Source organism: Micromonospora citrea, from assembly GCF_900090315.1.
Classification (GTDB): Bacteria; Actinomycetota; Actinomycetes; order Mycobacteriales; family Micromonosporaceae; genus Micromonospora; species Micromonospora citrea.
The window spans coordinates 1,545,544-1,660,886 of sequence record NZ_FMHZ01000002.1; the positions used below are offsets into that span (position 1 = coordinate 1,545,544).

Consider the following 115,343-nt stretch of genomic DNA (forward strand, 5'->3'; position numbering starts at 1 on the left):
CGGGCGCGTCGTCGCGCGTTCCGTCGGCCAGACAGTCGAGGGTGCCGGCCAGCAGCGGCTCGCCGGCCAGCATCTCACGGTCGAGCACGAGGACCTCCGGCAGCGCACGATACAGCGGCGACACCGCGCTCTCGTCGTAGTGCAGCCCGCCGCACAGCAGCTCGGTCGCCGGGCCCGGGCCGTCCACGCGGACCTCGGTGGTCGTCCCGGCAGGGCGGCCGGGGAGCAGCAGGTCGATCGGGGTCGTGGCGCGGCCGGGCCGGTCCGCCAACTCGTGCGCGGTGCCGTACGGGAAGACCGCGAGCTCGCCCGCGCCCAGGGTGATCGGATCGGATCTGCCGGGCATGGTGATCGCGCACTCGCCGGAGTGCACGTAGTGCAGGATCGCGTTCCGTTCCTGGTCGCCGCGCAGGCCCCAGGGCGCGCGAACCTTCCAGCGGCTGGCGAACACGCCCTCCAGACGCAGCGGCGCCAGCAGTTCTCCGAGCAGATCGGCCCCGGGCGAGGACATCTGCCGCACCTCCACGGTCTCGGACGATCCTTAAAGGAGACAGGACTCATTCTTATAGAACGTACAGGGGGTTCCCGGCAGTCTGGAGCACATGAGCGATACCTACCTGGTGATCGGTGCGGGCGGCACGCAGGGCGGAGCGGTCGCACGGCGACTGCTGAGAGACGGGCACCGCGTGCGCGGCTTCGGCCGGAGCACGGCGGGGCCGTCCGGTGTGGACTGGGTGCGCGGGGATCTCGCGGACCCCGCCGCCGTACGGGCCGCGTTCGACGGGGTGACGCGGGCCTCGGTGACGTTGCCCATGGAGTTCGAGCCGGCAGCGGTGGCCCGGCACGTGGACAACATCGTCGCGGCGGCCGATGGCCTGGAACGACTGGTGTACAACACTGGTAACCGCATCCCGGTGGCACGGACGGGCGTTGCGGCCTTCGAGTCGAAACGGGACGCGGTCGAGGCCTTCCTGTCGTCCGGCGTCCCGACCATCGTGCTGCGCCCACCCGTCTACCTGGACAACCTGGCCGCTCCCTGGGCACGGGCAGCCCTGGCCAACGGCTTCCTTCCCTACCCGCTTCCGGAGGGCCACCGGGTCGCCTGGCTGGCCCACGACGATCTCGGCGCCCTCACGGCCGCCGCGTTCGACCGCGACGACTTGACCGGAACGGCCATCGACGTGGGCGGAAGGGACGCGGTGACCGGCCCCGAACTGGCGGCCGCCTTCGCCTCCGTGCTCGGCCGGGAGATCCGGTACGTGTCGGTGCACGCCGACACGTACGAGGAAGAGATGGCACCCGTGCTCGGCGCGGCTGTCGCGGCGGGCGTGGCCGACACATACCGGTGGCTCGCCGCGCCCGAGGGCATCGGTCTCTACGAAGGCGACGCGGACAAGGTCGAAGCGCTCTTCGGCGTCGAACTGACACCTCTGCGCACCTGGATCGAGAGGAACATCAGGACCGAGCGGAACGCCGGGGCCATGCTGTGAACGGCGCCGTCGACGAAATCGTCCAGCATCATCGTTTCATCGAGAGCTGGCTGCGCGGCGAGGCGGACCCGGCCGACGTCCGTTCCTTTCTCGACATGCACACGCCGGACTTCACGTGGTACGACCCGGACGGCTCACTCAATACCCTGCCCGACATGGCGCCGATGATGACAGAGGCCCACGGAGCCGCCCCGGGCCTCGTCCTGGAGATCCGCGACCCGCGCGTACTGCTGAACGAGGACGGGATGGTCGTGGCTGCCTACGAGGAGCATCAGCGGACGCCGACCTCGTCCAACGCCCGCCGAGCCGTGGTGATCTTCACCTCCGCGCCCGACGGCCGCAACGGCCTGCGCTGGCGTCACCTGCACGAAACCTGGATCACCTGAAGCAGGACCCGGGACGGTCCAGCGCGCACCACACCGATCAACGGCTCCTCTTGGTGACTGATGACCAGAATGCTATTTTGGTCATCAGTCATCGGAAGGAGCAGTCATGGCCGAGCGGCAGCCCGACCAGACCGGTCGCGCCGACCGGATCCTCGACGCGGCCAGGGATCTGCTGCTGCGCTGGGGCTACCGGCGGGTGACGATCGACGAGATCGCCCGGCACGCCGGCGTCGGCAAGGGCACCGTCTACCTGCACTGGCGCAGCCGTGAGCAGTTGTTCTTCGCCGTCGGCGCGCGGGAGGCCGTCGCGATGCTCTCGGCGGTGGTCGCCGCCATGCGGGACGATCCGAAGGAGATCGCGCTCCACCGGTACATGCGCCGGTTCTTCCTGGAGGCGATGTCGCGGCCGGTCCTGCGCGCGATCTTCACGCGGGACACCGACGTGCTGGACCGGTTCCTGTCCAGCCCCGCCCGCCGGCCGCTGCAGAGCGCCAAGCTGCTGGCCTCCCGCGACTACCTGGACGTCCTGGCCGACCACGGCCTGCTGCGCCCGGGCCTGCGGCCGGAGGACCTGGACTACACCCTGCCCGCGGTCATGTTCGGCTTCTTCGGCATCGACCCGTTCCTCTCCCCCGAGATCGAACCGGGGCTCCCGGGCAGAGCAGACCGGTTGGCCGACACGCTGCGCCACGCCTTCGAGCCGGCGAAGCCACCGCCGCCGCCCCGGCTCGCCGCCGCCGCCCCGGCGGTCATCGAGATCTTCGACCGGCACACCGACGACTACCGCCGCGCCGCCTACGGCGCGTCGACCGACGAGAGGTGACGACCATGGGCGACGACATCGGCGGCCTGCACCACGTGGGCCTGGTCGCGGCGGACATGTCCGCGGCCGTCGAGACGTACCGTCGGCTCGGTTTCACGGTGCCACCGCCGGCGTGCCCGGCGCTGCCGGCCGCGCCGGGAGCCCTCGCCCGTCCGGTCGGCGCGGCGAACACCCACGTCTACCTGCGCCGCAACTTCGTCGAGATCGTGACCCCCGTCGGGGACGGCCAGCCGCTCCCGGACGATTCCCGGACGATTCCCATCGAGGTCCCCGACGACAGGCTGCCCGGGCTCCTCGCCGCCGTCCGCGGCGCCGCCGCGAACCTCGCCGCCTGCCTGGACCGGTTCCCCGGCCTGCACATCCTCATCTTCGACTCGCCGGACATCGACCGCGCCGCCCGTCGGCTCGACGCCGTCGGCGTCGGCCACGGCGGCGTGCACGCGATCCAGCGCCCGATCGAGACCGGCGACGGCACAAGGATGGTCCCCGCCCGCTACCTGGAGTTCGACGGCGACGTGCCGGGCGCGCCATCCGGGCGGCTGCCCGAGGGCAGGCTCGGCATCGCCGAGAACGCCCCGGTCGACGGGGAACAGCGGCCGACGCACGCCAACGGCGCGGTCGACCTGGTCGGATGCACGCTGTGCGTGGCGGACGACGAGTTGCCCGAGGCGGCTCGCCGCTACGAGACCTACCTGGGCCGCGCCGCCCGCCGCGCGGGCCCCACGGCGACCTTCGACCTCGACGACGCCACCCTCACCCTGGTCGCCGCCTCCGCGGTGCCGGGCGGGCCGCCGGCCCTGCCCGGCTTCGCCGGCTACACGATCGCCGTGCGCGACCTGACCCAGACCGAGGACCACCTGCGGGCAGCCGGGGTGCCGCACGCCAGGCCCCGCGCGGGCGAGATCGCCGTACCGGCCAGCGCGGCCCTCGGCGCCACCATCGCCTTCCGTTCCCAGGCCCACTGACACCGGCCCCCCGACGGCGACCGCCCTCCCACCAGGACCTGGGCCTCTTTCGCACCCGTCCCCCAGGCGAGCACGACCCGGCGATGACACGCCACCGGAGCACGCGCAAATTATTCCTTGACAGGAATATTCTTTGCGGAGAATAGTGATCGTCATGGACGGACTCCTCACCGCGCTGGCCGACCCGGTCCGCTGGCGGCTCGTGGAACTGCTGGCCGAGCGCCCACGCCCGGTCGGCGTCCTCGCCCAGCTCGCCGGCGCACGCCAACCGCAGACGACCAAGCACCTGCAGACCCTCGAACGCGCCGGCGTGGTCACCTCACAACGCACCGGCCAGCGCCGCGTCTACGCGCTCCGCCCCGCCGCCCTGCGGGACCTGGCGACCGTGCTCGGCCGGCTCGCCGACACCGCGGAGCAGGTCGACGGCCCGCACGCGACCTACGAGCGCTACGGGATCAGCCTCGACGCGGAGCGGCTCGCCGCGCAGGAGTCGGGATGGGCCGACGGCCGCTCGTTCCGGTTCCGCAGGCCGCTGGCCGCCGGCACCGAGCCGGTGTGGCGTCACCTCACCGAGGCCGCCCTGCTCGCTCGCTGGTGGACGCCCAACGACCTGCGCATCTCCGAGCTCGTATTCGAGGCGCGGCCGGGCGGGCGGATCGTCCACGAATACCGCGACGCCGAGGACACCGACGGCTCCGACCCGGTCGCCGGGCGCGCGGAGGGATCCGTCGAGGACGTCCGCCCCGGCGAGCGCCTCGCCTACCGGCTGTCGCCCCAGCTTCCCGGCGGCGGTGTCGCCTTCACCGCCCACGTCGACCTCCACCTCCGGCCCACCGACACCGGCACGGACCTCGACGTGCACTGGCGGATCACCGACAGCACCGTCGACTCCGCCGACTTCATCGCCGGCATCGAGATCGGCTTCGGCCAGAGCCTCGACAAGCTCGCGGCGATCCTCGCCGCGGACCCGCACGCCACCGACGCCGCCGACCGCGTCGGCACCGACACAAGGAGCACGAAGTGACCGAGCAGACCACCGGCCGCCGGGTCGTCACCAACATCGCCCTCTCCCTCGACGGCCACTACGCCGGGCCGCGCGACCCGCAGGACATGAGCTGGGTGATGCCGTACGCCCACACCGACGTGGCCCGCGACCACCTGACCAGCCTCTGGGAGCCGGCTACGACGGCCCTGCTCGGGCGGGTCAACGCCGAGGGCTTCCTCAGCTTCTGGCCCACCGTCATCGGCATGGCCGGGGCAGATCCGCGCGACGTCGGCTTCGCGAAGTGGCTCGTCGACACCGACAAGGTGGTCCTCTCCGCCACCCTCGGCGAGGCGCCGTGGGAGCGCACGACGATCGTCGACAAGCCGACCGCCGAAGCGGTCGCGGAACTCCGGGCGACCGAGGGCGGCGACATCCTCGTACTCGCCAGCGCGAGCGTCATCAAGGCGCTGCTGGCGGCCGACATGGTCGATCGGCTGGCGATGACGGTCTTCCCGGTCTTCCTCGGCGGCGGGCCGCGCCTCTTCGACGACGGCCTGCCCTCGGGCCGGTGGGAGCTCGTCAGCCAGACCGCGGGCGAGCACGGCACGCTGGCACTCGTCTACGACCGGGTGCGCTGAGCCGACTGACCGAGGGGCCGGGCGCCACCACTCAGGCGTCCCGGCCGCTCGGTCGGCCCGTTCGTCTCGTACGGCAGTGGGACGCCGACGGAGTCGCCGCCACGGAACACGTTGCCCGGCGCACGTCGCTCCGCCGCACGGCGGCGGCCCGTGACATCTCCACGGGCCGCCGCCGGCGTTCCCATCGGTTCCGGTCGTCAGCGGAACGCGTCGACGTTCCGCTCAATCCAGTGCGCGAAGGTGCGCGCGGGCCGGCCGAGCAACTGCTGGACGTGCGGGCTGACGCGCTGCTCCGCCGGCGTCGGTTCGCCGAGGATGGACAGCGTGCCGTCGACGACCGGCTCGGGCATGAACCGCAGCATCTGTGCGCGCGCCTCGTCACGCGACTGCTCGACGAACTCGATCGGTTCGCCGAGCGCGGCGGCGAGGTCGGCGGCGCGCTGCCGGGGCGTGCTGAGGGCGGGTCCGGTCAGCTCGTAGCGGCGGCCGGCGTGCGCGGCGTCCCGCAGGACGGTGGCGGCCACACCGGCGATGTCGTCCGGGTCGACGACCGGCAGGCCCACGTCGCCGAACGGCGCGGCGACGGTCCTGCGGGCGCGGACCGACTCGGCCCACGCGTACGCGTTGGAGGCGAACCCTCCGGGCCGCAGGATCGTCCAGGCCAGACCTGAGTTCTCGACCGCCCGCTCGATGTCGCGCAGCGGTGCGTGCGACACCGACTCCGGGCGGGTTCCGGCCGCCTGCGACGACAACAGCACCACCCGTTCGACCCCGCCGGCGCGGCTCACCTGGAGGATCTGGTCGACGTCCAGGTGGGCGCCGGCGCCGGCGACGAGGAGGAACAGCGCGTGGGCCCCGGCCACCGCTGGCCGGAGGGTTTCCGGTTCCGCCAGGTCGGCCCGCCGGTGACGTACGCCCTCCGGCACGTCGACGGGCAGTTGCCCGCGCGACACCGCCGTCACGGCGGCGGTGCCCGCGAGGTTCTTCAGCAGCGAACGACCCACGTTGCCCGTGGCTCCTGTCACGACGATCATGTCGGTCCCCCATTCCTGCGCGTCGGTCGCCTCCGGACGGAAACGGCCTGGTCATGCCTCCGCAGCCCGTGGTGCGGCGGTGGACGCGGGGAACCGTAGCAGCGCCGATATAGTAGGTACCTAGAGGAAAGTGACTACCCGAAAGGGAGCCGGCATGCCCCAGACCCAGGCGACGTGGCAGCCCCCGATCTCCGGCGACCCGGAGCAGGCCTGCCCGATCGCCCCCGTCGTGGACATCGTGTTCAGCCGGTGGACGACCCCGATCCTGTGGGCGCTGCACACCTACGGCCGGCAGCGGTTCGTCGAGCTGGAACGCCGACTGACCACGATCACCCCGAAGGTGCTCACCCAGCGGCTGCGGCAGCTCGAACGCGACGGCCTCGTCGCGCGCACCTACCATCCCGAGGTCCCACCGAGGGTCGAATACGAGATCACCGAGCTCGGGTCCAGCCTCGCTCCCCTCTTCGCCCACCTCGCGGAGTGGGCCAGCACCCACCTGGAGCAGGTCGAGCGGTCCCGGCACGCCTATGACACCGACCGGGCGACGGGGGCTGCCGAGACCGCCACGGCGGTGCGCCGCGCCGGGCCGGCCTGAGTGCGTCAGCGGGCCCGACTCTCCCAGGACGGCTGCTCGGGCTCGTCGTTGTGCACGATCATGTCGGCGTGATCGGTCGGACGGACCGTGGCGACAGTGCCGCTCGCGGAAGTGGTCTAATCGCGCCGTATCGGCTCCGACAATCGATCATGACCGCCGATGACGACGGGATGTGGGCGTGAGATGGACTGGATCGACGACCAGATCGAGGCGGCACGGCGCAGTGGCGCCTCGTCGTTGGATCTGTCCGGGCGCTCGTTGGACACCCTGCCGGAGTCACTGGGCGGCCTGACGACCCTCACCCGGCTGATCCTGGTCGGCAATGAGCTGTCCTCGCTACCGGAATGGCTTGGTGACCTGACCGCCCTCACCGAGCTGGGCCTGGGCGGCAACCGGCTCACCGTGCTGCCGGAGTCGCTCGGTAACCTGAGCGCCCTGACCTGGCTGGGCCTTTCCGGTAACCGGCTGTCGGTGCTGCCGGAGTCGCTGGGTGGCCTGACGGCGCTCACCTGGCTGGACCTGGCCGACAACCAGCTCACCACGCTGCCGGAATGGCTGGGGAGCCTCGCCGCGCTGACCCGGCTGGACCTGACCGGCAACCAGCTCACCACGCTGCCCGAGTCGCTGGGTGGCCTGACCGCTCTCACCCGGCTGCACCTGACCGACAACCAGCTCATCGAGTTGCCGGAGTCACTGGGCTCCCTGGCCGCACTCACTCGGCTGGATCTGGCCGGTAACCGGCTCACCGTACTGCCCGACTGGTTGCGCGACCCCACGGCTCGCGAGCAGCCGGTGGACGCGTCCGTGCAGGCGTGGATCGATGGCACCCGCACCACCGTGGCCGGCGCCGCCGACCTCGACGCCGTGCTCGACCGCGTACCCTCCAGCGGCCTGTCGCTGGTCAGCGAGGACGGCGTCCGGTCCCTGCACATCACCCTTGCCGGGGACCAGTCCGGGCTGGTGTGGGAGGACGAGGACGAGGTGATGCTCGGCTGGGGGCCGGTACCGCCCGGCGCCCCACCCGGCCTGACAGCCGGCGACGCCGAATACGCGTTCGCCGACCCGTGGTTCACCGCCGACGGCGCCGACCCCTTCGAGATCACGGAGGGACAGGCCCGCCAGGCAGGCCACGAATTCCTGCGGACCGGCCGTCGGCCCACCAACGTCCAGTGGGTCGACAAGCCATAGTCTGCCCGAACGACCTATACGTGGACGCCGTGGCGCTCGCGACTGAAGAGAACGGGACAGCAACGAGGCTCCCGGTGAGGGCGACTGTCCTGGTCGACTGCCTGTCTCACCGGGAGCCTCACCTCACCCAGCCGTCGGTACCCTCACCGCGTCTTCATGAGCCCGGTTGGAGGACGGGGACCGTGGTCGTCGGGGGTGTGCCGAACCAGCGGGAGAGTGCTGCTCGCAGATTGGGTTCGGCGGCGGCGACGGGTTCGTCGAGCGTTGCGACCCAGGCGATGTGCGCGTCGGGACGGATCAGCAGGGCGTCGGCTGGTCGGTTGTCGGCCTTCGCGGTGCGGATGTCGACGCGCGGCTGCCAGTCCCGGGCGGTCCGGCGCAGGTCCGCGCGGTCGGCCAGGTCGAGGAGGACGGGCCGGGCCGCGTGCATGAGTTCCGCGACGCTGGTGACGCCCTGGTCGGTGTGCAGGGTCAGGTCGGGTGCGAAGGTGCCGACCAGGGCGTGCTGGCCGGCGCCCTGCGTCGGATAACGGATGTCGGCGTGGGCGAGGAGTGCTCCCATCCGGCGCAGTGCCGGCTCGTCGACGACCAGTTCCTGGAAGACCTGCCGGAGCGCCTCGGCGGCCGGGTCGTGTCCGCGCCTCAGGGCTGCCTGGGCTCGGGTTTGCAGCTGCGCACGTGCGCCGGCGAGGTGGCGCTCGTCGTGGTACGTGTCCAGCAGGCCGGCCGGGGCCCAGCCGTGGACGTCGGCGCCCAGCTTCCAGGCGAGGTTGACCGAGTCGAGCATGCCGACGTTGAGCGCCGTGCCGGTGGCGGGGAACAGGTGAGCCGCGTCGCCGGCCAGCAGGATCCGCCCGTGGCGGTACCGCTCGGCCTGCCGATCCTTGTAGGTGTAGCGCGACAGCCGGATGGGTTCCCCGAGGGGGAGATCCGCGCCGAGCACACGGCGAGCGCTGTCCGCCAGCTCGGTCAGGGTCAGCGGCTCGTCGTCGTCGTACTCGGTCGTTTCGTCTTCGGTGGTCTGCAGGGACAGGACCCCGGAGGCGACCGCGAACGCGAACACACCGCGGTCCGTCCGCGTGAAACCCGCGCGGATCCTGCCCAGCCCAGGGACGTCGATGTCGCCGTTGTCGAGCACTCTCACCGAGTCAGGCACGGTGACCTGGCCCAACCTGTTGACCTCCGGGTAGGTGGTGCCGGGGAACGCGATGCCCGCGAGATCGCGGATTCGGCTGCGCCCACCGTCGCAACCGACCAGGTATCGGGCGGTCGCTCGGGCCGGCCCGTCCGGTCCCCGCACATGCGCGGTCACCGTGGCGTCGTCCTGGGTCACCCCGACCACGTCGTGTCCGCGGCGGACGTCGGCGCCGAGTTCACGCGCGCGCTCCTCGAGCAGTCGCTCGACCTCGTGCTGCGGTATTGGCATCGCCCGCATCGGCGGATCCGCCAGGTGCGTGAAGTCCAGATGCATACTGCCGAACGGAAATCGGGGGGCCACATGGGGGTTGCTGCTGGCCTCCTCGAATCGCTCCAGGATGCCCCGGTAGCGCAGCAGGTCCAGGATCCGCCCGCCGAGGCCACTCGCCTTCGGGATGTCCCGCGGCCGCGGGTGCCGCTCGAGCACGAGCGTCCGGACTCCGGCCAGGCGCAGTTCTCCGGCCAGCATGAGGCCGGCCGGACCGGCACCCACGATGATCACGTCGGTTTCCATCACTCGCTACTCCCCTCCGGGGCTCTCGTCGCGTTCCCGCACGAGCCGGTCATCGAAAACAACACGAGCTCCAGCTACTCCCTTGTCTTCTGGTTCTGGTCGTGGCCAGACCATCGCCGGCTTCGATCACCGCGCACCTGCAACTGCCCACTCGCTGAGGTTGCGCCCGGCCGCCGCGACGCCGTCACGCCGGCTCGGTGATCGGCGCCGGGATCGCCTTCTCGGCGGCGCGGCTCACCTCTTCCCAGGCCGCCCAGGTCTCCATGCGCCGCTTCGAGATGTCGAAGGCGACGTCGTAGACCATGCTGCCCAGCAGGAGCCGCAGCGGCGGGTCGTCGCTGGCGACCAGCTTCATCACGGCCTCGGCGGCCAGCCGCGGCTCGCTGTCGACCGACCCCTCCGCCCACTGCCTGGCCAGTTCCTCGCGCAGGGCGTCGTAGGCCGGGTTCGGGGTGGTCGCCCTGCTGCTGGTGTAGAGGTCCGTCCAGTAGCCGCCCGGCTGGACGATGGTGACCTTGACGCCGAAGCGGGCGGCCTCCGCGGCCAGCGCCTCGCTCATGCCCTCCAGGGCGAACTTGCTCGCGCTGTAGAGCCCCGTGCTGGGGAACCCGCCGAGCGCGCCGATGCTGGAGATCTGCACCAGGTGCCCGCTGCCCTGGGCCCGCAGGTGCGGCAGGACGGCCTGGCTGACCCAGAGCGCGCCGAAGAAGTTGAGGTCCAACTGGGCGCGGGCCTCGGCCTCGGTGAACTCCTCCACCATCCCGGCATACAGCGCGCCCGCGTTGTTCACGACGATGTCGAGCCGGCCGAAGTGCTGGACCGCCCGGGCGACGACGTCGAAGACCGCCGCGCGGTCGGTGACGTCGAGGCGCAGCGCCAGCAGCCGGCCGGGATGCCGGGCGGCGAGGTCGTCGAGCGGCGAGACGTCGCGGGCCGCGCCGACCACACGGTCACCGGCGGCGAGCGCGGCCTCGGTGAACGCGCGGCCAAGGCCACGACTCGCTCCGGTGATCAACCAGACCCGGGAAGTTGCGCTGCCTGACGTTGTCATCGGATTCCTCTCAGCACGGGACCGTGTCCCTTTTTGGCACGTTCGCGGACCGCACCACCCACACCGGTCCTCCGAACCTCATCAGCGACGTTGTGGGCCCGCACAGCGTCCGTCACGGCATGCATGTGATCAACGGCGTCCTCCGCAACGCACTGTTCAGCCACGCTTGACAATCCGCCCCTGGAGTCGCGCCGCAGCAGGCTCTTGTCGGTGGCGAAGCTCGTGAGCTGGCACACCCCACGGCTGACGCAAGTCGAGACGCGGTCGCGTCGCGATCAGAGGAGGGTCGCTGGTGCCGACGACAGGTCGGATAAGGTCGGCTGGCAGGGACAGGTGCCTCGTGAACGGAACATGGGTGGAGCTGCGGGACATCGAGACCTTCCTGGTACTCGCCGAAGAGCTGCATTTCGGGCGAACTGCCCAGCGGCTGCATGTCAGCACGGCTCGGGTCAGCCAAGCCATCAAGCGACAGGAACGGCAGATCGGTGGTCTGCTGTTCGACCGCTCCACCCGTACCGTACGGCTGAGCCCGCTCGGCGAGCAGCTGCGCAACGATCTGCGACCCGTCTACGCCGACCTGCAGGAGAGCATCGAGAGGGCCCGGCGGGTCGCCCGAGGTGTCACCGGTGCGCTCCGCGTGGGAATGATCCCCTTCAACACGTACGACCTGCGCCCGTGTTGGGACACGTTTCGCCGTCAGCATCCGCAGTGGTCGTTGCACATCCGTCGAGCCTCGTTCGTTGACCCGTTCGCCGCTCTGCGCTCCGGCGAGCACGACATCCTCGTCGCGTGGCTGCCCATCGACGAACCTGACCTCACGGTGGGGCCGGTCCTGTTCAGCGACCGGCGGATCTTGGCGGTCTCAGCCGATCACGAGCTGGCCCGACGACCGTCCGTGTCGCTGGAGGCGCTCGCCGACTTCCCGAACGGGATGGGCCAACGCCTGCCGGACTACTGGGAGGACGCGTACCTGCCGTTCCGGAGCCCACGCGGCCAGGTGATCGAGCGCGGCGCATTGGTCACCAACAGCGACGACCTCATCCACCTCGTCTCCCTCGGCGACACGGTCCAGGTATTCCCCATCCATGTCACCGACCACTGGGCCATGCCGGACGTGCGGTGGCTGCCCATCACCGACCTGCCCCGCCTGAACTACGCCCTGGTCTGGCGCACCGAGACCGAGATCATCCGGGCGATGGCCCGGATCGTCGCCGATCTGGGCCCGCTGCTGCGCTAGCTGGTAGCCGCCGTGGCGGCCCGCAGCACGGGCACGCCGGCGTCCACCATGCGCGTCGGGAGCAGCCCGGTGAACGAGCCGAACCATCAGACCCAGCGCTACGTGCTGCGCCCGGACAACACTGGGGTCACGTCGGCGCGTTCGCTGACGCCCTCGGTTGGCCGCTGGTCCGCTCGATCCCGAGGGATCAGGTTCAAAGTGTCGACGGCCAGATGATCTGGCAGTCCTCGCCTGCGACAGATGGCTCAGGACGATTCGGAGCAGCTCATCAGGACGCGCGCCGCGAGCATCGTCCACGCCTTCGGGCAGGTGGCGGAGGCAGGCGGGTAAGTCGCCAGGGCAGGGCGCAGCGAGTTGCCGAGCCGGAGCGAGCGCGGCACCCCCGTCCAGTTCGGTGCCTGTGCCGGGTCCTAGGGTGACCGTCATGGCCGACATCGAACTCACGACGCCGCCGACGCTTCCGCAGACCAACGGATACAGCCACGTGGCCACCATCGGTCCCGGCCATCGGCTCGTCTGGACGTCGGGTCAGGTGCCCATCGCCGCCGACGGCACCGCGGCGCCCGCCGGCGACTGGGAGGCCCAGACACGCCAGGCCATGCAGAACATCGGGGCCGCCCTGACCGCCGCGGGCGCGACGTGGGACGACGTCTTCAAGCTGACCTTCTACGTCGTCGACACCACCGCGCTGGCGACCGTACGCACGGTGCGGGACGAGTTCATCAACGTCGAACGGCCGCCGACCAGCTCACTCGTCCAGGTGGCAGGTCTGATCCGACCGGATCTGCTGATCGAGGTCGAGGCGGTCGCGGCGATCGCCGACCGCTGAGCCGCACGCGCGGGTCAGCGTCCCGGTGCCGGCTGGCGATCGAGTCAAGCCGCCGACCCGGCAGGCGCGGGGCGCCACCAGTGGCGTGACGCCAGCGCGGCCCGCCAGGGGCCCCGGCAGCGTTGAGCAGCAAGCCGTCCACGGACGACACCCGGTCCAGCCGCGGAACGTACTGCGCGGCCTCGACCACGACCGCGCACGGCCGGCGACATCGCCGGCACCGTCGAAGCCGCCCAGCGTACCCCCGACGGGCTCCTGGTCCCGGCGCGCAGCCAGGCCGGCCCGCCCCGCCGAACGCCCGTGGACCTGGCCGGGACCGCCGACGCCGCCGAGCGGGCGGCGAAGAGGGCCGTCGCCCTACGGGCCGACCTGCCGCCGGCACCGGCCGGCGGCGGACCGAGGTCCATTGCCGCAGGCCGGTACCGCTACCAGCATCGGTTCATCGGCACGCACAGACGTACGCACCCGGGCGTTCACCGTCGCCGGTATCGGGCCGCCCCCGACGTTCGATCGCGCCCGGTCATGAGCGACCGCGCACGGACCGCCGCGCGATGCAGTCCGGGGTGAGGCCACCGTGCCCCTCGCCCCGGCTGAGGCCCACGGCGGCTCACCGGATTCAGGTATCGGACCGGGCGACGATCGTGGACCGTCGTTCTGCTGGTGCGGACGCTGGAAACGCGGGCGGCCGGGCGCCAGATGTCGAGAAGTTCGCCGTCGGCATCGACGCGGAACTTGCCGTCGCCGATGTCGGCGAGGTCGGAATGGCAGTGGACGCAGCGGAACGGGAGCAGGACAAGGCTCGTGCGCCGAGGGGTCCAGGACGGCACGATATGAGGACGCGTAGACATGATCTCCCTGAGGACCTGACAGAAGGCATGGAAAGGAGCCGACGGGGACGTCGGTGACCGATGCACGGGAAAGTTGTCAGGTCTAGAGAGCAGGCGGCGTCACGCGGGGTGAAGTCCTCTCGGGAGTCGGGGAGAGAAGTCGATGCAGTTGCACGGTAGGACGGGACGGGCCGGCCGGGCCACTCATTTGCCCCGGTGCCGAGCGCTGAGGGCGCGGCGCTGCCACCCTCCCGGCCTCCCCCTCAGCCCCACCGACCACGAACAGACCCGCACGTCGACCACGTGGCACGGCCCGGCGCCGACATCCCGGAGAGGGGAACCGCTATTCGCGCGGCCCGACGTGAGCACGCCTCCCGCGGGTCATCCTCCTCTCGGGTGCGAGCGTCACTCCACAAGAGGACGATCGCTAGCCGGTGGTCGCGTCGCGTCCGCGCCTCTCGGCGAGGCGCTGGGCCTGTCCTGCGTGTATGTCGCCGACCCACTCCCAGCCAGGCTTGGCCGACGGGCCGATCCGCGGGTCGTCGGGAGCGTGCCCGTCCCGCAGAGCATGCAGGTAGGCGCGGTCCTGTTCGATCCGTGCGGATACCTGGTCAGCCCTGCCCACGGAACCGTGACCCGGAACGAGGACGTCGACTTCGTCCGCCACTCCCTCCAGCAGGCTCAGCCCCGTGAGGTAGTCCTTGACGGGGTCGTTGGTGCCGTTGAAGTCGTCGAGCATCGGAATGAAGACGTCGGACAGCATGTCGCCAGCCACGAGAACCCCCCGCTCCTCGATCAGGAGTGCCGCATGGCCCGGGGAGTGAGCAGGATGCTCAATGATCCGGGCCCGAGGGCCGTCCCAGGGGATCTGCACGGTTCCGGTGGGCAGACCGGTGATCAGGCCGAACAGGTCCAGCGGTACCTCCTCGGCGATCTCCGGCGGTAGCCCCTCGGCGGCACGGGCCTTCCAGTCCGCGCGGGACCGCAGATCCCGCATGACATCCGCGCAGCGCGCTGTGCCGTACCGGGGCACTTCGCCCAGTTCGGCGTGCCAGAGCACGTGATCCCAGTCCGGGTGGGTCGCGAAACCTGCGACGACGCGCCGTCCCGAATCCGCCAGGTCATTCGCGAGGCAGCGCATTTCGCCGACCGTGAGCCCCGGATCGATGATCAACACACCGGCCCGGCCCTGCACGACAACGGCATTGTTCTGGAGCAACTCGCTCCGGTGGATCAGTACACCCTCCGCGACCTGTGTCAGCACGGGTGGCTCCTTCCGCTCGTGGTTCGCCGCCGCCGGTCGGGGCCGTACTCCGTGAAGCCGGCGTTCTTCCTTTAATGGGTGGTGAGTTTCTCGAGGGTGGGTCAGCCGGCGGCGATCAGCCCGACGGCCGCCGAGCAGAACACCAGGCCGAGGCGTTGCCCGATGCCGAGGCGCTCGCCGAGCAGCGTCCGTGCCAGCAGCACGGTGACGGCAGGGTAGAACGAGGCGAGCACGGCGACCACGCCGAGGTCGGTGAGGTGGCGGGCTTCGACGAACGCGAAACTGCCGGACACGCCGAGCAGCCCCGTCGCGATCCCCCAACCCGCGGCGCTCCTGCCGGGTCGCCAGGTCTGGCGAACTGCCGTAGCGAAGGCGACCGTGACGAGGGCGCCGGTGAGCTGATTGAGCGCCAAGGGCAGAGTGCCAGCTGACTCGGGGATCTGGCCGAGAGCCACGAAGAGCACGCCGAACCCGAGGCCACCCAGCAGTCCGTCGACGAAGGCACCGCGGCCCGCGGCCGAGGCTTCGGAGCCGACGGCCTCAGTGTGGTTCGGGACCTGTCGCGAGAGGAGCCAGATCCCCGGCATCGCGAGGGCGAGGCCGATCCAGGCCAGGGTGACCGGTCGCTCGCCGCCGGCGAGCCCGGCCAGGACCGGCAGGACGGCGGCACCGACCGCCGAGGTGGGAGCGACCACCGACATGTGTCCCCGGGACAGTCCGCGAAGCAGGAAGATGCTTCCCGCCGCGCTGCCGACTCCCGCGAGCGGCCCCCACGCGAGGTGGGCCAGGGTCGGTGCGCCGGGTGAGACGAGCGCGACGGTCAGCATCGCTGCAGCGCCGGTCAGCTGGCCGGCGAAGACGATGGACATGGAGGGCACCCGGCGAGCACCTGCGCCGCCGACGAAGTCCGCCGCGCCGTAACCGAGCGCCGCGAGGAGCGCCAGCGTGATCCCCATGCTCATGTCTGTGGCCTGCTCGATCGGTCGTAGTGCATGGCGTCAAGCGTCTGCCGGAATCGGTCCGACGTGAAGGTCCATTCAAACGGCATGGGAGGAGACCACTTCGGTTGATCAGCGGGCTACGTTGAACCCATGACCGTCGACTTCTCCGGGCTGGTGCCGGGGCTCGCGCTCGAAGTGGACCGGTCCGCCGGCGTGCCGCTGGGGCATCAGGTCCAGGACGCGCTGCGGGGCGCCATCCGGTCGGGGAGGCTGCGCTCCGGCGAGCGGCTGCCCTCGACCCGTCAGCTGGCGGACGAGCTGGGTGTGTCCCGGGGCCTGGTGGTTTCGGCGTACGAGCAGCTGCTGGCCGAGGGGTACGTCGTCGCCACCGTCGGCTCGGGCACCCGGGTCGCCGACGGGGTGACCGAGTCGGCCGGCTTCACCCTGTCCGACGCTGCCGAGGTGGACCCCGCGCCCCGGGTCCCCGCGCCAACCATCGACTTCGGCTACGGCGTACCCGACCTGCGGGCGTTTTCCAGGCGCGACTGGCTGTGGGCGCTGGGCGATGCCATCAGGACGATGCGGAACGTCGACCTCGGCGACGGCGCCGTCGAGGGAGACGGGCAGCTTCGCGCCGTACTGGCCGCCTACCACCAACGGGTGCGGGCCGGCTGCGTCGACCCCGCGCACACGGTCGTCGTGGCGGGATTCCGACAAGGGCTTACGTTCGTCCTCAGTGCCCTCGTCGCGCATGGCATCGAGCGAATCGGGCTGGAGGACCCGGGGCCGCGGGACCACGACCACATCGCACGCCGTGCCGGCCTGCGGGTCTCGGCCGTCCCCGTCGACGGGGATGGGGTCCGGGTGGACCACCTGCGCGCCAGCGGCGCTCGCGCCGTGCTGCTGACGCCTGCCCACCAGTGCCCGACCGGGGCGGTGCTGAGCCCGACCCGCCGCCACGAGCTGGTGCAGTGGGCGCACGAGGTCGACGGGGTGATCCTCGAGGACGACTACGACGCCGAGTTCCGCTACGACCGGCAACCGGTCGGCTCGCTCCAGGGCCTCGCGCCCGAGCGGGTCGTGGCACTGGGATCGGTCAGCAAGACCCTGGCGCCCGCCCTGCGCATCGGCTGGGTCTTCACGCCGCCGCGATTCCGCGACGGCATCCTGACCGAGAAGCGCCTCTCCTGCCGTGGCGTTCCCCAGCTCGACCAGGCGGCACTGGCGCGACTCATTCAGACCGGCCGTTTCGACAGGCACCTCCGCAAGGTCCGGGACAGCTACCGCCAACGGCGCGACACACTCGTGTCGGCCGTGACCGAGAGCATGGCGGGAGCGACCATCACCGGTCTCGACGCCGGTCACCACGTCCTGCTCCGGCTGCCGTCCGGGGTGGACGAGGAGCAGCTCGTCGCCCACGCACGCGCCGCAGGTGTCGGCGTGCGAGGGCTCGGCGACTACCGGGTCACGCCCGATGACGAGGCTCCCCGCGACCCCCTTCACCCCGCGCTGGTCATCGGATTCGGCAACGTGACCATTCGGCAGATCCGGGAGGGGATCGGCGTCCTGGGCCGACTGGTCGCGGCGCGGAGTTGAGCGGGTGTCACAGCACCACGGCTGCCGGCGGCCGTGGCGGACGAGGTGCGAGAAGGCCAACGTCAGGCCGGTCACCGTCCACGACGCCAGGCGCACCTGCGCTGTGCTGCCTTGTCCGTGAACCGGCGTACGACGGACGGGCAGTGGGCGGTGGCCGAAGATCGGGCTGGGTCTCGACGGGTGTTTCGGTGCCGCCTGATGGCGCCGAGCGGCTCAGCTCACCAGTGCTCGTTGCAGGACGGCGCGGAGGTAGCCCGGGTCGGCGGGGCCGTTGTCGAGCAGGATGGCCGTGCAGAGCCCGTCGGAGGCGGCGACCACTCCGGCGATGGCCGTCGGATCGGCGGTCAGGGTGGCGGCCAGCTCGGCGACGTTCTCCCGCCACCGACGCGCCACCGGCCGCAGGGCGGGCCGGCGGGCGGCGAGGGTGGCTAGCTCACGTTCCGCCAACGCACGTTCACGTCCCGGGCCGGCGGTCTCCGCGATGAGTTCGGCCAGGCCGGTGAGCTTGTCCCCGGGCGCGTCCATGATCTGACGGATCTTGGCGGTGTAGGCATCGGCGACGCTGGTCAGGGCGGCGACGAGGAGGTCGTCGAGGGTGGCGAAATAGTAGGTGCTCAGGCTCGTGGTGATGCCGGCCTGCTTGGCGACGGTGCGATGGGTGACCCCCGCGGCACCGTCGCGGGTGACCACCGCCAGGGTGGCTTCGATGATCTCGGCTCGGCGTCTGGCCCCACGGGCGAAACGCCCGTCGACGTGCTCGCCACCGTCGTCGTCGGTCATGCCACCTCCTCCCACCACCCTCAGGTTAGTCGGACCATCGTTCAACCAATCGCCTCCTTCTCCTGCTCGTGCTGCTCGTGCTGCTCGTGTCCGAGTCGCGGCAGGTGACGCAGCATGCGCAGGCACAGCACGGTGGCGGCGGCGATCGCGAGCCCGGCGACCAGGGAGGCGATGTTCACACCTGTGGTGAAGGCCGACTGTGCGTCGACCAACGCGCCTGCGGGTAGGTCGTCGGCGATGGCGACGGCCGCGCTGAGGCTGTCGGCGAGCGCGGCCGCCTGACTCTCGGAGAGGGCGCCGGGCTCGGTGAGGTTGGCACGGTAGACGGCCGTGGCGAGGCTACCCAGGATCGCGACGCCGATGGCGATGCCGAGTTCCTGAACGGTCTCCGACAGTGAGGCCGCGGAGCCGGACTTCGACGCCGGAGCGGCACCCACCACGATGTCCGTGCCCAGGGCGGCGATCGCGCCGAGACCGAGGTAGACGAAGGCGAACGCGGTCGCGACCGGCAACTCGTCACCCAGACCGGCGGCGGCCAACAGCCCGTAGCCGGTCAACGAGACACCCAGGGTGCCGCCCATCACGTAGCCGGGTCGGATGCGGCGAGCCAACATCGGCGCACCGATACCGGCGGCGAACATCGCCAGTGCCGGTGGCCCCATCCACAGGCCCGCCACGAACGGACTCAGCCCCTCCACCAGTTGCAGGTACTGGGTCACCAGGTACATCGTGCCGCCCACCCCGACGAGCCCGATGAGCAGCACGGTCAAGGCGGCGCTGAACGCCCGGTTCCGGAACAGGGTGACATCGAGCAGTGGATCATCCAGGCGGCGTTGCCTGCGCCAGAACGCCACCCCGGCGATCAACCCCACCACCACGGCGAGAACGACGCTCGCATCGAGCCTCTCGGCGGCCGCATGCTTGACCGCGTAGACGATCGGCAGGATCACCGCGAGCGACAACGCCACGCTGGCGAGGTCGAGCCGCCCCGCCCGCGGGTCGGCGTACTCCGGCAGCAGCACCCGGCCAAGCACCAGCACGACGGCCGCGATCGGCACCGCCACGAGGAACGCGGCCCCCCACCAGAACCTGTCCACCAGCACCCCGCCCAGGATCGGACCGGCGGCCATACCCACGGCGAACATCGTCGCCCACACCCCGATCGCCACCGCCCGCTGCCGCGCGTCGGTGAACATGTTCGAGATCAGCGACAGCGTCGAGGGCATCAGGGTCGCACCCGCGATCCCCAACAGCGCCCGCGCCGCGATCAGCAGTTCCGCATTCGGCGCGAAGGCAGCGAACACCGACACCGCCGCGAACGCGGAGACGCCGATCATCAACAACCGGCGACGCCCCAACCGGTCCCCCAGCGTCCCCATGGTGACGAGGAACCCCGCCAGCAGGAAGCCGTAGGCATCCATGATCCACAACGTCTGCGTCGCAGTGGGCCCCAGGTCGGCCGCCATGGCCGGCAGCACCAGGTACAACACCGTGACGTCCAGCCCCAGCAGCACCGTCGGCAACGCCAACAGCGCCATGCCCGCCCATGCTCGCGCGCCCGCCGGCGCGGCTGCCCGTCCTGTCACCAGATCCTCCTCGGCCCCGGAACGATAGTTGAACGATCGCACTATTAGAACCATCGTACAAGTAGAGGTGGTGACCGCTTGACTCGGCACCTCGCCGCCAGCGAACGGACGCGGAGGCGGGCGACTCGCGCACCTGCCAGCCGGGACAGTGCGACGCGCTCGGAACGAGTACCTCGACAATGACGGCAGGCCGCGACTGTTGCTCTTCCACGCCCACGTCAATCTGTTGGGCCGGGTGTCATTGATCATGCTGGCCACCCTGCTCACCCTGCGGCCCACCGCGCTGCGCACCCGGATGGCCGACGGCGCCGTGACCGTGGCCCGTCGAGCGCTGCCGATCGCGGTCGCCGGGCTCACCGCTGTCGGCATCGACGTACTGGCCTGGTGGCCGCCGCCGGCCGCCGGTGGGCTGGCGTTGACCACCGCGGCCGCCCTGCTCACCGCCCTACCCGTCGGGCAGGCGGCCCGACGCACCATCAACGTCCATGCACTGATCGCGATCAGCGCCGCGCTGCCCGGCGCGTCATGGCAGCGCTGCCGCACCCACTACCTGCGCAACCTGACGAAGGCGCCCAAGCCCGCGCAGCCGTGGATCGCGACCCTGGTGCGGACGATCTTCGACCAGCCCGACGCCGACGCCGTCCGCGTCCAGCTGTATGCCGTAGCCGACGCGGCAAAGCCGGATGTGCCCACCGGCAGGGAGGCGGCCGCAGATGGTGATCGGCGTCCTGGCGCGACGCCGCGCCCGTTCGGCGGCTACTTCTGATCTTGGTCGAGGTTGGCCTCGTGGGTCAGATGACTGGCTGGGCCGGGGTCGGTGGCGGGTGCGGGCCGGGGCGGGCAGAGCGCGGCCACGGCGATGGCTGCTGTTATCGCCGCCCCGGCGGGGTAGGCCATGCCGCCAAATTCGTCGGTGGGCACCAGGCCACGCCAGAACGGCGAGTCAGGCACGGCCGTGCCTGACAGTGTGCCCAGGTATTGCAGACTACCGAGCAGCCAGGCGGGGATCAGCAAGACGAGACCGCCAATGACGGCGGTGGCCGCGAGAGCGGCTGCCAACGGACGGTGCTCGAGACGGCGGCTGGCCCAGCCGGCTAGCAGCCATCCGGCCAGCATGCCGAGCAGGCCGACGGCGAGCGTCGAACCGGTGAGCCAGCGCGGTTCCGCCCGGTAGATCGAGACTATGAGCCCGCCTTCGGCGGACGCTGCGTCGAAGTAGTCCTCGAACGACAGCACGAGTGCGTCGTTGCGTGCGGTCAACGCCTGCGAGTTGTTTTGCCGGGCGCCGGTTTCGATGTCGGTCGGGCTGGTCGAGTAGGTGTCGGTGACGGTCCAGCCGGCCGCCTCCAGGCGTTGCTGCAGGCCGGCTAGATAGGCGTCGACGTCCTCGGTCGCAGGCGTTCGATCGGTGCTGTAGCTGACCGACGCCGCATCGGTCTCACCACCGTTGTTGCGGAAGGGGCCGTCCGACCTTTCGTACCATCGTGCCGATAAGCCTGGGGTGAGCATCTCGGCCAGCTGAGTCCGCGCTGCGCCGCTTGGTAGCGCCGGCGCCGCCTCCCAACCAATACGGTTCGCCAGCGACGCGCTCAGAAAGCCGGAGAAGATTGAGGCGAAGATTGCCAGCACGACCACGCCTCTGCTGAGTGGACGACCGAGTCGGGCCCGCATGCCTTGCCGAAGCAGGTTGAGCGTCTCAACAAGGCCGGGCCGGACGTGTCCGGCCTCGGCAGCCATGAGCAGCGTGTCTGCCAGTTCTCCGCGACGTGAGCCCTTCGGGTAGACGTGCAGCAGCAGGCGATATGGGGTGGCGAGGCGGCGGCTCACGCGAACGCCGGGCCAGGCCGCGAGGCGTTCAGCAGCCGCGATGCGGTGCGAACATTGTGGGCCAGTCGCGCTGTCTCCTCAGCGAGTGCCGCCGCGCCGCCGTCGGTGAGGCGGTAGTAGCGCCGAGGACGCCCTTCAACGGTCTCCTCTCTGTCGATCGCGACCAGTCCTTGGGCGGCTAACCGGTCCAGCGCCGCGTAGAGGGTGCCGGCCTGCAACCTGACCTGGCCTTCGGAGAGCGCCTCAGCCGTCTGGATCACGCCGTACCCGTGCCGCGGTTGATCGACCAGCGCGGTCAGGATCCAGAACGTCGGTTCTCGCATGGCCTTCGACATGACCGCCAATATAAAGATTGTCTGACTATGGTGCAACGGCGCTGGTGCCGCGCCGGCCGGGGCGCTCACATCGCCCGCTTGCAGTCCCGAGCCACGCCCCGCGACCGGCAGACCCGAACAAGCCACACGAGCACTCTCCGGTGGTCGGAGGAAGCACGAACGGCCACCGCACCGCCGGGCAACGCCGCTATCGCAACGTCCCGAAGAGCGCGCACGTCGGCTACCGGCTCGCGGCGGCCGTTCATCCGGTGGTACCGGTTGCTGGCGTCGCTCTGGGTCAGGCTGGGGTCCGACGGTGATCGGCGACACAATTGTCTCGATGCGACCACCTCCGACGGATCAGGTGAGCGCACATCGACATGAGCGGACGTCTCGTCGACGGCCAACCTGCCGCCTCTAGATCGCTGACCCTGCCGCAGATCACCTGGCAGAGATGCGTCGCACATCAGCTGACGGACCACACGCCGGCAGCCGGCCGGCCTGGCTTTTACGCTGGGGCGGTCACGCTGCCCTGACCGCCTGGTCGATCAGCTCGGCCGGAGTACCGATCAACGACGTGGCGAAGGTGATGGCGCACGAGCGGACGTCGACAGGAGCTGGCCGCGCATAGGTGGGCGATCTTGCGTTCGGCTTTGGGGTGGGTGGGCGGTAGTCGGCCCGCCAGGCCGGGTCGGTTTGCCGGGTCCGGGCGGACGTGAGGTGGGTTTCCCAGTGGCTGATGGCGATCTGCCGGCCGGACTTCGACTCGGTGCATTACGTGCGGAGTGGGCAGTCGGTGCAAGCCCGGGCAAAGTCTGCTTTCCCGGCGTGACGGTTGTGACCGGTGATCGGCCGGATCGCGAGGGTGACCTGGTTCGGGCAGGTGACCGTGCCGGCGGCGAGGGCGATGGTGAACTGGCCCTTGGCGAACTTGCCACCCGGCGCGACCTGTGGCTGGACCTTGGTCTTGGCGTCGATCCCGGCAGTATGCAGGCATTCGAGTACTTCCCCGGCGCCGTAGGCCGAATCGCCTTAGACCACCGCGTCGCTCCGGGTGTGTTCTGATCGCCGGCCGGGGTGGTGAGGTCGGCGGCCGGGCCGGCGTCGTCGGTGTTACCGGCAGTGACCTCGGTGGCGGCGATGATCTCGCTGTCCGGATCGACGTGATATGCCCTTTGTAGCCGTCGAAGCCGCGGTGGCTGATCTTGTGCCCGTGCCGGGCCTGCGGGGCGACGGTGGAGATCACTCGGTCCGCGGCGACTTTGCGGACTCCGCAGCACCCCATCGCCGCCGGGTTCCAGGTCCTGGCCCAGCACCGTGGCCAGCAACCGCATCGCCTCGGTGACCACCTCGGGCAGCTTCTTGCGGCCGCGAGGGCGGCGAGCAGGGCCTACCCGTCCCGGGCCCGTGAGTCAATCAACGCTTCCCGGGCGGTCTTGTCGTCCCAGTCCACGACCGGTCACGCCGTGCTGGCGTAGTCGTCGCCGCTGGTCAACACGGCCCGCAGTTCGATGGCCAGGTCGCGGCCGGCCGCGGTGAGCAGCCCGCGCACCGCCGAGCGAATCAGCGTGATCGTGTCCATCGTGGCGCTGCTCCTACCGCTCGCCGAGGTCTACGCAGTGCCTCTCGACCAGCTCGTCGGCGCGCCACGCTCCGGTGACCCGCGTATCCACCTGCGCTCGGCGAACCTGATCCTCGCACCGGGCGAGGCCGCCGAGTTCGACACCTACGTGCCGCACTGGCTCGGACCCGACGGCGACCAACCTGTCGAACTACTCGTCCTCTTCGGGCGTGAGGGAGAGCGAGCCCATCTCAAGGCCCGCACCACCTGACGCCCGAGGTCCTTACTGCTCGCCCAAGAACGAATCCAGGCTGTGCGCACCGGCGCCCAGCACACGCCGTGACACCTCGGCCTCCAGCGGGCCATCGAACACACCTGCGCCCGCGACCCGGGACGCGGCGGCAGCCTTTGCGTCAGCCATCAACAGATCCATGTGGATCGCCGCGGCCGCGGTGACTCCAGCCGCGGCAGCGACCGGCACCAAAGCCAGCACATCGCTGACGTTGCCCGCCGCCCACACGCCGGGCACCCCGGTGAAACCGGAAGCATCTACCTGGAGTTGCTCCCCCAGGCCCATCGGGTGCTCCCGCAACCTCAGACCCAGTCCCTCGAGGAAACCGGCGCGGGCCACGAACCGGGGAGCGACCGCCAGCACGCGCACCGGCACCACCTTGCCCGACCCGAGCCGGACGCCGGAGAGCCGATCCTGGGCATCGACCTCGACGCCGGCGATCTCCCCGTCAACCACGGCGACGCCCAGGCCCGCGAGCTGTTCCCACTGCTCGCTGGTCAGCTCCATCCCGGTGTGACGGAACAGGGTGACATCCTCCGACATCTGCCGAAACAACAGCGCCTGATGGAAGCTGCCGAGCACACCGGTCGCCCGGTCGCGGACCTCCCAGCCGTGGCAGTACACGCAGTGCAGCACATCCCGGCCCCACCGGTCAGCCAGCCCCGGCACGTCCGGCAACTCGTCGACCAACCCCGTCGTCACCAGCACCCGCCGCGCTCGCACCCGCTGCCCATCCTCAGCGACGACCGAGAACGTCTCGCCGTCCCGACCGAGCCGAGCCACCCGGCCCGAAACGACACGGCCGCCGTACGACGCGACTTCCTCCCGCCCGCGCTGCAGCAACTCCAGCGGGGAGATCCCCTCACGACCAAGCAAGCCATGCGCACCGACATTGACTGCCGGCGCATTACGCGGCTCACCCGCATCGATCACCAACACCGACCGGCGCACCCTGGCCAGGTTCAACGCTCCGGAAAGACCAGCAGCACCGCCACCCACCACCACCACGTCCCAGATCCGTTCATCGGCCCGCAGCAACTCGACATCGCTCATGCCACCAGCGTGCGAGCAGCGTCCGCCCACAGCAAGGGTCCATGCCATCTTGGCAAATTTCGAGACGAACGGACCGTACCGCTCAACCGAAGCAGGTCCACCACAACCACCACGTCTCTGACGTCGGGCGTTGATCCGTCGCTGGCTGGCTTCGACGCTCACTGTTCAGCCCCGTTGCCGTCACCGTTGCTGTCGACACGGGGCTGTCTCGCCAACGGTGTTTCCGGCGATCTTGGTTAGTAGGTTTCAGCGGCTGGGAAGCGGTCGCTGAAGGTGATGGCGAAGGCGTTCAACGCGGGTTTCCAGCGCATCGTCCATCGGGCTCTGCCTGCTCCGGTGGGGTCCAGGGACCGGGTCACCAGGTACAGACACTTCAACGCGGCCTGCTCGTTCGGGAAGTGGCCGCGGGCCTTGATCGCTCGCCGGTAGCGGGCGTTGAGGGACTCGATCGCGTTGGTCGAGCAGATCACCGTGCGGATCTCGACGTCGTAGTCGAGGAACGGAATGAACTCCGTCCAGGCGTTGTCCCACAACCGGATCACCGCCGGATACCGGCCGCCCCACTTGTCGGCCAGGTCGTCGAACGCCGCCCTGGCGGCGGTGGCGTTGACCGCGGTGTAGATCGGCTTGATGTCACGCTTCAACTCGTCCCAGTACTTGCGGGAGGTCAACCGGAACGTGTTGCGGATCAGATGAATCACGCACGTCTGCACCACCGTCTGCGGCCACACGTTCGTGACCACCTCGGGCAGCCCTTTCAGCCCGTCGCAGACGAGGAAGAACACGTCCTTGACGCCGCGGTTGCGCAGGTCGGTCAGTACACTCATCCAGAACTTCGCGCCCTCACCACCTGTGCCGGCCCACAGCCCGAGGATGTCCTTCTCGCCGTCGAGAGAGACGCCGATCGCGGCGTAGAACGGCCGGTTCGCCACCTGCCCGTCCCTAACCTTGACCACGATGGCGTCGATGAACACCGCCGCGTAAATGGCGTCCAAGGGCCGGTGGGACCAGTCGGTCATCTCCTCGATGACCTTGTCGGTGATCCGGGAGATCGTCTCCTTCGACACCGACGCTCCATAGATCTCAGCGAAGTGCGCCGAGATCTCCCCGGTCGTCAATCCCTTGGCATACAACGACAACACCACCTCGTCGACCCCCGACAGGCGCCGCTGCCGCTTGCGGACGATCTGAGGATCGAACGTGCCGGCCCGGTCCCGTGGCACGTTGATCTGCACCGGCCCGCTGGTGTCGGTCAGCACCGTCTTCGGCCGGCTGCCGTTACGGATGTTGCCCGACCCCGCACCGGCCGCATCGTGCTTGGCGTAGCCGAGATGCTCGGTCATCTCCTCGTTCAACGCGGTCTCCAGGACCGTCTTGGTCAACTGCTTCAACAGACCGTCCGGCCCGGTCAACGACAGGCCCTGTTCCTTGGCCGCCCGAACGAGCTCGGCAGCGGCCTGCTCCTCCGCAGACGGCTCAGGCCGCTTCTTCCGTCCGGTCACGTCGTTCAGTGTCGCGGTCATCACGGCACCCTCCTCACCAGGCACAACGCCCGGTGGGTCAGGCCGGAAACACCGTTAGATCCACAGACCCGTCGACCACCAACAGGGGTGGTCTGCTTCGGTGTGAACTCTCGGCGAGCGGGTCGGATCGGGTCCGATACAAGGTCAAACGGCGCGCTGAGGCGCTTCTCGGCCTCGTTCGGATGGCACCGTTGCTGTACTTCGCTGCTGTACTGCTGGCATCAGACGAGGCGCTGGATGCGAACCTTGGGTTGCTCGTTCCTGAGGTGGCCCTGCTTGTGTTGGCGGACCTGCTCGTCCCAGACCTCCTGATCGTAGTCCGGGTCGGGCGGGATCCACCTGTGGGAGCCGTCGCTGTAGTGGAACTTCTCGTCGCCGCGACGAAGGATGCTCATCGGGTCCAGCCGAGGAATCGGTAGTGCAGGTGACCGGCGGGGACGTGGGCCAGGTCCTGCGCGGCAACGACGAGCTGGGCGGCCAGGTAGAGGGCGAGTGACACCGGAGCGCGGTCGTACTCGGCCCGTAACTCCCGCCGCCGGGTCTGGCAGGGCCACTCCCCCGCACAGCCGCCGCAGGTCCAAACGGGCTTGATCGGGTGGTGGGTGGTCATCGCGGGCCGTCCTGGCCGGGCCAGTGGCCGCGGTTGATAGGGATGCGGTGGAGGCTGCGGCACGGCAGGATCGCGCCGCAGCGGCAGATGTGGCGCCAGTGCCGCCAGGACCACACGGGCCGATGGCGACGGGCGAGGGTGAGCGCTGCCGCCAGGACGTACTCGTCGTAGGAAACGCGCTTCATCGGCTCGCCCCAACGGCCGGGGCCACGAAACCGCCGAGCTGGGGAGTTGGAAGGGAGCACTGCCGCCTCCTGGTGCCGCAGGTGTCGGGAGGCGTGGATGCCCGATCGCGGGGGTGCGCCGGACATCCACGCCGGCGAGGACGACCCACAGCGCCAACCGGGGGAATCGGCCTCCTCGGCAACCTCCCATAGCTACCGTTGGGTAGTCAAGGGCTGACGTAGGTGGTCTACTCGTGTTGCCAACCGAGGGGAACACCGTGCCACCGCGTTACCGTTACGAGCAGATCGCCGACGACCTCGCCGAACGCATCGCGTCCGGTGAGTTCCCGCCAGGCTCCAAGCTGCCCAGCCGACGAGAGCTGATCGAGCACTACGGCGTCACCGAGCCCGTGATCGACCGAGCGATGCAGGTGCTAAGGATCAAGGGGATGACCGAGACCCTGCCAGGCGTGGGCGTCTTCGTCGCCGAGTAGCCCTCGGTACAGTTAGCCGCGCGGCCCGGATGCCTCGCTTGTAGGTTCTGGGCGCTCCGTCCGGCGGAATCCGTCCGCGTCCGCGTCCGCGACCTCGGACGGCCGTCTGCGTCCGGCCGGCAGCGGCTGCCCTCCTCTCGGCAGGTTGCTGTCACGGCTGCTGTCGGCGGCCTCCGCGCGAAAGCGATCAAATCCGGCGTCGAGGTTCGACGCCTACGCCGACCCGGAAGGCGACCACCTCGCCCGCCTCATCGACGCCTGCTGGCGACTCGGCCGCCCCACCCACATCACGACAGCCACCGGCGCCGCACCAGCGGCGAGCGTCAAGGCCACGTTGACATCACACCGAGCCCCCTACGCGGGGCTGCGCCGCTGGGCGCACATGCTCGGCTTCGGCGGCCACTTCCTCGCCCAAGGCCCGCCGCTACTCGGTCACCTTCGGCCTGCTCCGCGACACCCGCGCCACCTACCGCCGCGCGGAGGACGACACCGCCGACACCATCACCGTCGGTGTCCTCTCCTACTCCGGGTCCGGCTGGCTGACCGACGGCGACGCGCTCCTGGCTAACACCGCCGCCGCCAAACTCCGTGAGCGCAGACGCGTGGGCCGCGAAGAACTCGCCCACCAGGAGTGGCTGATCGGGGCCGCCGCATGAGCCATGACCTCCGCCCCCGCTGGTACTCCCCCGCCGAGGTCGCCGTCCTGCTCGGCTTCGGCATCTCCAAGGTCAAGATGAAGATGGCCACCGGCGAACTGCGCTCCATCAAGGACGGCAAGTACCGCCGCATCCTCTCCGAATGGGTCGACGACTACATCCGCGAACAGGTCGAACGCCAGGAGGCCGCCTGATGCCCGCCCGTGCACGCGCCACTCGTATTCACCACCCGCTATGGCATACCGATCGAGCCACGCAACTTCCAACGGAGTTGGCAGACCGGTGCGGCAAGGCGGGCACACGGCCGATCACCGTCCACGACGCCCGGCGTACCTGTGCCTCGCTGCTCGCAGACCTCGACGTCCACCCGAGAGTTGCCATGCAGGTGCTGAGGCACGCCCGCTTCGCCGTGACGATGGAGATCTACTCCCAGGTATCGACCAAAGCGACCAGAGACGCACTCAAGTGCCTCGGTGACTCACTCGACCGCTGACGGAACTGCTGTACTTAACTGCTGTACGACAGCAGAAAGGCCACCTCCCGTTTCCGGGAAGTGGCCTTTGACCTGCGTGGGCGATACTGGGATCGAACCAGTGACCTCTTCGGTGTGAACGAAGCGCTCTCCCGCTGAGCTAATCGCCCTCAGCGCCGATGACTCTACCTGATCGAGGGACCGGACCGGAAATCCGGGGTCCGCGCGTCGGACCCCGGGCCGGGCGAGGGGTCAGTGCGTCGCCAGGTAGTGCAGCGCCTCGGCGACCACGTCGATGCCGAAGCTGTACTTGAGCGACAGCCAGACCACCGCGCCGACGAAGACCATGCCGACGGCGCCGAGCGCGAATCGTACGGCCAGTGATCGGCGCTTCACCCACTGCGTCCAGTTGTGCACGTGGCGGCGGGTGAAGCCGAGCAGCCGGCGGGCCCAGTGGAACTCGACGGCCCAGATGCCGAGGCCGGCGATCACCAGCAGCCAGCCCGGCCCGGGCAGCGGGATGAGGGCGATGCCGATGGTCACCACGAGGGCGCCCGCGATAGCGATGAAGATCTTGAGGGTGACCCGGCCGGTGGGGTTGGCCCGGATCAGGTCGAGGGTGGTGGCGAGCCGCTGCCGCCAGCGTGGCCGGGGGCGTCGCTCGGCCAGCGCCGTGCCGCCGACGCCCTTCCGGTCGGACGCCGGCCGACCGGGCCGCCCGTGCTGCTCCATCGGCACTCCGTACCCCCGCCTTTCGGCTGCCCCGACCACGACTTTCGGCGGGCCCGGCGCGGCCATCGGATCCACTGAGGATCGTTTCGCCACCATTTCCTCCCCCAGTGTGGCTCGCGCCCGTCACTGCAACGGTCGACTGGACGTTACCGGAGTAAGTCGACGACTGAACCACCCGATGCCGGGCGGGATCGCGCACTGGGCAGAACCGGAAAACCCTACATGAATCCTCACATTCACGCGGACTTTCCGACCCCCTTCCCACCACTGGGTGAAGTCAGCGTATGGCGGAGCGTAGCCAGGAGTAGCACCTGAGTATGGGAAAAGCGGGACACGCGCGTTCCGCAGCGGTGCCGGGGGGAGATCGTCCATGAGTGTAATCCGACCGACGACCGTCGAGGTCGAGACGTCGCTGAGGCTCGTCGCGCCTGACGCCACCGCCTTGCCGGTGCGTGCCAGCCTGCGTTACGACCCTGCTGATCCGTATGCGGTCCATGTCCTGTTCCACGCCGAATCTGCCGGCGGCGAGGCGGTCAGCTGGTCCTTCGCCCGCGAGCTGCTGGTCACCGGCCTCGACGAGCCGGCCGGCATCGGCGACGTGCGGGTCTGGCCCTGGGCCACCCCGCGCGGGGACTTCGTCGCGCTGGCGCTGTCGTCGCCCGACGGCAACGCCCTGTTCGAGGTGCCGCGCAGCGTCCTGGTGCGCTTCCTGCGGCGGACCTACGTCGTCGTCCCGCGCGGCCGCGAGGCCGAGCACCTGGATGTCGACACCGCGGTGAACCGGCTGCTCGCCGGCCGCTGAACCACCGGCCTCACCGGCCGTCCGGGGCCGCGCGGATCTGCCGAGTCCGCGCGGCTCCGTCCCACCCGGGGGTACGCGGGCAGCCTTCCGCCCTCCGCCGGGCTCAGCCGTGGGTGGTGATGCCGCCGTCGACCGGGATCACCGCGCCGGTGAGGTATGCCCCGGCGCGCGACGACAGGTAGATCGCGGTGCCGGCCATGTCCTCCGGGCGGCCGATCCGGCCCAGCGGCACCTGCCCCTCGATGGCGGCCCGGGACGCGGGGTCGTCCAGCGCGAACGCCATCATCTTGCTCTCGAACGGGCCGGGCGCGATCGCGTTGACGGTGATCCGCTCGCCGGCGAGCTGGTGGGCCAGGCTGCGGGTGAGCATGTGCACGGCGGCCTTGGTCGCCGAGTACGCGTACACCTCCATCATCGGCACGCGGATGCCGTCGATCGAGCCGATGTTGATCACGCGGGCGGGGTCGTCGGCGCTGGCGGCGGCGCGCAGCGCCGGCAGCAGCGCGGTGGTGAGCCGGAAGACGGCCTTGACGTTGACCGCCCAGAGCTTGTCGAACGCGCTCTCCGGGTACGACTCCAGCGGCGCGCCCCACGTGGCGCCCGCGTTGTTGACCAGCACGTCGAGCCGGTCGACGCGCTCCCGGACGGCGGCGGCGAGGCCCTCGGCGCCCGCGTCGTGGCCGAGGTCGGCGGGGACAGCCTCACAGCTTCCCTCGGTGGAGAGTTCCTTGGCGACGGCCTCGCACACGTCGGCCTTGCGGGACGAGATGATCACGCGCGCGCCGGCCCGGACGAAGCCCCGGGCGATCATCAGGCCGATCCCCCGCGAGCCGCCGGTGACCAGGACCGTCTTGCCTTCGACCGAGAACAGATCCGTCATGCCCATCCCATCGCGAGTCCGCCGGGGGCCGCCGGGCGACGCGACCGACCCGCCGGCGCGGACCGGCTCCGGGCGGGCCGCGACCGGACGGCGCTACCGCCCGGTAACGTAGCCCGCCCGGGACCGCCTCGACAACCCCCGGCCAGCCCGGACGCACCCGGCTCGGGGTGCAATGATCGTGGCCCCGGGCTACCGTCGCAGGCGATGGTCTCTTCCGGTCAGCTCTCCCCCGCGTCGTCCGCCGCCCGCGCGACCGTCCCCGCCGAGATCGACACGCTCACCCTCGGTGACCTCGCGTCCGACCCGGGCTGGCGGCGCCCGGTGCTCCTCGATCGGGACCTGCTCGTGCTGACCACCGGCGGACACGGCACGGCCGAGCTGGATTTCCGCTCGCTGCCCTGCCGCCCGGGCACGCTGCTGCGGGTGCGCGCCGGTCAGGTGCTGCGCTGCGCCGGCCCGCACCTCGACGCGACGGTGGTGCGCTGGGAGGCCGACGCGCTGCGCGGGCTCGACGTCGACCCGGATGCCGCCCCCGCCTGGATCCAGCTCGCCGGCGAGGACGAGGACGCGGTCATCAACGAGGTGAGCCAACTGGCCGTGGACTGCCAGCGGCACCACTGCGTCCCGGCCGCGCGGGGCCTGCTCCGCCACCAGCTCGCCGTGCTGCTGCTCAGGTTGTCCCTGACGCCCGGCCACTCCCGCCCGGTGCCCCGGGCGGAGGCCGCGACCTTCCATCGGCTCTGCCGCGAGGTCGAGCGCGGCTACCAGCACACCCGCCGGGTCGAGGACTACGCGGCCCGGCTGGGCTGCTCGGTGCGGACGCTCACCCGGGCCTGCCTGGCGGTGACCGGGCGCAGCGCCAAGCAGGTCGTCGACGAGCGGGTGGCCCTCCAGGCGAGCCGGCTGCTGGCCGCCACCGACGAGCCGATCGCCCAGATCGGGCGGCGCCTCGGCTTCTCCGAGCCGACGAACTTCGGCCGGTTCTTCACCCGGGAGGTCGGGATGAGCCCGGGGGCGTTCCGCGCCGCCCGGGAGCGCCCGGCGCCCGGCCCGGTCGTCCGGCCCCGGCCGCCCACCGAGGCGCTGGGCGGCAGCCGCCGGGCATGATGGCGGGGTGCAGATCTCCGCGCGCGGCGACTACGCGGTACGGGCGGCGCTGAGCCTCGCCACCGCGTACCCCCGGCTGCTCTCCACCCAGGCCATCGCGGCGGAGCAGGACATGCCGCGCAAGTTCCTGGAGGCGGTGCTGGCCGACCTGCGGCGGGCCGGCATCGTCCGGGCGCAGCGCGGCGCCGAGGGCGGCTACACCCTCGCCCGGCCGCCCCGGGAGGTCACCGTCGGCGCGGTGCTGCGCGCGGTGGAGGGGCCGCTGGCCGGGGTACGCGGCCTGCGCCCCGAGGAGACCAGCTACGAGGGCGCGGCGGAGCACCTGCCGGGGCTCTGGGTCGCGGTGCGGGCGGCCGTGCGACGGGTGGTCGACGAGGTGAGCCTGGCGGAGATGACCAGTGGTCGGCTCCCCGCCCACGTGCGTAGGTTGACCGCTCTGCCCGACGCCTGGGAGCCGCGCTGATGCCCACCCCCACCCTGCGCACCGACCGCCTGCTGCTGGAGCCTTACCGGCCCGACGACGCCGAGGACTCCATCGCCCTGCTCACCGACCCGGAGGTGGGCCGGTTCATGGGCGACGGCCCGCTGAGCGCCGAGGAGGCCGGCGCGCTCTTCGAGCGGCTCTTCGCCAACGTGTACGCCAACGACCTCTTCGACGTCTGGGCGGTCCGCCGCGACGGCCGGTACGTCGGGCACGCCGAGATCAAGCGGACCGACCAGGTCGACGGCCACGAGATCGTCTACGCGCTGATCAAGCCGGCCTGGGGCGCCGGCCTCGGCACCGAACTGGCCCGGGCCCTCGTCCGGTACAGCTTCGACACCCTCGAACTGCCCAGGGTCTACGCGACGGTCGCCGACGCCAACCACGCCTCGCTGACGCTGCTCGGCCGGATCGGCTTCGTCCACGAGCGGGACACCACCGAGGACGACGGCGGCGTCACCCGCGTCCTCGCCGTCGACCGCCCCTGACCCCGCGTTCGGGATGCGTGCTGGCCGGGTGCGCCGAACAGTGAGTGCGATCGATGGGTTGGCCGCGGTCGACAGGCGGGGACGGATCGAGCGCGGTGGTACCCGTCCGGCCTGACCGATGTCGAGTGGGAGAGCGTGGGTCGGTCAGCCCCTCCAGTCCCTCGTTCTGGCACCGGGCCAGCCAGCGGTGCACGGCTTACCGGGAGACCCCGGGTCGTTCGGACTGTCGACACCATCGAGCAGCGGGCTGTCAGCAATCCGTCATCCGGACGAATCACCGCCGGAGGATAGAATGCCTGAGCTCGACGAGTGGCCATAGTGGATCACTGGAGGCGCACTGGTGCTGTGGCGATCGGCGGCGATGTGCGACCCGCGCCAACCGCTCCGGCTGTCCGAGCAGGCCGGCGCTCCGGCGGGTCGGCGTCATCCCCCGCGCGCGGCACCGTCGGCTTGCCGGGCGCCGGCGAGAGCCTGGCCAACGCGGGCCATGATCGCCGGACTGGTGAGTCTGCTGCTTGCCGGTTGCACCTCCGAACCGGAGCCGACCCGACTGGACGGCACCGATCAGATCGTCGAGCCGACGGTCAGCAGCGCGGCGCCGCCCGGTCCTGAGTTCGACCTGGCCCGTCGGAGTCTCGCCGGCGCCCGGCTCACCCGGGACGGTAAGTATCAGGCCCGGCTGGCCGGCGACTGGGTGGTCGTCTCCACCGCCGACGGTGCCGAGTTCGACCGGTTCGGCACCGGCGCCGAAGGCGCCCGGATCAGCATGGACTTCTCTCCCGACGGGCGATACCTCGCGGTCGGACTACCGGACTCGGTGGTCCTCTACGACTTCTCCACGAAGGACCCCACGGCGCTGCCCCTGCCCGAGGTGGTGAAGCGGCCGAACGGCGGCCCCCTGCCGCGCACCGGCAAGTTACGCTTCTCGGCCGACAGCGGCCATCTGGTGGTCGAACTGTTCGATGAACGGGACAACAGTCGCTACTGGCTCCACGATCTGCACAGTCGCCGTCAGATCGTCTCGCCGCTTCCGTCGGGCATCGAGGTCCCGAGTGATCCGGGTGTCATCCTGTACGTGTCAGGGCTGGCCGTGGTCGACGGCGGGAAGCGGGTGGTGGTCGCCGGTCAGGAAGGCTTCCTGGTCTGGGTGCCGGACGAGCAGACATTCCAGTGGCGGCCCTGCGCCTGCGGTAGCACCCTGACCAGCACCGTGGACCGGCAGGCTCGGCACGTGGCATTCCTGACCCTGAACGGCGAAGTGGTGCTCTGGGATCCGGGCCCTCCCCAGGAGGTTGGAGACTGGAAGGTGCCGGCCGTGGCCCCTGGAGCCAAACCGGCCGTGAACCCCACCGAGCTGGAGTTCACCGAAGACGGCGGCTGGCTGCTGGCCGGCCCGGAGCACGGCCACGTGTGGTCGGTCCCGGACGGCAGGCTGGCGGGTTCGTGGCAGGGGTCCGGGTCGTGAGCGGCGGCAAACCGAAACGGCGGCGCGACACCGGCGGTCCGGACCGGAAGAAGGCGGTCCGGGGCGGGCGCCCGGCAGCGGAGCGGGACAAACCGGGCGACGATCAGCCTGCACCGCGGCTGCGCCGAGTGCTGGGATCGTTGCATCGGGCCTGGTGGTTCGTGCTGGGCACTGCGGTGGCCGCCCTCCTCGGCGCCGTCACGAGCATCTATGTGCCCAGGTGGATTGACCGACTGGACCCGCAGGTCGTCGCGGTACACGTCGTGGCGAATCCGGCCACCGTGGACACGTGGGGCACCGCTGAGTTCGCCATGGTGCTGCCGAAGGACGCCCGGCCCTCCGACGATCCGCCGGTGGGCTGCGCGACGCTGATCGACTGGGCGCGCACCCTCGGTGCGGTCGATCACAAGGTGAGCCGGGTGCGCGTCGTCGTGCAGGGCGCCGGCGACCAGGGGGTGCTGATCGACAACCTGCGTGCCCGCGTGATCCGGCGCAGCCAAACTCCGGAACCGGCCGGCGTGCAACTGCGTTGCGGCGGCCAGCAGGGAGCCGCCGAACCACGGGACATCGAAATGGACCTGGACGCTCCCCAGCCGGCCGCCCGCTACCGCACCCTGGTCGAGGGGCGCAGGCCACTGTTCGGGTTCACCCTCGCCAAGGGCGAGACCGAGGTGTTCGACCTGACCGCGTTCACCACCGGCACGGTGGAGTGGACTCTCGAACTCGACCTGGTGGTCGCTGGGAAACGCAAGCGGGTCGAGGTGACCAACCGGGGTCGGAGCTTCGTCACGACCGCAGCACCCGGACCCCGGACCTACCAGGTACCCCCAGGCGGCGACCACTGGATCGAGTGTGCGCAGACGCCCCGCCGGGCCTGCCCGGAGGGCGGTCCGCCGGCACACTTCCGGTACGACGCCTGACGGCTCCGCAGCCTTCAGGAGGACGGTTCCTCCCCCGGCACCGCCGACGCGACCGGCACCGGCCCACCGAACCTCCTCGGCGGCACACATCTCGGCACCACCCCGCGTTCGACCGATCGCACCCACTGTCTGCGGCACGCCGGACCGACACGCATCCCGGACGCGCGCTGAGCCCCGGCCGGCACAGGCGGGCGGCGCGGCCACACGGGGGCGTCGATCTCCGCGCGACACCTGTCCGGCCAACAGCCGGGCGGCCGCTTTGTCCTTCCACGGCGACCGCGCCCGGTTTCACGAATCGGCGATCCGGGCATGTTCGGTTCCGTCAGGGCAGGGAAGGGAATCGAAGGGAGCCCCGCGATGGGTCTGATGTTCCGCAAGCGCAAGAAGTACGGCCCGATCATCCTGAACTTCACCGAGAACGGCTTCTCGTCGTGGAGCATCAAGATCGGTCGCTGGTCCTGGAACTCGCGCGCCAAGGCGCACCGGGTCGACCTGCCGGGACCGCTGTCCTGGAAGCAGGACAAGTCCCGGGCGTGACGTCCCGAGGTCGAGCGGGGTGCCGGTGGGTCCACCGGCACCCCGCTCGGCGTCTCGGGACCACCGCCGGCCGCTCCGCCGGCGGTGCGGAACCGCGCGGACGGAGGGCCGGCGGTCAGGGGGCCGGGCAGCGGGCCGGGCCAAAGATGACGACGTCGCCGCCGAGCCGGCCGTGCTCCGGGTCGCGGGTCACCTCACCAGCGGCGAGGAGCCCGGTCAGGGCCCGGACGGCGTCGGCGGACCGGTGGACCGTCGCGGTGAGGGCGTACCGGCGCAGCTCGGTGACCGTACGCGGGCCGGAGCGCGCCAGCTCGGCCAGCAGCTCCCGGCGCAGCGGGCCGGGCTCGGGCGCCAGCGCGATGTCGAGCAGCCGGCCCGCCGGGTCGGCCGGGTCGCGGTAACGGACCCCGGCGAACTCGTCGACCGCCCACAGCGCCTCCTTGAACGCCTCCAGGCTCTTGTCGGACCCGGTGGCGTAGGCGAGCAGCCGCGCGGGCGTGCCGTCGGCGGGCACCAGCTCCACCTCGGTCGACAGCGCGTAGCCGGCGTCGGCGAGGGCGTCCCGGGCGGACGTGCCGGCGGCGGTGACGAGCAGCGCCTCGGCGGGCCTGCCGGCCGAGGTGGCGGTCAGCACCGCCGGATCGGCGGCGGCACCGTCCACGTACGACAGCAGGGGCGCGCCGGCCGCGCCGGCCGCCTTGACCGCCACCGGCAGCCGGGCCGGGCCGCCGGGCACCAGGTGCACGGTGACCTCCGCCGGCAGGTTCGCCTCCACGGCGCCCAGCCTGGCCGGCAGGTCCTCGGCGCCGTCGGCGAGCACCAGCACGGTGAGCTGGCGTCCCCGCAGCCGGTCGGCGTACTCGGCGACCGCCCGCAGCGCGGCCTCGGCGGAGTCGGCGTCGCCGTCGGCGTACGCGAGGGCGACGGTGGCCCGGCGGGCGCGGTGCAGCGCCCCCGGCAGCCAGATCTCCAGGTGTCGGACGAGCAGCTCGCGCAGGACGGCGTCGGTCGGCATGGTGCCGTTCTACCGCACGCCGCCCCTGCGCGAACGCCGCTCCCCGCACCGGCCGGTCCCCGGGGTGCGGACGGACCGCCCGGGGCCCGGCCGCGCCGGCGCAGGACGCAGCGCCCGCCCAGGCCCGGCAGCGTCGCAGGCGCCTGCGCGGGATCCACGCAGGCCCGGCAGCGTCGCAGGCGCCTGCGCTCGATCGGCGCAGGCTCGGCCGCGTCGCAGGCGCCTGCGCTCGATCGGCGCAGAACCGGCCGCGTCGCAGGCGCCTGCGCTCGATCGGCGCAGAACCGGCCGCGTCGCAGGGGCCTGCGCTGGGTCGGCGCAGAACCGGCACGGAAGCCCGCGGCCGGGCCGGGTCGGGCCGCAGGCGGGCGCGGACCGGCTCAGGCCGGGACGGAGATGCCCACGCCGCCGCGGGTCTGGCCGCCGTAGCGGCGCCGCTCGGCGTCCAGGTCGAGCCGGCCGATCCGCTTGCGGGCGGCCAGCGCCGCGTCGTCGAGCCGGTCGGCGGGCACCAGCCAGACGATCTCGAACTCCAGGCCGTCCGGGTCCTGCCCGTAGAGGCTCTTGGTGGTGCCGTGGTCGGAGGTGCCGACCAGGGCGCCGGCGGCGACGAGCCGCTGGGCGGTGACGGCCAGCTCGTCGAGGGTGTCGACCTCCCAGGCCAGGTGGTAGAGGCCCACGGTGGCGCGGCCGGCGGTGGAGCGGCCGGCGGTGGAGCGGCCGGCCCGGGCGCCGATCTCGAAGAGGCCGAGGTCGTGGTCGTTGGTGGACCCGGGGGCCTGCAGGAAGGTGGCGCCCCGGAAGCCGTCCGGGGTCATCGCCACCGGGCGGAAGCCCAGCACGTCGCGGTAGAAGGCGACGCTGCGGGCGAGGTCACTGACGTAGAGCACGGCGTGGTTGAGGCGGTGGATTCCCATGCCGCCGACGCTAGCGCGATTTGGTTGAGCCTTCAACCAAACGACGTATGATGGTGGTCATGACCCGCTGGCTGGACCCGGACGAGCAGCGCACCTGGCGTGCGTTCCTGACCGCCTCCCGGGCGCTGATGGAGACGCTCGACCGCGAGCTGCAACGCGACGCCGGAATGCCGCACGCCTACTACGAGATCCTGGTCCGGCTCTCCGAGGCGCCGCAGCGGCGGCTGCGGATGAGCGACCTGGCCGAGGCGAGCGGCTCCTCGCGCAGCCGGCTCTCGCACGCCGTGGCCCGACTGGAGGCGGCCGGCTGGGTCCGCCGCGAGGACTGCCCGACCGACCGGCGCGGCCAGATCGCCGTCCTCACCGACGAGGGCTTCGCCACCCTCGCCGCCGCCGCGCCCGGCCACGTCGAAGGGGTGCGCCGGCACCTGTTCGACGCGCTGAGCCCGGCCCAGGTCGACCAGTTGCGCCGGATCAGCGAGGCGCTCGTCGACCACCTGACCGGATCCTGACCAATCCACCCCGGCCCGGGTCTTGTACTTACCGTCGTCGGATGAGCACGATGGGGCGTGCCTTCCGGCTTCGGGGAACTGACTGACCAGGCCCACCACCTGGTGTCCACCGGCGACCTCGCCGGCGCCCAGCGGCTGCTCGCCGACGCGCTGACCGACGCCGACCCGCGACCGGCCAACGCGACACCCGAGCTGGCCGAGGCCGCCGGCCTCCAGGCCCGCGTGCTGGTCGCCCTCGGCGAGCCGCACTCCGCCCGGGGCTGGGCCGCCTTCGCGTACGCGGCCGCGAACCGGCTGCACGGCCGCTCCGACCAGCGCACCGTGGCCGCCGCGGCCACCCTGGCTGCGGTGCTGCACCGGGTCGGGAGCTGGTCCCGCGCCGCGCGGCTCTACCAGGAGGTCATCATCGAGCTGACCGCCCTGGACGGCCCGGAGTCGCTGCGGGTGCTCGCCGCCCACGCCGACCTGGCCACGGTGGAATACGCGCGCGGCCAGTGCCAGGTGGCCCGCGACCGGCTCCAGGACGCCTGGGAGCTGCACCGCGAGGTCTACGGTGACGGGCACCCCAGCGGCATCAAGATGCTGGCGCGGCTCGGGGGGATGCAGCGCGACTGCGGGCAGTTCGCCGAGGCGCACGACAACCTGGCGCTGGCCAGGGAGCTCTGCCGCCAGCACCTCCCGGCGGACGACCCGCTGGCGGCGCAGGTGGCGACGCTGGCGCGGGCGGCGGCCAACCCGGACCACGTCTGCGCCGACACCGCCCCCGTCGGGCGGGACGGGCCGATCGTGCCGTCCGCGCGCACGCCGCCCCCCGGTGACGCGCCGACGGCCTTCCACCCCTCGCAGCCGGGCTACCGTCCGGCCGGAGCGGATCCGTACGAGCCGGACCCGTACGAGGCCGCCGCCGACCAGCCGCACCCGGTGCCGACGCCCCGCCAGCCGGCGGAGGACCCGGCGCGGGGCTGGTGGCCCCCCGAGCCGGCCGCCGGGGAACGGCCCGCCGACAGCGCCGTGCCGCCGTCGGTCGTGCCCCTGGCCGGCGCCGACGAGGCCGACGGGGTGTACCGGGTCCACCGGCACGGGCCGCCGGAGGAGCCCCACGGCCCGGCCGAGGAGCCCCACAGGCCGCCGGAGGAACCCTACGGCCCGCCGGAGGAACCCCACGGGCCGGATCACCGGCACGGGGCGCCCGAGGAGTCGTACCGGCCCTCGCGACTGCTGCCGGTGCCGGTGCACCGCGCGCCGACCCGGCGCGACAACCGGCTGCTGCCCCTGGTCGTCGGCGGCGTCGCGGTGGTGCTGCTCGGCACGGCGGCGGTGATCGCCGGGGTGGCCGGGATGGACGGAGACGACGAGCCGCCGCCGACCGCGACCGGGGCGCCTGCGACCGGGGCCGGCACCGCTCCGCCGGCCACCACGGCCGCCCCGACGGCCGGCGTCGCCTCCCCCGGCACCCCGCCGGGCGGCGTGACGCTGCGCGACAACCGGGACAACGTGGCGCTGCGCTGGACCTACCCCGCCGGGGGCGAGGGCCCCGTCGTCATCTCCGGCGGCCGGGTCGGCCAGGCGCAGACCGCGTTCGCCAACCTGCCCGCCGGCACCACCGACTTCGTCGTCTACGGCCTGAACCGCAGCACCGACTACTGCTTCACCGTCGCCGTCGTGTGGTCCACCGACTCGATCGCCCGGGCGGAGCAGGTCTGCACCGACCGCCGCTGACCCGGCCCCCCGCACGCGACCGACGGGTGGCGGGCCGGCGGGCCGGGTCGGGAGGTGGCGGGTTCGCTGTGGCGGGCGCGCACCGTGGAGGCCGATGGTCCGCGGGGTGGTGGCCCGGAGGGCCTGGTGGGACGGACGGTTCCCGACGCCGGTCGCCCGGGGCGTGCCGTGGGCCGCCCGCCACGGTCACGTCACGGTGCGCCGCGCCTCACGCCGTGTTCGGGCTGACCAGCCCCGTCTGGTAGGCGATGACGACCAGTTGGGCGCGGTCGCGCGCCCCCAGTTTCGCCATCGCGTGGCTGACGTGGGTACGCGCGGTGGCCGGGCTGAGGAACAGCTCGGCGCCGATCTCGTTGTTGCTCATGCCCAGCCCCACCAGGGCCAGCACTTCCCGCTCGCGCTGGGTCAGCACCGCCAGCCGGTCCTCGGCGGCCCGGGTGGCCGTGCGTTGCGCGGTGAACTGGCCGATGAGGCGCCGGGTGATCCGCGGTGCGAGCAGCGCGTCTCCGGCGGCGACCACCCGGATGGCGTGCAGGAGTTCGGCCGGGCCGGCGTCCTTGAGCAGGAAGCCGCTGGCGCCGGCCTGCAGGGCCTCGAAGACGTAGGAGTCGGTGTCGTAGGTGGTGAGGATGAGGATCCGGACGCGCTCCAGCCCGCGCGTCCGGGTGATCCGGCTCGTGGCCTGGATCCCGTCGAGCTTCGGCATGCGGATGTCCATGAGGACGACGTCGGGCCGGGTTGCGCAGGCCCGCTCGACGGCCTCGGCGCCGTTGGCGGCCTCTCCCACGACCATGACGTCGTCCTCGACGTCGAGCAGGACCCTGAAACCGGACCGGACGAGGCCCTCGTCGTCGACGAGCAGCACCTTGATCGGAGCGTCGGTCGGCGACGACCCGGCCGGCGCGGTCACAGGCCCGCCCCCGCTGGCGCGGTCACAGGCCCGACCCGGTCGGGGCGAGGGGCAGCCGGGCCCTGACTTCGAACCCGCCGCCCGGGGTCGGCGCGGCGTCCAGTTCTCCCCCCAGCAGCTGGCAACGCTCGCGCATGCCGAGGATCCCCCGACCCGGCCCGGCCGGGTTGCCGGTCGGCTGCCCACCGCCGTTCGGATACCGGTCCGGTTGCCGCGGCCCACCGAGGTCGCCGCCCGGGACGGTACGCCGGCCCTCGTCGGTCACGCGGATCTCCAGGGCGTCGGTCCCCGGGTTCAACGCCACCGTCACCCGGGTCGGGCCCACGTGGCGGATCACGTTGGTGATCGACTCCTGGAGGATCCGGTAGGCGGCGCTCCCCACCGCGCTCGGCACCGGCGCCGGGGACGAGGCCTGTTCGAGGCTGATGTCGAGCCCGGCGTCGCGTGCCTTGGCGGCGAGTTCGTCGACCTGCCCGAGCCCGGGGTACGGCACGCGCCCGTCGTCGTCGCGGAGCACCCCGAGGATGGCCCGCATCTCCCGCAGCGCCCGCGAGCTGGTCTGCTCGATGGTCCGCAGCGCCTCGCGCGCCACCTCCGGCCTCTTGTCGAGCACGTGTGCGGTGACGCCGGACTGGATGTTGATGATGGCTATGGCGTGGGCGACGGTGTCGTGCACCTCGCGCGCGATCCGGAGCCGTTCGGCGTCGACCCGCGCCCGCGCCTCCTCCTCGCGAGTGCGTTCGGCCAGCTCGGCGCGCGCCTGGGCCTCGGCCGCGATGACCCGCCGGGACCGGACGGACTCGCCGAGGGCCGCGCTCATGACCGACGCGCCGATCCGGAAGAACACCCAGCCGATGGCGGCGCGCGGCTCGACGTCGGCCGCGGCGACCAGCCACACGACGGCGAGCACCGTGGTCCCCACGCCGGCGATCACCAGTGACCGGCGCCCGTCGCCGTACGCGGTCAGCGTGTAGAGGGCGACGAACAGCCCGAGCCAGCCGGGCCCGTCCGGAAAGTCGAGGCTGAAGTAGACCAGGCTGGCGAGTGCGGTGGTGACGAACACCGGAACCGGCCACCGGCGGCGGACGGCCACGACCAGGCCGGTCAACGCCAGCAGCGCGTAGCCCAGGTTTCCGAGGTCGGCGAGCGGACGCGGTGCCCCGTCGACGGCGACGCGGGCGATGGTGCCCTGCACCTGCATCACGGTGATGAAGAGCGCGAGCGCCACGTCCTGCGCCACCCCCCGCAGGGGAAACGACACGGCACGCTGTTCCATGCCGTGATCCTAGGGTTCCTCGCCCGGGTCACCGCTACGCCCGGACGCGTGACCCGCTACTGCGACGGTTGCGGCCGGGCAGGGGGCGGGCTACGCCCGATTGCGTAGACGCTGCCGTCCGCTGTCCGAGGCCCCGGCGGTCGCCCCGGCGTGAGGATCGCCGTCATGAGCGATCATCCTCACCCACGTCGCCGGGGAGCGCGCCATGCGTAGATTCTTCCTCGGCCTGGCGGCCCTGCAGATGCTGGCCGTCGTAGCACAGTTCTTCCTGGCCGCCAGCGGCGCGTTCGACACGGCGCCCAGGGACGAGGCGTTCCGGGCGCACCGCGTGCTGGGCCCGGCGGTCGTCCTGATCGCGGTGCTGGCCGTCGTCGTCGCCGCGACGGCCCGGATGCCCGGGCGGCTCATCGGGATGAGCGGCCTGGTCGCCGGGCTCGCGGTCGTCCAGTTCGTGATCAAGGCGATCGCCACCGCGCTCGACGGCGCCGGCGGCGGCACGACCGCCGGCGACCTCGTCTTCGGCCTGCACGCCGTCAACGGTCTCGCCATCGTGGCGGTGACCGGCAGGATCCTCCGTCAGGCCCGGCAACTGTCCCGGCCGGCCGCGCCCACGGAACAGGCGCCGTGAGCACGAGCCTGTTGATCGTCCTGGACCACGTCGTGGCGCTGCTGGGCGTCGCGGCGTGGCTCGCGGCCGGCGTCACGCTGACGCTCCGGCGCACCCGGCTGGCGCTCGCCGTCGTCGTCGCGGCGGTGCTCGTGACGCTGGCCCGGGTGGTCAGCGTGGCGGTCCTGGCGGGCCGGGGCTGGTGGTTCGTACAGGAGAAGGTGCTCCTGGGGTTGCCGATGCTGCTGGTCGTCGCGACCTGCGCCGTGCTGTTCGTCGGCCCGCGGCTGCTCGCGGCGAGGCCGGGGCGGGGCGACGGCGCGTCGGCGGGCGGCGTGGTCTCGGTGTTCACCGCGGCCTACGCGGCGCTGGCCGGTCTCGTGGTGACCCTGGTGGCCGGATACCCGCTCACCCCGGGCGCGGCACTGATCGCGGTCTCGCTCGTGGGTGCCGGCGCGTTGCTGACCGCGCGGGCGGTCGCACCCGCCGAGACGGCCGCCACCGAGACGCCTACCACCGAGACGGCCGCCGAGGAGACGCCTACCACCGAGACGACTGCCACCGAGACGCCCGCCGACGAGACGGCCGCCGACGCCGGCGTCGCGCACGCGCCGCGACGCTCGGTCTCGCGCCGACGGTTCATCGGCTGGACCGGCGGCGCGGCCGTGGTGACGGCGGCCGGCGCCGGCACCGGGCTGTCGTTCCTCCCCGCCGGGTCGGTGGCCCTGGGGGGCGGTCCCGGACGCGCGTCGGGGGTGCCGGTTTCGGTGGCCGACCTGCGTGGCTCCGGCCCACCGGCGCCGGGCGGCACCGTTCGGCGGCAGGTGCTCACCGCCAGGAAGGCGACCGTACGGCTGGCGTCCGGGCGGGTGATCGAGGCGTGGACCTTCGACGGGGAGGTCCCGGGGCCGGCGATCACCGCGACCGCAGGTGACCTGGTCGAGGTGCGGCTGCGCAACGCCGACGTCGACGACGGCGTGACCCTGCACTGGCACGGCTACGACGTGCCGTGCGGCGAGGACGGGGTGCCGGGGGTGACCCAGCCGGCCGTACGGCCCGGCGAGGAGTTCGTCTACCGCTTCCGCGCCGGCCAGGTCGGCACCTACTGGTACCACACCCACCACGCGTCGCACGTCGGCGTACGCAAGGGCCTGTACGGCACCCTCGTCGTGAGACCGCGCGACGGGCGGCGGGCCGACGGGAGCGTCGCGGCGGAGCAGGTGGACCTGACCCTGCCCGTGCACACCTTCGACGGCGCCGTCGTGATCGCGGGCAGGGACGGCCGGACCGCACACCCCGCCCCGCCCGGCGTACCCGTACGGCTGCGACTGGTCAACACCGACTCGGATCCGCACCGGATAGTCCTCGCCGGCACCCCCTTCCGGGTGGCGGCGGTCGACGGCCGCGACCTCAACCAGCCTGGCGAGGTCAGCGGCGTCGCCCTGCACCTGCCCGCGGGCGGGCGCCACGACCTGGTGTTCCCCATGCCGGACACGCCCGTGACGCTCGTCGTCGACGACGATCGCGACGGCGGACTGCGCCTGCACCCGCCCGGGGACGCCCGCGCCGGGGCGCGCGTCGGGGACACGTCCGGTCTGCCCGAGCTCGACCTGCTGGGCTACGGCACCCCGGCCGCCGTGCCCTTCGGGCTCCGCAGCGCCGTCGACCGGCACTTCACCATGGTCCTCGACCGCGCGGTGGCCATGGTCGACGGTCGCCCGGCGTACGCGCAGACCGTCAACGGCCGGGGCCACCCCGCCATCCCCGACCAGCTCGTCGCCCGGGGTGACGTCGTGCGGTTCACCGTCGTCAACCGGAGCCTGGAAACCCACCCCTGGCACCTGCACGGGCATCCCGTGCTGATCCTGTCCCGGGACGGGACGCCGTCGACGGGCAGCCCGTTGTGGATGGACACGTTCGACGTCCGGCCGGGCGAGACGTGGGAGGTCGCGTTCCGCGCCACCAATCCCGGGATCTGGATGAACCACTGCCACAACCTGCCCCACGCCCACCAGGGCATGATGCTGCGGCTTCGCTACGACGGCGTCACGACGCCGTTCGGCGACGCGCACGGCGCAAGCCCCGGCCATGGCCACTGATCCCGGCCGCGCCACCCGCCGGCTGGCGGAGCGCGCCGGACCGGCGACCTCCGCCCCGCCGCGAGTCGCACCGCCGCGGACAGCCCCGTCGCGAGCCAGATCACGGCGGACAGTCCCGCGCGCCAGCCACCTGCGGCGGGCAGCGCCCCTGCCGACACGCGTCTCCGGCGCCGGTGCGCACGCCGGTCGAGTCCCACGCCCACCACTTCAGGAAGAGACCGATGAGAACTGACACTGCCCCCACGGACGGGATCCTGGCGAGACTGGCCCGGTTCTGCTACCGGCGTCGTCGCCTGGTCCTCCTGACCTGGATCGCCGGCGTCGTCGCCGTGGCGTTCGTCGGCTTCGGCTACGGCGCCGCCGCCGACAACGACTACTCTGGTGGAGACTCCGACTCCGCCAGGGCGCAGGTGCTGATCGAGAAGCACTTCCCCGAGCAGCGGGGGGACACGCTGACGCTCGCCGTGAAGGCGGAGAAGGGGATCGACGATCCCGCCGCCCGGCGGAAGATCGAGAAGGTCATCGCCGACCTGGACGCCTCACCCGTCACCGGCCCGGTCACCTCGCCGTACCAGGACGCGAGCCTGGTGACGGCGGACCGTCGCATCGCCCGCACGACCATCCCGCTGACCGACGTGGACGTGGCGAAGACCGACGTCAAGCCGCTGGTGGACGCGGTCAGGGACGCCTCCGGCGACGGCGTGACGCTGGGGCTGGGCGGCGACAAGGCGGAGAAGGCCGAGACGCCCCCGCAGGGCTCGGCCGAGGGCGTGGGCCTCCTGGCGGCCGCGATCATCCTGTTCATCGCCTTCGGGTCGCTGGTGGCGATGGGCCTGCCGATCGTGACCGCGCTGCTGGGGATCCTCGGCGGCATCGCCCTGATGAAGCTGGTGGGGTACCTGGTCCCCGCGCCGGACTTCACCGTGATCCTCGCCGCGATGGTCGGGCTCGGTGTCGGCATCGACTACGCGCTGTTCATCGTCACCCGCTACAAGGACGTCCTGCGGGACGGCGGCGATCCCGAGAGCGCCACCGTCAAGGCGATCACCACCGCGGGCCACGCGGTGCTGTTCGCCGGCACGACGGTCGTGATCGCGCTGTTGGGCCTGATCACCATGGGACAGCGGCTGATGACCGGCGTGGCGGTCGCCACGTCGGTGATCGTGCTGGTGACGATGTTCGCCGCGGTGACCCTGCTGCCGGCGTTCCTGGGCTTCACCGGCCACCGGATCAATTCACTGCGCCTGCCCCGCCGCACGTCCCGCCGGGCGGACGGCGTCCCGTCCCGGCCGCGCCGCACCCCGGCCGAGCGCTGGGCCCGAATGGTGCAACGCAAGCCGCTGGTCGCCGCGGTCCTGGCCACCGCGGTGCTGCTGGTGCTGGCCGCCCCCGCGCTGTCGATGCGACTGAGCCTGCCCGACGCCAGTGTCCAGCCCCGCGACAGGAGCAGCTACACCTCGCACGAGATCATTTCCGAGGGCTTCGGTCCCGGCTACGGCGCACCCATGATCTTCGCCACCCAGGTCGACTCCACCGACGCCGACCTGCGGCCCGTCGTCGAGGCGGTCAGGAGGACCGAGGGCGTCGCCTATGCCACGGAACCCCGGGTCAGCAAGGACGGGCGGGCCGCCGTCTTCATGGCCTTCCCCGAGACCGGGTACCAGGACGAGGCGACCGCCGACCTGGTGCACCGGCTCCGCGACGACGTGCTGCCCGGGGCCGGCGACGAAGAGGTCCATCTCGGCGGCCCGAACGCCGCCGCGATCGACCTCGCCGAGGACACCAGCTCGCGCCTGCCCCTGATGATCACGGTCGTCGTCGTGCTGTCCCTGCTGCTGCTGGTCGCGCTGGTCCGGTCGGTCACGATCGCGCTGCAGGCCGCCGTGATGAACCTGCTGTCGATCGGCGCCGCCTACGGCGTCCTGGTCGCGATCGTCCAGTGGGGATGGTTCGGCACTGCTCTCGGCTTCCCCACCGAGATGCCGATCACGACCTGGGTACCGATGATGATCTTCCCGGTCCTGTTCGGGCTGTCGATGGACTACGAGGTCTTCCTGATCTCGCGGGTCCGCGAGGAGTACGAGCGCACCGGCGACACCCGCGCCGCCGTCACCGCCGGCCTGGCGGGGACCGCCAAGGTCATCACGGCCGCCGCCGCCATCATGATCGCCGTCTTCACGACCTCCCTGCTCGGCCCCGACGTCGCGGTCAAGCAGGGCGGGCTGGGGATGGCCGTCGCCGTGCTCATCGACGCCACCATCATCCGGATGGTCCTCGTTCCCGCCGTGATGGAGCTGTGCGGCAAGGCCAACTGGTGGATGCCGGGCCGGCGGAGGTCGCCCTCGGCCGCGCCGGCCCGGGTCGCGGCCGAGGTCGGCGGCTGACCCCGCCGCGAGTGGGAGGTGCGGGGGGACTCTCGGCGGTCTCCCCGCGCTCCCCCGGCCGGTCGCGGGACGCGTCGGCCCGGGCGCCGGTCAGGGCTGTTCCGGCTCCGCCAGGGCCGGCAGCGCGAGGCGCACGCGCAGCCCCGGCCCGCCGTCCCGGCCCGGGTGGGCGTCGGTCAGCTCGACACGCCCGCCGGCCCGCCGGACCAGCTCGCGCACGATGGCCAGGCCCAGGCCCGCGCCGCCGTCGTCGCGCGCCCGCGCGTCGTCCAGCCGGGTGAACCGGCCGAACACCCGCTCCCGGTCCGCGGCCGGGATCCCCGGCCCGTCGTCGGTCACGGTCACCAGGTGGTACGCCGCCGCGCCGTCCTCCCGGCCGGCGGCCAGCACCACCTCGGCGCGGGCGTGCCGGACCGCGTTGTCGACCAGGTTGGCCAGGATCCGGCGCAGCTCGTCGGGGTCGCCCTCGGTCCACAGCGGGCCGGCCGGCGCGTCGAGGCGCACCGGCGGCGACGGGTACCGGGCGGCCACCGACGCCAGCAGCGCGCCCAGCTCGACCGGGCCGGTGGCCCGCGCCGGCGGGCGCTCGTCGAGGCGGGCCAGCAGCAGCAGGTCGTCGACGAGCCGGCTGAGCCGCTCGGTGTCGGCGAGCAGGTTCGCCGTCACCGCCGTCCAGTCGGTGCGGTCGGCCAGCCGCCGGGCCACCTCCAGCTCCGTACGCATGTTGGTCAGCGGGCTGCGCAGCTCGTGGGCGGCGTCGGCGACGAACGCGCGCTGCCGGTCCCGGGCCGACTCCAGCCGGCCCAGCATCCCGTTGAGGGTGACCGCCAGCCGGTGGATCTCGTCCTGCGACGCCGGTACGGGCAACCGGCCGGCGCCGTCGCGCCCGGTGATCTCCTCCGCGCCCCGGCGCAGCGTCTCCACCGGGCGCAGGGTCGCCCCGACCACCCGCCAGGCCACGGCGGCGAGCACGGCCACCAGCGGCGGGAAGCTCACCAGCAGGATGGTCCGGACGACGTGCGTGCTGTGCCGCGCGTCCGCCAGCGAGCGGGCCACCAGGACGGTGAGCGGGTCGGCGGCGGTGCCGGCCGGTACGGCCACCACCCGGACCGGCCCGGCCAGGTCGATCCGCTCGCCGGAGACCGTCAGCCGCTGCCGCGCGCCGACGTCGATCCGGTCGGCCGGGATCATCGGCACGAGCCGGTCGGCGTCGATCGAGGCCGCCCGCACCCGCCCCCGCGCGTCGACCACCTGCACCCGGACCTGTCCTCCGGCCACCGGCAACGGGTCGGGCAGGGCGTCCTCGGCGGCCAGCAGCGCGACCGCGTCGGCCGTCCGGAACGCCTCGGTGTCGACGGCGCGTTGCAGCGCCCAGCCGAGCACCCCGAGCAGGACCAGCCCGCCCACGGCCAGCCCCACCGAGACGCCGAGCACCCCGACCACCATCAGCCGCCCGCGCAGCCCGAGCGCGGCCCGCAGCCGCCGCGCGCGGAGGGACCGGAGGCGATCCGAGGGGGCCCTGCCGCCGGCCGTCATGTGGCGAGCCGGTAGCCGGCGCCCCGGACCGTCTCCAGGCGTTCGCGGCCGATCTTGCGACGCAGGTATCCGACGTAGACCTCGACCGCGTTGGGCGCGGTCTCGTCGCTGGCGTCCCAGACGTGGTCCAGCAGCTCGATCTTGGAGACGACCTCGCCGGGCCGACGCATCAAGTAGTCCAGCAGCGCGAACTCGCGGGCGGTCAGCGCGATCTCGGCGTCGGCCCGGGTCACCCGCCGCCGGGCCGGGTCGAGCCGCAGGTCGCCGACCGCGAGCACCGTCGGCCGCTCGGGCGCGCCGCGACGCAGCAGGGCCCGCAGCCGGGCCAGCAGCACCACGTACGAGAAGGGCTTGGTGAGGTAGTCGTCGGCCCCGCAGTCCAGCCCGTCGGCCTGGTCGTACTCGCCGTCCTTGGCCGAGAGCATCAGCACCGGCAGCCAGTGCTCCTCGGCGCGCAGCAGGCGGACCAGCTCGTAGCCGGAGAGGCCGGGCAGCATCACGTCGAGGATCATCGCGTCGTACCCGCCGTGCCGGGCCGCGTCGAGCCCCGCCGGGCCGGTCTCCGCCACGTCCACCGCGAAGCCCTCGGCCTGCAGCCCGCGTTGCAGGGCGGACGCCAGCCGCGACTCGTCCTCCACCACCAGCAACCGCACGGCTCAAGGGTGCCACCCGCGCGCCGGTGGCCGTACCGTCGTCCTCAGCACCCTCACAGGGTCGACCGGGCAGGATGTCCACCAGGAGGTGCCACATGTCCGTCCTGAAGAGCCGTCCCGTCCTGCGGTGGCTGGTCCCGGTGACCGCCGTCGCGACCGTCATCGGCGGCGGCGCCGCGCTCGGCACGTTCGCCGCCCAGGCCGAGCCGAGCCTGCCGCCGCGTACCGCCGCCCAACTCCTGGTCGACCTGCAGACCTCCCGGCTGGAAGGGCTCTCCGGCACGGTCGTGCAGCGCGCCGACCTGGGCCTGCCGCCGCTGGCCGGGCTGGCCGGGCTGGCCGGCGGCGACAACCTGACCAGCCTGCTGACCGGCACGCACACGCTGCGGGTCTGGCACTCCGGCCCCGACCGGCAGCGGGTCGCCCTGCTGGACACGCTCGGCGAGCGGGACATCATCCGCAACGGCCGGGACGTCTGGACCTGGGACAGCCGGACCAACTCCGCCACGCACCGCACCCTGCCGACGGGCGACGACGAGACCGCGGCCCCCGAGTTGCCGGCCACGCCGCAGGACGCGGCCGACCGGGCCCTCGCCGCGATCGACCCCAGCACCGAGGTGAGCGTCGGCCGGTCCGCCACGGTCGCCGGGCGAGACGCGTACGAACTGGTGCTCGCGCCCCGCGACGCCGCCTCGCTGGTGCACCAGGTGCGCATCGCCATCGACGCGCGCGAGCACGTGCCGCTGCGCTTCGAGGTGCTCGCCGACGGCAGCGACAAGCCGGCCTTCGAGATGGCCTTCACCCAGGTGTCGTACGCCCGGCCGGACGCCGACCGGTTCACCTTCAACCCGCCGCCCGGGGTGAAGGTCACCGAGGAGACCGTCGGGGACCGCCCGGGCGGCGCGCGCAAGGCGGGCGACGGCGAGCGGCCGGACGTGCGTACCGTCGGCGAGAGCTGGGCCACCGTGGTGGTGGCGCGCCTCGACGGGGCGGGGGCGCGCGGCGGCCGGGAGCGGGCGCCGGCGGCGGGGGCCGGGTCGACCGGCGACGCCGCGGCGCTGCTCGGCGCGCTGCCCGCGGTCAGCGGCGACTGGGGCAAGGGGCGGCTGCTCACCGGAAAGCTGTTCAGCGTGCTGCTCACCGACGACGGCCGGGTGATCGCCGGAGCGGTGACGCCGGAGCGGCTCTACGAGGTCGCCAAGGGCTGAACGAGTCGCACCTGTCCGGGGGTCCGCCGCACGGCGGGCCCCCGATAGTTGTGCGGGGAGGCCACGACACGCCGGCACGAGGGCCACGGCGCGCGGGCGGCGGGTGGGCGGTGGGCGGTGGGCGGTGGGCGGTGGGCGGTGGGCGGTGGGTAGCCGGCCGCGCGACCCGGCCGTGACGTGACCCCGACGCGCTTGGTCCGGGCACGCGGCGCGCGGTATCTTTCTCAGTTCAGGCAACAAAAAGGAACGGCTCTCGAATAGCCGTTCCGAGAGCGATGATAACCAATTGGGAGACGGCTTGTCAAGGCATTCCGACGATTCCGGGGAATTGCGGCCCGACGACGAGATCGGCCGCGAACAGGAATACGTCTCGATGCTCTACCGGCGCCTCGACGGGCTGCGTGAGCAGGCGTCCCGTCGGCTGACCGAGGAGCTGCGCGCGACCGGCGGCACCCTTCAGGCCCGTTCCCAGCGCGACAGCGCGGTGCGGATGTACGCCGAACAGGTCGAGCAGTTCGCCGCCGTGGAGAACGGCCTCTGCTTCGGCCGCCTCGACACCGACGAGGGCGGTCCCCACTACATCGGCCGGATCGGCATCTTCGACACCAGCGGCGACTACGACCCGCTGCTGATGGACTGGCGCGCCCCGGCCGCCCGCGCCTTCTACCTCGCCACGGCCGCCAACCCGCAGGGCGTACGGCGGCGGCGGCACCTGCGCACCCGGGAGCGCAAGGTGGTCGCGCTCAACGACGAGGTGCTGGACCTGGCGACCGCCTCCCCCACCGCGCACGAGGAACTCACCGGCGAGGCCTCGCTGCTCGCCGCGCTCAACGCCGGCCGGACGGGCCGGATGCGCGACATCGTCGAGACCATCCAGGCCGAGCAGGACCGCATCATCCGCGCCGACCTGCCGGGCGTGCTCGTGGTGCAGGGCGGCCCGGGCACCGGCAAGACCGCCGTGGCGCTGCACCGCGCGGCGTACCTGCTCTACACCCACCGGCAGCAGCTCTCCACCCGGGGCGTGCTCCTGGTCGGCCCGAACGCCACGTTCCTGCGCTACATCTCCCAGGTGCTCCCGGCGCTGGCCGAGACGGGCGTGCTGCTGCGTACGCAGGGCGACCTGTTCCCCGGGGTCAGCGCCCGGCGCGCCGAGACCGCCGAGACCGCCGCGCTCAAGGGCCGCGCGGTGATGGCCGACATGCTGGCCGCCGCCGTGCGGGACCGGCAGTGGGTGCCCGACGAGCCGCTGGAGATCGAGCTGCCGCAGCAGGAGGTGCTCCGGCTCGACCCGGCGACCGTCCGCGACGTCCGGGACCGGGCCCGCCGGTCGGGCCGCCCGCACAACCTGGCCCGGGCGCTGTTCGACGTCGAGATCGTCCACGCGCTCGCGGCCCAGGTCGCCGAGCGCATCGGCGCGGACCCGCTCGGCGGGGAGAACCTGCTCGACGAGGCCGACGTCGCCGAGATCCGTCGCGAGCTGCGGGAGGAGCCCGAGGTGCGGGCCGCGCTGGACCAGCTCTGGCCCGTGCTCACCCCGCAGCGCCTGCTCGCCGACCTGTACGCCTCGCCCGACCGCATCGCCGCCGCCGCGCCCATGCTCACCGACGCCGAGCGCGCCCTGCTGCGCCGCGAGCCGGGCGGCTGGACGCCGGCCGACGTGCCGCTGCTCGACGAGGCGGCCGAGCTGCTCGGCGAGGACGAGCGGGCCGCCGCCGCCCGTCGGGAGCGCATCCGGGCCATGCAGCGGGAGTACGCCGAGGGCGTGCTGGAGATCGCCCGGGGCTCCCGCTCGATCGACGTGGAGGACGAGGCCGAGGGCGGCGAGATCCTCGGTGTCACCGACCTGATCGACGCCGACCGGCTGCTGGAACGGCAGGAGGAGGTCGACCGGCTGACCACCGCGCAGCGGGCCGCGGCCGACCGGAGCTGGGCGTTCGGGCACGTGATCGTCGACGAGGCGCAGGAGCTGTCGCCGATGGCGTGGCGGCTGCTGATGCGGCGCTGCCCGAGCCGCTCGATGACCATCGTCGGCGACGTGGCGCAGACGGGGGCGCTGGCCGGCACGCCGTCCTGGGCCGACGCGCTGGAGCCGTACGTGGCGCAGCGCTGGCGGCTGGAGGAGCTGACGGTCAGCTACCGCACCCCGGCCGAGGTCATGGCCGTCGCCGCCGAGGTGCTCGCCGAGATCGACCCGGCGCTGCGCCCGCCCCGCTCCGTACGCTCCAGCGGGGTGCCGCCGTGGGACCGCGCGGTGGCGGCGGAGCGGCTGGCGGCCGAGGTGGTCGAGGCGGCGGCCCGGGAGGCGGCGGGCCTCGCCGACGGCCGGCTCGGGGTGATCGTGCCGGCCGGCCGGGTCGACGCGCTCGGCGGCGCGCTCACCGCCGCCCTGCCCGAGGCGGCCGTCGGCGAGCACCCGGAGCTGGAGAGCCGGGTGGTGGTGCTCACCGTCGCCCAGGCCAAGGGGCTCGAGTTCGACTCGGTCCTGCTGGTCGACCCCGACCGCATCGTCGCCGAGTCCCCGCGGGGCCGCAGCGACCTCTACGTCGCCCTCACCCGCGCCACCCAACGCCTCGGCGTCATCCGCCCCGCCTGACCCCCTCGCCCCGGCGGAGGGTGAAGGGGCGGTCACTCGTCGGTGAAGTCGCCGACCTGGCTGGCGGTGCCGGACTGGTCGCTGGTGGAGCCGCCCGCCGGGGTGCTCATCCCGCCGGTGGTGGCGTCGCCCGTGGTGGTCGGGGCCACCTTGCCGGGGTGCCGCTCCGGCTGCCGGGCCACCCGGCGCACGCTGGCCGGGCCGGCGGTCCCGCCGGTCGTGGTGACCGCGCCCTGCCCGCGGGTGGGGCCGCCGTCGCGCAGCACCTCCGGGTCGACCGGGACGTGGGCGGGGTCGTCCGGGTCCTCGTCCTGGATGACCCGCTGCACGTCGTTGGGGGGCACCGTCACCTCGTCCAGGGCGCCCTCGCCGTACACGCCGCCGGCGATCCGGTCCTCGGCACGGCGGGCCGCGTCCTGTGGCTTGTCGTCCTCGCGCACGTCCATCACCTCGCAGAGAGTGTCGGTCTGCACCGCGTGCCCGACGACCGGCCCGGCAAACCACGCCGCCCCGGCCCGGCCGGTGGCCACGGACAGGCCGGTGGCCAGGCCGGTGGCCACCGACAGGCCGGTGGCCACGGACAGGCCGGGCGGCCACGGACAGGCCGGGCGGCCACGGACAGGCCGGGCGGCCACGGACAGGCCGGTGACGTACCCCGGCCGTGGCGCGCGCCGCACGGCCGGCGGGGGCGACGGGCGGGCGCGGATTTTCCCGGCCGCCTGCGGGTGTTACTGCCCCCGACGGGCCGGGTAGACGGCGGGTGCCCCCGCCATGAACGCGAACCGTGCCGTGGCCGAAACGCGGTAGCGGGGCGAGGGAGTGCAGGTACGACTCATCGCATCCTGAGGAGGACAAGATGAGCACGCAGGCTGCATCCACCAGGCCGATGAACCGCCCGGCGCAGGACGCGCCCAACCGCACCATGCAGGACCGGGCCATCCAGGAGACACCCACCCGGCCGATGCCGATGGTGCACGACGGGCGTCGCGAGGCCATGCAGGCGCCCGGCACGGAGACCAAGCCGTCGCTGCGGACCACCGAGTTCTGGGTCTACATCGCGGCCGTGATCGGCGTGCTGGCCGCCTCGCAGCTGGTCGGGCGGAACTCGGCCGGGGTGGACATCTTCCGGGCCGACAACGCCTGGTTCATGATCACGCTGCTGACCATCGGATACCTGGGTAGCCGTGGTCTGGCCAAGGCCGGCAGCAACTGGCGCAGCGGTGAGGAGCGCAAGGCCCGGCACTGACCCGGGCACCGCGCGCCACAGCGGTTCGGTGGCCTCTCGGGACGACAGTCCCGGGAGGCCACCGTCGCGTGTGGTCCTACTCCTCGAAGCCCCAGTCCTCGGCGAAGTCGCCCTCGACCGCATCCTCGATCATCTCGCCGGCGATCATGCCTCCGGCGAGGCCGAGCGCGGCCCCGGCGACCACGCCGCCCATGCCGGGCCCCCGGCCGTGGCCGTGGCCGTGCCCGCCGAAGCCCTGGGCGCGCAGGCTGCCGTAGCGGGAGGTGGTCTCGCGCAGCCAGCCGTCGACGACCTGCGTCCAGTCGCTGCGGTCGGCGTCGGCGTGCGAGACCCGGTAGAGGCCGAAGACGTCGTGCCCGGCGGTGAGGAACCCGCCGCGCTTGTCGCACTCCAGGATGACCTCGACCCCGTGCGGGCTGGTGACGAAGGTCAGCTCGACCTCGTTGATGGTGCCCGCGTACTGCGGCGAGGCGAAGAACTCGATCTCCTGGTAGAACGGCAGCGTCTGCTGGGTGCCCCGGATGTGGCCGCGTTCGAGGTCGGCGTGCTTGAAGCGGAAACCGAGCCGCTGGAACGCCTCCAGGATCCGCTCGTGCACCGGCAGCGGGTGCACGTTGACCTGGTCCAGGTCGCCCTTGTCGACCGCCCGGGCGATCGCCAGCTCGGTGCGCAGCCCCATCGTCATGCCGCGCAGCCGCTGGCCGTACACGTCGGTGATCGGGGTCTCCCACGGCACCGGGAGCTGGAACGGCAGGGAGAGCTGCTGCTTCGGGGCGAGCTGGAAGGCGCCGCTGACCGGCAGCCGGTGGAACTCCATGACGCCCGCGTACTCGGTGTCGCCGCCCTCGATCTCGACCCGGGTGACCAGGCTGACGACGACCTGCTCGACGTTGGCGGGGGCGTCCCCGCCCAGCAGGTTGACCTGGCCCTCCAGGTTCAGGCCGGGCCGGGTGTTCGGGTTGGTCAGGACGGTGTCGACGCTCGGCCCGCCCACGCCGAACGCGCTCAGCATCTTCTTGAAGACCATCGGAACTCCCGCAGCATGACGCCGTGCTCCGCCCTGGAGCCGGCCCTTGAACTCACCGGGAGGCTAACCGGCAGCGCTGTGAAGTGTCTGTGAAGCGCGCCGGCCCGGGTCGTCACCGCACCTCCACCACGACCAGTTCGCCCACCTGGTCGCCCACCTGGTGACGCGCCGCCACGGGCAGCCCCGCGTCGGTGACCAGCACGTCCGCCTCGGCCAGCGGGGCGATGGTGGCGATGCCGATCGTCTCCCACTTGGTGTGGTCGGCCAGCACCACCAGCCGGCGGGACGCGTCGACCAGACACCGGTTGATCCCGGCCTCCAGCAGGTTCGGCGTGGTGAACCCGGTGCGCGGGCTCATCCCGTGCACGCCGAGGAAGAGCACGTCGACGTTGAGGGACCTGACCGCCGCCTCGGCCACCGGCCCGGTCAGCGCGTCCGAGGGGGTACGGATGCCGCCGGTCAGCACGACGGTCTGGTCCGCGCGGGGGTTCTGGTAGAGGGCGTCGGCGACCGGGATCGAGTTGGTGACCACGGTCAGGCCGCGTACGTCGGCCAGCAGGGTGGCGAGCGCGGCGGTGGTGGTGCCGGCGGAGAGCGCGACGGCCATGCCCGGTTCGACCAGGGCGGCGGCCCGCTCCGCGATCGCCCGCTTCTCGGCCTGTTGCCGGACCGACTTGGCCGCGAAGCCGGGCTCCTCGGCGGAGCCCGGACCGGCCAGCGTCGCCCCACCGTGGACCTTGGCGACCAGGCCCCGCTCGGCCAGCGCCTCCAGGTCGCGCCGGATAGTCATGTCGGAGACGCCGAACCGGCTCACCAGGTGGCTGACCCGCACCCCGCCGTGCTGCCGGATCAGTTCGAGGATCGCGGTCTGCCGCTGTTGGGCCAGCATCCGGATGACCTCCTTCGGGCCGTCACGCTACGGACGTGGGAGCCGCGCCGGCGGCGGGGCCCTCGCGGACGACGGCCACCTCCCCGGCCGGCACGACCAGCTCGCCGTCGCAGGGCCGGCCCGTCAGCAGCTCCACGCCGGTGGCGTCGAGCCGGACGTCGACGTCGGTGTGGTTGATCACGAACAGCCAGCTGCGGTCGCCGGCCCGCCGCCGGACCACCTCCACGTCGACGGGCACCCGCGCGGCCGGACGCGCCCCGGACTCGGCCACCAGCCGGGCGACCAGCGCGTCCGTGGCCGCCGCGTCCAGTCGGGTGCCGACGTACCAGGCCGCGCCCGCGCCGACCGCGTGCCGGGTCAGGGCCGGCACGCCCGGCAGCGGCCCGTCGGCGTACGCGGCGAGAACCTGGGCGCCCTCGGCGTGCAGCCACTCCGTCCACACGTCGGCGGTGGAGCCGTCGTCCAGGGTGACCCGCTCCCCCGCCCGCAGCGGGAAGAACTCCTCGACGCGTACGCCCAGCAGCTCCCGGAACGCCCCCGGGTAGCCGCCGAGGCGGATGTGGTCGTGCTCGTCGACGATGCCGCTGAAGTACGTCACCAGGGCGGTGCCGCCGGCCTCGACGAATCCGCGCAGCGCCTCGGCGTGCGCGTCGCGGACCAGGTAGAGGGTGGGCGCCAGCACCAGCCGGTAGCGGGAGAGGTCGGCCGACGGGTGCACCACGTCGGCGGTGATCCCGGCCCGCCACAGCGCCTCGTGCAGCGCGCCGAGCCGGTCGGCGTACGTGACGTCGACGCTGGGGTGCGAGTCGAGCTCGACGCCCCACCACGCCTCGTAGTCGAACAGGATCGCCACCTCGGCGTCGACCCGGCTGCCGCGCACCTCGGCCAGGGCCGCGAGGTCGGCGCCGAGCCGGCATACCTCACGGAACACCTTGGTGTCGGGGCCGGCGTGCGGCACCAGGGCGGAGTGGAACTTCTCGGCGCCCGCGCGGGAGGCCCGCCACTGGAAGAAGAGCACCCCGTCGGCGCCACGCGCCACGTGCGCCAGGCTGTTGCGGCGCAACTGCCCGGGGGTCTTGGCGACGTTGCGCGGCTGCCAGTTGACGGCGCTCGTGGAGTGCTCCATCAGCAGCCACGGCGCGCCGCCGGCGATCCCGCGGGTGTGGTCGGCGGCGAGGGCGAGGCCGACGTGGGCACGCGGGTCGGCGGCGGTCAGGTAGTGGTCGTTGGCGACCACGTCCACGTCGGACGCCCAGGAGTGGTAGTCCAGGTACTTGATTCCGGTGCCGATCATGAAGTTCGTGGTGACCGGCTGGCGGACCAGGCGGTCCAGCGCCTCGCGTTCGGCGCGCAGCTGGGCCCGCTGCTCGTCGGAGGAGAAGCGCAGGAAGTCCAGCTGCTGGGTGGGGTTGGCGAAGGTCGGCGCGGCGCGCGGCGGGTTGATCTCGGCCCAGTCGCCGTAGCGCTGGCTCCAGAACGTGGTGCCCCAGGCGTCGTTGAGCGCGTCCAGGTCGCCGTGGCGCCCGCGCAGCCAGCGGCGGAACGCCGCCGCGCTGACGTCGCAGTAGCAGTGCACGTTGTGGCAGCCCAGCTCGTTGGAGACGTGCCACATCACCACGGCGGGATGCTCGGCGTACCGGGTGGCGACGGCCTCGACCAGGGCCAGCGACCGTTCGCGGAACACCGGCGAGCTGGGGCAGTACGCCTGCCGCCCGCCCGGCCACAGGATCGCGCCGTCGGCGCGCCGGGGCAGCGTCTCCGGGTGCCGGTGCGCCAGCCAGGGCGGCGGGCTGGCGGTGGCGGTGGCCAGGTCGACCGCGATGCCGCCCGCGTGCAGCACGTCGAGCGCCCGGTCGAGCCAGCCGAACTCGTACGCGTCGGGCTCGGGTTCGAGCAGCGCCCAGGAGAAGATGCCGACCGAGACCAGGTTGACCCCGGCCCGGCGCATCAGCTCGACGTCCTCGGCCCAGGTCGACTCGGGCCACTGCTCGGGGTTGTAGTCGGCACCGAACCAGATCCGCTCGCCCTGCCATCGCCGCATGGATGCAGAGCGTGCCCGGCGAGGGCGGCCAAGTCAACACGTTCCAACATCGATCATCTTTACAACGTTTACCGGCCAACTGCCTTGTCGCGGCTGGATTGCCGCGCCGATGCCGCCCCCTTGACAGCGCCCGGAGGACGAGTAGCTTGAGGCGCCACTGGCAATTCGTGTTCGCGAATGTGGGTTCGCGATGGATCCGGATGTGTGATCACGGTTGCTGGGACACCGCCCTCACCGGCCCTCGGGCACACCTCTTCATCCGCAGGAGGCACCATGTCCCGTCCCCGCACCCAGGCCGAATACCTGGCCCGGCTCGTACCCCCCTCCGTCGCCGGCCTCCACCGTCGGTCGCTGCTGGCCGGCGCCGCCGGCACCGGCGCGCTGCTCGGCACGGGCCTGCTCGCCGGCTGCGGCGGCTCCGACTCCGGCGGGTCGGACGCCAAGACGGTGTCGCTGGGCTCGAACCAGTCCGACCCGAAGCCCAAGGAGGTGGTCGCGAAGGTCATGGACGGGTTCCAGACCTCGTCCGGCCTTCGGGTCGCCGTCAACACCGTCGACCACAACACGTTCCAGGAGAACATCAACAACTACCTGCAGGGCAAGCCCGACGACGTGTTCATGTGGTTCGCCGGCTACCGGATGCGGTTCTTCGCCGCCCGCGGCCTCGCCGGCGACCTCAGCGACGTGTGGGGAAAGCTCTCCGGCTTCTCGGACGCCTTCAGGAAGGCCTCCACCGGCGACGACGGCAAGCAGTACTTCGTGCCGTCGTCGTACTACCCGTGGGCCGTCTTCTACCGCAAGTCGGTCTGGCAGCAGAACGGCTACCAGGTGCCGAAGACGCTCGACGAGATGACCGCCCTCGCCGGGGAGATGAAGAAGGACGGTCTCGTCCCCATCGCCTTCGCCGACAAGGACGGCTGGCCGGCGATGGGCACCTTCGACATCCTCAACCTGCGGATCAACGGCTACCAGTTCCACGTCGACCTGATGGCCGGCAAGGAGTCCTGGACCTCCGACCGGGTCAGGAAGGTCTTCGACACCTGGCGCGGGCTGCTGCCGCTGCACCAGCCGGACAGCCTCGGCCGGACCTGGCAGGAGGCCGCCCAGTCGTTGCAGCAGAAGAAGAGCGGCATGTACCTGCTCGGCCTCTTCCTCGGCCAGCAGTTCAACAACGACGAGCTCGACGACCTGGACTTCTTCACCTTCCCCGAGATCGACCCGGCGATCGGGGCGAAGGCCTTGGACGCGCCCATCGACGGCTACATGATGGCCCGCAAGCCGAAGCAGGAGGCCAACGCCAGGAAGCTGCTGGAGTACGTCGGCTCGAAGGCTGCCGCGGACATCACCGTGAAGAACGACCCGAGCACCCTGGTCGCCAACACCCAGGCCGACACCAGCGGCTACAACGCGTTGCAGCGCAAGGCCGCCGAGCTGGTCGGCTCGGCCACCGAGATCGCCCAGTTCCTCGACCGCGACACCCGCCCGGACTTCGCCTCGACGGTGATCATCCCGGCGCTGCAGCAGTTCATCAAGGACCCGAAGGACATCGACGGGTTGACGTCCAGCATCGAGAACCAGAAGAAGTCGATCTTCACCGACTGACGGCGAGAGGGGAAGGACACCGTGTCCGACCTGCCCCTGATCCAGGCGGATCGCGCCGTGCCGTCGCCGGCCGCGACCACCACCGCCACGGGTGGTCGCGGCCGCCGGCTACGGCTGTTGTCCCGCACCGACCGCGTGGTCGTCACGCTCATGGTGCTCGTACCGCTGCTGCTCGTCGTCGGTCTGGTCTGGCTGCCGGCGGTGGCCACGGTGGCGCTCTCCGGCACCGACTGGGACGGCATCGGCCCGCTGGGCGACATCGAGTGGGTCGGCGCACGCAACTACACCGACGTGGTCCAGAACTACCCGCCGTTCATGCCGGCCGTGCGGAACAACATGCTCTGGCTGGCGGCGCTGTTCGTGGTGGCCACCCCGTTCGGCATGTTCCTGGCCGTCCTGCTCGACAAGGAGCTGCGGGCGACCAGGTTCTACCAGACCGCGCTCTACCTGCCGGTGGTGCTCTCCCTGGCACTGATCGGCTTCGTCTGGCAGCTGCTCTACTCCCGCGACCAGGGCCTGGTCAACGCGGTCCTCGGCACCGACGTCGACTGGTACGGCGACCCGGACGTCAACATCTGGGCCGTGCTGCTGGCCGCCGGCTGGCGGCACGTCGGTTACGTCATGCTGCTCTACCTGGCCGGGCTGAAGGGCGTCGACCCGTCGCTGCGGGAGGCGTCCGCCGTGGACGGCGCGTCGGAGAGCCGCACCTTCTTCTCGGTGATCTTTCCGGTCATGCGGCCGATCAACATCATCGTGCTGGTCGTGACGGTGATCGAGTCGCTGCGCGCGTTCGACCTGGTCTGGGTGGTCAACAAGGGCCGCAACGGCCTGGAGCTGCTCTCCGCGCTGGTCACCCAGAACGTGGTGGGCGAGGCGAGCCGGATCGGGTTCGGCTCGGCGTTGGCGACGATCATGCTGGTCGTCTCGCTGGTCTTCATCACCGTCTACCTGGTGACCGTCATGCGGGAGGGACGCCGATGACCGCCATGACCGTGGGCCCGCGGGCCGGGGCGACGCCCGCCACCGCCCGCCGTCGACCGCCGCGCCCGCAGCGGGTCGTGCTGCACGTGTTCCTCGCGGCGGTGGCGGTCGGCTGGCTCTTCCCGATCCTCTGGGCCGTGCTGACCTCCCTGCGCTCCTACGAGTACACCGCGACCCACGGCTACGTCTCGCTCGGCGGGTGGACCCTCGACAACTACGTCACCGCCTGGCGGACGGCGGAGTTCGGCAAGCGCTTCCTCAACTCCGCGTACATCACCGTGCCGGCGGTGCTGCTGACGCTCTTCCTCGCCTCGTGCGTCGCGTTCGTCATCGCGCGGTTCAGCTGGAAGACCAACATCGTCCTGCTCGGCCTGTTCACCGCGGCGAACCTGCTGCCGCAGCAGGCCCTGCTGATCCCGCTGTTCCGGCTGTTCACGCAGGTGCCGCTGCCGGCGTTCATGAGCGACTCCGAAGTGCTCTACGACAGCTACTGGGGCCTGATCCTGGTCAACGTGGCCTTCCAGTGCGGCTTCTGCGTCTTCGTGCTCAGCAACTACATGAAGGCGCTGCCGCGCGACCTCTACGAGGCGGCGATGGTCGACGGGGCGAGCGTGTGGCGGCAGTACTGGCAGGTGACCATGCCGCTGTGCCGGCCGGCCCTGGCGGCGCTGGCCACGCTGGAGGTGACCTGGATCTACAACGAGTTCTTCTGGGCCACCGTGCTGATGCGCACCGGCGACAAGTTCCCCGTGACCAGCTCGCTGAACAACCTGCGCGGCGAGTTCTTCACCGACAACAACCTGGTCTCGGCCGGCTCGGTGCTGGTCGCGATCCCGACCCTGGTGATCTTCTTCCTGTTGCAGAAGCAGTTCGTCCGGGGCCTGACCCTGGGAGCGTCCAAGGGATGAGCGTCGTCCACCTGCGCCGCGCGCGGACCAGCCTGGTGCTCGACGCGCGCGGCCCGGCGCTGCCCCGGGTGACGCACTGGGGCGCCGACCTCGGCCCGGTACCGCCCGGCGACCTGCCCGCACTCGTCGACGCCACCGTCGCGCCGGTCGTGCCGAGCAGCTTCGACGCCCCGACCGTGCTCTCCCTGCTGCCCGAGGCGTCGGCCGGCTGGAGCGGCCGGCCGGCGCTGGCCGGGCACCGCGACCGCGCCGCCTGGTCCACCGCCTTCCGCCTCGACTCCCTCGACGTCGGCGACGACGATCCGGCCGCGCCGGCCCGGGTCACCGTCCGGGCGTCCGACGCCGACGCCGGGCTGTCGCTGACCGTCGAGGTCACCCTCGACCCGACCGGGCTGGTGCTGCTGCGGCACCGGCTGCGCAACGACGGCGCCACCGCGTACGAGCTGCGCGAGCTGACCCCGGTGCTGCCGGTGCCGGCGGTCGCCACCGAGCTGCTCGACCTGACCGGCCGGTGGTGCCGGGAACGGTCGCCGCAGCGGCACCCGTGGCCGATGGGCGCGTGGGTGCGGGAGGGCCGGCACGGCCGCACCGGGCACGACGCGACCCTGCTGCTGGTCGCCGGCACGGCCGGGTTCGGCTTCGGGCACGGCGAGGTGTGGGCGGTGCACACCGCGTGGAGCGGCGACCACGTGACCTTCGCCGAGCGCCGGCCGACGGGCGAGGCCACACTCGGCGGCGGCGAACTGCTCGCCCCCGGCGAGGTGCTGCTCGCCCCCGGCGCGGAGTACGCGACCCCGCTGCTGTACGCGGTCTTCTCCGACGTCGGGCTGGACGGGCTCAGCGACGTACTGCACACCCACCTGCGCGCCCGGCCGCAGCACCCGGCCACCCCGCGCCCCGTCACCCTCAACGTCTGGGAGGCGGTCTACTTCGACCACGACCTGGACCGGCTCCGCGCCCTCGCCGACCACGCGGCGGAGGTCGGCGTGGAACGCTTCGTGCTCGACGACGGGTGGTTCCGGGGCCGCCGCCACGACCTCGCCGGCCTCGGCGACTGGTACGTCGACGACGCGGTCTGGCCGGACGGCCTGCATCCGCTCATCGACCACGTACGCGGGCACGGCATGCAGTTCGGGCTCTGGGTCGAACCGGAGATGGTCAATCCCGACTCGGAGTTGTTCCGTGCCCACCCCGAGTGGGTGCTCGCGGCGCCCGGCCGACTGCCGCCGGAGTGGCGGCACCAGCAGGTGCTCGACGTGGCGCACCCGGCCGCGTACGCCTATCTGCTGGAGCGGCTCGACGACCTGCTCACCACGCATCCCGGCATCGGCTACCTCAAGTGGGACCACAACCGGGACCTCACCGAGGCGGGCCACCACGGCCGGCCCGGCGTGCACGAGCAGACCCTCGCCGTCTACCGGCTCCTCGACGAGTTGCGCCGCCGCCACCCGGGCGTGGAGGTCGAGAGCTGCGCGTCCGGCGGCGCCCGGGTGGACCTGGAGATCCTGCGGCGCACCGACCGGGTCTGGGCCAGCGACTGCAACGACGCCCTGGAGCGGCTGGCGATCCAGCGCTGGACCGGCCTGCTGCTGCCGCCGGAGCTGGTCGGCAGCCACATCGGCCCCGAGCGCTCGCACACCACCCACCGGGTGCACGACCTGGGCTTCCGGGCGACCACCGCGCTCTTCGGCCACCACGGCATCGAGTGGGACATCGGCGCTATCGGCTTCGCGCAGCGCCGCGAACTGGCCGCCTGGGTGGCGCTGCACAAGCGGCTCCGCCCGCTGCTGCACGCCGGCCGGGTGGTCCGGGTCGACCACCCTGACCCGGCCGTCTGGGCGCACGGCGTGGTCGCCCACGACGGTTCCCACGCGGTGTACGCCGTGACCCGGCTGGCCACGTCGGTGGCCCAGGTGCCCGGGCCGGTCCGGCTCCCCGGCCTCGACCCCCGCCGGCGGTACGCGGTGCGCCCCGTCCCGGGCGTGCCGGAGCCCGCGACCCTCCAGCTCACCGAGCCGGGCTGGCTGGCCGACGGCGGGGTGACGCTCGGCGGCGCGGTGCTGGCGACCGTCGGGCTCCAGGTGCCGGCGCTGCACCCCGAGCAGTCCGTGCTGCTCGAACTCACCGCCGCCGACGAGTGACGCGGACGGCGGACGGCGGCGGGAAATTCCTCGCGCCAAGCAGCGCATCCGCGATTCGCGGGTCTCGTTCCGGATGCCCGAGCCGGCCGACCGGGAGGCGCGGTTGGCCGCCGTGCGGCACGTGCTCTACCTGATCTTCACCGAGGGGCACACCGCCAGCCTGGGCGCCGACCTGCGCCGGGTGGACCTGTCGGAGGAGGTGATCCGGCTGACCCGGGCCCTGCGCGCCCGCCTGCCCCATGACGCCGAGGTCGCCGGGCTGCTCGCGCTGATGCTGCTCACCGACGCCCGCGCCGCCGCCCGGACCGGGCCCTCGGGCGAGCTGATCTCCCTGGCCGACCAGGACCGCAGCCGCTGGGACGCGGCGGCGATCGCCGAGGGCGTCGCCCTGGTCACCTGGGCGCTGCCGCGCGGGCCGGTCGGGCCGTACCAGCTCCAGGCGGCCATCGCCGCGCTGCACGACGAGGCGCCCAGCACCGCGCAAACCGACTGGTCGCAGATCCTCGCCCTGTACGAGGTGCTGGAACGATCCTCCGGCAACCCCGTCGTCTCCCTCAACCGGGCGGTGGCGACCGCGATGGTGCACGGCCCGGCCGCCGGCCTGGCGGCGCTCGACGCGCTGGACGCCGATCCCCGGCTCGCGGGGCACCACCGGCTGCCCGCTGCCCGGGCGCACCTGCACGAGATGGCCGGCGACCGGGAACGGGCGGTGGCCGCGTACCGGGCCGCCGCCGCCCTGACCACGAGCCTGCCGGAGCAGCGGTACCTGACGATGCGCGCCGCCCGCCTCGCCGCCGCCCCGACCGCACGCTGACGCGGCACGGCGGCGCGCGCCGCCGGTGGCCGGGCCGGCGCGGGCCCGGCCACCGACGGCGCCCCTCGCCCTCAGCGCGCGGCGCAGGTCACCGCGGGCGTGGCGTTGGTGCCGTTCCAGCTAGCGATGAAGCCGAAGCTGGTGCTGGCCCCGGCGCCCAGCCGACCGTTCCAGTCGACGTTGCGCGCGGTGTACGACGATCCGCTGCCGCTCACCGTGGCGTTCCACGCCTGGCTGACCGACTGGCCGTTCGCGAAGGTCCACGTCGTCGTCCAGCCGGTGATCGCGGCGGAGCCGGCGGTCACCTTCACCTCGCCCTGGAAGCCGCCCTGCCACTGGTTGACCACCGTGTACGTCGCGGTGCACCCGCCCGGCGGCGGCGTGGTCGGTGGCGGCGTGGTGGGCGGCGGCGTGGTGGGCGGCGGAGTCGTCGGCGGGGTGCTGCCGAAGACGGTCGCCTCCCTCGCGGTCGCCCTGATGCCGTTGGCGCCGTTGAAGATCCGCTGACCCCAGGTGGTCAGCCTGGCGGGGTCGAAGTTGGTGACCATGTCGAGGTATTCGACGCCACCGCCGTTGCCGCTCCACGACCAGCCCAGGTAGCCGATCCCGTTGGCCTGCGCGTACGACAGGATGGCGTCCTCGTCGGGGTTGCCGTCGGAGTGGTCGAAGCCGAACTCGCCGACCACGATCGGCAGTCTGGCGGCGCGGAACCGGCCCAGGTAGTCGCTGACCTCGGCGGCGGTGTCGAAGACGCCGTACATGTGGATGGAGAACACGGTGTTGCGGTCGGGGTCGGCGGCGAACACCGAGGCGGCGTTGTCGCGCATGGTGAACGACCAGTCCTGGCCCCAGTTGGGCGCGTCCACCATGATCGTGTGGTCCAGCCCGGCGGCGCGCAGCCGCTTCACGGCGTTCGAGGTGTCGGTGGCCCAGGTGCCGTAGCCCTGGTTGCCGTACGGCTCGTTGCCGATGTTGACGATGACGTACTTCTCCTGGCCGGCGAGGGCGGCGGAGACGCTCAGCCAGTAGTCGACGGCCTGGTCCAGGGTGGCCGCCCCGCTCTGCTCGCCGTAGCCGGTGGTGTCGTGCACCTCCAGCACGCAGATCAGCCGGTTGGCCTTGCACAGGGAGACGACGTTGGCGACGTCGGCGGTGTCGTTCTTCGCCCATCGCTGGCCGCTGGCCAGCACCACCCGCACGGCGTTCGCGCCGAGCGCCTTGATGTCGGCGAAGGAACCGGTCTGCTGCTGGTACCAGGTGTGCGCGTGGTTGACGCCGCGCATGACGAACTCGTTGCCGTTGGCGTCGTAGAGCCTGCCGTCGGCGACGGAGAAGCCGGTCGCGGCCCGCGCGGGCTGCCCGAACGCCAGCACGGCGACCAGCAGCGCGAGCAGGGCCGCACCGGCGGCGGAGAGTCGTTTCTTCATGGCCTTCCTCAAGGGAGGACCCCCGCTGCCCAGGAGGGGGTGGGACGTCACAGGGGGATGGCGGCTGCAGCCCGACAGCCGCCGCCCGGCTCTCGGCCGCGCACGGATCAGCGTAGGCCGATCCTTCCGGCCACGCAATGAACCGGTTAAGGAGCGTGGGCGGGGACCCCGGACGGGATGGTTGACCCGCCCCGGTCGGGGTATCCGGGGATGATCCGCCCAGGTCGGAAGGAGCGCCATGGTCAAGGTCGGTTACACCCTGATGTGTGAGCAGGCCGGCCCCAAGCAGCTGGTCGACTACGCGGTGCGGGCGGAGGCGGCCGGCTTCGACCAGCTCGTCGTCTCCGACCACTACTACCCCTGGCTCGACTCGCAGGGCCACTCCCCGTACGCCTGGTCGGTGCTCGGCGCCGTCGCGCACGCCACCGGCCGGGCGGAGCTGATGTCCTTCGTGACGTGCCCGATCCGCCGCTACCACCCGGCGGTGGTGGCGCAGAAGGCCAGCACCGTCGGGGTCCTCTCCGACGGCCGGTTCACCCTCGGCCTGGGCGCGGGCGAGAACCTCAACGAGCACGTGGTGGGCGGCTGGCCGCACGTGCAGCAGCGGCACGAGATGTTCGAGGAGGCGCTCCAGATCATCCGGCCCCTGCTCAACGGGGAGACCTTGACCTTCTCCGGCAACCACTACGACGTGCCCGACGCGTACGTCTGGGACCGCCCGGAACGCCCGGTGCCGGTGGCCGTGGCCGCCTCCGGCCGGCAGTCGGCCACCCTCGCGGCCGAGTACGGCGACGGCATCGTCGCCACCGAACCGGACCCGCACATCATCGAGATGTACGACGACGCGGGCGGCGCCGGAAAGCCCCGCTACGGGCAGGTGGCCATCTGCTACGGCCGGGACGAGGCGGAGTGCCGCAAGATCGTGCACGACCAGTTCCGCTGGTTCGGGATGGGCTGGAAGGTCAACGCGGACCTGCCCGGGCCGGAGTCGTTCGCCGCCGCCACCCAGTTCGTCCGCGAGGAGGACGTGGCCGAGGGGATCTCCTGCGGGCCCGACGTGGACCGCCACGTCGAGGCGTTCAAGAAGTTCGTCGACGCGGGCTTCACCCACGTGGCGATCGTGCAGGTCGGCGGCGAGACGCAGCCGATGTTCCTGGAGTGGGCGCAGGAGCAGCTGCTGCCACGGCTGCGCGAGCTGTGAGGACCTCGCCGACCCGGCGGCCCCGGCCGACCCCGCCCGGCAGGTTCGGCCCGGCCGAGCTGCGCCTCGCGCTGGCCGCGCCCCGCCCGGCCGCCGGCCTGACCAGCGAGTGGCGGCTCGTCGACGGGCTCCGTACGCACACCCGCCGCACGGCCGACCCGGGCACCGGCGGCACGCCGGTCGTCCTGGTGCACGGGCTGGCGGTGTCGCACCGCTACCTGACCCCGCTCGCCCTGGCGCTGGCCGACACCCACCCCGTGTACGCGCCGGACCTGCCCGGCTTCGGGCTCACCGAGCGCCCCGGCACGGCGTACGACGTGCTCCGGCACGCCGACCACCTGGCCGCCTGGCTCGCCGCGTACCGGATGCCGCCGGCCTGCCTGGTCGGGCACTCGTTCGGCGCGGAGGTCGTGGCGGCGCTGGCCGCGCGGCACCCCGACGCGGTCCGGGCCGTGGTGCTCGCGGGGCCGACCAGCGACCCGGCCGCCCGCTCCCGGCGCGGGCAGTTCGGGCGCTGGCTGGTGGACACGCTGCGCGAGGCGCCGTTGCAGGCGCCGATCCTGCTCCGCGACGTCGTCGACGCCCGCCCCTGGCGGGTGCATGCCACGCTGTCGCACTCGGTACGCAACGGCGTCGAGGCGGACCTGGTCCGGATCGCCGCGCCCACGCTCGTGGTCACCGGCTCCCGCGACCCGGTAGTACCGGCGTCCTGGCGCTCGCAGGTGACCCGACTGGTGCCGCGGGCCCGCGCGGTGACCGTGCCGGGCGCCGCGCACAACGTCGCCACCACCGCACCGGCGCAGGTCGCCGACGCGATCCGTGCCCTTCTCGCCCCGTCGCTGACGAACAGGTGATCACATGCGCATCGGCAACACGGAGATCCGACCCGCCGGCGGCGGCCTCGGCTGCCTCCTGATGATCCTCTTCTCGATCGTCGCCTCGGTCGTCCTGACCGTCCTGCTCAACCTGCTCCTGTAACCACCGCCCGCCGATCCCACCCCGCCCTCTGTGGCCCCACCGCGCGCTCGCGGTCACCGCACGAGACCTTGGTAGGACCGGGCCCCGGGCCGACGACCGGGCTCAGGCCGGGTCGAGGGCCAGGTCTGCGACGACCGGGTAGTGGTCGGAGGCGTACTCGGCGTCGCCGCCCCGCACCACCCGGCAGTCTCGCACCCGCGCCGCGAGCGGCGCGGTGCCGAGCAGGTAGTCCAGCCGCATTCCGGAGAACTCCGCCCCGCCGCCGTGCCGGGTCGGCGCGGTCAGGCCGGCGTCGGGGGTGCCGGCCGCCGCGTACAGGTCGACCAGGCCGGCGGCGAGCAGCCGGGCCACCGCGCGGGTGTCCACCGTCCGCCCGTCCCGGCGCAGGTGACGACGACGGTACGCGGCGGGGAGCCGGGCGATCCGGTCGGTGTGGTCGGCGACCGGGTCGAGGGTGTTCAGGTCCCCGGCCAGCAGCCCCAGCTCGCCCGGCGCGCGGCGCAGCGCGGCGGCGACCCAGCCCGCCTCGACGCGCCGCCGCAGGCCCGAGTACGGGTCCAGGTGGACGCTCAGCACGGTCAGCGGGCCGGCGTCGGTCGGCACGGTGACCCGTTGCGCGGCGTGGTGGAACGGCCGGCGCACCCGGGCGGCGGCGAGGGCGCGCAGCGGCGGTCGGAGCAGCACCGCCACCGGCTGCCCGAGGCAGGACCGGGCCAGGTGGGCGGTCATCCCCACCCGGCCCGCGAAGTCCGCGAGCGTGTCGCCCGAGTCGAAGTTCCGCAACTCCTGCAGGGCCAGCACGTCGGGCCGCTGCTCGGCGACGACCCGCACCAGCCGGTCGCGGCGGTCGGCGCCGCCGGAGTCCCGCCCGCCGGTCCGGATGTTCCAGGTCATCACCCGCAGCATCGCCGGCGTCAGTCCACCCGGGCGGCCTTGGCCAGCTCGTCGTCCAGGGTGTGCACGTCCTCGGACTCGATGCTGGGCCGGTTTCCCTCCCGCAGGTCCTCGTTGGGGCGGACCACCCAGTAGAGCAGCCCGACCCAGAGGGCGGTGAGGATGATCGCGCCCATGAAGTCGGTCGGGTGGTGCATCCCCCGGTACATGCGGGAGATCGCCACGCCGGTCGGCATCACCACCGCCAGCGCCACGAAGACCCACCGCCACCACCGGTCCGTACGCGGAAAGACGATCACCGCGATGGCCACCCAGACGCAGAGGGTGGCGGCGATGTGGCCGGACGGGAACGAGGAGGTCGGCATCGGGCCGTCGAGGTTGCCCACCGGCGGCCGCGGCCGGTCGACGGCCGCCGCGGCGGCGAGGAAGAGGCTCAGCTCGCCGAACATGGTCAACGCCACGAACAGCACCGGCCGCCAGCGCCGCCACACGGCCAGCACGAGCGGGCAGAAGACCAGCGAGATGAGCAGGATCGCGTGGGTGTCGCCGACCTTGCTCCACCAGTAGCTGAAGTCGTCCCTGCCCGGGGTGCGGTGCTCGGCGAACCACCGTGGCACGTCGGTGTCGAGGGTGGCGAAGAAGGTGCCGCCGGCGTGGTAGCTGACGAACATGCCGAAGCCGTACAGCGCGCCGAGGACGAGCACCCAGCCGACGACCAGCTCGAACACGGCGGCCCGGGGGTGCGGCAGCAGGTGCGCCTCGTCGGGGGCGGGCGCCACGTCGTGCGCGGCCTCCGGTTCCAGTCCCTCGGTCAGCGCCGGCACCGGCCGGCCCCGCTCCAGCCGCCACAGCCGGAAGGCGTACGCGGTGACGCCGAGCCAGGCGGCGCCGAGCAGCCAGGCCCCGACCACGTCGGAGAGGAAGTGCACGCCCAGCGCGATCCGGGTCAGGCCGATCAGGAACACGACGGTGGCGACCAGGGCGATCGCGGGCTTGCGCCAGCGACGCGACATGGCCGGCAGGAAGACCAGCAGCAGCGCCCCGTACGCGACCATCGAACCGAGGGCGTGCCCGCTGGGGAAGCTGTCCCCCGCGTAGCTGCCGATCGGCACGTCCACCTCGGGGCGCAGCCGGTCGACGAGCGTCTTGAGCGCCGGGTCGAGGATCAGCGCGCCGAGACCGGTGACGATGAGGAACACCGCGAGCCGGCCCTGCCGCCGGATCAGCAGGCCGACCACCGCGACCGACACCAGCCAGATGATGACCGCCCGGCCGCCCAGGTCGGTGAGCGCGTTGAGCACGGTCACCAGCGGCCCGTGCGGCGCGACCAGGTCGTTGAGCCAGGCGGCCACGCCGTGGTCGACGTCGTAGAGCGGGGTCCACCTGGTCCGGACCAGGACGAGGAGCACCCCGAAACCGACCCCGGCGCCCAGTACGACCGCCAGGCCGGCGAGCGTCCGTTCGGTGAAGTGACCCAGGGGTCGTCGCAACGCCTCTTTGACCGCGCCCACGGCAGCCTCCCTCTCGCCTCTGGCGTGCCGCAGTACCCGATCGACGCTCCGCGTACACCGGGGGGTGTCCGAAGCGGACTACAGCGACGTCATCTCGCCGGTGTCGTGGATGCCCTCGCGCTCGGTCTCGGGTTCCCAGAGGTCGGGTTGGGCGGGCTCGCGTACGCCGATGCGCAGCGCCTCCAGCTGGGCGGCGAAGGACAGGCCGCCGAAGAGCGCCATGCCGGTCAGGTTGGCCCAGAGCAGCAACGCCATCATCCCGGTCAGCGCGCCGTACGTCTGGCCGAACCCGTCGCTGAACCGCACGTACGCGGCGAGCAGCAGGCTGGCCAGCCACCACAGCGCGGTGGCGATCCCGGCGCCGAAGAACAGCCAGGACAGGCCGGGCTGGTTGCGGCGGGGCGCGTGCCGGAACAGCACCGCGACGGCGAGGACGGTCAGCCCCAGGCTGAGCGGCCAGCGCACTGCGTCCCAGACGCCGTTGGCGAGCTCGCCCCAGGCGTAGTGCCGCTGCACCGAGTCGCCCATCGGGCCGCCGCCGACGAGGATCAGGAACCCGGTCAGCGCCGGTACGCCGGCCGTGAGGGCGAGGACGGCGGCGCGGACGTACTTCCACAGCGCCGGGCGGTCCCGCTCCACGCCGTAGATCCGGTTGGCCCCGCGCTCGATCTGCGCCATGGTGCTGGTGAGCGCGACCAGGCCGGTGATCATGCCGAGGCCGAGCGCCAGCTCGCCGGCGCGTTCGGTGCGGTCGCCCTCGCCGAGCAGCTCGGCCACCACCGGCTCGCTCGCGCCGGGGGTGAGCGCGAGCACCGTGTCGGCGACGACCTGGCCGCCCTCCTCCACGCCGAGTTCGCTGATCAGGCCGGTCAGCGCGATCATGAACGGCACCACCGCGAGGCAGAGTTGCAGGGCGAGGGCGCGCGAGTGGCTGAACCCGTCGCCGTAGCGGAACCGGATGAACGCGTCCCGCAGCAGGTGCCAGCCGCCGTGGCGGCGCAGCGTGTGCCAGGCGTCGTCGGCGTTGAGCTCCTCGTCGGGCATCAGCCGGGTCTCCGGCACCATCCGGGTGCTACTCACGGCGCGCCTCTTCGATGAGCTGCTCGCCCCGCTCCCCCGCCGCCTGCGCGTCGTCGGCCAGGTCGGGGGCCTGCTCGGGCTGCGGCACGCAGAGCCACAGGGCCCGCCGCCGGATCTCGGCCTTCAGGGTGCGGCCGGGCTCGATGAGGTCGCCGTCCAGCTCGCGGGGCTGGGCCCGGTTGCTGGTGATCTCCACGCGCCTGCCCCGGAAGACCTCCATCCGGGGGACGCGGTCCTGCTTGCGTACGACCGCCCAGCCGAGCGCCAGCCAGTGCCGCAGCGTACGCGGAGTGAGCACCGCGACGTCGAGGTAGCCGTCGTCGGGCTCGGCCTCGGTGAGCAGGCGTACGCCGCCCTGGAGGCGCCCGACGTTGGCGACCAGTACCGAGCGGGCCCGCCGACGGATCGGCTGCTGGTCGTCGATGCGGATGGAGACCTTCATCGGCCGGTCGCGCAGGTGCCGGGCGGCCCCCACGACGTACGCCGGCCAGCCGATCCGCTTCTTCGTGGTCTCCGAGGTGTCGGCGAGCATCTGGGCGTCGAAGCCCATGCCGGCCATCACGGTGAAGTAGTGGTCCTCGACCGCGCCGACGTCGAGCAGCCGGCGGCCGCGCTCGACGGCTACCTCCAGCCCGGCGGCCAGGTCGTTCGAGAGGCCCAGGTTGGCCGCGAGCAGGTTGCCGGTGCCCTGGGGCAGCACGGCGAGCGCCACGTCGGTGCCGACGAGGCCGCTGACGCAGGACATCACGGTGCCGTCGCCGCCGCAGGCGAAGACCACGTCCACGCCGGCCTCGACCGCCTTCTCGGTCTGGCCGCGGCCCGGGTCCTCGACCGTGGTCTCGAACCACAGCGGCTCCGGCCATCCGGCGGCGGCGAGGGCGTCGTGGACCGTTCGTCGCAGCTCGTCGAGGTCGGCCACCTTCACCGGGTTGACCACCACGGCGGAGCGCAGGCCGCCCTCGTGCGCCGCGCTCCTGTCCTGTCCAGCATCCACGGCGCCAGTGTGCAGCAGAACCGCCCCGGCAGCGACCCGACGGAGCGGTGACGTTACGCGCACCGAAAACGGGTTTGCCGGCCCGGCGCCGTTCCCACCCCTGGCCCGTCGCCGGCCTCCCGTCGCCGGCCTGTGGTGCCGACTCCCCGTCGATCACGATGTTGACGCCCTCCCCGTCGATCATGAGGTCGACGGCGGTTGTCGGGATCGATCCGACCGGCCGACCTCATGACCAACGGAGTGCGGGTCAGGCTGCGGGATGGAGGGCGGTCTCCACGCGGCGGCGCAGGTCGTCCAGGTCGGCGCCGGCCTCGGTGAGCACCAGCGCGCCGAGGCCCTGCCCCTCGCGCAGCACGCCGAGCAGGATGTGCTCGGTGCCGATGTGGCGGTGGCGCAGCCGCAGCGCCTCCCGCAGGGCCAACTCCAGGCTCTTCTTGGCGCGCGGGGAGAAGGGCCCGCCCGCGTACCGTCGGCGACCCCAGCGGCGGCGCGGCGGCGGCGCGGCCTCGCGCAGCGCGTCGGGGCCGAAGGACTCCTCGATCCGCGCCACGATGGCGGCGAGGTCGATGCCGATCTCGCGCAGGGCGGCGGCATCGGCGTCGGCGAGGCCGGTGCCGCCCCGCTCGGTGTGCCGGCGGACGCGGGCCCGCAGGTCGTCGGCCCGGACGCCGGCATCGGCGAGCACCCGCGCGGCGAGGCTGTCGCCGTCGGCGAGCAGGGCGAGCAGCAGGTGCTCGGTGCCGACCGGCCGCTGGCCCTCGGCCCGGGCCTCGTCCCGGGCGGCGCGCACCACGGTGCGGGCCCGCTCGGTGAACCGTTCGAACATCACGCCTCCCAGGAGGATCCGACCGCCGGTCGCCCGGCGTGCTTCTTGTGGACCGCCTGCCGGCTGACCTCGAGCTCGTCGGCGATCTCCTGCCAGGACCAGCCCTGTCGACGGGCGTTGTCCACCTGGACCACCTCGAGGCGTTCGAGCAGCCGGCGCAGCGCGCGGACGGCGCGCAGCCCGACCCGGGGGTCGGTGCTGCCGGCCGCCGCGGCGAGTTCCGTTGCCTGACTCATGTCGTCAACTTACGTTGACACCGCCCGTCTGTCAACTCACGTTGACACCCAATCCCGGGTCCTCCGGTGCTACCGTCCGCCGGTGTCCAGCCGCCGCCCGCGCCCCGCAGAGGCGCCCGTGCCCACCGAGCCGCACCGTCACCCGCTCGGCGGGATCACGCTGGAGGTCGTCGGCGGCAGCGTCGTCGGCGACCGCTACCCGGCCAACTTCGACGTGCTGCACGTCGACCCGGCCCTGCCGTTCGTCGCGGTGGCCGACGGGATGGGTGCCGGCGAGGGCAGCCGGCGGGCCGGGGCGACGGCGACGGGCACGCTGGTCGCGCACGTCCGGGCCGCCTGGCCCGAGGTCGCTCCCCGGCAGTTGCGCGCCGCCGTGGCCCACCTCCAGTCGGCCGTACGCGCCGCCGGCGCGGGCCTGGCGGAGCTGACCGGCTGCACGCTGACCGCCCTGCTCGTGGAGCCGGACGGCGGCCAGGGCTGGATCGTCCAGCTCGGCGACTCCCGCGCGTACCGGCTGCGCGACGGGCTGCTGGAGCTGGTCACCGTCGACCACACCGCGGCCTGGCTCGGCGTGCTGCACGGCTGGTACCCGGCCGACTCCCCCGCCGCAGCCCACGCCCGCTACCAGCTCACCCGCTACGCCGGCCACCCCGGAGAGCCGGAGGCGGACCTGCTCGCCGTGTCGCTGCGCGCCGGGGACGTCTGGCTGCTCTGCACCGACGGGGTCAGCGACCAGGTCGACTACCACCGGATGTGCCGCCTCCTGGCGGCCCCGCGTCCCCAGGACGCGGTCCGGGACCTGCTCGACGCCACACTGGCCGCCGGCGGCGACGACAACGCCACCGCCGTGGTGGTCCGGGTCCACGCCCCGGGCTGACGGCGACCCGGCGGCCCCGTACCGAACCGACCGGACCGACGGCGAAGACGCCGCTGGCCGGCACCCCGTGCGGGGTACCGGCCAGCGGCGGTGGTTCACGTGTGTCAGCTGTTCCAGTGCTCGGCGACGAGGTCGGCGGCCTGCTGCTCCCACTGCGCGTAGTGGTCGGGGTAGGCCGACACCTGCACCGTCTGCGCCGCCTTCGTCAGCGGCATGTCCTGCCACCCGTCGACCTGCTTGAGACCCTTCAGGAACGCCATGGTCGAGTACTCCGGGTCGGTGATCTGCTCCACCGTGCCCCACCCACTCGACGGGCGCTGCTGGAACAGGCCCTGCGAGTCATGGTCGTTGCGCTCACCCAGATGACCCAGGTTCTCCAGCTTCGACTCCTGCAACGCCGTCGCGATCGCCACCACGGCGGCACGCTCGTCCATCCCGGCCTTCTTCGTCGCCGCGACGATCGCCTTCACGTTACCGACCTGCTCGTCCGACAGATCGATCCGCGACTGCGCACCCTGCACACCGTGCGGAACCAGCTTGCCCTTGTCCACGCCCGGCTTGTCGGCCTGCACCGCCACCGCGGTGACCGGAGCGGCCTCGACCGGCGAGGCGTGAGCGGCAGCCGGACCGGCGAACACACCACCGGCAAAGGCCAGACCAGCGACACCCAGAACGCTCTTACGCATGATCGTGTTCACGATGGGCTCCATTCGGGGGAAGGCACCCGCACGACTACCGAGGGGGATCGGAAACGCGGGGTGCAAGCACCGTCCGGCGCTCACAAGGGAACTCAAGGGGAAAAGATCAGACCGACCAGGATCTCGCCGGGGCGGGGGGACGCCCTCGCGTCGGCCGGACCATGTCCAACGACCGCCGGCCCGCCGTCATTCCGGGCCCGGCACCCCCACCCGCAGGCGGAACGTGCCCTCACTCGGCCGTACGCAGGGTGTAACGACCCCGACCCCGCCACGATTCCGCGCCCGCGATGCCCCCGATCACACCCCCGAAACCGGACACCCGACCCGACACCCGACACCGTCGACCACCAGACGGCCCAGGACGTCGGCACACACCGGGCACACGCCGCAGACCGAACGGTCGGGCGCACACCGGATCGTCAGCGCACACCGGAGCGGCGCCGACGAACAGGGCGGCACGGACGACGCGCAACCACCGACGGGGTGTGGCCCGCCGTGCCCGGCGCAGGGATCAAGCCTGACCGCCCGGAGCCGGGCACGGCGGGCCACACCCCCACCACGACGGCACCGCAACCTGACCACCCGAACCCGGCCACGGCGGGCCACACCCCCACCACGACGCACCGCAACCTGACCACCCGAACCCGGCCACGGCGGACCACACCCCCACCACGACGCACCGCAACCTGACCACCCGAACCCGGCCACGGCGGACCACACCCCCACCACGACGCACCGCAACCTGACCACCCGAACCCGGCCACGGCGGACCACACCCCCACCACGACGCACCGCAAGCCAGAGACCGCAAGCCAACCAGACACCCACGCAACCCGGCCCGGCACACCAACCCCGATCCCGCCCCACCAGCCCACTCACGGGACTAGCCTCGACACGAGGGCCGGGCGCGACGCCTGCGGAGGTGATGTCGGATGGCCGCAGCCACCGACGCGGCGGTGCTGGTCGGGCTCGGCTCGGAGCGCAACCTGCCGGTGGTGCGGCTGGCCGCGCAGGAGGCCGCCGCACACGGCCGGCCGCTGTGCCTGCTGCACGCCTTCAACTGGACGGCGGCGCTGGAGGCGCCGTCGATCGCCGGTCCACGCGCCGAGGCCGAGGAGTTGATCTCCCGGGCCACCGAGATCGCGAACGAGGTCGAGCCGTCCCTGCCCGTCAGCGCGGAGATCATCGAGGGCGCGCCCGTGCCCACCCTGGTCCGCCGTTCCGAGTCGGCCTTCCTGCTCGCCATCGGCGACGCCGGCATGGCGACCTGCGCGGACTGCGTACCGGCCGACGCGGCGGCGGTGCAGCTCGCCGCCCGGGCCGGGTGCCCGGTGCTGGTGGCCCGTCGGGAGCCGCCGCCCCAGGGCCCCGTGCTGGTCGGCGTCGACGGCTCCGACAGTTCCCGGGGCGCGCTGGAGTGGGCGTTCGATTGCGCGGCCCGGCGGGAGGCGCGGCTGCTCGCCGTGCGGGTCGTCGAGCCGGAGGAGGCCACCGAGGATCCCGACCTGCTCGTCGGGCTGGTCGCGCGGTGCGCGGACCGCTTCCCCTCGGTCGCGGCGGAGTGCCACACGATCCGCGGCGACCCCGGCACCGTACTGGTGGAGCAGTCCCGCTCGTCGCAGGTGGCGCTCGTCGCGGCCCGGGGCGACGAGCCGTGGCGGGGCATGCTCGGCGCGGTGAGCCAGGCGCTGCTCTACCACTCCCCCGCGCCGGTGATCGTGGTGCGCGGCCGGACGGGGATGCCGGCGGACGGGGCGTAACGCCCGGCCGGCGCAGGACCAACGGCCCTGATCGACATCGGCGTCGAGCGGGAAGCTGAGATCGGCCCGGACGAATCCCCGCTCCGAGGATGCAGGATTCCCCTACCCGCGAGAGGCTCATGCAGTATGGACACCGCTCTCGACCTGCACAGCCCCCTGACCGAAGACGAGCTGCGCCGGCTTGACGCCTACTGGCGGGCGGCCAACTACCTGACCGTCGGGCAGATCTACCTGCTCGACAATCCGCTGCTGCGCGAGCCGTTGGCACCCGAGCACGTCAAACCGCGACTGCTCGGCCACTGGGGCACCAGCCCAGGTCTGAACCTGCTCTACGCCCATCTCAACCGGGTGATCGTCGCCCGCGACCTGCACGCCATGTTCGTCACCGGTCCCGGCCACGGCGGCCCGGCGATCGTCGCGAACACCTGGCTGGAGGGCACCTGGAGCGAGCTCTACCACCACATCGGCCGCGACGAGGCCGGCATGGCCCGGCTGTTCCGCCAGTTCTCCTTCCCGGGCGGCATCCCGAGCCACGTGGCGGCGGAGGTGCCGGGCTCGATCCACGAGGGCGGCGAGCTGGGGTACGCGCTGAGCCACGCCTACGGCGCGGCGTTCGACAACCCCGACCTGCTGGTGGCCTGCGTCATCGGCGACGGGGAGGCGGAGACCGGCCCGCTCGCCGGGAGCTGGCTGTCGAACGTGTTCCTCAACCCGGCCCGCGACGGCGCGGTGCTGCCCGTCCTGCACCTCAACGGCTACAAGATCGCCAACCCCACGGTGCTGGACCGGATTCCCGACGACGACCTGCTCGCCATGATGCGCGGCTTCGGCTACCAGCCGTACGTGGTGGCCGGCGACGACCCGGCCACCGTGCACCAGACGCTCGCCGCCACGCTTGACCGGGCGTTGGACGAGATCGCCGCCATCCAGCGGCGGGCCCGCTCCGGCGGCACCGTCGAGCGCCCCCGCTGGCCGATGATCGTCCTGCGTACGCCGAAGGGCTGGACGGGGCCCCGCGACGTCGACGGCAAGCGGGTGGAGGGCACCTACCGCGCCCACCAGGTGCCCCTGTCCGAGGTGCGCAAGAACCCGGAGCACCTGGCCGAGCTGGAGCGCTGGCTGCGCAGCTACCGGCCGGAGGAGCTCTTCGACGCCACCGGCGCGCCGGTCGCCGAGCTGGCGGAGCTGCCGCCCAAGGGCGAGCGTCGGATGAGCGCCAACCCGGTCACCAACGGCGGGCTGGTGCTGCGCGACCTGGCGCTGCCGGACTTCCGCGACTACGCCGTCGACGTGCAGAAGCCCGGCGAGACCGTGGCCGGGGCGACCGGCGCGCTCGGCCCGTGGGTACGCGACGTGATCACCGCCAACCCGCAGACGTTCCGCCTCTTCGGCCCGGACGAGGTCGCCTCGAACCGGCTCGGCGCGGCGTTCGAGGTCACCGACCGGGCCTGGGTGGCCGGGACGGTCCCCGGCGACGAGCACCTCTCGCCCGACGGGCGGGTGATGGAGGTCCTCTCCGAGCACCTCTGCCAGGGCTGGCTGGAGGGCTACCTGCTCACCGGCCGACACGGCATCTTCACCAGCTACGAGGCGTTCATCCACATCGTCGACTCGATGGTCAACCAGCACGCCAAGTGGCTGAAGGTGACCCGGGGAATCCCGTGGCGCAAGCCGGTGGCCTCGCTGAACTACCTGCTCTCCAGCCACGTCTGGCGCCAGGACCACAACGGCTTCTCCCACCAGGACCCGGGCTTCATCGACCACGTGATGAACAAGAAGGCCGAGGTGGTACGCGTCTACCTGCCGCCGGACGCGAACACCCTGCTCTCCACCATGGACCACTGCCTGCGCAGCCGGCACTACATCAACGTGGTGGTGGCCGGCAAACAGCCCGCGCCGAACTGGCTGTCGATGGACGAGGCGATCCAGCACTGCCGGCGCGGCATCGGCATCTGGGACTGGGCCAGCACGGACGCGGGCAGCGAGCCCGACGTGGTGCTCGCCTGCGCGGGCGACGTGCCGACGCTGGAGACGCTGGCCGCGGCGGACCTGCTGCACAAGCACCTGCCGAGCCTGAAGGTGCGGGTCGTCAACGTGGTCGACCTGATGCGCCTGCAGCCGCCGACCGAGCACCCGCACGGCCTGTCGGACAAGGAGTTCGACACCATCTTCACGCGGGACAAGCCGGTCATCTTCGCCTACCACGGCTATCCGTGGCTGATCCACCGGCTCACCTATCGACGGACCAACCACGACAACCTGCACGTGCGCGGCTACAAGGAGGAGGGCACCACCACCACGCCGTTCGACATGGTGATGCTCAACGACCTGGACCGCTTCCACCTGGTCATCGACGTGATCGACCGGGTGCCGGGCCTGGCCGCCCGCGCCGCCCACCTGCGGCAGGAGATGGTCGACGCGCGGCAGTCCTGCCGGGACCACACCCGCGAGCACGGCGAGGACGACCCCCGGGTCGCGGAGTGGCGTTGGGTCCGCGAGACGGACCCCGGACTGCGCGGTGACCAGTGAGCGCGAGGAGTGAGCCTGCGAGCCCCGCAGCCGCGAACGAGGAGGTTTCGATGGGCGACAACGAGATCCTGGTCGGCTACGACGGCTCCGCGGACGCCTCGGTCGCCCTCGAGTGGGCGTTGGAGGAGGCCGGCCGCAGCGGCCGGCCGGTCCGGCTGGCGTACGTCTTCGAGTGGTTGACCGTGGCGAGCTGGGTCGGGCCGGGCGTCGCGCCGGGCATCTGGCCGGACGAGACGGCCCGCCGCCAGGTCGAGGAGCTGGTGAGCAAGGCGGCGGCCGACGCCTCCGCCGCGCACCCGGAGCTGACCGTCACCGGCGAGGTGTTCGACGGGCCGCCCGCGCTGGTGCTCCAGGAGCGCTCGGCGCAGGCCGCCCTGCTGGTGATGGGCACCCGCGGGCACGGCGGCTTCGGCGGACTGCTCGTCGGCTCCACCGCGGTCGCGGTGACCGCCCACGCGCACTGCCCGGTCGTGGTGGTCCGCGGCGAGGCCGCCGCCGGGGGGCGGGCCGGTCACGTCGCGGTCGGCGTGGACGGCTCCGAATGCTCGCTGCTGGCGCTCGGCTTCGCCTTCGAGCAGGCCGCGGCCCGGCGGGTGCCGCTGCACGTGGTGCGCGCCTGGCACCCGCCCGCCGGCCAGCGTCCGCCGTCGGGGCCCGAGGCGCGGGAGGCCACGGCGGCCGACCGGGCCGAGCTGGACGAGCCGATCGCCCGCTGGAGCCGGACGTTCCCCGACGTGGCGGTCACCGTCGAGGTGGCCCAGGGCAGCCCGGCGTCGCTGCTGGTCGACGCCAGCCGCAACGCGGCCCTGGTCGTGGTCGGCAGCCGGGGCCGGGGCGGCCTGACGGGGATGCTGCTCGGCTCGGTCAGCCAGCAGCTCATCCAGCACGCCCACTGCCCGGTCGCGGTGGTCCGGGAACGGTGAGCGGAGGGGGCACCCCGGCGTCGGATCCCCGACGTGCGGGGTGCCCTTCCTAACGCTCGCCGCCGGCCGGCGCGGCCGGGCTCAGCGAGAAGTATTCCTCTTCCTCCTGCGTCAGGTGCAGCCGGAGCACCGCCTCCAGGCCGTAGAGGGCGGCGAGCAGGTCGGTGAGCTGGTCCCGGCGCAGAGGGCCGTCGCCGGCCTGGGCGAGGTGCGCGCCGACGCGGTCCACCAGCCGCCGGATCTCCACATGGGCACGGCTCATCGTCGAGGTCGCCTCGGCGCTGCCCAGCGGGTCGGCCAGCGCCGGGTAGAGGTGCCGCTCCTCGGCGGCCTCGTGGGGCAGCACCTCACCGGTCAGCCGCCGGTGCGTCTCGCGCAGCGCCGGCACGCACTCCGGCGCGTCGGGCCGGGTGGCGACCAGGTCGGCGGTGTCCCGCAGCCCGGCCAGCACGTCGCGGATCCCGCCGTGCTCGCCGGCGTACCGGTCGAGGATCTCGCGGGTGTCCGACGACACGTCGCGGCGGCGCAGCCCGCCCCCGAGCGCGCGCAACGCGTTGAGGATCACCAGCACGTCGATGCCCTCCTGGAGGAACGCCCCGGCGACCGGCGGCAGCCGCCCGACGGCGGCGACGAACATCGCCAGCACGGCGAGGCCCATCCCGACGGTGGCGCTCTGCACCGCGATGCGGCGGGCGTACCGGGCGATCTCCACCGCGTCGGCGAGCCGGTCCAGCCGGTCGACGGTCAGCACCGCGTCGGCGACGTCGGCCGAGGCGGTCGCCCCGGTGGCGCCCATGGCCACCCCGACGTGCGCCTCGGCCAGCGCCGGGGCGTCGTTCACCCCGTCGCCGACCATGACGGTGACCGCCCGGCCGGCCTCCTCGCGTACCCGGGCCACCTTCTCCGGCGGCGAGCACCGGGCCAGCACGTCGTCCACGCCGACCGCCTGCGCGACCTGGGCCGCGGTGTCGGGCCGGTCCCCGGTCACCATCACGATGCGGCGCAGCCCCACCTCGCGGAGCCGGCGCACGGTGCGGCGGGCGTCGGGGCGCACCGGATCCTCCAGCACTATCGCGCCGAGCGGGCCGGCCTCGCCGCTGACCCAGACCACGGACCGGCCCGCCAGATCGGCCCGGGACCGGGCCCGCCGCGCCCACTCGGGCAGGTCCTCGTCGAGCTGACCGACGCGGACCAACCGCCCGTCGACGAACCCGCGTACGCCCCGCCCCGGCTCCTCGGTCACCTCGGTCGGCTCGCTCAGCGACAGCCCCCGGTGGCGGGCCTGCGCCACCAGGGCGCGGGCCAGCACGTGCGGGGACAGCTGCTCGACCGAGGCGGCGAGGCGCAGCACGTCCTCCCGGTTCCCGCCGGGGGCGGCCTCGACCTCGGCGGCGCGGGGACGACCCGCGGTCAGCGTGCCGGTCTTGTCCACCAGCAGGACGCGGGCCCGGCCGAGCAGTTCCAGCGAGCCGCCGTCACGGACCAGCACCCCGCGCCGGGCGGTCCGGGACAGCCCGGAGACGATGGCGATGGGGGTGGCCAGCAGCAGCGGGCACGGGGTGGCGACCACCAGCACGGCCACCGCCCGGACGAACTCGCCGGAGAGGAGCCAGCCGAGCCCTGCCAGGACCAGCGTGAACGGCACGAACGCGGCGGCGTACCGGTCGGCGAGGCGGACCATCGGCGCCTTGCGGGCGGTCGCCTCCTCGGCCAGCCGGACGATCCCGGCGTAGGTGCTCCCCGCCGCGTCCTTCGTGGCGCGCATCCCGAAACCGGCCCCGGCGTTGACCACACCACTGGCGACCTGCTCGCCGGCGGCGCGCCGCACCAGCCGGGACTCGCCCGTCACCGCCGACTCGTCCAGCGTCACCGGCTCGTCGACCTGCCCGTCGACCGGCACCACGTCGCCCGGGCCGACCAGCAGCCGGTCCCCCGCCGCCACGGCGTCCAGCGGCACCTCCTCGACGCTCCCGTCCGGGCCGCGCCGCCGGGCGTTGCGGGGGGCACGGGCGAGCAGCGCGCGCAGGTCGCGGGTCGCCCGCCCCTGGGCGTACGCCTCCAGCGCCCGGCCGGTGACCAGCATCAGCGCGATCACGGCCCCGGCCAGGTACTCCCGCACGACCAGCGCGCCGGCCAGGGCCAGCACGGCGATCACGTCCACCCCGAACTGCCGGCGCCAGAGCTGCCGCAGCACGGACCACGCGGCGGGCGCCAGGGCGGCCACGGTGGCGAACGCCCACACCAGGTCCGCCGCGTCGCGCCGGCGGGCGAGCCACAGCACGGCCCCGGCCAGCACCAGCGCCGTCACCCCGGCCAGCGGCGCCCACAGCAGCGGGCGCGCGCGCTCCCGCCGTACCGGCTGTTCCGGCACGCACTCCCGCGGCGGCGTTCCCACCTGCGGATCGTCTCAGCGTCCGCCGGCCCGGGGAGGCCATCCGGGCGAACCGGCGGGGGCGAAGTGCCCTGCCGCGCCGGGACCTGCGTACCGTGCGTGGTCGTCGGGCATGTCGCAGGATGGAGCGGCAACCCGGCCCGGGGCACGTCGGGCTGGGGCACGATGGGGAGAAACGGAAAGGTCGTGACGATGAGCCACGAGACGCCGGCTACGGGCCGCCCGCTGACCACCGCCCTGGCGGAGGCCGCCGCGACGGCCGGGCACGCCCCGTCGGTGCACAACAGCCAACCGTGGCGCTGGCGGGTGCTGCCGGACGCGTTGGAGCTGCGCGTGGTGCGCGACGCCCGGCTGACCGCGACGGACCCGGAGGGGCGGCTGGTGGCGTACAGCTGCGGGGCTGCGCTGCACCACGCGCGGGTGGCGCTGACCGCGGAGGGCTGGACGGCCGTGGTGGAGCGGATGCCCGACCCCGACGAGCCGGACCTGCTGGCCCGGCTGACCGGGTTGGCCCGCGCGGAGGCCGACCCGGAGGCCATGCGCCTGGTGCAGTGCATGCAGGTGCGACACACCGACCGGCGCCCGGTCAGCGAGGAGCCGGTGCCCACGGCCGCCCTCGGGCAGATCGCCTCGGCGGTCACCGCCGAGGGGTGCCAGCTCCAGTTCCTCGACCGCGACAACGTGATGGAGTTGGCCGCCGTGGCCAGCCACGCCGCGTCGGTCGAGGCGGAGGACCCGCAGCTGCGCGAGGAGTTGCTGTACTGGACCAGCCGCGCCGGCACCGGCACCGGCCTGCCGCCGGAGGTGCTGCCCGAGGAGGCGCCGCAGACCACCGTGCCCGGCCGCGACTTCGGCCGCCCCGGCACCCTGCCGGTCGGTCCGGGGCACGACCGGGCGGCCGTCTACGGGCTGCTCTACGGCGACGAGGACGAGCCGGACAGCTGGCTGCGCGCCGGCGAGGCGCTCTCGGCGGCCTGGCTGACGGCCACCCGGCTCGGGGTCTCGGTGGTGCCGCTCAGCGGCGTGGTGGAGGTGGCGGGCACCCGGCAGACGCTGCGTGGGCTGCTGGCCGGTCTCGGCTACCCGTACCTCGTCATGCGGCTGGGGATCGCGGACCCGGCGCACGCCGGGCCGCCGCACACCCCGCGGCTCGCGGTGGCGCAGGTGGTGGACACCTCGGCGGTACGCGACGCGGGCGCGTAGCGGCGCAGCCCGGCGCGTGGCCGGGCAGCCCGCGCCGCGGCACGGCCGGCGCGTAGCCGGGCAGCCCCGCGCCGCGGCACGGTAGGCGCGTCACGGCAGGGCCCGGCCGGGAGGGCGGCCGGCGGCGGTCGGCGCGCCCGGGCGCTTGGCGGCCCCTCGGGTCGAGGCCATCGGGCGATAACATCGTCCGGTGGCCGCCAGCGCACCGAACCCCCGGCATGAACCGCACACGACCCCCTCGCTGGGGTTGAGCCCGCTGTCGCGGGTGCGGCTCGACGAGCTGCTCCAGGAGATGCTCGACCGGGTCGGCGAGGTGGTGACCAGCCGGGAGCGGCTGCGCGCCCTGCTCGACGCCGTGGTCGGCATCGGCAGCGACCTCGATCTGCGCAGCACCCTGCAGCGGATCGTGGAGGCGGCCTGCGAGCTGGTCGGCGCCCGCTACGGCGCGCTCGGCGTGATCGGCCACGACCGGATGCTGCACGACTTCATCACCCACGGCATCGACGCCGAGCTGCACGCGAAGATCGGCGACCTGCCCCACGGGCGGGGCGTGCTCGGCCTGCTCATCGACGATCCGCGCCCGCTGCGGATGCCCGACATCACCCAGCACCCGAAGTCCTACGGGTTCCCGCCGCACCACCCGCCGATGCACAGCTTCCTCGGCGTCCCCGTGCGCATCCGCGACCACGTCTTCGGCAACCTCTACCTGGCCGAGAAGCAGGGCGGCGCGGAGTTCACCGAGGACGACGAGGAGATCGTGGTCGCGCTCGCCGCCGCGGCCGGCGTGGCCATCGAGAACGCCCGGCTCTACGCGCTGGCCCACCGGCGGGAGAGCTGGCTGGCCGCGACCGCCGAGATCACCGGCGTACTCCTGGGCGAGGTGCGCCGCACCGACGCGCTGGCGCTGGTGGCGCGCCGCGCCCGCGAGGTCGCCGAGGCGGAGATCGCCCTCGTCCTGCTCTACGACCCGGACGCCGAGGAGTTCACGGTCGAGGTGGTGGACGGCGCCGCCGACCAGGCCGCGGCGCTGGTCGGCACGGTGCTTCCCGCCGCCGAGACGAGCTTCGCCGCCGCCGTCGCCGAGGGCCGCCACGACCAGGTGGCGGACCTGGCCCACGCGGCGCCCTGGCCCGCGCTGCTGAGCACCGGGCCGGCGGTGATCTCCCCGCTGGCCACCGCCGACACCCTGCACGGCGTGCTGGTGATCGCCCACCGTCCCGACCGGTCGCCCGCCGCCAGCGACGACGACATGGCCCTGCTGGGCAGCTTCGCCGGCCAGGCCGCGCTGGCCATGGAGCGGGCTCGCGGGCAGGAGGAGCGGGAGCTGCTGGTGGTCCTGGAGGACCGCGAGCGCATCGCCCGGGACCTGCACGACGTGGTCATCCAACGGCTCTTCGCCACCGGATTGCAGTTGCAGAGCACCGCGCCGATGGCGACGAGGCCGGATCTCGCCAAGCGGATCAACGCGGCGGTCGACGACCTCGACGCCACCATCAAGGACATCCGCCGTACCATCTTCGAGCTGCGCACCCCGATGAGCGCGGCGCTGCGCACCGAGATCCGCGAGGCGATCGAGGTGGCCGCCGAGTCGCTGGGCTACCGGCCCAGCCTGGAGCTGGTCGGCCCGATCGACAGCGCCGTCCCCGAGCCGGTCCGTCCCGACCTCACCGCCGTGCTGCGCGAGGCGCTCTCCAACGCCGTACGGCACGCCAACGCCGACCGGGTGGCGGTGGCGGTGCGGGTCGACGCCGGCCAGGTGACGCTGACCGTCACGGACGACGGGGTGGGCTGCGACCCGGCCGCCGCCCGTGGTGGGCTGGTCAACCTGCGCGAACGCGCCGAGCGCCACGGCGGCGAGTTCGAGGTGCGCCGCGCCGACCCCCGCGGCACCGAGCTGCGCTGGCAAGTCCCCCTCCGCGACTGACAGAGATGATGTTGATGAGCACCTCCCGCCGAGGTCTGACCCAGCGACTGACTGACTTCGGGTCCTTAACCGGATTTGTCGGCCTCGGTCGGGAGGTGCTTGTGCACTCACTGGACGTGGCGTTGTGACTTCATAGGAGCCTGGCCAGAGGCCCCATCTCTGTCTTGTCCGCGTTGCCCGGCTGGTGCGTGCCGCCCTGCCCCAGTCACGAGCGACAGGACGACGATGCCTCCTATTACACCTGACCAAGCCGAGATCGAGGTCGCCGGTGGAGTCGACACGCATCAGGACACGCACACCGCGGCGGTGATCGACCTGGTCGGGCGAGTGCTGGGTACCCAGCAGTTCCCCACCACAGGGGCTGGGTACGCCGCTCTGCTGGCCTGGATGCGTGGGTTCGGCCGGGTGTGGCGGGTCGGGGTCGAGGGAACCGGCGCCTACGGGGTAGGACTCGCCCGCCGGCTACGTGGCGAAGGTGTCGAGGTGATCGAGGTCGATCGACCCCACCGTAAGACCCGCCGTTTCCAGGGCAAGTCCGACCCGATCGACGCCATCGCAGCGGCTAAGGCCGCCCTGGCCGGCGAGCGGACCGGCATCCCCAAGCAGCGCGACGGCCGCGTCGAAGCTCTGCGTAACCTACGGGTGGCCCGCCGCAGCGCGGTCGACCAGCGCGCCGACGCCCAGCGCCAGATCAAGGCCTTGATCGTCACCGCTCCCGACGAGCTGCGTGCCCGGCTGCGCGGCCTGACCGTCACGCGGCTGATCGCCACCTGCGCAAACCTGCGGCCCGATCGGACCGACGCCGCGACCCCGGCCACCGCTGTCAAGATCGCCCTACGTTCCCTGGCCCGCCGCCACCAGCAGCTGTCCACCGAGATCGCCGACCTGGACGAGCTGCTCGAACCGCTGGTGGCCGCCATCAACCCCAGCCTGGTCGCCGTCAACGGCGTCGGCGCCGATGTCGCCGGCCAACTGCTGGTCACCGCCGGCGAGAACCATGATCGGCTCACCTCCGAAGCCGGGTTCGCCATGCTCTGCGGCGCCGCCCCGATCCCCGCGTCCTCCGGCAAGACCACCCGACACCGACTCAACCGCAGCGGTGACCGACAGGCCAACGCCGCCCTCTACCGCGTCGTGCTCTGCCGCCTGCGCTGGGACCCCCGCACCCGCGCCTACGCCGAACGACGCACCAAGGAAGGCCTGTCCAAGAAAGAGATCATCCGATGCCTCAAACGCTACATCGCCCGCGAGCTCTACCAGCTCATCACAACAAATGATCTTCAACTCGCCGCTTGACATCCATAGGAGCATCCCTCGCCCCTCTTCCCCGCCCTCTCCCCGCCCCTTCCGGCCCGCGATCTTGCACTTGCTGCCCCGGCATACGGGGCAAGTGCCTCATTTCGGGGGCAGGAACTGCAAGGTCGACGCGGGAGGGAGCGGGTGCGGCGGCGGGGAGGTGGAGTGCGGTGGGTCAGTGGGTCTTGCCGAGGAGGCGGGTGGCGAGGACCGCCGCCTGGGTACGACGCTCCAGGCCGAGCTTGGCCAGCACACTGGAGACGTAGTTCTTCACCGTCTTCTCGGCCAGGAACATCTTGCCGGCGATCTCCCGGTTGGTGAGGCCCTCGGCCACGTACTCCAGGATCCGCCGCTCCTGCTCGGTGAGCGACTTCAGCTCGCGGGGCTGCTCGACGCCGCTGCGGATGCGCTCCAGCACGCGGGTGGTGATCGCCGGGTCGAGCAGCGACTGGCCGGCCGCCACCCGGCGCACCGCGTCGACCAGGTCGGTGCCGCGGATCTGCTTGAGCACGTAGCCGGCCGCGCCCGCCATGATCGCCGCGAAGAGCGCCTCGTCGTCCTCGTAGGAGGTGAGGATCAGGCCCTTGATCGACGAGTCCACGGCCCGCACGTCCCGGCACACGTCGATGCCGTTGCCGTCGGGCAGCCGCGCGTCGAGAATCGCCACGTCGGGCCGCAGGGCCGGGATGCGACGCGCCGCCTCCTGGGCCAGGCCGGACTCGCCGACCACCTCGATGTCACCGCTGCTCTGCAGCAGGTCGGCCAGGCCACGACGGACGACCTCGTGGTCGTCGAGCAGGAACACGCGGATCATCCCTAGTTTCTACCCCCTCCCCGCCGGACTCCGCACGGGCCGAAGGTCCCGAACCGCCACAACCCGGCCGCCGGGGCGGTCGTCGGGACGCCGGCGGGCCGGGCCGACCGCCTCCCCGCCGGGGGCCGGTAGAGCGTGACCTGGGACGGAGCCCGTGCCCCGGGACGGGCCGGTGGGCCGGGGCGCCGTTCGCCGGGCCGAAGGTCCCTGAGCTGGCACGGGGCCGGTCGGGCCCGGCGGGTCGGGACGTCCGGCCCTGCCCGCTCCCCGCCCCGCTGACGCACCGTGGAGATGTACCGGACGGGGGCGGCACGAACTGCCACGGAAGGAGCACAACCATGGACACCGGCTTCACCGTCGAGCAGCTGAGGGCCGCCGCGACCGACGCCGTACGGGCGCCGTCGCTGCACAACACCCAGCCGTGGCGGTTCCGGCTGCGCGACGGCGGCATCGAGGTGCTGGTCGACCCGGCCCGGCGCCTGCCGGCCACCGACCCCAACGGCTGGGGCGTCCGCATCGCCTGCGGGGCGGCGCTGTTCAACCTGCGGCTCTCCCTGGCCGCCGCCGGCACCCCGGCGAAGGTGCGGCTGCGCCCCTACCCGGCCGAGCCGGACGTGGTGGCCCGGCTGGTCCCGGACGTTCCGCGCCGCCCCACCCCCGCCGAGCAGGCCCTGCACGCGGCGATCCCCCGCCGGTTCAGCAACCGGGCGCCGTTCTGGCCGGACCCGGTGCCCGCCGACGCCCGCTGGCGGCTGGGCGAGGCCGCCCGCGCCGAGGGATGCTGGCTGGAACTGCTGATCGGGGTCAGCGCGGTGAACGCGTTCGCCGAGATCGCCCGCAGCGCCCACCGGGTCCTCGAACGCGACCCGGCGTACGTGGCCGAACGACAGGAATGGGTGCGCTCGGCACCCGCCCCCGACGGCGTGCCGGCCTCCTCCGGCGGCCCGCAGGGCGAACCGCAGGACCTGCTGCCCTCCCGGGGCTTCGGCGGGCTGAACCGGGCGCCGGGACGGGACTTCGAGCCGGAGCCGCTGGTCGCCGTACTCGGCTCGCCCGGCAACACCGCCGTCGACCAGGTCGCCGCCGGGCAGGCGTTGCAGCGGGTGCTGCTGGCGGCCACGGACTCGGGGCTGGCGGTGTCGATGCTGTCCCAGCCGATCGAGGTGCCCAGCGCCCGCGAGCAGTTGCGGCTGTCGCTGGGACGGTTCGGCACCCCGCAGATGGTGATGCGCATCGGGTACGGCCAGCCAGGCTGGCCGACCCCCCGCCGAGACGTGGACGAGGCGCTGGACATGCCGGTCGTGCGGTCGTGAGCAGCCCCCGCTCGTCCTCAGGGACGAGCGAGGGCTGCCCCCACGCCGCACTGGGTCGCGCGAAACGGCGGCAGCCTAGCGGGACAGGATCCGCTTGATCGCCGGGCCGAGTGCGACCACGCTGGACGTGTCGTCGGGCTGGTGCGTCGCCCAGACCACGCCCCCCATGACCTCCGAGGGGTCGGCGAGATCGGGTAGCACACGCTCCACCGTTGAGGAGCCCAGTTCCGTCAGCAGTCGACGGGCCAGATCCCCGTCACCGGCGATGGCTTCGGCGGGCCAGGTGGCGGTGCCGAGCCAGGCCAGCAACTGGCGCGCGACGGTCGCCGGGTCGGGCTCCGATTGGGTCAGCTTGGCGACCATCCGTGGTACGGACGATTGATCGACCTTGGCTGCCATGTCTCCGGACATCCCACGCAACTCGTCGCGGAGGGCTACCGGTACACGATGCCGCGCCAACGCCTCGTCATCGCCGGCGGGCCTGAATTGGACATCCCCCTCGTCCAACCCCAACGCGCTGATCATCTCGCTCAACAGGCTTCTCGATCCGCCCTGAACACCCAACTCGGCGAAGAGGAGTTCCAGATCGACCGGATCCGCGGTCACAAGATCGACGCCGAACCGCTCCCGCTCCCAGGAAATAGCGCCTGGATGCACGGACGCGGAACCGACGAGATCATTGCCAGTGTCGTACAGCGCCAACGTCACATCACCGGGGCACCTGCAGATGTCCCTGGTCACCTCACCCGAGGTGGTCAATTTCCACAGCTTCTCCAGGGCCGCAACGTCCGTGACCTCAGCGAGCACCTCACGTTCCGACAGAGGAGGACCGTCCTCCCCTTCTGACAGGATACGAGCAATGCGGACACGGCCCCTTGCATCGTCGAGCCACTGCCGCATTTGCTTACCTTTTTTCAATGAGTTCAAGGACGAACACCATCCTGGTCGTCGAAAGCGCTGAGCACAGCCCGGCCGGCACCGTAAAGGTGCCGGCCGAACTGTCGAGCTACCGCCTCACCACACTACATGCCGCCCAGTGACATGTGCCCATGCCAGGTTGGACCAGAGTGCTGAGCAGAGTGGGCTCGCTAACCCTCTTGGATCCCTCGCGAACCCTGAGACCACTCGCGGGCAGCAGAGTGAAGTTCGGCATGGATTCCCCAGAGCGATAGATTTTCACCGGCGCGGGGGAGGATCGTCCACTCTCGACCCTGAAGGCGTCCGTGTCCAGCAACTTCTTGGAGTAGGGCACGTAGACAGCGATCTCCGTGCCCTCCGGGACGGTGAAGTTGCCGTTCGCAGTGTCGTGCTTTCCGTGCCCGGCGAACACCACTTCACCGTCCGGACGCCCGCCTGGCATGATCGCTTTAGGCGGTGCCGGAGCAGCACGGGTACGCGCGGCATCCTCCGCCCGAGTGAGGATGTCGTCGGCCCACTTCCTGTTCTCCGCCCAGGTCATCAGGGCAGAACCCGCCCGACGGAGGGTGTCGACGATCGGATCGATCTTCTTAATCAGCTTGATGGCCTTGCCCCAGGGCACCATGTCGATGAGCGCCCAGGCACACGCCTTTAGATCACCTCCGATACAGCCCATGATGTCGTTGATGCCGAAGAACTCGAGCAGAAGTTGACCGCCCGCCTTGACGATGATGTCAATGGCGTTCTGCTTCTTGACTTCCTTGGCGCGTTTGATCTGTTCGTCGGTCGGGCCGCCGTTCTTTCCGCCCTTGCCGCCGCCGTTGCCGCCGCCGGCCTCGTGTGCCGCCCGGGCCGCAGCCCAGTCGTCGTCGCCGCACTTCCCGCCGCAACCGTCGTTGTCGGCCTTGACGTCGTGGTAATTGCCATACATGTCCTCGTAGTCGCCATTGCAGGCGTCATCGGAGCAGGACTTGAGGCCGGTCGGGTCGGCGAAGGTGACCGGGCTGTTGTTGCCGTAGGCGTAGGCGTTCCACTGCTGCGGGTCCTTCAGATCCTGGATCGGGTCCACCGAGATGAACCGTCCCAGGCCAGGGTCGTACTGCCTGGCCCCGATGTTGGTCAGACCCGTCGGGTCCTTGTCGCCGCCGACGAAGCCCTTGCTGTTCGTCCACTGCGGCTGGCCCCCGCGCGGGCCGCCGTACGGGGTCTGCCGGCGGACGCTGACCGCCTGGGTGCCGGCGTCGATCGCGGTCTGCTGGGTGCCCTGGTGGTCGGTGTAGAGCCAGGTCAGCCCGGTCGGGGTCCGGTTGCCTACCGTCTTGCCGGCGAAGCTGTAGTAGCGGGTGCCGGTGACGACCGAGGTGTTCTCGCGCCGGATCTCCTGGCCCGGCAGGTAGAGGGTGGTGCCGGTGGCGTCGCGGCGGATCAGCCGCACGCCGCTCGCGTCGTAGATGTTGGTCTCGACGGTCTGCCCACCCGCGCTCACCGAGGCGAGCTTGCCCTCGGAGTTCCAGTTCAGCGTCTGGGAGTTGGTTCCGCTGTCGCAGGCGTTGGCGGCGCTGCCCGTCGGCCGGCAGGTCATGTTGCCGGCGTCGTCGTACGCGTACTTCGTGGTGACCGCGGACTGCCCCGGCGCCTGGGTGACGACCTCGGTGACGGCGTGCGGGCGCACGACGTCCTTGCCGCTGTCGGGCGTCGTGTAGGAGCGGGTGGTGTCGCCGGCAGACGTGTGCACCTTCTCGCTGCTGCGGTTGCCGACGTCGTCGACGGTCCACTCGTGCCAGTACTCGGCCGGGCCGCCCAGGTTCGGCACGCTCGGGTCCGCGGCGCAGTCGATGCCGGACTTCGGCGTCCACGCGTTGGTCATCCGCCGCAGTTCGTCGTAGCGGAAGCACTGGGTGTCCGCCGCCCCGACCTCCGGGGTGTCCGCGATCGACAGGATGTTGCCGGCCGCGTCCCGGGTGAACCGGGTGTCCGCCACCGTGCCGGTCGCGGTCTCCGGCTTGATCTTCACCCGGTCAACCCGACGGGTGGTCAGGTCGTAGTACGTGGTGTCCTGGACGTACACCCCGCCGTCGACCTTGCGGGTGGTCAGCGTCGGCTCACCGTACTGGGTGTAGTCCTGGCCGATGACGTAGCGGCCGACGTTGATCAGGTTGGTGGCCAGCTCCGTCGGCAGGCCGGTGACGGCGTCGAACTTCGTCTCGACCTTCTCGGTGGTGAGGCTGCCGCCGGCCGGGTACGTGATGCTGGCCGGGCTGCCGTCGTACGGCGAGTAGCCGTAGGCGTAGATCCACGTGCCGGCCAGGTTGGCGCCCTCGTTGGCCGGGATGACGTAGTTCGCGCCGGTCGGCTGGTAGCGGGTGTTGAAGCCCCGCACCTGCCACTTGTAGGCGTTGGCGGAGCCCGCCGACTCGTACCGGATGCTCTGGGTGAGCTGACCGCGGACGACCTGGCCGCTGTAGAGCTTGTCGTACCTCCACTCGGCGAGCTTGTTCGCCGCCGCGATGCTGCCCTGGTAGAGGCCGATCCGGCGGCCCAACGAGTCGTACTCGTTGACGAGCACGTTGTCGTTGGCGTCGGTGGTCGACTCCACCTGGTCGTACACCGTGTAGGTGGTGGTGGTCGTGCCCTTGTCCGGGTCCTTCGCGGTGATCTGCCGGCCCTTGACGTCGTAGGTGTTGACCCACTCGTTGCCGCCGGTGTCCTTGACCAGCGTCAGCTGGCCCTTGCGGTTGTAGCTGTAGGTGGTGACGTGGTCGGGCTTGACCCCGGTCCGGTCGGGCCGCTGCCGCAGCTCAAGCGTCCGTCCCTCGATGTCCGTCTTCGTCGTGGTGATGGTGCCGCCGACCGGCGGGGTCACCACCGTGGTGTCGCCCAGGTAGCGGGTGGTGGTGCGCCACTTCTCGACGAGGTTGGTGACGCCGTCGGTGCCATAGAAGATCGCGTCGGTGGCCCGGGAGGCGTTGTCGTAGACCATCTTCGTCAGCGCCGGCACCGACCACTCCGGCTCCCACCAGAGCGCCCCGCTCGGCGCGCCCGGTTCGGCGTGCGCCTGGTAGGTCGTCACCGCCCGGCCGGTCGCGTCGTACAGCGTGTCGGTGACCACCCGGTCGCCGCCCACGCCGGCCTTCTGCGTCTGGCGCGGCCGCAGGAGGGCGTCCTTGATGTCGTACGACGTGAGGTAGCCGCCGCCGGCGTGGAGCACCCGGCTCTTCGTATACGGGTAGGCGTCCTTGTTCGGGGCGTAGTGGTAGGTGTATTCGACGGAAGGGCTCGTCGGATTCTCCGACTTCAACCAGCCGGCCTTCCAGCCCCGGGCCAGCCGGCCCATCGGGTCGTACTCCATGTCGGCGACCCGACCGTTGTAGTCCGTGGTCCGGATCGGCTGACCCCAGTAGGGCCGGGTCTCGATGGTGGTGGTCCAGTCGGTGGTGCTGCCGTTCGGGTCAGGCGTCTTCGTGACAACCTTCGTGACCGGTCCACCGGTGGCCGGCGTGTACTCCGTGGTCGCCGTTCGGCCGCGCACGTCGGTGGCGGTCTTCGGCCGCCCGTACGCGTCGAAGGTGGCCTGGCTGACGGTCTGCCAGACGGTGCCCCCGGCGGCCGACCAGTCACTGAGCTTGTCGACCCGGGTGACCGCGCCCGTGGTCGGCGCGGCGTCGATGCTGGTGGCGCCGTCGTAGAACTTCCGCTCGTCGGCGACGATGTCGTCCTGGGTCGCGGGCTCGGTCGCGCACGGCACCGCCTTGACGGTAAGCCGCTTGACCGTCTGCGTGATGTTCGCAGCGGTGTTTCGCGTGTACTGATACGTGGTGCACTTCTCGTCGCCCGTCTTGGCGACGTCGCCGTCGGCCTGAACGGTCTCGATGGTGCCGTACGTGTCGTGGAAGGTCGACACGTTGCGCGAGGTCCGCCACCCGGCGGCGCCGTCCACGCCAATGGCGACGGCGCTGTACGCGATCCGGGTGTTGGTCCAGCGGGCGGTGACCTCGTCGCCGTTGATGGTGCGGGTGGCGAGCGCCGGCGAGCGCCACGGCACGTTCACGGTCTTGCTGACCGGCTTGGTGTCGACGCCGTTGTAGACGACCTGTTCGCGCACCATGCCGGCGAACTGGTCCTCGTCGTACACCGTCTCGCTGCCCAGGGACGCCGCGACGGTGACGCTGCGGCTGCCGCCGGTCTTGGTGAGCCGGTCGCCGTGCATGCCGCGCAGGAAGGTGGTGCGGGTCAGGGTCTGCGCCGGGGCGTCGCCCTTGCGCACCTCGACCTGGGCGAAGCCGCGGAACTGGTTCCACGTCTTGCGCTTCGGCTTGACCAGCCCGTTGTCGTCGGCGTAGTGCCAGGCGGGGTCGCCGAGGAACCGGTAGTAGGTGTTCTGCACCGGCTGGCCCCGGTCGGAGCCGTTGGCGACGACCATCAGGTCGGACTCGGACACCTGCTTCACGACGTACTTGTGCCAGTACTCGGTGAGTTCCTTGCTGGAGTCGTACGGGTCGGGGCCGACCACCGGGTAGCAGAGCCGGGTGTTGGTCTCCGGCGCCGACGGCAGGCTGCTGGCGGTGCAGTCGGGCAGGCTGTAGGTGACCTGGATCTTGCCGCCGGTCTCGGTGACGATGTTGCCGATCCGCATCCGGTTGTTGCTGGTGTTGTTCTTGGTGAGCACCCGGTTCGGCATCGACACCGGCACGAAGGTCACCGCCGGCATGGTCTCGGTGCCGCCGACGAGGCCCTTGTACTGCACCGAGCTGAGCCACATGCCCGCGTGGTCGCTGCCGTCACCGACGGCCGGGTAGGTGTGGCCGAGCGTCCACGAGTCGACGGGCTGCCAGGCCGGGGTGGTCTTGGTGGTGTCCCACACCTGGGTGGTGACGGTGGACAGCCGCTTGGTGGTCCAGAACGTCGGACCGTAGTTCTCCTTGCAGTCCGCCGCGCCGGCCGTGCACTCCTGGTCCCACGGCACGTCCTTCCAGTGCGCCGCGTCCTTGACGTGGCAGTCCGCCGCGCAGCGGTCGACGCTGGTCAGCACGACCTGCGCGAGGGGGGTCACCGACCGGTCGGTGGCGCCACGGTCCCAGGTGCCGTAGTCGATCCGCTTGAGCACGCCGCCCCGGGTGTAGAGGGCCTTGTTGGTCGAGGTGGCGTTCTTGCCGTAGTAGTTGGTCTCCTTGTCGTACCAGTACGACAGGGTGTTGCCGCGCGGGTCGACGACGTAGTCGAGGTTCCACCGCCAGGTCTGGTTGCAGAACGACGAGGCGAACGACGAGACGTTGCACGGCTCGTCGGCGTGGTTGCCGGCGACGGGGACGGTCCAGGCGGAGTTCGTCGCGCTGCCCTGCCCCGGCAGGTTGTTGAGGCCGAAGAAGTACTGCACGCCGTCGGACGTGGTGACCTTCCAGTGCTCACCGTTGTCGTCGCCGTTGCCGGCGCCGGTCAGCTTCTCGATCTTCGAGCCGTCCTCGTTGCGGGTGTGCCACCCCTTGCCGGTCTCGAAGATGAGCTCGCCGCCGCGCCCGTTCAGCGACAGGGTGGCGTTGTCGGACCGCCAGCACTGGTCGCCGGTGCGGTTGGTGCTGTTGTTGCCGCCGGTCATGTCGTCGGCGCACGGCACGTAGCTGCGCTCGATGTAGCCGGACCAGAGGTCGAAGCCCTCACCGACCCAGGACGGCTGGCTGTTCGACGCGTCCGACTGGCCGTCGACCTTGTCCGAGGTGTAGGACAGGCCCAGGGTCGGCGCCGGGCCGCCGACGGCCGGCGGCATCCGCATCGGGTACGACCAGCTGAACCCGCCCGTCGACGTGCCCGCCGACCAGGTGGCGCTGGCCGACATCGGGGTGGCGGAGAAGTCGCCCTCGGGGCCGGAGGAGCCGGCCGCCAACGCCACGAGCGTGGCGGCGGATCCGGCGACCCGCGCGTCCGCCGGGACCGACACCTCGGCGGTGACGGAGCCGCCGTCGTTGCGGGACTTCAGCGGCGTGGCCGCGCATCCGGTCTTCTCCGGCGTGCGCAGCCCGCACTCCGGCACCTGCCACAGCCTGAGCCGGGACGACCAGTTGCCGCCGAAGGCGTGCCTGAAGCCGCGGTAGTCCACCGACACGGTGGCGGCGGCCGGCTTGGCCGCGTCGGCGCCGGGCGCGGTGGTCGCGCCCGCCCCGGCCGCCGGCCGGCCGGCGGCGCCGCCGACGCGCAGCAGCAGGCCGTCGCGCCAGCGCGCCGGCACCGCCGCCCGGTCCAGCACCTCCACCGACACCGCCGACGCACGGTCGCCCGCCGCGCCCGGGGCGCGGCCCACCGACACCGGCAGCGCGCCCGCCTTCACCGGCGCGACGGCGGCCCGCCGCTCGCCGGCCGGTGCGGCGGGCAGGGTCACGGACGCCTTGCCGGGCTTCGGCCACACCGGGGCGGCGAGCTTGGCGCTCTCGGCCTCCTTGACGGGGTACGCCCGCCCCTGCGCGGTGGAGCCGTGCTTGTCGAGCTTCTCGCGCTGGCCGGTGAGCTTCGCCGCGTCGGGTGCCGCCTGCGCGGGCACCGACAGGCCGGAGACGGCGAGCGCGCCGGTGAGCGCCGCCGCGACGACGGCACGCAACCGGTTGTATTGCTTTGCCTGCTTTCGTGGCGGTTCGAGGGGTTGTTTCGGGACGCGTTTCACTGTGCCTCCACAGGCGCGGTCGATGGGTCGGAACGGAGGTGGGAGGGGTCAGTCGACGGGCTCGACGGTCTCGGCCGACTCGGAGTTGAAGAGGATCTTGACGGCGGTGTCCGTGAGCGCGCCCTGGTACAGACCGAGGTCGTCGACGTCACCGCGCAACCGGTTGACCATGCCCGGGGTGCCCCCGGCCGCGGTCCACTGCGCGCCACCCACGGCCAGCGGTCCGGTGGCGTCGAACGCTCCGGTGAACGTGCCCGAGAAGGGAACGGTGGCTTCCAGGACACCGTTGACGTAGAGGCGGATCTGCCGCCGGGCGACGTCGTGGACCCCCACCAGATGGGTCCAGCGGGACAGGTCGTCCTCCACGTTGATGGCCTGCGACGTCATCAGCGCCTCCCTGCTGTTGCCGTCGACGTCGCTGTCCGCCCCGAAGACGGTGAACGACCACCGGTACGCCGTCACGCCGTTCTCCACCCGATCCCGCAGCCCCAGGTAGAAGGCGGACTGCTTCGCTCCCCGCTGGGACACGACCGTCTGGACGCCACCCAGCGCCGACGGGCGTACCCAGACCGCGACCGAGAAGGACTGGTCGGTGCGCAGGACCCGGCCGTTCTGCCAGACGGGGTTCTGCGGCTCGCCGAGGTTGTCCTGCGACAGGCCGTACTCGCGGGTGGTCAGGCCGTAGTAGGGGTCGGCGGTGTCCTCGGTGAAGTGCACCGCGTCGAGCAGCAGCCCGTCGTCGCGGTGCCCGGCCCCGACGTTGCTGCCCTGGGTGAGGGCCAGCCGGCGGCCGAACTGGCCGGCCTCCGGAGCGCTGCACAGCGTCGGGTCGAGGAACTCCTCGTAGCAGGGCTGGGCGCCGGAGAAGGTCCAGTCGCCGACCTTGACGGCGCTGAGCATCCCGGGCTCGTCGAAGCCGCCCGACTCCGGGTCGTCGGCGGACTGACCGACGAAGTCGTGGTCGACGAGGGTCCGGTCGTAGACCTGGACGTCGGCCAGGTTCCCCTTGAACCAGTTGCTCGCGGCGCCGGAACTCCAGCCTCGTCCCAGGACGAACCTGCCGCTCGCGCTCCACGGCGTGGCGGTACGGGCGGCCTCGGCGGCGAGGGTGCCGTTGACGTAGAGCCGGACCTTGCCCGCGGTCTGGTCGTAGACGCCCGCGACGTGCGTCCACCGGCCCACGTCCGCCGTGGTCAGCGGGGCGCTGCTGGAGGCGACCCGGCTCGCACTGGACTGGAGGTCGGTGTCCTTCATCAGGAACGACCAGCGCGGTGTCGCCGGCGAACCTTCGAGCCGCGTGCCGAGGTGGAACCCGGCGGCGCTCACGCCCTCCTGGGCGGCCACCACCATGTCGGTCGTCGTCGGCAGGGAGTTCAGCCGCACCCAGCCGGCGACGCTGAACGATTTGGTGGTGTCGACGACCCTGGTCGTGGTGGTCAGCGCCGAGGAGGTGCCGTTGAACGAGGCCGTCTCGCCCCGGATCAGCCTGAGGTCACCGGTCCAGGAGACGCTGCCGCCGGTGAAGGAGTTGTCGCCGGCCAGCATCGGCTGGCTGTCCGCCATCGGTCCCGGGTCGACGCCCGGATAGTTCTCCAGTCCCCAGCGGGCGACGGCGGGCGTCGGCCGGGCCGCGGTGAACTCGTGCGAGCCGTAGCCGACGTTGCCGGCGCCGTCGACGGCGGAGACGGAGATGGTGTTCTGGCCGTACTTCGGCACCATGAGCGACACGCTGGCCTGCTTGCCCGTGACGCGGAACCCCGTCGACGGGTCGATCCAGGTGCCGGTCGTGGCGGCGATCTCCGTGGTGGGCGGGTTCACCCAGCCGTACCGGAACTTCGTCACGGTGGTGTCGGTGGAGCGGACCGCGAAGGTGGCCACGGTGCCCGGCACCGGGGGCGCGGAGGTGAGCGTCGCGGTCACGGGCGGCACCTTCGTGTCGGCCACGAACTTGCACCAGTCGGACCAGACGCTGGTGCGGCTGTAGGGGGCGGGGTCGGTGGCCCTGGCGCGGAACGCGTACGTGACGGCCTCGGACACGGTCACCGCCGCCGTGGTGGAACGGCCGCCGGCGGGCACGGATGCTCCGGCGGGTGGCGTCCGGCGCGGCGTCGACGCGTCGATGACCCCGCTGGCGGGCACCTGCACCCACTCGTACGCCGTGGCCAGCGCCTGGGTGCTGTCGGCGTCGGGGAAGATCGCCGAGAACGTCGGCTTCAGGGTGCCGACGACCAGCGTGGTGTTGGCCGGGCAGGCCACGCCGGCCGCCTGGAGGCTGCTCGGCTTGCCGGGGATGTTGTCGTAGTCGACCACGAGCTTGGCGTTGTTGGGGAAGAACTTCTTCCACCTGTCGGTGGTGGACTCGCCCGAACCGTCGGTGGCGCTGCACGCGCAGAACGCGAACGTGATGTTCGTGGCGTTGCTGGTCGCGTGGGTCTGGATGACGCTGGTGACGGCCGAGCCGGTGAAGTTGACCGTCATGTCCGGCTGCGGGGAGTCCGAGCAGCCCGAGCCCTCGTTGGCGTGCGAGCTGGCCGAGGACTTCAGGCTGTTCAGCTTCGGCGACCAGCCGGTACGCGGCGTCGAGGCGATGCCCCCGGAGTGGTACATGTACGTCGGCGTGTTGCCGCAGGACCAGGAGTGGTCGAGCTTCATCTGCACGTACGCCGACTCGATGTGCTTGCCCCGCATCGCGGTGAGGGGGAAGTCGAAGAACGACCGGTAGAGCTTGCCGGAGTCCGGGTCCCTGCCGACGCGGGCGACGGTCGTGTCGGTGTTGTTGGAGTTGTTGTTGGTCGCGTACGCCCATCGGGACTTGCCGGTCGACCAGGCGGGGTCGATGTAGACGGGGTAGGCCGCGTCCGGTGCGAGCAGCTTCGCGTCCGGCCGCAACACCAGGTCGCCGCCGGCCACCTCGACACCCACCGGCGCGGTCTTCGCCGCGTCGCCCGGCGCCGCCGACGACGACCGCGACGGCAGCCCGCCGCCGGTCCGGGCGTCGGCGCGGTCCGCTGCGGCCGAACGGGCCGGGGCAGCAGGCGCGGTGTCGTTCGAGTCCCACATCACCGCGGGTTCGGCGGAGGCCAACACCTCACCGCCCGCCGTCGCGGTGAGCCGGCCATCCGCGCCCCGCACCACCCGGGCGTCGCCGCCCAGGTCGAACCGCAACTCCCGCAACCTCGGATCCGCCGCCGCCCGCGCATCCCTCACCACGAACACATGCGTGAACCCCGTCCGCGTCGCCCGCAACACCAGATCCGTCCCCGGCAACACCTCCGCATACGTCGCCGCATCACCACTGACCGACGGCCTCGGCAACCCACCCGGCCACGACAAACTCAGCGACTTCCCCCGCCGCACCAACGTCACCGCCGCACCCGCACCACCATCGGAAAACCACACATCCGCCACCGACGCCACCGGACGCCAACCACCCGACACCCGCCGCAACGACAGATCCACATCCACCCACGAACCATCCGACCGCTTCACCCGCTGCGGCACCACCGCCGACTCCACCGTGAAACCACCCGACGGATTCGCGAACACCTGCGACAACTCCGTCCGCGCCGACGCCACCTCCACCCGCCGACCCGACCGCACCGCCACCACAGCCGCCGACCCCGCATCCGGCGCCACCGACACATCCGACCCCACCACGGGCCTCGCGGGCTCCGCCCGCGCCACCGACGGCACCGTCACGACCGAGGCGGCGAGGGTGCCGACCACGAACGCGGCGAGCGCGGCGCCGGCCCCTGTGGTGCGCTTTGATGGTGTTTTGTGCAGCTTTTCAGGGACGCGTGTCACCGTGCCTCCAGGCGTGGTCAGAATCGGCGGAACTGCGGCGAGAGGGTCTGGGGCGCTCAGCCCACGGTCTCGGTGGCCTTGGTGGATTCCGCGGCGAAGATCTCCTTCACGGCGACGGCGTTCAGCGCACCCTGGCGCAGCCCGACGTCGTCGATGTCGCCGTGCCAGCGGTCGACCAGCAGAGGGCTGCCGCCGGGCGGGGTGTAGCGGGCCGCGCCGAGATAGAGCGGACCGGTGGCGTCGAAGGCGCCGGTGAAGGACCCGGTCCCGTACGGCACCGTCGACTCCAGGTTGCCGTTGACGTAGAGCCGGACCTCCCGGCGGGACTGGTCGTAGACTCCGACCAGGTGCGTCCAGGCCGACAGGTCGTCGTCGTTCATCACCCGGGACGTCATCATCGCGTCGACCACCCGGCCGTTGAGCCCGTCGACGTCGACGCCGAAGACGCTGAAGGACCAGCGGTGCTCCACCGTCCCGTTGACCGTCTTCTGCCGCTGCCCGAGATAGAAGGCGGACTGCTTCGTACCGATCTGCGCGACGGCCGTCTGCATGCCCAGCGACTTCGGCCGCACCCACGCGGTCACGGAGAAGGACTGGTCGGTACGCAGCACCCGCCCGTCCTGCCAGACCGGCTGCGCGCCGGTGCCGGTGTTGTCCTGCGAACGGCCGTACTCGACGGTGGCCTGGGTGGGATCGTCGACGGCCTCCGAGTCGAAGGAGAGGAACGCCTCACGGCCGTCGTCGCCCGTGGCGACGCCCTTGGTCAGGGCCAGCCGGCGGCCGAACTGCCCGGCCTCCGGCGCCTCGCAGAGGAACGGCTCCGTCGTCTCCTCGTAGCACGCCACGGCGCCGGCGAAGTCCCAGTCGCCCACCATGACGCTGCTGAGCATGCCCGGCTCGTCGAAGCCACCCGCCCCGGGATCCTCGGTGCGCTGGCCGGTGAAGTCGTGCTCGACCAGCGCCCGGTCGTACACCTGCACGTCGGCGATCGAACCCTTGAAGTGGTTGTTGGAGACGCCGGGGCCCGCGTGCCGACCGATCTGGAAGCCGTTCGTGGCGTTCCAGGCGCTGGTCCACGGCGCGGTGGCGACCGCGACGCCGTCGACGAAGAGGGTCAGCGTGCGGGCCGCCTCGTCGTAGGAGAAGGCGACGTGCTGCCAGCGCCCGACGTCGGCGCTGGTGATGGCGGTCGGCGCGGAGACACCGCCGTAGGTGGCGGCGTCGCAGTCGGTGCTGCGGGTGGTGACGTTCCACTTCGGCACCCCGGCGGTCAGGACGACGCCGAAGAAGAACCCGTACATGCAGGCGCCGCTCTGCGTGGCGACGGCCATGTTCTGCGTCGGCAGGCTGGACAGCCGCACCCAGGCGGCGACGCCGTACGACTTCGAGGTGTCCACCACCGGCCCGGCCGTCCGCAGGTGGGCCGTGGTGCCGTTGAGGGTGGCCGTGTGCCCACGGACGATCCGGGCGTCCTTGGCCCAGGTGACGTCGGTGGCGGTCAGGGGCGTGTCGCCGCGCAGCGCCGGCTGGCCGTCCGCCAGCGGTCCCGGCTCGACGCCCGGGTAGTCCTCCAGCCCCCAGCGGGCGACGGCGGGCGACGGCCGGGACGCGACGAACTCCGCGGAGCCGTCACCCACGTTCCCCGCGCCGTCGATGGCCTTGACGTGCAGGGTGTTCTGGCCGTACTTCGGCACCGACAGCGAGACCGACGCCTTCTTCACGCAGGTCGACGTGCCGGTCTCCGCGTCGTACGAGCAGGCGGTCGTCGCGGGGACCTCCCGGGTGCCGGGCGCGACCCAGCCGTACCGGAACTTCGTCACGGTGGTGTCGGTGGAGCTGAGACCGAAGGTCACGACCGTGCCGGGCAGCGGACTCGGATCACCGGCCAGGCCGACGCTCACCGGGGGCACCTTGGTGTCGATCCGGAACTCGCACCACGGCGACCAGGGGCTGGTGCGGCTGTAGGGGGCGGGATCGGTGGCCCGCGCGCGGAAGGCGTACGACCTGCCCTCGACCAGGCCGGTGAGCGGCGCCGTGACGGAGCGGCCGCCGGCCGGCACCGACGCTCCCACCGGCGCGGGCTTGCGCGGGGTGGAGTCGTTGTAGGTGCCGGTGCCGGGAATCTCCAGCCACTCGTACGCGGTCGTCAACGCCTGGGTGCTGTCGGCGTCCGGGAAGATCGCCGAGAGGGTGGGGTTCAGGGTGGCCACGCCGATGCGCTGGTCCGGCGTGCACGCCACGCCCTGCGCCTGGAGGTTCCTGGGCGCACCGGGGACCGAGTCGAAGTCGACGACCAGCTTGGCGCTGGCGGGCCAGAACTTCTTCCACCGGTCGGTGGTCGACTCGCCCGAGCCGTCGGTGCCGCTGCACGCGCAGAACGCCAGGGTGATGTTGGTCCAGTTGTTGGTGGCGTGGGTCTGGATGACGCTGGTGACGGCCGAGCCGGTGAAGTTGACCGTCATGTCCGGCTGCGGGGAGTCCGAGCAGCCGTAGCCCTCGTTGGCGTGCGAGCTGGCCGAAGACTTCAGGCTGTTCAGCTTCGGCGACCAGCCGGTACGCGGCGTCGAGGCGATGCCGGCCGAGTGGTACATGTACGTGGGCGTGCTGGTGCAGGACCAGGAGTGGTCGAGCTTCATCTGCACGTACGCCGACTCGATGTGCTTGCCCTTGAGGGCCGACAGCGGAAAGTCGAAGTAGGACCGGTAGAGCTTGCCGGAGTCGGGGTCCCTGCCGACGCGGGCGACGGTCGTGTCGGTGTTGTTGGTGTTGTTGTTGGTCGCGTACGCCCACCGGGACTTGCCGGTCGACCAGGCGGGGTCGATGTAGACGGGGTAGGCCGCGTCCGGTGCGAGCAGCTTCGCGTCCGGCCGCAGCACCAGGCGCCGGGCGGAGATCTCGGTGCCGACGGGCGCCGTCCTGGCCCGGTCACCCGGAGCGGACGACGAGGACGGCGTCACCGCGGCGTTCCCACCGGCCGCGCCGGCCCGGGCCCCCGGGGTCGACGCCGCGGCGGTGGCGGAGTCCCACATGACGGCGGGTTCGGCGGAGGCGATCTGCTCGCCGCCCGCCGTCGCGGTGAGCCGGCCGTTGGCGCCCCGCACCACCCGGGCGTCGCCGCCCAGGTCGAACCGCAACTCCCGCAACCTCGGATCCGCCGCCGCCCGCGCATCCTTCACCACGAACACATGCGTGAACCCCGTCCGCGTCGCCCGCAACACCAGATCCGTCCCCGGCAACACCTCCGCATACGTCGCCGCATCACCACTGACCGACGGCCTCGGCAACCCACCCGGCCACGACAAACTCAGCGACTTCCCCCGCCGCACCAACGTCACCGCCGCACCCGCACCACCATCGGAAAACCACACATCCGCCACCGACGCCACCGGACGCCAACCACCCGACACCCGCCGCAACGACAGATCCACATCCACCCACGAACCATCCGACCGCTTCACCCGCTGCGGCACCACCGCCGACTCCACCGTGAAACCACCCGACGGATTCGCGAACACCTGCGACAACTCCGTCCGCGCCGACGCCACCTCCACCCGCCGACCCGACCGCACCGCCACCACAGCCGCCGACCCCGCATCCGGCGCCACCGACACATCCGACCCCACCACGGGCCTCGCGGGCTCCGCCCGCGCCACCGACGGCACCGTCACGACCGACGCCGCCAGGGCCACGGACACCGCCGCCGCGAGCAGCCCGACACCTCTCGACCTGCGCCCAGGCAGCTGCCAGCGGCCAGCAGTCATCGCAATCCCCCGTGAAGATGAGAACCAGTCGGGCGAACTGTAGGGGCGCCTCCGACCCTTGTCCATATCGATCACGATGCGTGAGCCGAAAAGGGACACCGCCACCCAGCGGGCATCGGGAAAACACCCACCGTGAGCGCCCGCCGGCCCACCCGACGACAATCGTCCACTGTGGCCGAGCGACGTCGGTCAGTCCATCGTCGCGCCCGTCGCCGACAGCAGCGCCGCCTCCCGGTCCGGGGCCAGGCCGACGGGGGCGCGCTGCGGGCGGCCGGCCCGCGGCGGAACCGTGCCGACCCCCCGCAGCCAGGCCCAGGTGTCCGCGACCGTCTCGGCCACCGGGCGGCAGGTCAGCCCCGCCGCGTACGCCCGCTCGACGCCGCGTTCCTGCAACCAGCGGTATTCGTGCCCGGCCGGGATCCAGACCGGCAGGTCGTTCCACGGCACCACTCCGGCGGCCAGGATCGGCTCGGGATCGGTCCAGCGCAGCCGGGCGTCGGCGCCGGTGGCCGCGACGCAGGCGTCGAGCAGCTCACCCATGGTGGCGTGCCCGGTGCGGCTCACCACGTTGAACGTCCCGCCCAGCCCCTCCGCGCCCCGGTCCAGCATCCAGCCCGCCAGGTCCCGGACGTCGACGTACTGCACCGGCAGGTCGACCGGGCCCGGCGCCAGCACGTCTCCGCCCCGGGCGATGCGCCCCAGCCACCAGGGCAGCCGGCCGATGTCCTCCCCCGGCCCCAGGATCAGCCCCGCCCGGGCGATCAGCGCCCGGGCGCCGAACACCTCTCGCACGGCCCGCTCCCCGCCGGCCTTGTTGTGCGCGTAGTCGGCGTCGTCGGCGTCCGGCTCGCCGCCCACCACGGGGGCGTCCTCGCCCACGCCGGGCGCGACGGGCGGGGCGTAGACCGAGCCGCTGGAGACGTAGACGTACGCGCCGACCCGGCCGGCCAGCGCGCGGGCGGCGTCCCGTGCCGCCCGGGGGGCGCCGTCCCAGGTGTCGACCACCACGTCCCACTCGCCGCCCGCCAGGGCCGCGAGGCCGCCGGGCGCCGTCCGGTCACCCCGCAGCCGGTGTACGCCCTCCGGCGTCGCCCCGTGCAGGCCCCGGTTGAACACCGTCACCGACCAGCCCCGACGCACCCCCTCGGCCACCGTCGCGCCACCCACGAAGCCCGTCCCACCCAGCACCAGCAGTCTCATGCGTCCACTGTGCCGGCTCGGGGCGGCGATCCGGCCGGTGTTCACGGTGAGCGGATCTGCCCACGGCAGAACCGGCGACCGGCGAGCGGCCTCCTGCTGTCGGAGGAGGCGCCGGGAGCCACCGCGACCGGCCGTAGGCCGCTCGAACGCGATGGCGACAGCATCTACGATCACACGACCTTCCCCCTCGACGAGCGGACCTTCGCGGCGGCCTTCGACGAGGAAGATCTGGTCATCGCGCCGGCCGGCCGCGAATCCGACGTGGACGCCACGATCGCCTGGACGGTCGGCTCCCGCTACTCGTGGCCGCTGCGCTGGGGGGCACCACGTTCGCCGCCGACGTGCGGGAGGCCTACGACCACGCCGATGCCGATGGGCTGACACGCATGGTCCTCGCCGAGGTCCTCGGTCTCGAGGGCTACTGATTCTCACGGTGGCGGGGTCGGTGCGGCAGTCGCGAGCTGACAGGCCCCGGCACCGTCCCGAGAGTGTCCGGCTCGCGGTGGCTGAGAGTCCGGGGCCGGGCGGGCGGCGCGGTGTTCAGCGGGAGGTGGTCGAGTCGTAGGCCGACCGCGCGGCGTCGACGTCGACGGGGGTGCGAATGCTGGTGGGCGATACTGGGTTTGAACCAGTGACCTCTTCCGTGTCAAGGAAGCGCGCTCCCACTGCGCCAATCGCCCGGGGTGACCGCCAGGTCCGGCGGGCCGGACCGCGAACAGGCGGATCGCGAGCGGACGACGGGATTCGAACCCGCGACCCTCACCTTGGCAAGGTGATGCGCTACCAGCTGCGCTACGTCCGCGTGCCGCCGGCGTTCGTCGGCGACGGGGGAAACTCTACCCGACGGCAAGATCGCCCGGCACTCGACCCCGCCGGTGCCGACGGGTCGCCTCCCACGCCGGGATGATTGCGCTGGTCAGCCACGGGGTACTGATGACCCTCGACAGCACACCACATCCCCTGACCAAGGAGGCTGTCGTGGGTATCGGCACCAGCATCTTCCTGATCGCGCTCGGCGCGATCCTCACCTTCGCGCTCGACGCGAGCCTCGGCGGCATCAACCTCGACGTCGTCGGCTGGATCCTGATGGCGGCCGGTGTGCTCGGCCTCATCATGACCACCCTCATCTGGGGCCGCCGGCGCCAGGTGGTCAGCACGACCGAGCCGGTGGAGTACCGGCGGGTCGAGGAGCGCCGGGACGTCGCCCCGCCGCTCTGACCCGTGGATCAGCCCGGGGCGGCGGAGGCGGCGAGGAAGCCCCTCGAAGGGACTCTGGGAAACGGCGAAGGCCCGTCACCTGATGGTGACGGGCCTTCCTGCTGGTGGGCGATACTGGGTTTGAACCAGTGACCTCTTCCGTGTCAAGGAAGCGCGCTCCCACTGCGCCAATCGCCCTCGTCTGTTACCGAGGTGGGGACGGGATTTGAACCCGCGTACACGGCTTTGCAGGCCGTTGCCTCGCCTCTCGGCCACCCCACCGAGGTTGCCCCCGTCATGCGTGGCGGCATCTCCGAGCGGACGACGGGATTCGAACCCGCGACCCTCACCTTGGCAAGGTGATGCGCTACCAGCTGCGCTACGTCCGCGTGTCTCCGGCGTTAACCGGTGACGGGTGAGAACTTTAGCCGAGCCGGCGAGCGGTTGCCAAATCGGGGTGATGCTCGGCGCGTCCGGAAGTGTCGGGCCGTCCCACGGCTGAGCTTCCTAGGAGACTGGGTTGAGCGAATGCGCCCTTTCGCGCGCCGAGGGCCTGGCGAGGACCGCGCACCGCAGGATCGCCCCGAAATTGGTCGAAACTGTCCGGATTCCGACTCCAGGGAGGGTGGCCGGGCCGTGATCGGTGACTGCCTGTGTTCAAGCTGATGGGCTACGGTAACGGCGTGACGAGACGTGCGGCCGAGATCCGCCTGGATGCCCTGCTGCGCACCGCCTGCGACGTGATCGTGGAACGCGGCCTGGCCAACACGCGCACGGCCGACGTGGCGCAGGCGGCCGGGGTGAGCCAGGCGCTGGTCTTCTACCACTTCGCCACGAAGGACCGGCTGCTCGCGCAGGCGTTCGCGTACGCGGTCGAGCAGGACCTGGCCCGGCTGGACGCGGTGATGCGGTCCAGCGCCCCGCCCCTGACCAAGCTGCGCCGGATCGTCAAGCTCTACACCCCGGCCGGCAGGGCCACGTCCTGGGCGATGTGGATCGACGGCTGGGCGGAGTCGCTGCGCACCCCGGAGCTGGAGAAGGTCTCCCGCCGGCTCGACCTGCGCTGGCGGGAGGATCTGGCGACGGTGATCTCGCAGGGGGTCCGCGACGGCACCTTCGAGTGCGCCGACCCGGCCGGCGCCGCGTGGCGGATCAGCGCCGTGATGGACGGCCTGGCCGTGCAGCTCGCGGTGCACGACCGGGTGATCTCCCGCCGCCAGTTCGCCGAGTGGGTCCGCCTGGTCACCGCCCGCGAGCTGGGGCTGGACCCGGACCAGCTCGACTGATCCGGGCCGCCGCGAGGGGCCGCCGCGACGGCCCGGCGACAGCCCGGCTCCGGCCGCCGGAACGGCGTGAGCCCGGCCGGCGGAACAGGCGTGAGCCCGGCCGGCAGAACAGGCGTGAGCCCGGCCGGCAGAACAGGCGTGAGCCCGGCCGGCAGAACGGGCGTGAGCCCGGCCGGCGGATCGGCTCGGCGCGGACCGGCAAAACGGCTCCGCGAGGGATGCCAGCCGGAACAATCGTCGGCATGGACCCGCTGGAGACGTACCGCCGCAGCCTGGCCGAGTTCACCGAGCGGGTGGAGCTGATCGGCCCCGGGCAGTGGTCGGACCCGACCCCCTGCCCCGACTGGGACGTCCGGACGCTGGTCAACCACGTCGTCGGCGAGGACCGCTGGAGCGTGCCGCTGCTCGCCGGCCGGACGATCGAGGAGGTCGGCGACCGCTACGAGGGCGACCTGCTCGGCCCGGACCCGGTCGCCGCGGCCCGGGAGGCGGCGGCGCAGACGGAGCTGGCCTTCACCCACCCCGGGGCGCTGGACCGCACCGTCGCGCTCTCCGCCGGCGAGACCCCGGCCGACGAGTACCTGCGCCAGCTCACCGCGGAGCACCTGATCCACGGATGGGACCTGGCCGTGGCGATCGGCGCGGACCCCCGGCTGGACGCGGACGCGGTCGCCGAGTGCGCCCGCTGGTTCGGCGGGCGCGTCGGCGACTACCGCCGGGACGGGCTGGTCCGGCCGGAGGTCGACCTGCCGGCGGAGGCCGACCGGCAGGACCGGCTCGTGGCCGCCTTCGGCCGCGACCCCGACTGGGCGCCCTGACCGGAGCACCGTCAGCCGGCGTACGGCTCGGAGGCGGTCGCGGACGGACGGGGCCGGCGCTCCCGCAGCCGGCGCAGGGCCGGCGGGTGGACGTTGGCGCGGGTGAGGTCGCCGCCGTAGTGGGCGAGCACCCGGTGGTCCATGATCCGGCGCCACACGGGCGGCACCAGCGCGGCGACCACCATCGTGGCGTAGCCGGCGGGCAACTGCGGGGAGGACTCGAAGCTGCGCAGCGTCTGGTAGCGGCGCAGCGGGTTCGCGTGGTGGTCGCTGTGCCGCTGGAGCTGGAAGAGGAAGACGTTGGTCACCGTGCGGTCGCTGTTCCAGCTGTGCCGGGGATCGACCTTCTCGTAGCGGCCGGCGGGGGTGCGTTGCCGGGCCAGCCCGTAGTGCTCCAGGTAGTTGACCACCTCGAGCAGGCTGAACCCGACCACCGCCTGGAGTGCCAGGAACGGCAGCACCCCCGGCCCGAAGGCCACGACCAGCGCGGTGTAGAGCACCAGGGTCATCGCGTACGCGTTCAGGATCTCGTTGCGCCAGGTCCACGGGCTGCGACCGCGGCGGCGGAACCGGCCCGCCTCCAGCCGCCACGCCGAGCGCAGGCTCCCGAGGACCGTACGCGGCCAGAACGCCCAGAAGCTCTCCCCCAGCCGCGAGCTGGCCGGGTCCTCCGGCGTGGCGACGCGGGTGTGGTGGCCCCGGTTGTGCTCGACGTGGAAGTGCCCGTACGCGGCCGGGGCGAGGGCCACCTTGGACAGCCAGCGCTCCAGCGTCTCGCGCTTGTGGCCGAGCTCGTGGGCGGTGTTGATGGCGATGCCGTCCACCACGCCGATCGTGGCGACCAGGCCGGCCGCGCCGACGACCGACAGGTCGCCCCGGGTCCAGACCGCGCAGCAGAGCACCAGCCCCGCGTACTGGGCCGGCAGGTAGAGGTAGGTGAGCCAGCGGTAGTAGCCGTCGGCCGCCAGCCGGGGCACCGCCTCGTCGGGCGGGTTGCGCCGGTCGTCGCCGACGAGCAGGTCGACCACGGGGATCAGCACGAAGACGACGGCGGGGGTGAGCCACCAGGCCCATCCGCCGCCGGTGGCCCGCCAGACCGCCCAGGCGAGGAAGGGCAGCGCCGGGACGAGCAGCGCCAGCGGCCAGAGCGGCTTCCGGGCGTCCCGCCACGCGGACGCGCCGGTCGACGCGGCGTCGACGGCCATGGCCGACCTCCGATCTGCGGCGATCCACCCCGACTGTGGCATCCGCGACCACGATTTACAAGGGTCGACTCCTTGTAAACCCGCCTCGACGCCGGGTTCGCCTTGAGTAGGCGCGACCCTTGTTCCGGTCGATCCGGGCTGATATCTACAGATGCGCATGCGTCACCACACGCTGCGCGGGCCGGCGGAGGACCGGCCACCCCGCTCCCACGAGGAGGTCCCGTGGCACAACCGGAGTGGACACCCTGGATGAGCCGGCGCCGACGCCGGCTCGTCCCCGTTCTGGCGGCGACCGCGGTGGCGGCCGCGCTGCTCCCCGCCGGCCCCACCGCCGCCACCCCCGCCGGCGGGGCTGCCGCCGAGCGGCGCTCCGGCCCGTTCGCCGAGGGCCACCAGCACGCCGACGTCGACAACCGCCCCGGCGCCGCCGCCCCCGACGCGCGGCAGCGGGGCCTGGCCCGCAGGGCCGACCCGGACGCCCGCTGGAACCGGCTCGGCACCCCGCACGCGCTCGGGCCCGGCCGCACCCCGCTCGCCACCGGCCTCCCCGCCGACCCGGAGGCGGCCGCCCGCGCGTACCTGACCGGCAACCGGGACCTCTTCGGCTTGGACGCCGCCGCGGTCGAGGCGATGGACCGCCTGCTGGTCCGCCCGGTCGGCGACGGCGCGGTGGTCACCCTCCGGCAGCGCTTCGGCGCCCTGCCCGCCGGGCACGACGGGCTGGTCACCGTCGCGGTCGCCGCCGGCTCGGTCCTGGCGGTGAGCTCCTCGCTCTCCCGGGACACCACCGCGCCGTCACCCGCCACCCTCACCGACGAGCAGGCGTACGCCGCGGCGCTCGCCGACGCCGGCCTCGCCGCGGACGCCGTCCGCGACCACAGCGTGCGGGCCGTCGCCGTGCCCACCCCGCTCGACGGCCCCCGGGCCGCGTACGAGGTGACCCTGATCGGCGCCGACGCCGACGAGCCGGCCGCCTTCACCACCTACGTCGACGGCGTCACCGGGCGGGTGCTGGTCCGCGAGGACCTGGTCGACTTCGACTCCGACAACCCGAGCTGGGCGGTCTTCCCGGCCACCCCGCCGCGCGACCTCGGCCCCGGGCAGGATCCCCGGGTGCGCTGGTGCGGCGACCCGGCGCCGGACTGCTGGGCGGCGTTCCGCGACCCGGCCACCGGCCAGCCGTGGGACGTCGACGCGGCCACCGGCACGCCGACCGGCACCGCGCGCGGCAACTCCGCCAACACCGTGCGGTCCTGGGGCGCCGGCACGCCGGCCGTCCCGGCCACGCCCAGCCCGGAGCGCCGCTACGAGTACCCGTTCACCGACCAGTGGCACCAGGCCCGCTGCAACCCCGAGGTGTTCACCTCGGCGCAGCGCAACGACGGCGACGCCGCGATCGGCAACCTCTTCGCCATGCACAACCGGATGCACGACTGGGCCTGGCACCTCGGCTTCACCGAGGCGACCTGGAACCTCCAGGCGGTCAACCTGACCCCCGACGGCCGGGGCGGCGACGCCGAGCAGGGCCGCGCGCAGCAGGGCGCGCTGACCGGCAACCGGAACAACGCCAACCAGGGCACGCCGCGCGACGGGCTGCCGCCGACCACCAACATGTACCTGTGGCAGCCGCAGGCCGGCGGGCCGTACCCGCCCTGCGTCGATGGCGACTACGACATGACGGTGATCGGGCACGAGTACACCCACGCCATCACCAACCGCATGATCGCCGGCCCGGACAGCGGCATCGGCGGGCACCAGGGCGGCTCGATGGGCGAGTCGTGGAGCGACCTGCTCGCCGCCGAGTACCTGTTCCAGCACGGGCTGCGCGCCCCCGGCGAGACGCCCTACGTGACCGGCGGCTACGTCACCGGAAACCTGGTCAGCGGCATCCGCAACCACGACTTCAGCCGCAGCCCGCTGAACTACTCCGACGTCGGCTACCACAGCAGCGGCCCGGCGGTGCACGCCGACGGCGAGATCTGGAGCGCGACCAACTTCCGGGTCCGGGCAGCCCTGATGAAGCGCTACGGCGTCGGCACCCCGCAGCGGCAGCTCGACTGCGCGCGCGGCGCGGTGGCCGTGGACCAGTGCCCGGGCAACCGGCGCTGGTCGCAACTGGTGTTCGACTCGTTCCTGCTCCAGGCGGCCAGCCAGGTCAGCATGCTCGACATGCGGGACAACATGCTCACCGCCGACCTGCTCCGCTTCGGCGGCGCCAACCAGGACCTGATCTGGGCCGAGTTCGCCCGATCCGGGATGGGCCGGGACGCCGCCACCAACGGCGCCTCCGACACCGACCCGACCCCGAGCTTCGCCGCTCCGGGCGCCGACAACGCCGTGCTCACCCTGCGCCCGAAGGGCGACAGCGCCGACGCGCCGATCCGGGTGTACGTCGGGGCGTACGAGGCACGGGCGGTACCGGTGGCCGACACCGACCCGGCGACGGCGCTGCCGGACACCGTCGAGCTGGTGCCCGGCACCTACCAGTTGCTCGCCGTCGCGCCCGGCTTCGGCCACCAGCGGCTCACCGTGGTCGCCACCGCCGGCCGGGAGGGGTACGTCGACCTGCGGATGAGCCGCAACCTGACGTCGACCGTGTCGGGCGCTACGGTCAGCGGCGACGGGGTCAACCTGGACCGGATCGCCGACGACACCGAGGCGACCAACTGGGCCTCCCTCGACGGCGTGGCCGGCCGGCAGGTCACGGTGGCGCTGCCCGGGGACGCCCCGCACGTCGTCAAGCGGGTGAACGTCAGCGCGATGCTGCGCCCGACGATCCCCGGCGACGCCGACCCGGGCAGCCAGAACTCGCTCAGCGCGCTGCGCTCGTTCGCGGTCTCCGCCTGCAACGCGAAGACCACCGACTGCGCCGACCCGGCGAACTGGCGGCGGATCCACACCAGCGCGCCCGACGCGTTCCCGGGCGGGGCCTACCGGGCGTACGTGCGGGACATCAGCCTGCGCTCGTTCCCGGTGCCGACCACCCTCGCCACGCACCTGCGGCTGGAGGTGCTGGCCAGCCAGTGCACGGGCGGGCCGGACTACGCCGGCGAGCAGGACGACGACCCGGCGACCACCACCGACTGCGCGACCGCGAGCCCGGCGCGTACCCAGGTGCGGATCGCCGAGTTCCAGGCGTTCTCGAAGTGACCGCCCCGTCGGGGCCGGTCGGCGTGCCGGCCGGCCCCGGCGGGCCGGTGCGGCAGCCGCGGTGACAGGCCGGTGCACGATCAGCGGCCGGCCGGCCGCCACCGTCGGGCCACGGCGGGCCGCTCCCACCGCCGGGCCGGCCCGACGTCGTCGACCGGGCCGTCGTCGCCGTCCGGGCCGGTCGCCCTGGTCAGCTGACGCAGCCGCAGCAGCAGGCCGGCCCCGAGCGAGAGCAGCAGCCCGCCGAGCAGGAACGCGGCCTGCACCACCCCGAACCCGCCGGAACGGGCGACCGGCCGTCCCGCCCCGGCCGCCGAAGGCGCCGCGTCGGTGGCCGGCTCGTCGGCGGCGGGCGGCCCGGCGGGCTCCGTCGCCGGTTCGCCCGGTTCGCTCGGGGCGGGATCCGGCTCCGGAGTGGGGGTCGGGTCGCCGGCCGGACCGACCACCGACCGGGTGGCCGTCTGCCGGGACAGCAGCCGCAGGTTCCGGTCGTACGCCTCGGCCTCGAGGGTGATCCGCCCCCGGGTGATCTCCTCGGCGAAGGCCAGCCGGTAGCGGGCGGTGACCGTGCGGCCGGGGCAGAGCGTGCCCGGGTCGAGCCGCCGGTCGGTCAGCCGGGCCACGTCCCCGTCGGTGCGGATCTCCAGCGGGAACGAGCCGGTCTCCTCGATCCGGTCCATCCGCACCTGGTCGAGGCGGATCCCCCGCACCCGCAGCACCATCGACCAGCGGACCTTCACGCAGCCGCCGGCGTCGCGGGAGACCACTGCCGAGACGGTCGTCACCCGGCCGCCGCCGGTGAACTCGTCCGGCAGGCCGCTCAGCTCTGTACTGAAGGCCGCCGACGCGGGCGGGGGCGCGGCGAGGGTCGCCCCGGTCAGGCAGGCCGCCACCGCCCCGGTCCGCAGCGCGTACCGCCACACCGTCGCCACCGTCGCCTCCCGTCGTCTCCCCCCTGCCCCGCAACGCTGCCAGCCCCGCCGGCCGGCCGGTAGACGGGCGTGTTCGCACCGGTCGCCAAGCGCGGGGGCGGCTTTCACCGTCCGTGGTGAACCGGTCACCGCCGCCCCGCGACACGCCGGCGCCGGTCGGCGGGG

The 115,343-nt window shown here is 72.6% G+C and carries 94 protein-coding genes, 6 tRNA genes and 4 pseudogenes (1 of these 104 running past the window's edge); 54 read left to right on the plus strand and 50 right to left on the minus strand.

Translation table 11 applies throughout. The features are described 5' to 3' along the window. Positions 1-511: the 5' portion of an AraC family transcriptional regulator gene (locus GA0070606_RS07130; RefSeq protein WP_091107406.1), read on the minus strand. 470 nt of this gene lie to the left of the window's left edge; 511 of the gene's 981 nt are visible here — the first part of the coding sequence; the start codon lies at positions 509-511; its stop codon lies off the left edge, out of view. Between the two features lie 91 nt (positions 512-602). On the opposite strand from GA0070606_RS07130, the gene GA0070606_RS07135 reads away from it, so the two are divergent. The 6 genes from GA0070606_RS07135 to GA0070606_RS07160 all read left to right on the plus strand — a co-directional run bounded on the left by GA0070606_RS07135 (position 603) and on the right by GA0070606_RS07160 (position 5,287). Continuing rightward, on the plus strand, positions 603-1,490 hold the full coding sequence (locus GA0070606_RS07135; RefSeq protein WP_091096162.1) for an NmrA family NAD(P)-binding protein: 888 nt from the start codon (positions 603-605) through the stop codon (positions 1,488-1,490). Continuing rightward, entirely contained in the window at positions 1,487-1,876 is a 390-nt protein-coding gene (locus tag GA0070606_RS07140) for a nuclear transport factor 2 family protein (RefSeq protein ID WP_091096164.1), read from the plus strand. Before GA0070606_RS07135 ends, GA0070606_RS07140 begins: the two co-directional genes overlap by 4 nt. Before the next feature lie 106 nt (positions 1,877-1,982). Continuing rightward, positions 1,983-2,699 (plus strand): TetR/AcrR family transcriptional regulator, encoded by a 717-nt coding sequence (locus GA0070606_RS07145; protein WP_091096165.1) that lies wholly within the window; start codon positions 1,983-1,985, stop codon positions 2,697-2,699. A gap of 5 nt (positions 2,700-2,704) precedes the next feature. After that, positions 2,705-3,664: a VOC family protein gene (locus GA0070606_RS07150; RefSeq protein WP_091107408.1), complete on the plus strand. Its 960-nt coding sequence runs from the start codon at positions 2,705-2,707 to the stop codon at positions 3,662-3,664. A 154-nt stretch (positions 3,665-3,818) separates the two neighbouring features. Then, positions 3,819-4,688: a metalloregulator ArsR/SmtB family transcription factor gene (locus tag GA0070606_RS07155; protein ID WP_091107409.1), complete on the plus strand. Its 870-nt coding sequence runs from the start codon at positions 3,819-3,821 to the stop codon at positions 4,686-4,688. Further along, positions 4,685-5,287 carry a dihydrofolate reductase family protein gene (locus tag GA0070606_RS07160; RefSeq protein ID WP_091096167.1) on the plus strand — a complete coding sequence of 201 codons (603 nt, stop codon included), beginning with the start codon at positions 4,685-4,687 and terminating at the stop codon, positions 5,285-5,287. Before GA0070606_RS07155 ends, GA0070606_RS07160 begins: the two co-directional genes overlap by 4 nt. Before the next feature lie 197 nt (positions 5,288-5,484). Here the strand turns inward: GA0070606_RS07160 and GA0070606_RS07165 are convergent, their stop codons facing one another. Beyond that, complete coding sequence (locus tag GA0070606_RS07165; protein WP_091096169.1) at positions 5,485-6,321, minus strand: NAD(P)H-binding protein; 837 nt, start codon at positions 6,319-6,321, stop codon at positions 5,485-5,487. 154 nt (positions 6,322-6,475) lie between these two features. Here GA0070606_RS07165 and GA0070606_RS07170 point away from each other — a divergent pair, with 154 nt between their 5' ends. After that, positions 6,476-6,916, plus strand: coding sequence for a winged helix-turn-helix transcriptional regulator (locus GA0070606_RS07170; protein WP_091096170.1), 441 nt, complete (start codon positions 6,476-6,478; stop codon positions 6,914-6,916). A 159-nt stretch (positions 6,917-7,075) separates the two neighbouring features. Then, positions 7,076-8,104 (plus strand): Imm1 family immunity protein, encoded by a 1,029-nt coding sequence (locus tag GA0070606_RS32420; protein ID WP_176737262.1) that lies wholly within the window; start codon positions 7,076-7,078, stop codon positions 8,102-8,104. 154 nt (positions 8,105-8,258) lie between these two features. Here the strand turns inward: GA0070606_RS32420 and GA0070606_RS07180 are convergent, their stop codons facing one another. After that, complete coding sequence (locus GA0070606_RS07180) at positions 8,259-9,815, minus strand: FAD-dependent monooxygenase (RefSeq protein ID WP_091096172.1); 1,557 nt, start codon at positions 9,813-9,815, stop codon at positions 8,259-8,261. 184 nt (positions 9,816-9,999) lie between these two features. Next, positions 10,000-10,866 carry an SDR family oxidoreductase gene (locus tag GA0070606_RS07185; protein WP_091096174.1) on the minus strand — a complete coding sequence of 289 codons (867 nt, stop codon included), beginning with the start codon at positions 10,864-10,866 and terminating at the stop codon, positions 10,000-10,002. 355 nt (positions 10,867-11,221) lie between these two features. Between GA0070606_RS07185 and GA0070606_RS07190 the strand changes: the two genes are divergently transcribed. Then, entirely contained in the window at positions 11,222-12,103 is an 882-nt protein-coding gene (locus GA0070606_RS07190; RefSeq protein WP_091096176.1) for a LysR family transcriptional regulator, read from the plus strand. Positions 12,104-12,527: 424 nt separating this feature from the next. Next, the gene (locus GA0070606_RS07195; protein ID WP_091096178.1) at positions 12,528-12,932 is read left to right on the plus strand and encodes a RidA family protein; all 405 of its coding nucleotides are present in this window, start codon (positions 12,528-12,530) and stop codon (positions 12,930-12,932) included. A gap of 1,254 nt (positions 12,933-14,186) precedes the next feature. On the opposite strand, the gene GA0070606_RS07205 is transcribed toward GA0070606_RS07195, so the two are convergent. Together GA0070606_RS07205 and GA0070606_RS07210 are read right to left on the minus strand one after the other, a co-directional pair. Then, positions 14,187-15,023: an MBL fold metallo-hydrolase gene (locus tag GA0070606_RS07205; protein WP_091096180.1), complete on the minus strand. Its 837-nt coding sequence runs from the start codon at positions 15,021-15,023 to the stop codon at positions 14,187-14,189. Between the two features lie 101 nt (positions 15,024-15,124). Continuing rightward, positions 15,125-15,985, minus strand: coding sequence for a DMT family transporter (locus tag GA0070606_RS07210; RefSeq protein ID WP_091096181.1), 861 nt, complete (start codon positions 15,983-15,985; stop codon positions 15,125-15,127). A 129-nt stretch (positions 15,986-16,114) separates the two neighbouring features. Here GA0070606_RS07210 and pdxR point away from each other — a divergent pair, with 129 nt between their 5' ends. Then, positions 16,115-17,560: a MocR-like pyridoxine biosynthesis transcription factor PdxR gene (gene pdxR / locus GA0070606_RS07215; RefSeq protein WP_091096183.1), complete on the plus strand. Its 1,446-nt coding sequence runs from the start codon at positions 16,115-16,117 to the stop codon at positions 17,558-17,560. 213 nt (positions 17,561-17,773) lie between these two features. On the opposite strand, the gene GA0070606_RS07220 is transcribed toward pdxR, so the two are convergent. Both GA0070606_RS07220 and GA0070606_RS07225 read right to left on the minus strand, forming a co-directional pair. Continuing rightward, positions 17,774-18,340 (minus strand): TetR/AcrR family transcriptional regulator, encoded by a 567-nt coding sequence (locus GA0070606_RS07220; RefSeq protein ID WP_091096185.1) that lies wholly within the window; start codon positions 18,338-18,340, stop codon positions 17,774-17,776. A gap of 41 nt (positions 18,341-18,381) precedes the next feature. Further along, positions 18,382-19,968 carry an MFS transporter gene (locus GA0070606_RS07225; RefSeq protein ID WP_245724596.1) on the minus strand — a complete coding sequence of 529 codons (1,587 nt, stop codon included), beginning with the start codon at positions 19,966-19,968 and terminating at the stop codon, positions 18,382-18,384. 454 nt (positions 19,969-20,422) lie between these two features. Here GA0070606_RS07225 and GA0070606_RS07230 point away from each other — a divergent pair. Next, a pseudogene (locus GA0070606_RS07230) lies at positions 20,423-20,593 on the plus strand (transposase); the annotation flags it as partial. An 89-nt stretch (positions 20,594-20,682) separates the two neighbouring features. Here GA0070606_RS07230 and GA0070606_RS07235 read toward each other — a convergent pair. Beyond that, positions 20,683-21,753: a hypothetical protein gene (locus GA0070606_RS07235; protein ID WP_141721611.1), complete on the minus strand. Its 1,071-nt coding sequence runs from the start codon at positions 21,751-21,753 to the stop codon at positions 20,683-20,685. Beyond that, positions 21,750-22,088 carry a PadR family transcriptional regulator gene (locus GA0070606_RS07240; protein WP_245724597.1) on the minus strand — a complete coding sequence of 113 codons (339 nt, stop codon included), beginning with the start codon at positions 22,086-22,088 and terminating at the stop codon, positions 21,750-21,752. Before GA0070606_RS07240 ends, GA0070606_RS07235 begins: the two co-directional genes overlap by 4 nt. Positions 22,089-22,799: 711 nt before the next feature. Between GA0070606_RS07240 and GA0070606_RS31870 the strand changes: the two genes are divergently transcribed. After that, positions 22,800-23,132: a hypothetical protein gene (locus GA0070606_RS31870; protein WP_141721613.1), complete on the plus strand. Its 333-nt coding sequence runs from the start codon at positions 22,800-22,802 to the stop codon at positions 23,130-23,132. Positions 23,133-23,526: 394 nt separating this feature from the next. Here the strand turns inward: GA0070606_RS31870 and GA0070606_RS33675 are convergent, their stop codons facing one another. After that, positions 23,527-23,649 (minus strand): hypothetical protein, encoded by a 123-nt coding sequence (locus tag GA0070606_RS33675; protein ID WP_281190605.1) that lies wholly within the window; start codon positions 23,647-23,649, stop codon positions 23,527-23,529. A gap of 7 nt (positions 23,650-23,656) precedes the next feature. Between GA0070606_RS33675 and GA0070606_RS07250 the strand changes: the two are divergent. Further along, positions 23,657-23,899: pseudogene (locus GA0070606_RS07250) on the plus strand (hypothetical protein); the annotation flags it as partial. 12 nt (positions 23,900-23,911) lie between these two features. Here GA0070606_RS07250 and GA0070606_RS07255 read toward each other — a convergent pair. The 4 genes from GA0070606_RS07255 to GA0070606_RS33865 all read right to left on the minus strand — a co-directional run bounded on the left by GA0070606_RS07255 (position 23,912) and on the right by GA0070606_RS33865 (position 27,106). Beyond that, positions 23,912-24,973, minus strand: a complete 1,062-nt coding sequence (locus tag GA0070606_RS07255; protein ID WP_091096193.1) for an NAD(P)/FAD-dependent oxidoreductase — start codon at positions 24,971-24,973, stop codon at positions 23,912-23,914. Positions 24,974-25,209: 236 nt separating this feature from the next. Then, positions 25,210-26,496, minus strand: coding sequence for an IS256 family transposase (locus tag GA0070606_RS07260; protein WP_091094740.1), 1,287 nt, complete (start codon positions 26,494-26,496; stop codon positions 25,210-25,212). A 221-nt stretch (positions 26,497-26,717) separates the two neighbouring features. After that, positions 26,718-26,891, minus strand: coding sequence for a hypothetical protein (locus tag GA0070606_RS32425; RefSeq protein ID WP_176737263.1), 174 nt, complete (start codon positions 26,889-26,891; stop codon positions 26,718-26,720). Beyond that, a complete protein-coding gene (locus GA0070606_RS33865) occupies positions 26,888-27,106 on the minus strand; it encodes a flavin reductase (RefSeq protein WP_091096195.1) in 219 nt (72 codons plus the stop codon). The genes GA0070606_RS32425 and GA0070606_RS33865 overlap by 4 nt, the downstream gene beginning before the upstream one ends. Positions 27,107-27,548: 442 nt before the next feature. Between GA0070606_RS33865 and GA0070606_RS07275 the strand changes: the two genes are divergently transcribed. From GA0070606_RS07275 to GA0070606_RS33175, 4 genes and pseudogenes are all read left to right on the plus strand, one after another. Further along, the gene (locus GA0070606_RS07275; protein WP_230688735.1) at positions 27,549-27,764 is read left to right on the plus strand and encodes a winged helix-turn-helix domain-containing protein; all 216 of its coding nucleotides are present in this window, start codon (positions 27,549-27,551) and stop codon (positions 27,762-27,764) included. Positions 27,765-27,978: 214 nt separating this feature from the next. Beyond that, positions 27,979-28,420: pseudogene (locus GA0070606_RS33170) on the plus strand (replication initiator); the annotation flags it as partial. Beyond that, positions 28,417-28,614, plus strand: a complete 198-nt coding sequence (locus tag GA0070606_RS07285) for an excisionase family DNA-binding protein (protein ID WP_091096198.1) — start codon at positions 28,417-28,419, stop codon at positions 28,612-28,614. The pseudogene GA0070606_RS33170 and the gene GA0070606_RS07285, both read left to right, overlap by 4 nt. A 21-nt stretch (positions 28,615-28,635) precedes the next feature. Then, positions 28,636-28,913 (plus strand): annotated as a pseudogene (locus tag GA0070606_RS33175) (tyrosine-type recombinase/integrase); the annotation flags it as partial. 77 nt (positions 28,914-28,990) lie between these two features. Here the strand turns inward: GA0070606_RS33175 and GA0070606_RS07295 are convergent. Together GA0070606_RS07295 and GA0070606_RS07300 are read right to left on the minus strand one after the other, a co-directional pair. Then, positions 28,991-29,062 (minus strand) — tRNA-Val (locus tag GA0070606_RS07295). Positions 29,063-29,144: 82 nt separating this feature from the next. Beyond that, positions 29,145-29,690, minus strand: a complete 546-nt coding sequence (locus GA0070606_RS07300; RefSeq protein ID WP_091107413.1) for a TIGR02611 family protein — start codon at positions 29,688-29,690, stop codon at positions 29,145-29,147. A gap of 304 nt (positions 29,691-29,994) precedes the next feature. On the opposite strand from GA0070606_RS07300, the gene GA0070606_RS07305 reads away from it, so the two are divergent. Next, positions 29,995-30,426 carry an SsgA family sporulation/cell division regulator gene (locus tag GA0070606_RS07305; RefSeq protein ID WP_007457244.1) on the plus strand — a complete coding sequence of 144 codons (432 nt, stop codon included), beginning with the start codon at positions 29,995-29,997 and terminating at the stop codon, positions 30,424-30,426. Positions 30,427-30,529: 103 nt separating this feature from the next. Here the strand turns inward: GA0070606_RS07305 and GA0070606_RS07310 are convergent, their stop codons facing one another. Further along, entirely contained in the window at positions 30,530-31,306 is a 777-nt protein-coding gene (locus tag GA0070606_RS07310; RefSeq protein WP_091107415.1) for an SDR family oxidoreductase, read from the minus strand. 204 nt (positions 31,307-31,510) lie between these two features. Here GA0070606_RS07310 and GA0070606_RS07315 point away from each other — a divergent pair, with 204 nt between their 5' ends. From GA0070606_RS07315 to GA0070606_RS07340, 6 genes are all read left to right on the plus strand, one after another. Further along, entirely contained in the window at positions 31,511-32,413 is a 903-nt protein-coding gene (locus tag GA0070606_RS07315) for a helix-turn-helix transcriptional regulator (RefSeq protein WP_091096200.1), read from the plus strand. 7 nt (positions 32,414-32,420) lie between these two features. After that, positions 32,421-32,876, plus strand: coding sequence for an RrF2 family transcriptional regulator (locus GA0070606_RS07320; RefSeq protein WP_091096202.1), 456 nt, complete (start codon positions 32,421-32,423; stop codon positions 32,874-32,876). After that, entirely contained in the window at positions 32,876-33,382 is a 507-nt protein-coding gene (locus GA0070606_RS07325; protein WP_091096204.1) for a GNAT family N-acetyltransferase, read from the plus strand. The genes GA0070606_RS07320 and GA0070606_RS07325 overlap by 1 nt, the downstream gene beginning before the upstream one ends. Before the next feature lie 502 nt (positions 33,383-33,884). After that, the gene (locus GA0070606_RS07330; protein WP_141721614.1) at positions 33,885-34,847 is read left to right on the plus strand and encodes a lactonase family protein; all 963 of its coding nucleotides are present in this window, start codon (positions 33,885-33,887) and stop codon (positions 34,845-34,847) included. A 128-nt stretch (positions 34,848-34,975) separates the two neighbouring features. Beyond that, positions 34,976-35,767, plus strand: coding sequence for a hypothetical protein (locus GA0070606_RS07335; protein ID WP_091096208.1), 792 nt, complete (start codon positions 34,976-34,978; stop codon positions 35,765-35,767). Positions 35,768-36,124: 357 nt separating this feature from the next. Continuing rightward, complete coding sequence (locus GA0070606_RS07340) at positions 36,125-36,304, plus strand: DUF4236 domain-containing protein (RefSeq protein WP_007075522.1); 180 nt, start codon at positions 36,125-36,127, stop codon at positions 36,302-36,304. Between the two features lie 115 nt (positions 36,305-36,419). On the opposite strand, the gene GA0070606_RS07345 is transcribed toward GA0070606_RS07340, so the two are convergent. Together GA0070606_RS07345 and GA0070606_RS07350 are read right to left on the minus strand one after the other, a co-directional pair. Further along, positions 36,420-37,319 (minus strand): hypothetical protein, encoded by a 900-nt coding sequence (locus GA0070606_RS07345; RefSeq protein WP_091096210.1) that lies wholly within the window; start codon positions 37,317-37,319, stop codon positions 36,420-36,422. Between the two features lie 380 nt (positions 37,320-37,699). Continuing rightward, entirely contained in the window at positions 37,700-38,236 is a 537-nt protein-coding gene (locus GA0070606_RS07350) for a VOC family protein (protein WP_091096212.1), read from the minus strand. 50 nt (positions 38,237-38,286) lie between these two features. Between GA0070606_RS07350 and GA0070606_RS07355 the strand changes: the two genes are divergently transcribed. Both GA0070606_RS07355 and GA0070606_RS07360 read left to right on the plus strand, forming a co-directional pair. Beyond that, positions 38,287-38,748, plus strand: a complete 462-nt coding sequence (locus GA0070606_RS07355; RefSeq protein WP_091107417.1) for a MarR family winged helix-turn-helix transcriptional regulator — start codon at positions 38,287-38,289, stop codon at positions 38,746-38,748. Positions 38,749-38,805: 57 nt separating this feature from the next. Continuing rightward, the gene (locus tag GA0070606_RS07360) at positions 38,806-40,467 is read left to right on the plus strand and encodes a tetratricopeptide repeat protein (protein ID WP_091096214.1); all 1,662 of its coding nucleotides are present in this window, start codon (positions 38,806-38,808) and stop codon (positions 40,465-40,467) included. 208 nt (positions 40,468-40,675) lie between these two features. On the opposite strand, the gene GA0070606_RS07365 is transcribed toward GA0070606_RS07360, so the two are convergent. Together GA0070606_RS07365 and GA0070606_RS07370 are read right to left on the minus strand one after the other, a co-directional pair. Then, positions 40,676-41,377 (minus strand): response regulator, encoded by a 702-nt coding sequence (locus GA0070606_RS07365; RefSeq protein ID WP_091096216.1) that lies wholly within the window; start codon positions 41,375-41,377, stop codon positions 40,676-40,678. A 22-nt stretch (positions 41,378-41,399) separates the two neighbouring features. Continuing rightward, positions 41,400-42,653, minus strand: a complete 1,254-nt coding sequence (locus GA0070606_RS07370; RefSeq protein ID WP_091096218.1) for a sensor histidine kinase — start codon at positions 42,651-42,653, stop codon at positions 41,400-41,402. 205 nt (positions 42,654-42,858) lie between these two features. On the opposite strand from GA0070606_RS07370, the gene GA0070606_RS07375 reads away from it, so the two are divergent. The 3 genes from GA0070606_RS07375 (at position 42,859) to GA0070606_RS07385 (ending at position 47,743) form a co-directional block, all read left to right on the plus strand. Beyond that, entirely contained in the window at positions 42,859-43,281 is a 423-nt protein-coding gene (locus GA0070606_RS07375; protein WP_091096220.1) for a DUF6220 domain-containing protein, read from the plus strand. Beyond that, complete coding sequence (locus GA0070606_RS07380; protein ID WP_091096222.1) at positions 43,278-45,359, plus strand: multicopper oxidase family protein; 2,082 nt, start codon at positions 43,278-43,280, stop codon at positions 45,357-45,359. The genes GA0070606_RS07375 and GA0070606_RS07380 overlap by 4 nt, the downstream gene beginning before the upstream one ends. 221 nt (positions 45,360-45,580) lie before the next feature. Next, positions 45,581-47,743 carry an MMPL family transporter gene (locus tag GA0070606_RS07385; protein WP_091096224.1) on the plus strand — a complete coding sequence of 721 codons (2,163 nt, stop codon included), beginning with the start codon at positions 45,581-45,583 and terminating at the stop codon, positions 47,741-47,743. Positions 47,744-47,833: 90 nt separating this feature from the next. Here the strand turns inward: GA0070606_RS07385 and GA0070606_RS07390 are convergent, their stop codons facing one another. Beyond that, entirely contained in the window at positions 47,834-49,189 is a 1,356-nt protein-coding gene (locus tag GA0070606_RS07390) for an ATP-binding protein (RefSeq protein WP_091107419.1), read from the minus strand. Between the two features lie 86 nt (positions 49,190-49,275). Continuing rightward, positions 49,276-49,932, minus strand: coding sequence for a response regulator transcription factor (locus GA0070606_RS07395; protein WP_091096226.1), 657 nt, complete (start codon positions 49,930-49,932; stop codon positions 49,276-49,278). A gap of 95 nt (positions 49,933-50,027) precedes the next feature. Here GA0070606_RS07395 and GA0070606_RS07400 point away from each other — a divergent pair, with 95 nt between their 5' ends. Both GA0070606_RS07400 and GA0070606_RS07405 read left to right on the plus strand, forming a co-directional pair. Then, entirely contained in the window at positions 50,028-51,140 is a 1,113-nt protein-coding gene (locus tag GA0070606_RS07400; RefSeq protein ID WP_091096228.1) for a LolA family protein, read from the plus strand. A 373-nt stretch (positions 51,141-51,513) separates the two neighbouring features. Beyond that, positions 51,514-53,733: a HelD family protein gene (locus tag GA0070606_RS07405; RefSeq protein WP_176737522.1), complete on the plus strand. Its 2,220-nt coding sequence runs from the start codon at positions 51,514-51,516 to the stop codon at positions 53,731-53,733. 32 nt (positions 53,734-53,765) lie between these two features. On the opposite strand, the gene GA0070606_RS07410 is transcribed toward GA0070606_RS07405, so the two are convergent. Then, on the minus strand, positions 53,766-54,173 hold the full coding sequence (locus tag GA0070606_RS07410) for a hypothetical protein (protein ID WP_091107421.1): 408 nt from the start codon (positions 54,171-54,173) through the stop codon (positions 53,766-53,768). A gap of 416 nt (positions 54,174-54,589) precedes the next feature. Between GA0070606_RS07410 and GA0070606_RS07420 the strand changes: the two genes are divergently transcribed. Then, positions 54,590-54,979 carry a hypothetical protein gene (locus GA0070606_RS07420; protein WP_091096232.1) on the plus strand — a complete coding sequence of 130 codons (390 nt, stop codon included), beginning with the start codon at positions 54,590-54,592 and terminating at the stop codon, positions 54,977-54,979. 76 nt (positions 54,980-55,055) lie between these two features. Here GA0070606_RS07420 and GA0070606_RS07425 read toward each other — a convergent pair whose 3' ends face one another. The 3 genes from GA0070606_RS07425 to GA0070606_RS07435 all read right to left on the minus strand — a co-directional run bounded on the left by GA0070606_RS07425 (position 55,056) and on the right by GA0070606_RS07435 (position 58,936). Continuing rightward, positions 55,056-56,006 (minus strand): sporulation protein, encoded by a 951-nt coding sequence (locus GA0070606_RS07425; protein WP_091096235.1) that lies wholly within the window; start codon positions 56,004-56,006, stop codon positions 55,056-55,058. 112 nt (positions 56,007-56,118) lie between these two features. After that, a complete protein-coding gene (locus GA0070606_RS07430; RefSeq protein WP_091096237.1) occupies positions 56,119-56,895 on the minus strand; it encodes a DeoR/GlpR family DNA-binding transcription regulator in 777 nt (258 codons plus the stop codon). A 22-nt stretch (positions 56,896-56,917) separates the two neighbouring features. After that, positions 56,918-58,936, minus strand: coding sequence for a beta-galactosidase (locus tag GA0070606_RS07435; RefSeq protein ID WP_091096239.1), 2,019 nt, complete (start codon positions 58,934-58,936; stop codon positions 56,918-56,920). 273 nt (positions 58,937-59,209) lie between these two features. On the opposite strand from GA0070606_RS07435, the gene GA0070606_RS07440 reads away from it, so the two are divergent. The 5 genes from GA0070606_RS07440 (at position 59,210) to GA0070606_RS07460 (ending at position 65,382) form a co-directional block, all read left to right on the plus strand. After that, a complete protein-coding gene (locus GA0070606_RS07440) occupies positions 59,210-60,538 on the plus strand; it encodes an ABC transporter substrate-binding protein (RefSeq protein ID WP_091096240.1) in 1,329 nt (442 codons plus the stop codon). A 21-nt stretch (positions 60,539-60,559) separates the two neighbouring features. After that, entirely contained in the window at positions 60,560-61,519 is a 960-nt protein-coding gene (locus GA0070606_RS07445; protein WP_091096242.1) for a carbohydrate ABC transporter permease, read from the plus strand. Continuing rightward, positions 61,516-62,427 carry a carbohydrate ABC transporter permease gene (locus GA0070606_RS07450; RefSeq protein WP_176737264.1) on the plus strand — a complete coding sequence of 304 codons (912 nt, stop codon included), beginning with the start codon at positions 61,516-61,518 and terminating at the stop codon, positions 62,425-62,427. Before GA0070606_RS07445 ends, GA0070606_RS07450 begins: the two co-directional genes overlap by 4 nt. Next, the gene (locus GA0070606_RS07455) at positions 62,424-64,568 is read left to right on the plus strand and encodes an alpha-galactosidase (protein ID WP_091096246.1); all 2,145 of its coding nucleotides are present in this window, start codon (positions 62,424-62,426) and stop codon (positions 64,566-64,568) included. The genes GA0070606_RS07450 and GA0070606_RS07455 overlap by 4 nt, the downstream gene beginning before the upstream one ends. A gap of 73 nt (positions 64,569-64,641) precedes the next feature. Next, complete coding sequence (locus tag GA0070606_RS07460) at positions 64,642-65,382, plus strand: RNA polymerase sigma factor (RefSeq protein WP_091096248.1); 741 nt, start codon at positions 64,642-64,644, stop codon at positions 65,380-65,382. A gap of 71 nt (positions 65,383-65,453) precedes the next feature. Here the strand turns inward: GA0070606_RS07460 and GA0070606_RS07465 are convergent, their stop codons facing one another. Continuing rightward, on the minus strand, positions 65,454-66,809 hold the full coding sequence (locus GA0070606_RS07465; RefSeq protein WP_091096250.1) for a cellulase family glycosylhydrolase: 1,356 nt from the start codon (positions 66,807-66,809) through the stop codon (positions 65,454-65,456). Between the two features lie 238 nt (positions 66,810-67,047). Between GA0070606_RS07465 and GA0070606_RS07470 the strand changes: the two genes are divergently transcribed. Both GA0070606_RS07470 and GA0070606_RS07475 read left to right on the plus strand, forming a co-directional pair. After that, positions 67,048-68,010, plus strand: a complete 963-nt coding sequence (locus GA0070606_RS07470) for a TIGR03557 family F420-dependent LLM class oxidoreductase (protein WP_091096253.1) — start codon at positions 67,048-67,050, stop codon at positions 68,008-68,010. After that, positions 68,007-68,864: an alpha/beta fold hydrolase gene (locus GA0070606_RS07475; protein ID WP_091096254.1), complete on the plus strand. Its 858-nt coding sequence runs from the start codon at positions 68,007-68,009 to the stop codon at positions 68,862-68,864. Before GA0070606_RS07470 ends, GA0070606_RS07475 begins: the two co-directional genes overlap by 4 nt. 226 nt (positions 68,865-69,090) lie before the next feature. Here GA0070606_RS07475 and GA0070606_RS07480 read toward each other — a convergent pair whose 3' ends face one another. From GA0070606_RS07480 to GA0070606_RS07505, 6 genes are all read right to left on the minus strand, one after another. Beyond that, positions 69,091-69,894, minus strand: coding sequence for an endonuclease/exonuclease/phosphatase family protein (locus tag GA0070606_RS07480; RefSeq protein ID WP_091096256.1), 804 nt, complete (start codon positions 69,892-69,894; stop codon positions 69,091-69,093). An 8-nt stretch (positions 69,895-69,902) separates the two neighbouring features. Next, complete coding sequence (locus GA0070606_RS07485) at positions 69,903-71,393, minus strand: phosphatase PAP2 family protein (protein ID WP_091096258.1); 1,491 nt, start codon at positions 71,391-71,393, stop codon at positions 69,903-69,905. A gap of 78 nt (positions 71,394-71,471) precedes the next feature. Then, entirely contained in the window at positions 71,472-72,473 is a 1,002-nt protein-coding gene (locus GA0070606_RS07490; RefSeq protein ID WP_091096260.1) for a YihY/virulence factor BrkB family protein, read from the minus strand. Further along, positions 72,466-73,467: a diacylglycerol/lipid kinase family protein gene (locus GA0070606_RS07495; protein ID WP_091096262.1), complete on the minus strand. Its 1,002-nt coding sequence runs from the start codon at positions 73,465-73,467 to the stop codon at positions 72,466-72,468. The genes GA0070606_RS07490 and GA0070606_RS07495 overlap by 8 nt, the downstream gene beginning before the upstream one ends. A 247-nt stretch (positions 73,468-73,714) precedes the next feature. Next, positions 73,715-74,293 carry a Clp protease N-terminal domain-containing protein gene (locus GA0070606_RS07500; protein WP_091096264.1) on the minus strand — a complete coding sequence of 193 codons (579 nt, stop codon included), beginning with the start codon at positions 74,291-74,293 and terminating at the stop codon, positions 73,715-73,717. Beyond that, complete coding sequence (locus GA0070606_RS07505; protein WP_089001290.1) at positions 74,293-74,529, minus strand: HTH domain-containing protein; 237 nt, start codon at positions 74,527-74,529, stop codon at positions 74,293-74,295. The genes GA0070606_RS07500 and GA0070606_RS07505 overlap by 1 nt, the downstream gene beginning before the upstream one ends. An 82-nt stretch (positions 74,530-74,611) precedes the next feature. Between GA0070606_RS07505 and GA0070606_RS07510 the strand changes: the two genes are divergently transcribed. Further along, positions 74,612-75,406, plus strand: a complete 795-nt coding sequence (locus tag GA0070606_RS07510; RefSeq protein ID WP_245724598.1) for a PP2C family protein-serine/threonine phosphatase — start codon at positions 74,612-74,614, stop codon at positions 75,404-75,406. 104 nt (positions 75,407-75,510) lie between these two features. Here GA0070606_RS07510 and GA0070606_RS07515 read toward each other — a convergent pair whose 3' ends face one another. Beyond that, the gene (locus GA0070606_RS07515; protein ID WP_091107422.1) at positions 75,511-76,104 is read right to left on the minus strand and encodes a hypothetical protein; all 594 of its coding nucleotides are present in this window, start codon (positions 76,102-76,104) and stop codon (positions 75,511-75,513) included. A gap of 932 nt (positions 76,105-77,036) precedes the next feature. Between GA0070606_RS07515 and GA0070606_RS07520 the strand changes: the two genes are divergently transcribed. The 3 genes from GA0070606_RS07520 to GA0070606_RS07530 all read left to right on the plus strand — a co-directional run bounded on the left by GA0070606_RS07520 (position 77,037) and on the right by GA0070606_RS07530 (position 81,316). Further along, positions 77,037-77,864 carry a universal stress protein gene (locus tag GA0070606_RS07520; protein WP_091096268.1) on the plus strand — a complete coding sequence of 276 codons (828 nt, stop codon included), beginning with the start codon at positions 77,037-77,039 and terminating at the stop codon, positions 77,862-77,864. A gap of 126 nt (positions 77,865-77,990) precedes the next feature. Beyond that, positions 77,991-80,393 (plus strand): phosphoketolase family protein, encoded by a 2,403-nt coding sequence (locus GA0070606_RS07525; RefSeq protein ID WP_091096270.1) that lies wholly within the window; start codon positions 77,991-77,993, stop codon positions 80,391-80,393. Between the two features lie 50 nt (positions 80,394-80,443). After that, positions 80,444-81,316, plus strand: a complete 873-nt coding sequence (locus GA0070606_RS07530) for a universal stress protein (protein WP_091096272.1) — start codon at positions 80,444-80,446, stop codon at positions 81,314-81,316. A 49-nt stretch (positions 81,317-81,365) separates the two neighbouring features. On the opposite strand, the gene GA0070606_RS07535 is transcribed toward GA0070606_RS07530, so the two are convergent. Next, a complete protein-coding gene (locus tag GA0070606_RS07535) occupies positions 81,366-83,711 on the minus strand; it encodes a heavy metal translocating P-type ATPase (protein WP_091096274.1) in 2,346 nt (781 codons plus the stop codon). A gap of 189 nt (positions 83,712-83,900) precedes the next feature. On the opposite strand from GA0070606_RS07535, the gene GA0070606_RS07540 reads away from it, so the two are divergent. The 3 genes from GA0070606_RS07540 to GA0070606_RS07550 all read left to right on the plus strand — a co-directional run bounded on the left by GA0070606_RS07540 (position 83,901) and on the right by GA0070606_RS07550 (position 88,131). After that, entirely contained in the window at positions 83,901-84,911 is a 1,011-nt protein-coding gene (locus GA0070606_RS07540) for an Acg family FMN-binding oxidoreductase (protein WP_091107425.1), read from the plus strand. A gap of 247 nt (positions 84,912-85,158) precedes the next feature. Then, positions 85,159-86,835 carry a sensor histidine kinase gene (locus tag GA0070606_RS07545; protein ID WP_091096276.1) on the plus strand — a complete coding sequence of 559 codons (1,677 nt, stop codon included), beginning with the start codon at positions 85,159-85,161 and terminating at the stop codon, positions 86,833-86,835. Between the two features lie 225 nt (positions 86,836-87,060). Beyond that, the gene (locus GA0070606_RS07550) at positions 87,061-88,131 is read left to right on the plus strand and encodes an IS110 family RNA-guided transposase (protein ID WP_091096278.1); all 1,071 of its coding nucleotides are present in this window, start codon (positions 87,061-87,063) and stop codon (positions 88,129-88,131) included. Positions 88,132-88,306: 175 nt separating this feature from the next. Here GA0070606_RS07550 and GA0070606_RS07555 read toward each other — a convergent pair whose 3' ends face one another. After that, entirely contained in the window at positions 88,307-88,945 is a 639-nt protein-coding gene (locus tag GA0070606_RS07555) for a response regulator (RefSeq protein ID WP_091096280.1), read from the minus strand. Between the two features lie 338 nt (positions 88,946-89,283). On the opposite strand from GA0070606_RS07555, the gene GA0070606_RS07560 reads away from it, so the two are divergent. After that, entirely contained in the window at positions 89,284-90,258 is a 975-nt protein-coding gene (locus GA0070606_RS07560; RefSeq protein WP_091096282.1) for an Acg family FMN-binding oxidoreductase, read from the plus strand. Between the two features lie 75 nt (positions 90,259-90,333). Here GA0070606_RS07560 and GA0070606_RS07565 read toward each other — a convergent pair whose 3' ends face one another. The 4 genes from GA0070606_RS07565 to GA0070606_RS07580 all read right to left on the minus strand — a co-directional run bounded on the left by GA0070606_RS07565 (position 90,334) and on the right by GA0070606_RS07580 (position 104,808). Further along, positions 90,334-91,158 (minus strand): hypothetical protein, encoded by an 825-nt coding sequence (locus tag GA0070606_RS07565; RefSeq protein WP_141721616.1) that lies wholly within the window; start codon positions 91,156-91,158, stop codon positions 90,334-90,336. A 106-nt stretch (positions 91,159-91,264) separates the two neighbouring features. Continuing rightward, positions 91,265-97,762 carry a putative adhesin gene (locus GA0070606_RS07570; RefSeq protein ID WP_091096286.1) on the minus strand — a complete coding sequence of 2,166 codons (6,498 nt, stop codon included), beginning with the start codon at positions 97,760-97,762 and terminating at the stop codon, positions 91,265-91,267. A 111-nt stretch (positions 97,763-97,873) separates the two neighbouring features. Further along, on the minus strand, positions 97,874-100,990 hold the full coding sequence (locus tag GA0070606_RS07575; RefSeq protein WP_245724600.1) for a LamG domain-containing protein: 3,117 nt from the start codon (positions 100,988-100,990) through the stop codon (positions 97,874-97,876). A 695-nt stretch (positions 100,991-101,685) separates the two neighbouring features. Continuing rightward, positions 101,686-104,808 carry a LamG domain-containing protein gene (locus GA0070606_RS07580; protein ID WP_245724601.1) on the minus strand — a complete coding sequence of 1,041 codons (3,123 nt, stop codon included), beginning with the start codon at positions 104,806-104,808 and terminating at the stop codon, positions 101,686-101,688. Positions 104,809-104,818: 10 nt separating this feature from the next. Between GA0070606_RS07580 and GA0070606_RS33185 the strand changes: the two genes are divergently transcribed. Further along, on the plus strand, positions 104,819-105,433 hold the full coding sequence (locus GA0070606_RS33185) for a hypothetical protein (RefSeq protein WP_245724602.1): 615 nt from the start codon (positions 104,819-104,821) through the stop codon (positions 105,431-105,433). Between the two features lie 146 nt (positions 105,434-105,579). On the opposite strand, the gene GA0070606_RS07585 is transcribed toward GA0070606_RS33185, so the two are convergent. Continuing rightward, a complete protein-coding gene (locus tag GA0070606_RS07585; RefSeq protein ID WP_091096290.1) occupies positions 105,580-106,590 on the minus strand; it encodes an NAD-dependent epimerase/dehydratase family protein in 1,011 nt (336 codons plus the stop codon). A gap of 302 nt (positions 106,591-106,892) precedes the next feature. On the opposite strand from GA0070606_RS07585, the gene GA0070606_RS33680 reads away from it, so the two are divergent. Further along, the gene (locus tag GA0070606_RS33680) at positions 106,893-107,015 is read left to right on the plus strand and encodes a hypothetical protein (RefSeq protein ID WP_281190608.1); all 123 of its coding nucleotides are present in this window, start codon (positions 106,893-106,895) and stop codon (positions 107,013-107,015) included. Between the two features lie 180 nt (positions 107,016-107,195). Here the strand turns inward: GA0070606_RS33680 and GA0070606_RS07590 are convergent. Together GA0070606_RS07590 and GA0070606_RS07595 are read right to left on the minus strand one after the other, a co-directional pair. After that, positions 107,196-107,270: transfer RNA gene (locus GA0070606_RS07590), tRNA-Val, on the minus strand. 49 nt (positions 107,271-107,319) lie between these two features. After that, a tRNA-Gly gene (locus GA0070606_RS07595) sits at positions 107,320-107,392 on the minus strand. 176 nt (positions 107,393-107,568) lie between these two features. Between GA0070606_RS07595 and GA0070606_RS07600 the strand changes: the two genes are divergently transcribed. Next, positions 107,569-107,808, plus strand: coding sequence for a DUF6458 family protein (locus GA0070606_RS07600; RefSeq protein ID WP_091620076.1), 240 nt, complete (start codon positions 107,569-107,571; stop codon positions 107,806-107,808). A gap of 102 nt (positions 107,809-107,910) precedes the next feature. Here GA0070606_RS07600 and GA0070606_RS07605 read toward each other — a convergent pair. The 3 genes from GA0070606_RS07605 to GA0070606_RS07615 form a co-directional block, all read right to left on the minus strand. After that, positions 107,911-107,985: transfer RNA gene (locus tag GA0070606_RS07605), tRNA-Val, on the minus strand. A gap of 13 nt (positions 107,986-107,998) precedes the next feature. Continuing rightward, positions 107,999-108,069, minus strand: a tRNA-Cys gene (locus tag GA0070606_RS07610). 34 nt (positions 108,070-108,103) lie between these two features. Beyond that, positions 108,104-108,176: transfer RNA gene (locus tag GA0070606_RS07615), tRNA-Gly, on the minus strand. A 294-nt stretch (positions 108,177-108,470) separates the two neighbouring features. Between GA0070606_RS07615 and GA0070606_RS07620 the strand changes: the two genes are divergently transcribed. After that, complete coding sequence (locus tag GA0070606_RS07620; protein ID WP_091107428.1) at positions 108,471-109,073, plus strand: TetR/AcrR family transcriptional regulator; 603 nt, start codon at positions 108,471-108,473, stop codon at positions 109,071-109,073. Between the two features lie 242 nt (positions 109,074-109,315). Next, entirely contained in the window at positions 109,316-109,891 is a 576-nt protein-coding gene (locus tag GA0070606_RS07625) for a TIGR03086 family metal-binding protein (RefSeq protein WP_091096293.1), read from the plus strand. Between the two features lie 11 nt (positions 109,892-109,902). Here GA0070606_RS07625 and GA0070606_RS07630 read toward each other — a convergent pair whose 3' ends face one another. Next, positions 109,903-111,096, minus strand: a complete 1,194-nt coding sequence (locus GA0070606_RS07630) for an alkane 1-monooxygenase (protein ID WP_091096295.1) — start codon at positions 111,094-111,096, stop codon at positions 109,903-109,905. Between the two features lie 222 nt (positions 111,097-111,318). Here GA0070606_RS07630 and GA0070606_RS07635 point away from each other — a divergent pair, with 222 nt between their 5' ends. Beyond that, a complete protein-coding gene (locus GA0070606_RS07635; RefSeq protein ID WP_091096298.1) occupies positions 111,319-114,246 on the plus strand; it encodes a M36 family metallopeptidase in 2,928 nt (975 codons plus the stop codon). A gap of 80 nt (positions 114,247-114,326) precedes the next feature. Here GA0070606_RS07635 and GA0070606_RS07640 read toward each other — a convergent pair whose 3' ends face one another. Beyond that, the gene (locus GA0070606_RS07640; RefSeq protein ID WP_091096300.1) at positions 114,327-115,178 is read right to left on the minus strand and encodes a hypothetical protein; all 852 of its coding nucleotides are present in this window, start codon (positions 115,176-115,178) and stop codon (positions 114,327-114,329) included. Positions 115,179-115,343: the final 165 nt, after the last annotated feature.

Coding starts and splice junctions, on each gene's coding strand:
- GA0070606_RS07400 (WP_091096228.1), top strand. CDS start 50,028: ATGTCCGTCCTGAAGAGCCGTCCCGTCCTGCGGTGGCTGGTCCCGGTG.
- GA0070606_RS07450 (WP_176737264.1), top strand. CDS start 61,516: ATGACCGCCATGACCGTGGGCCCGCGGGCCGGGGCGACGCCCGCCACC.
- GA0070606_RS07195 (WP_091096178.1), top strand. CDS start 12,528: ATGGCCGACATCGAACTCACGACGCCGCCGACGCTTCCGCAGACCAAC.
- GA0070606_RS07185 (WP_091096174.1), bottom strand. CDS start 10,866: ATGACAACGTCAGGCAGCGCAACTTCCCGGGTCTGGTTGATCACCGGA.
- GA0070606_RS07585 (WP_091096290.1), bottom strand. CDS start 106,590: ATGAGACTGCTGGTGCTGGGTGGGACGGGCTTCGTGGGTGGCGCGACG.
- pdxR (WP_091096183.1), top strand. CDS start 16,115: ATGACCGTCGACTTCTCCGGGCTGGTGCCGGGGCTCGCGCTCGAAGTG.
- GA0070606_RS07440 (WP_091096240.1), top strand. CDS start 59,210: ATGTCCCGTCCCCGCACCCAGGCCGAATACCTGGCCCGGCTCGTACCC.
- GA0070606_RS07345 (WP_091096210.1), bottom strand. CDS start 37,319: ATGCCGACCGACGCCGTCCTGCGCGAGCTGCTCGTCCGACACCTGGAG.
- GA0070606_RS07625 (WP_091096293.1), top strand. CDS start 109,316: ATGGACCCGCTGGAGACGTACCGCCGCAGCCTGGCCGAGTTCACCGAG.
- GA0070606_RS07420 (WP_091096232.1), top strand. CDS start 54,590: ATGAGCACGCAGGCTGCATCCACCAGGCCGATGAACCGCCCGGCGCAG.
- GA0070606_RS07255 (WP_091096193.1), bottom strand. CDS start 24,973: ATGAGCGATGTCGAGTTGCTGCGGGCCGATGAACGGATCTGGGACGTG.
- GA0070606_RS07285 (WP_091096198.1), top strand. CDS start 28,417: ATGAGCCATGACCTCCGCCCCCGCTGGTACTCCCCCGCCGAGGTCGCC.
- GA0070606_RS07470 (WP_091096253.1), top strand. CDS start 67,048: ATGGTCAAGGTCGGTTACACCCTGATGTGTGAGCAGGCCGGCCCCAAG.
- GA0070606_RS07630 (WP_091096295.1), bottom strand. CDS start 111,096: ATGGCCGTCGACGCCGCGTCGACCGGCGCGTCCGCGTGGCGGGACGCC.
- GA0070606_RS07505 (WP_089001290.1), bottom strand. CDS start 74,529: ATGAGTCAGGCAACGGAACTCGCCGCGGCGGCCGGCAGCACCGACCCC.
- GA0070606_RS07460 (WP_091096248.1), top strand. CDS start 64,642: ATGCCCGAGCCGGCCGACCGGGAGGCGCGGTTGGCCGCCGTGCGGCAC.
- GA0070606_RS07180 (WP_091096172.1), bottom strand. CDS start 9,815: ATGGAAACCGACGTGATCATCGTGGGTGCCGGTCCGGCCGGCCTCATG.
- GA0070606_RS07150 (WP_091107408.1), top strand. CDS start 2,705: ATGGGCGACGACATCGGCGGCCTGCACCACGTGGGCCTGGTCGCGGCG.
- GA0070606_RS07210 (WP_091096181.1), bottom strand. CDS start 15,985: ATGAGCATGGGGATCACGCTGGCGCTCCTCGCGGCGCTCGGTTACGGC.
- GA0070606_RS07555 (WP_091096280.1), bottom strand. CDS start 88,945: ATGATCCGCGTGTTCCTGCTCGACGACCACGAGGTCGTCCGTCGTGGC.
- GA0070606_RS07145 (WP_091096165.1), top strand. CDS start 1,983: ATGGCCGAGCGGCAGCCCGACCAGACCGGTCGCGCCGACCGGATCCTC.
- GA0070606_RS07325 (WP_091096204.1), top strand. CDS start 32,876: ATGCCCACCCCCACCCTGCGCACCGACCGCCTGCTGCTGGAGCCTTAC.
- GA0070606_RS07240 (WP_245724597.1), bottom strand. CDS start 22,088: ATGTCGAAGGCCATGCGAGAACCGACGTTCTGGATCCTGACCGCGCTG.
- GA0070606_RS07465 (WP_091096250.1), bottom strand. CDS start 66,809: ATGAAGAAACGACTCTCCGCCGCCGGTGCGGCCCTGCTCGCGCTGCTG.
- GA0070606_RS07340 (WP_007075522.1), top strand. CDS start 36,125: ATGGGTCTGATGTTCCGCAAGCGCAAGAAGTACGGCCCGATCATCCTG.
- GA0070606_RS32420 (WP_176737262.1), top strand. CDS start 7,076: ATGACGACGGGATGTGGGCGTGAGATGGACTGGATCGACGACCAGATC.
- GA0070606_RS07155 (WP_091107409.1), top strand. CDS start 3,819: ATGGACGGACTCCTCACCGCGCTGGCCGACCCGGTCCGCTGGCGGCTC.
- GA0070606_RS07375 (WP_091096220.1), top strand. CDS start 42,859: ATGCGTAGATTCTTCCTCGGCCTGGCGGCCCTGCAGATGCTGGCCGTC.
- GA0070606_RS07260 (WP_091094740.1), bottom strand. CDS start 26,496: ATGACCGCGACACTGAACGACGTGACCGGACGGAAGAAGCGGCCTGAG.
- GA0070606_RS33865 (WP_091096195.1), bottom strand. CDS start 27,106: ATGACCACCCACCACCCGATCAAGCCCGTTTGGACCTGCGGCGGCTGT.
- GA0070606_RS07540 (WP_091107425.1), top strand. CDS start 83,901: ATGAGCCACGAGACGCCGGCTACGGGCCGCCCGCTGACCACCGCCCTG.
- GA0070606_RS07500 (WP_091096264.1), bottom strand. CDS start 74,293: ATGTTCGAACGGTTCACCGAGCGGGCCCGCACCGTGGTGCGCGCCGCC.
- GA0070606_RS07315 (WP_091096200.1), top strand. CDS start 31,511: ATGGTCTCTTCCGGTCAGCTCTCCCCCGCGTCGTCCGCCGCCCGCGCG.
- GA0070606_RS07520 (WP_091096268.1), top strand. CDS start 77,037: ATGGCCGCAGCCACCGACGCGGCGGTGCTGGTCGGGCTCGGCTCGGAG.
- GA0070606_RS07425 (WP_091096235.1), bottom strand. CDS start 56,006: ATGGTCTTCAAGAAGATGCTGAGCGCGTTCGGCGTGGGCGGGCCGAGC.
- GA0070606_RS07385 (WP_091096224.1), top strand. CDS start 45,581: ATGAGAACTGACACTGCCCCCACGGACGGGATCCTGGCGAGACTGGCC.
- GA0070606_RS07525 (WP_091096270.1), top strand. CDS start 77,991: ATGGACACCGCTCTCGACCTGCACAGCCCCCTGACCGAAGACGAGCTG.
- GA0070606_RS07355 (WP_091107417.1), top strand. CDS start 38,287: ATGGTGGTCATGACCCGCTGGCTGGACCCGGACGAGCAGCGCACCTGG.
- GA0070606_RS07435 (WP_091096239.1), bottom strand. CDS start 58,936: ATGCGGCGATGGCAGGGCGAGCGGATCTGGTTCGGTGCCGACTACAAC.
- GA0070606_RS07310 (WP_091107415.1), bottom strand. CDS start 31,306: ATGACGGATCTGTTCTCGGTCGAAGGCAAGACGGTCCTGGTCACCGGC.
- GA0070606_RS07405 (WP_176737522.1), top strand. CDS start 51,514: ATGCTCTACCGGCGCCTCGACGGGCTGCGTGAGCAGGCGTCCCGTCGG.
- GA0070606_RS07530 (WP_091096272.1), top strand. CDS start 80,444: ATGGGCGACAACGAGATCCTGGTCGGCTACGACGGCTCCGCGGACGCC.
- GA0070606_RS07430 (WP_091096237.1), bottom strand. CDS start 56,895: ATGCTGGCCCAACAGCGGCAGACCGCGATCCTCGAACTGATCCGGCAG.
- GA0070606_RS07390 (WP_091107419.1), bottom strand. CDS start 49,189: ATGGTGGTCGGGGTGCTCGGCGTCTCGGTGGGGCTGGCCGTGGGCGGG.
- GA0070606_RS07135 (WP_091096162.1), top strand. CDS start 603: ATGAGCGATACCTACCTGGTGATCGGTGCGGGCGGCACGCAGGGCGGA.
- GA0070606_RS07550 (WP_091096278.1), top strand. CDS start 87,061: ATGCCTCCTATTACACCTGACCAAGCCGAGATCGAGGTCGCCGGTGGA.
- GA0070606_RS07165 (WP_091096169.1), bottom strand. CDS start 6,321: ATGATCGTCGTGACAGGAGCCACGGGCAACGTGGGTCGTTCGCTGCTG.
- GA0070606_RS07220 (WP_091096185.1), bottom strand. CDS start 18,340: ATGACCGACGACGACGGTGGCGAGCACGTCGACGGGCGTTTCGCCCGT.
- GA0070606_RS33675 (WP_281190605.1), bottom strand. CDS start 23,649: ATGGACACGATCACGCTGATTCGCTCGGCGGTGCGCGGGCTGCTCACC.
- GA0070606_RS07560 (WP_091096282.1), top strand. CDS start 89,284: ATGGACACCGGCTTCACCGTCGAGCAGCTGAGGGCCGCCGCGACCGAC.
- GA0070606_RS32425 (WP_176737263.1), bottom strand. CDS start 26,891: ATGAGCATCCTTCGTCGCGGCGACGAGAAGTTCCACTACAGCGACGGC.
- GA0070606_RS07370 (WP_091096218.1), bottom strand. CDS start 42,653: ATGGAACAGCGTGCCGTGTCGTTTCCCCTGCGGGGGGTGGCGCAGGAC.
- GA0070606_RS07300 (WP_091107413.1), bottom strand. CDS start 29,690: ATGGCCGCGCCGGGCCCGCCGAAAGTCGTGGTCGGGGCAGCCGAAAGG.
- GA0070606_RS07170 (WP_091096170.1), top strand. CDS start 6,476: ATGCCCCAGACCCAGGCGACGTGGCAGCCCCCGATCTCCGGCGACCCG.
- GA0070606_RS07305 (WP_007457244.1), top strand. CDS start 29,995: ATGAGTGTAATCCGACCGACGACCGTCGAGGTCGAGACGTCGCTGAGG.
- GA0070606_RS07455 (WP_091096246.1), top strand. CDS start 62,424: ATGAGCGTCGTCCACCTGCGCCGCGCGCGGACCAGCCTGGTGCTCGAC.
- GA0070606_RS07480 (WP_091096256.1), bottom strand. CDS start 69,894: ATGCTGCGGGTGATGACCTGGAACATCCGGACCGGCGGGCGGGACTCC.
- GA0070606_RS07350 (WP_091096212.1), bottom strand. CDS start 38,236: ATGGGAATCCACCGCCTCAACCACGCCGTGCTCTACGTCAGTGACCTC.
- GA0070606_RS07565 (WP_141721616.1), bottom strand. CDS start 91,158: ATGCGGCAGTGGCTCGACGATGCAAGGGGCCGTGTCCGCATTGCTCGT.